The sequence below is a fragment of the Devosia nitrariae genome (assembly GCF_030160115.1).
Lineage (GTDB): Bacteria > Pseudomonadota > Alphaproteobacteria > Rhizobiales > Devosiaceae > Devosia > Devosia nitrariae.
Genome location: NZ_BSNS01000011.1, coordinates 1 through 113952, shown reverse-complemented (window position 1 = coordinate 113952; position 113952 = coordinate 1). Strand labels below are relative to the sequence as shown.

Sequence of the window (113952 nt, the reverse complement as noted above, 5' to 3'; positions counted from 1 at the left end):
GACCATTTTTCCGTCGACCTCCTGAAGCAACTGAATGTCACGGATAGGGCCATCTACGAGCCGGACTTTGTTCTTGAGCTGCGCGACAAACCTGCGAAGAAATTCAACAAAGAAAGGATCGTTGTAGGCATAAGTCATTCCGCAGTTCCGTTCTATTATGATGAGGCGCATCGGCGAAAGACGCTTCACATTTATAACTTAATAGTTGAGCGATGCTTTGGATATTGTGACTTTGTGTATATACCTCACACAAGACACTTCAATGTGATAGCACAGAATGATGTTATATATGGCGAGTATTTCTGGCAGGCGAGCCGTGGTAGAATTCAGTCTCTGCCTTTCCCATCGACCGTCGAAGAGCTTCTCGAATACTACGCTGGTGTCGACGTTGTGTTCGCGTGGCGGTATCACGCACTGGTGCTGGCAAAAGTAATGGGTGCGGCCGCCGCCTTTCTCGGCCAGCCGGGTGGACACAAATATAGTGCCTTCGCAAAAGAGCATCAGCTGCCTCAGATCAATTTCGATCTGGAGCCGATTGAGGTCGCAGCGTCCGCCGTTCGTCTAATCAACCGGGTTAGCAAAAAGCGCGAGCAGGTAGGCGTCACTGCGAGCTAGTGAGGGTGGCGCGGTGAACTTTGTCAGGACGATGCATCATCTTGCCGCCAGCGGCGGCACACTGATGTCGAAAGCCCTGGCAGCCCAACCCAAGGCAATTCTACTCAGCGAGATCGGTCCATTCGTAGGGCAGGTCCGTTTCAATCCTTTCGACCCCGTACAACAGTTCATCCGTCGGTACTTGGCAGTAGACGAGAAGCTTCTGCCCGGCGTGCACCGGGGGCTTTTCGCGCGAAGGGTCTTGGCCGACCGTATCCGGCTCATCCACGAAATCGCCAGCGAGAGCGGCTATTCCCTGATCGTACGCGATCATGCTCATAGCGATCTCATGCGTCGTGTGCCCAACACCAGAAGCAGTCTGCTGCTCGCGCTCGCCGAAGGCGGTCTGACGCCATTGTCGATCGTCACCGTCCGAGATCCCATTGATAGCTGGCTCTCGAGCCGTGAGAACGGATGGCTCCATGAAGTCGAGTCCTTCGACGAATATTGCCGAAGGTTTCTCCTGCTGGTTCGCCACTTCGAGCCGGGCAAGATTTTTCGCTACGAGGACTTCGTTAGGAATCCCCAGCGGACTACCCAAGCCATATGTTTTGCACTGGAACTCGACTTCGACCCGCAGTTTGCTACACGCATGTCGACAATTCGGCTCACAGGAGATTCAGGGCGGAAGTCCAACGAGATAGTTCCTCGACCGCGCCGCACGATGGCCCCTGAAATTGTGCGGGAAGTTATGGCAAGTGTGCATTATGCAGAGATTTCGAACCAGCTAGGCTACGGCCTGCAGGGGTCGGTTGAGAAGGAGTGAACGTTGTATGGCAGGCCGCAAGCGAGCGTTGATCACGGGTGTAACGGGTCAGGATGGTGCATATCTTGCGCAGTTGCTTCTGGAAAAGGGGTACGAGGTTCACGGTATTAAGCGGCGCTCTTCGTCGTTCAATACGGGCCGTATCGAGGACATCTATCAGGATCCGCACCAACCGGATGCCCGCTTCATTTTGCACTACGGCGACCTGACCGACGCCACTAACCTTATCCGAGTGGTGCAGGAGACCCAGCCCGACGAAATCTACAATTTAGCCGCCCAGAGCCACGTGCAGGTCTCGTTCGAGACTCCTGAATACACCGCCAATGCCGACGGCATCGGCACGCTGAGGCTCTTGGAAGCTATCCGTATTCTGGAGCTAGAGAAAAAGACCCGCTTCTACCAGGCGTCCACCTCCGAGCTCTACGGGCTCGTGCAGGAAGTGCCGCAGCGCGAGTCCACACCATTCTACCCGCGTTCGCCCTACGCGGCCGCAAAGCTCTATGCCTACTGGATCGTGGTCAACTATCGCGAGGCCTATAGCATGCATGCCTCCAACGGCATTTTGTTCAACCATGAGAGCCCGCTCCGCGGCGAGACTTTCGTGACGCGTAAGATTACCCGGGCGGTCGCGGCTATCCATTTAGGCCGGCAGGAAAAGCTTTATCTCGGTAATCTGGACGCTCGGCGGGACTGGGGTCACGCTCGGGAATACGTGCGAGGCATGTGGCTTATGCTTCAGCAGGATGAGCCGGATGACTATGTGCTTGCCACGGGCGTGACCACACCGGTGCGCGAGTTCGTTGCCTGGGCCTTCGAGGAGGTGGGGGTAATCATTGAGTGGCGGGGCGAGGGGGCGGAGGAGAAGGGATATGACGCGGCAACCGGCCGGGTGCTTGTCGAGGTGGATGCACGCTACTTCCGCCCGACCGAGGTCGACCTGCTGTTAGGTGATGCTTCCAAAGCGCGCCAGAAGTTGGGCTGGTCGCACGACACGTCTGTACGCGAACTGGCTCGGGAAATGGTTGAGGCGGATTTGAAGGTGATGAAAACCGCTTCTGTGATGAAGGAAGCATGAGGCATGGCCGCATCCTATGAACTTGCGGGCAAGAAAGTATGGGTGGCTGGCCACCGTGGCATGGTGGGTTCAGCAGTGGTGCGGCGTCTGGCCAGTGAGGGTTGCGAGATTTTGACCGCTGGACGCGAGACCGTAGACCTCAGGCGCCAGAACGAGGTTGAGGCGTTTCTCGAAGGTGCGCGGCCGAGCGCCATCGTTATGGCTGCCGCCAGAGTGGGTGGAATTCTGGCAAACGATAGTTATCCCGCCGACTTCCTCTACGAAAATTTGATGATCGAGGCCAACATCGTGGCAGCCGCGCACGAGGTCGGCGTGGAACGCTTTCTATTTCTGGGTTCGAGCTGCATTTATCCCAAATTCGCGCCCCAGCCGATCCCCGAGTCGGCGCTACTGACCGGACCACTCGAGCCGACCAACGAGTGGTATGCCATCGCCAAGATCGCCGGCATCAAGCTCATCGAGGCATTTCGCCGCCAGCACGGCCGCGACTACATCTCGGCCATGCCGACTAACCTTTATGGGCCGGAGGACAATTTCGACCTCACATCAAGCCACGTGCTGCCCGCGCTCATCCGTAAGGCGCACGAAGCCAAGGCAAGAGGCGACAAAGAGATAGTCATCTGGGGCACTGGCACCCCGCGCCGCGAGTTCCTGCACGCTGACGATTGCGCTGACGCACTAGTCTTCCTGTTGAAGACCTATTCGAATACCGAGCATATAAATGTCGGGTCGGGCGAGGATGTAACCATCCTCGACCTCACGCGGATGGTTTGTCGGGTGGTCGGTTTCGAAGGCCAGATAGTCCAGGACCTCGAGAAACCTGACGGCACACCTCGCAAGCTCATGAGCGCCGATAGGCTGCGTGCCTTAGGCTGGTCTCCGCGCATCTCGCTCGAGGAGGGCATCGGCCATACCTACCGATGGTTCCTTGACCACCATCCCGACGCTCGCTTCCCGAGTTCGTCGTCAACTATCGACCGATCCTAGGCGTGGCCCTCGTCTAATGGATAGACGCATTGCCATCTTCCACGATTACTTTGCGATACGCGGCGGAGGTGAGAGGCTGGTCCTGACGCTCTGCCAGGCAATGGACGCTGCGTTGATCTATGGATATCGCACGAGCGAGAGCTATGACGAACGCCCATTTCCACGGCACTCACGCTCGCTTGGTCTCCAGGGTTTCCGCAACATCCGCGGCGTACGATTATTCGCGCTCGCGGCCGCCTTTGCCGCACGACGTGGTCTAGCTAAGGCGTTCCCTATACGCATATTTTCCGGTGTAGCCGCGTGCTTTGCCGCACCTGCCAAGGGTGCAGGTGGCGTCAACATCTTCTATTGCCATACGCCACCGCGATTTCTCTACGATCAGAAGGATTATTATCTGCGGACGCTGCCACCATGGCTGCGTGTCCTCGCTGCCTTGCCGCTCACCTTCTACGAGCGGGCTTATCGACTTGCCGTGTCTCGTATGGACGTTGTCATCACCAACTCGCAGAATACGCGCGACCGCCTCAAGCAGTTTATGGATCTCGACAGCATCGTGGTCTATCCGCCCGTCGACACAGACAGCTTTCGTTGGACCGGCCAAGCGGACTATTATTTGTCTACGGCACGTCTATCGAAGCTAAAACGAGTTGACAGGATCGTGGCCGCCTTTCGTCAACTCCCGGACAAGAAGCTCATTGTCGTGTCCGGAGGAGAAGAACAAGACGCGCTTGTTAGGATGTCGCGGGACGCGAACAACATAGAGTTCAAAGGGTGGGTTGACGATGAGGCGCTGCGCCAACTGGTTGGCCAAGCCGTCGCGACGCTGTATTTGCCAATAGATGAGGATTTTGGCATATCGCCTGTCGAGGCCATGGCGGCCGGTAAGCCGGTGATTGGGGTCGCAGAAGGCGGACTGCTCGAGACTGTCCTACCAGAAAGGACTGGGCTGCTTCTACCTCCCAACTTCAGCGATGACGATCTCGTCCAAGCCGTGCGGGAGATGACGCCAGAACGGGCGTGGTCCATGCGGGAGGCCTGCGAGACGCAGGCCTCCCGCTTCGCGCGCGAAGGTTTCGTGGCAGCCGTCAAGGCGGTCATCGCCGATGTCGCGCATCGAGATCGCGACAGGGATCAAGATGCCTCGCGCACTTGATCTGGCATTAAGCAGCGGGGAGCGTTGCGGATAGGGAAACATTTGCCATGGGTGATGATGGCATTAGTACGGTTGATCCGAGGGCGCGCATCGACCTCATAGGGGTTTCAGGATTGCTGAAGAAATCGGACGAACAAGCGCTCGCACCTGCAAACGATGCTGGACCGAAAGATCTGCTAAAGATCGTGAGGCGCGGGGCCACCGTGCGACGTTATCGATTCATTGGTGAGCTCAAATCCCTTCTGCCGTTCATCGTTATAGCCGCGGTCCTCGCATGCGCCGCTTATGCTTTTGTGATTGTGAGTGCCGGGCGGCGGGACTGGCATAATCTGATGGCCGTCTCTATCGTGCTCGTCATGGTACCGCTTTTGACCGGTATTCTGCTCACTGCAATGCGTCGACATGAGTTCCCGATCACTGCCGCGACGATTACGGCAGTGGTGATTTTCAATTTCGCCGTCGCAGTGCTCTCGGCCATTCGCATTCCCATAAGCTATGTTGGCCTTCTAGCTGCTGCACCCGCGGTCGTTATGGTCATGGTCTATGCGAACGTTCGCTTTCATCGCGAGAGGCGCGACCGGGTAGGTCTCCTGGACTTCTCCGATGCCGTGCGCGTCCGAGAACGTCTGGGCGGTAACGTGAACATAGTGACGTTCGACACCCGCGACGTAGTCGGCTTCGAGCGAGTGTTGATTGACAGCCGCGCGCACCATACGGCTGAGTGGGCGCAGTTCCTCACCCGCCTCTATATGCTGGGGGTCGAGGTCTTGCCTTGGATGAGCTATCTGGAATCCCGCTTCGGACGGGTCGACATCCAGAGTTTCGATCTTGCTCATCTCGCCTACAGCCCGAGCCAAATCTACTATTCCAAAGCCAAACGTGCCATCGACGTCGTAGCGGTTCTCGCCTCCCTGCCGGTTTCAGTGCCGCTTGGCGCTCTGATCTGGCTTTACATCCGCATAGTCGACGGCGGGCCCTCGTTTTTCATGCAGGATCGGCGAGGTTATGGCGGGCGCACCTTTCGCATCTATAAGTTCCGCACCATGTATCGTGGGTCGAACAGTGGGGCGGCGCAAGCCAACGACGGGCGTATCCTGCCCGGTTGCCGTTTTCTGCGCCTTATGCGGCTCGACGAACTCCCCCAACTCGTCAACATCTTGCGCGGCGACATGAGCTGGATTGGTCCGCGACCGGTGGCAGTCGGCATAGCTGAGGCGCTAGAAGCCGCCATTCCTCAGTATATCAACCGTCAGCTCGTTCTACCGGGACTGTCCGGCTGGGCCCAGGTCTCACACGGCTACGCCAGCAGCCACGATCAAGAGATCGAAAAGCTCTCCTACGACCTCTATTACGTCAAGCACATCTCATTCGACCTTGACCTCCTGATCCTTTTCAAAACGCTCAAGACACTGCTGTTTTGGTCCGGGGCGAAGTAACCCGTGGGTACTTCGGCGGCTTTCTCGGTGCGCCGAGCCATCGCCTCCTCCGCGGCTGAAGGGTCATTGGGCGGTACTGGCTTTTGTCCTGTGTTTGGCAAAGCCGAGGCCTAGCACGAGCAGCTCGGCTGCCCGTTCTGCCGCCTCGGCTTCCACATAACAACGCAGTTCGGGTGCGTTTCCCGAGGCGCGATAGTGGATGATGTTCCCCTCTGCGAGCGTCAGCCGCACGCCGTCCGTGGTGTCGACCCCGGTAACCGGTCCGATGCCGTCGAGCTCGACTGAGTGACGAACGTCGTCCAGAAAGATCGTGCTGACCTCCCGGCTGACCTCGGTCAGCCGATCGCTGCGGGCGTCGCGGAACCCGAATTCGGCGGCAATGGCCGAGAGCGGCATGCGGCGCTCGGCGACCGTTGCAAGACATGCCAGAATCGGCAGGAGAGCGTCACGGGTCGGCAGTGGCGCTAGGGTGCGGCCTTGGCGACGGGCCTGGGTCGCGAGGAGCACCCCGCCATTGGCCTCGAAGCCGACGATGCACCCCCCGCTCTGCTGGCGCGCCGCGGCCATCCCCTCGATGACATAGGGTGAACCGACACGGGTGCGCACCACATGGGCGAAGCGCCCGCCATGCTCCAGCGCCGAATTGGCTGTGACCGGAACAACGATCACCGCTGCGCCGAGCCAATGGCTGGTGATGGCGCCGACGAGATCCCCCCTGACGAAGCGCCCATTCTCGTCGGCGATCAGCGGGCGGTCGCCGTCGCCGTCAGTCGAGACGATGGCGTCGAACTGGTCCACTCGCGCCCAGCGCTCGAGCGATGCGATGTCCTGCGGGCGCATGGCCTCGGTATCGACGGGGATGAAGGTTTCGGAGCGCCCAAGCCGCTGGGCGTCGGCGCCGAGATCGGAGAGGACGTCGACCAGCAGGTCGCGGGCGACCGAGGAATGCTGATATACGCCGATGCGAAGCCCGGAGAGCGGCTCGCCGGGCAGGAAATGGAGATAGCGTGACTTATAGGTATCGAGGGCCGTCTGGTCGGCTTCGGCGGAAGACGAGGCTTTGCCGTCGCCTGCCGCGATCCAATCGACCCGCTGGGTTATCGCGGCTTCGTCGCCTTTGTCGATCTCGCCGTCAGGGCGGTAGAACTTCAGCCCGTTGCGATCGTCCGGGATGTGGCTGCCCGTTATCATTACGGCCGGAATGCCGCGCGCGGTGGCAAATAGGCTGAGGGCGGGCGTCGGTAGTACACCGCAATCAATGACTGTCAGCCCCATATCTGCTATCGCGGCCTCGACCTTGCTCGCTATGGCGGGGCTCGAGGACCTGAGATCCCGTCCCAATGCAACCTGTGAACTCGCCGAAATGGTGCCGCGATCGATCAGCACCTCCAGAAAGGCCTGCGTGTAGAGATATGTCGGCGGACCATTGAGTTCGTCAGAAAGACCTCTCAATCCGCTCGTACCGAATTTTAGGGAGGTTTCTTTCATTTAGTCATCCCAAAAGCGTCCAGAGACGGAGATGACCTAGAGGCAAATTGGGTCCAAGACAACACGCTAAGCGCGTGCATAGCCATTCGAGGGTGCTCCGCTGCAGAGTTGTCAACCCTGAAGCACGAATAGCGGTTGGTGTCGGGCCTTTGTGGTGGCGCGGAGTACCAAGTTCCTCGTGGGCCTGAACCGGAACGGAGAGGAATCCCGGTCGAATGGCAAGTGGCCCGCAGCCACACGGGCTGTGAATGCCGACCCGGTCCTGCGCCTTCGCCACTTTAAAAATCCCAAAAGGATTCTATGGTCGCGCATTGTGCCCATGTCCGCCCATTCGGCGATTCTGGCTCCCTTCCGACTACAGGAAGAAGTCGCTCTCGAGGAGCGAAAGCACGTCGGATAGGCTAATCTGGAAATCCGCCGTGCCGTCGCCGTCCACGTCGCCTGAGACGAAGCCATTGCGGAAACTCAATTCGCCCGCTCGGCCGGTGAAGGCCTCGTTGCCGATGAAGTCGAAGGCCTGATCTCCCGACGCCCCGGTGTTGGCATCGATCGATCGCAGATCCAGATGGTCAATGCCCGATACGAAATCACGGACGGCGTCGTGCGCCGAGGTCGACGAGTCGTTGACTGAACTGTAGATGAAGATGTCCGATCCGGCATCGCCGAACAGAATGTCTTCGCCGCCGCCGCCCAGCAGCCTGTCATTGCCACCGCCGCCGATTAGGGTGTCGTTGCCACCGCGGCCGTAGAGGATGTCATTGCCGGTGGCGCCATAGAGGACGTTGGGGGCATTGTCGCCGCGTAGATTGTCGTTGTAGCGGGACCCGTGGAGACGCTCGATGGAGGTGTAGGTGTCACCCACCGCCTCGCCAGTGTTGAGGCTCGGAGAAAGCAGGTCGGCCAGGACCCCAGCCGTAGCTAAGTGGTAGTGGGCGAAGTCAATGCCGTTGCCGCCGTCGAGCCGGTCTGCTCCGACGCCGCCGACAAGCTTGTCGGTGCCGTCACCGCCAAGGAGGACGTCGTTGCCGGCGCGGCCGTAGAGGAGGTCGTCGCCAGCGGCGCCATAGAGGACGTTGGCGGCATTGTCGCCGCGCAGGTCGTCGTTGTAGCGGGAACCATAGAGGCGCTCGATGGACTCATAGAAGTCGCCCGCGGCCTCGCCGGTGTTGATGCTTGGCGTGAAAAGGTCAGCCAGGACTCCGGCCGTGGCCAAGCTGTAATAGGCGTAGTCGCTGCCGTCGCCCCCCTCGAGCCAGTCCGCCCCGGTGCCGCCGACAAGCTTGTCATTTCCATCGCCGCCACCGAGGAGGTCGTCGCCGCCAAGGCCAAAGAGGGTATTCGCGGCGACATTGCCGACGATGGTATCATGGCCAGAACCACCCTTTGCGATCTCGATCAACGAGCGGGTGTCACCCTGGTAGAGTAGCGCATTGGCGATGTTGCCCGTTGCCACTTCCGAGCCGAAAACGTTCAACCATGCCAATTGTTCACCGGACGTACTTGTCCATCGGCCCGGGCGCAGGTCGACCTCGAGGTTGGTGGTATAGTTGGAGAAATCATAGGTATCGGTGCCGCCGCCGTCCCAGACGGTCTGGAAAATGCGGTTGTCGCCGGGCTTGCCTTGCCCCGCGCCGTTGACGAACATTTCCCCGGTGGCCGGGCTCCACTTATAGATGGTGTTGCCGGAATTGGTGCTGAAGTTGGCACCATAGAGATGCTGGAGCGCGGCGATGTCGTACATCATCAGCGACTGCGCGTAACCCCACTCCTCATTGACGAATGTGTCCTCGTCCGCCCCGATATAAGACTTGTAGCTCATCACCGTGTACTCCATCGAGTCACGGTCCGCCGGCATGATACTGCTCCCGTGGTGCGGGTGCTCGAGGCCGAGCGTGTGGCCGAGTTCGTGGATGAAGCTGGTGAAGGCGTAGTTGCCCTTCTTCGGGGCGTCGTAATATCCGCTGGAGTTGTTGAACCACGCGTCGCCGCCCTCGGCGTTCGTCGATGGCATGTAGGCCCAGGCGGTTGAGGGGGTGTTCGACTCCGCCAGCCTCAGATCTGCGTGCCGGCTCGAGGTTTCGGTGATCTCGGTGAAGGTGAGGTTGGCGACCGCAGCGAACATGGCGAAGGCCGAACGCGCGGCCGCCTGTTGGTTGCCGTTCAGCGCTTCGAAGCCGTTGGTCGGTTCGCCATTGCCGTAGCCGGAACCGTAATAGGTCCCGCTGGTCGGAAAGCTGTAGCTGAAATTGTTGACTGCCCATTTCGTATCGCCGATCAAGCCATCGACATAGGCATTACCGGTCAGGCTCGCACTGGCGGCTGCAGGCATTCAACAAGTCTCCGAAATCTCGATGTGGGCACGGATGGAGAACTGTCGGTCGGCATTTAGGCCGAACACCTTCTGTGGCTCTCTCCGTCGGCAGCGCACATATGACCATTCCTCCATCTCTAGCAATAGAATCTTGCGAAATTGCTCGCGGAAAAGGATCACATTTCTCTGACCGGCTGGTAGAGACAGTAGTTAATGATATGTTAATCCGCTACTCAGGCGAGATGATCAGTATAGTCGGAGCCGAATCTTGCGGCCAGCCCCCACAGCTGATTATCGTGGCGTCATCTCTTCTCGATGGCCTTTGTCCTGTCGGCGGCGAAACCGAGACCGATGGCCAGCAATTCGGCCGTCCGTTCCGCCGCCTCGGCTTCCACGTAGCAACGCAATTCGGGTGCGTTTCCCGAGGCGCGATAGTGGATGATTTCCCCCTGCGCGAGCGTCAGCCGCACACCGTCAGTGGTGTCGACATCCGTGACCCGTCCAATGCCGTCGAGCTCTTCTGACTGACTGACATCGTCGAGGAAGATCGTGCTGACTTCCGGGGCGACCTCGGTCAGCCGATCGCTGCGGGCGTCGCGGAAACCGAATTCGGCGGCAATGGCGGAGAGCGGCATGCCGCGCTTGGCGACCGTTGCAAGGCACGCAAGGATCGGCAGGAGAGCGTCGCGGGTCGGCAAGGGCGCAAGGGTGCGGCCCTGGCGGTGGGCCTGGGTTGCGAGCAGCACCCCGCCATTAGCCTCGAAGCCGACGACGCATCCTTGCGTTTGCCGGCGGGCTGTGGCCATCCCCTCGATGACATAGGGGGAGCCGACACGGGTGCGCACGACCTGGGCGAAGCGCCCGCCCTGCTCCAGCGCCGAATTGGCCGTGACCGGAACGACGATCGCCGCTGCGGCGAGCCAATGGCTGGTGATGGCGCCGACGAGATCTCCCCTGACAAAGCGCCCGTTCTCGTCGGCGATGAGAGGACGGTCGGCGTCGCCATCAGTCGAAACGATCGCATCGAACCGGTCGACGCGAGCCCAGCGCTCGAGCGAGGCGACGTCCTGCGGGCGCAAGGCTTCGGTGTCGACCGGTATGAAGGTTTCAGACCGGCCGAGCCGATGGGCATCGGCGCCGAGGTGGCACAGAACGTCGAACAGCAGGTCGCGGGCGACCGAGGAATGCTGATAGACGCCGATGCGCAGCCCCGCAAGCGGCTCGCCGGGCAGGAAATCGAGGTAGCGCGCCTTATAGTCCTCGAGCGCGGTCTGGTCGGCTTCGGTGCTCGAGGAGGCGACGGCGCTGCTTGCCGGGACACGGCAGACCCGTTCGGTTATCGCGGCCTCGTCGCGTTTGTCGATCTCGCCAGCGGGCGAATAGAACTTCAGCCCGTTGCGATCATCGGGGATGTGGCTGCCGGTTATCATGATGGCCGGAATGCCGCGGGCGGCGGCAAAGAGGCTGAGCGCGGGGGTCGGCAGCGCACCGCAATCGATCGCCCGCAGATCCAGATCCGCCACCGCGGCGGCGACCCTGCCCGCGATGCCAGGGCTCGAGGACCTGAGGTCCCGTCCTAATGCAACGTGCGACCCCGCCGAAACTGTGCCGCGATCGATCAGTACTTCGAGAAAGGCCCGCGTATATCGGTATGCCGGAGGGCCATTGAGTTCGGTCGCCAGGCCGCGCAACCCGCTCGTGCCGAATTTGAGGGAGGTTTCGCTCATTGGGATGTCGTGTGCTGCAAAATTGTCAACCTTGGGGCATCTGGATAGGAGGACGGGCGGATACGACACCCTAACGCTGGCCTAACACCCGTTGCGATAGTCGATGCTGGCCCGGCCGGCAAGCCGAGTGGCGAAGGTTCCGGAGTTGGGAGGGTGCTTGAACGCTTCAGGGATTGTAAGCGCGGTTTGCACAGGTTTCGTGCCCTGTTCGCACACCTTGCGGCTGGTGATGCATCTCGAGATGGGCCCTCGCCTGCGCGAGGGTGACATCGGGGATGTTGAGGCACTGGTTCGGAAGCCGAGGCCGCATTGGTGTGAACATCGTGGCTCTGTCCGGTCCGTGTCGTATGCGATAGCCCTGCGGGGCTATGGCGTTGGGAGCGGCGGTCCGCGCCCGTTTTGCCCCCGTACGGTTCAACCACGGAGACGTACATGCGTGTGCTAGTCGTCGAGGACGAGCGGCAGCTGGCCCAATCGATTGCGGAGGGGCTCCGGCATCATGCGATGGCGGTCGATGTCGCCTTTGACGGCGCGGCCGGGCTCGAGCGGCTGGGCGTCAACGACTATGATGTCGTCGTTCTCGACCGGGATCTGCCGGTCGTTGGTGGCGACGAGGTGTGCAGGGACCTGGTCGCCGCCGGGGCCGAGACGCGGATCCTGATGCTGACGGCGGCGACGGCCGTGACGCAGAGGGTGGCGGGGCTGGGGCTTGGGGCGGACGACTATCTCACCAAGCCGTTCGCCTTTGCCGAGCTCGTGGCGCGGATCGAAGCGCTGGGGCGGCGGGCGCGGCCGGCAACGCCGCCGGTCATTACGCGGTCCGGTATCCGGCTCGATCTCCACCGTCACCTGGTTGAGCGCGAGGGCCGGCCGGTGCCGCTCTCGCGCAAGGAGTTCGCCGTGCTCGCCGAACTGATGAAAGCCGATGGCGGCGTGGTCTCGGCCGAGCACCTGCTCGAAAAGGCCTGGGACGAACAGATCGACCCGTTTACCGGGGTGGTGCGCTTTACCGTGATGAATGTCCGACGCAAGCTTGGCGATCCCCCGGTGATCGAAACCGTCCAGGGGGTAGGGTACCGGCTGAAATGAAGATCCTCGGCTTCCCCTGGACCATCCGCACCCGGCTGACGCTGCTTTACGCCGGCGCATTCTTGCTCGCGGGCGTGGCGCTGATCGCTTTCATCTACCTTTTCCTCGGCCAGGTGCTCGAACAGCAGTTCATGATCCGCACCGCCCCCGGGGCGCCGCCGCTCGAAGAGACGCCCGGCGCCCTCGACCAAACGCGCCGCGTCGTGGACATCATGATCCGCCGGGCGCGGGTCGACACGCTGCAAACCATGCTGATCGCATCCGGGGTCTTCGTTGCGGTACTGACCATCGCGGCGGGTATCATCGGCTGGCTTGTGGCGGGACAGGCTCTTCAGCCGCTGCGCAACATCACCCTCACCGCGCGCCGCGTCGCCGACCGCAGCCTTCATGAGCGGATTGCCCTTGCTGGCCCCAACGACGAGATCAAGGATCTGGCGGACACGCTCGATGCGATGCTCGAACGCCTCGACCGTGCGTTCGACAGCCAGCGGCGGTTCGTCGCCAACGCCTCGCACGAGCTGCGCACACCGCTGACCATCACCCGCACCCTGATCGAGGTGGCGCTGATGGAGGCCAAGGCAAACGCCTCCGTGCGCCAGCTCGGCACGACGCTGCTTGCCGTCAACGAGCGGCATGAGAGGCTGATCGACGGCCTCCTGACCCTTGCCGGCAGCGAGGAGGGCGCGGCCGGACGGCACCCCCTCGACCTTTGCGAGGTTGCCGCCCATGTCGTGAACGAGCAGGTGACGATTGCCGACAAGGTCGGCGTGCGCCTCGATGCGGACGTGCGGCCGGCTCCGATGCTCGGCGACGGGTTCCTGCTCGAGCGGCTGGTGCAGAACCTTGTCGAGAACGCCATCCAGTACAACCTTGCCGAAGGCGGCTGGGTGCGGATCGCCACCGGCATGGAAGATGGCCAGGCGACGCTTCGTGTCGAGAACAGCGGACCGCAGGTGCCGTCCTACGAAATCGCGAGCCTCTTCGAGCCGTTCCGGCGGCTGAAATCGAGCGAACGGCTCGCAGAGCCGGGGCGGAGGGCGATCACGCGCGGTGCCGGGCTTGGGCTATCGATCGTGCGCTCGGTGGCTCGTACCCATGGCGGCGAGGTCGAGGCGGTCGCGCGCACCGAGGGCGGGCTTGCCGTGACGGTGCGGCTGCCGGCGGCGGGGGATGTCGGGGACGACGTGATTTCGCCCGGTACGTGACTGGGGGCTCGCGTGGGTCGGGTGGGGACGGTCCGGCGGGGTGGGATAATTCGGGATGCGAAGAAGACCCCCCTCCCAACCTCCCCCACAAGGGGGGAGGTGCCGGTCTGGCGGGCTTGGCAAAGTCGTGCCACGAGTACCTAGCCAAAGCCAGTGTGTGTGGCGCGATCTCACCAAAGGCACAAACGCTCACCTCCCCTTGATGGGGGAGGCCAGGAGGGGGTGACGCGATGCTGCAGGAAGCACAAGGTCAGGTGCGCTTTGCGTCATCGCAAACCCCGGTGCTCTAACGGCGGTCTAACAGCCGATCTCCTAGAACGGTCTCGACCAAAAGGAGATCGATCCATGACCAGACCGGTAAAGCGCGCGCCGACCTCACTCAAATGGGCGACAGTCGGCGTTCTATTGTCCATCAACCTCGGCGTTGCCGCGCAGCAGCCAACCGGCGACGACCAAGAAGCCGCCCTCGCCTATGCCCAATGCATGCGTGAGAACGGCTTTACCGAGTTCCCCGACCCCACGCCCGACGGCCGGCTGCAGATGCGGGTCAACCCGCAGTCGGCGCCGCGGTTTCGTGCCGCCAGCCAGGCGTGCCGGGATCTGGCGCCCCCGGGCTTTTCCGACGACAAGCCGTCGGCCGAGCAGATGGACGCGCTTCTCGACCTTTCACAATGCATGCGCGAGAGCGGCATAGCCGGATTTCCCGACCCCAGCTCGTCGGGCAACTTCGACCTTTCCGCTCTTGCCGATGCGGGCATCAACCCGCAAAGCCCTGCCTTCGAGGCCGCGATGTCGGCGTGCAGGCGCGGGCTTGGCAACGTGCCGATGCGCATCGGTGGGTGATGCGATCGAGGTTCATTGCGATCGGCGCGGCCGCAGTTCTTGCCAGCGGTGCCGTGGCCGTCGTGGTCTTTACCTGGAACGGGACGAACGCCGAGCCATCGCCCGGCCGTTCCCGCCTGCCGCCGGCAACGGCCGAGGTCCGGCGTGGCCCCATCGTCGAGACCCGCACGGTCACCGGCACGCTGGGGTTCGGCGATCTCTCGTCCGTGCGCCCGCGCCTCAAGTCCGGGACGGGCATGGTGACCTGGCTCGCGTCCGAGGACACGACGGTTGCGCGCGGCGAGCCGCTCTTTGCCATAGACGGGCAGCCAGCGATCGTCTTTTATGGCGATTTTCCGCAATACCGTACGCTGCGCTTTACCGCCGAAAGCATCGAATGGGTGGAGCTCGAAACCGCGCGGGATACGGTCAGGGCCGGTACGCTCAAGCTTGCGGCCGAAAAGGCGCGGTGCGCGGACGCGGAGGCGCGGCTCGCCACGGCGCGCGCCCGGCTTACCGACAGCCATGCCGATGAGCCGGCAACGCCCGAGTTCGCCGACCTTGCCGGCGCCGTCCGCTCGGCCGAGGAGCGCCTCGAGCGGGTGCAACGGCTGGCCGCCGCCAATGTCGCCCCGTCGACCGAGGTGACGGCTGCCGAGCGCGAGCTCACGGCCGCGCGCGCCGCGATCGAGGCGGCCACCAGGAACGCGCGCGAACAGGTGTCAGCCGCCAAGATCGATCTCGCGGCGGCCGAGGAGGCCATCGCTGCGGCCGAACGGGCGCTCGTCGATCTCGATGACCGCCTGGCCACTCTCGAGGCGCAGGCCTCGGGCGCGAGCGACGTGGAGCAGATCCAAGCGAACCTTGCCGCGCTCGGTTATGCCGGCACCCTCGCATCGATGGTGCGTACCTGGCAGGCCGATGCGGGGCTGCCAGCAACGGGCATCATCGAACCGGCGCATATCTTCGTCGTGCCGGAGGCCGTCAAGGTCGCCGAGCACGTGGCCAGCGTCGGCGAGACCGTCTCGGACACTTCGTCCGAGCGCCTGACGGTCCTCGACTATACGGGCACGCAAAGGTCGGTCACGGTTCCGCTGACGGTTGCCGACCGCCCGCTCGCAACCGAAGGCGGCGCCGTCGTCGTCACATTGCCGGACGGGACCGAGGTCGATGGGGCCGTCGCGACCGTCGGCAGCGTCGTCACCGATGGCGAGATCGAGGTGACCATCGACATCCCCGACCAGCAGGCCCTCGGCACGCTCGACATTGCCGCGGTCGATGTCGAGTTCGTCAGCGACCGGCGCGACGACGTGCTCTTCGTGCCCGTGACGGCGCTGCTGGCGCAGTCCGGGGGCGGCTTTGTCGTCGAGTTGATCGAGGGGCAAACGAGCCGCCTCGTGCCGGTCGAGACCGGCCTTTTCGCCGAGGGCCGCGTCGAAGTCTCGGGCCAGGGAATCGCCGAGGGCACGCTGGTGGGCGTGCCAGGATGAGCGCGTCCGGCGAAGCGATCGTCCGTCTCGAGGCTGTCGCGCGCACCTATCCCGGAAGCGTGGCGGCATTGCGCGGGGTCGACCTCACGGTTGCGCGCGGCGAGCTGATGGCGATCGTCGGGCCATCGGGGTCGGGCAAATCCACCATGCTCAACCTCATGGGGACCCTCGACAAGGCGACGAGCGGGCGCGCCGTCATCGACGGGTTCGATGTCGCCAGCCTCAGGGATGGCGCCCTCTCGGCGTTGCGCGCCCGCCGGATCGGCTTCGTCTTCCAGCACTTCCATCTGTCGCCGGGCGTATCGGCGCTCGACAACGTCGCCGACGGCCTCCTCTATACCGGCATGAGCCTCAGGGACCGCCGGGCGGCGGCCGAGGCAGCACTGGTCGCGGTCGGCCTCGGGCATCGCCTCGGCCACAAGCCGCACCAGCTCTCGGGCGGCGAGAAACAGCGCACAGCCATCGCCCGCGCCGTCGCGCGCCAGCCGCTGCTGCTGCTGGCGGACGAGCCGACCGGCGCCCTCGACAGCCGCTCGGGCGAAACCGTCATGCAATTACTGCTTTCTCTCCACGAGGCGGGGACGGCCGTCGTCGTCATCACCCACGACCGGGCGCTCGCGTCACGATTTGACCGCCAGGTCTCGATGCTCGATGGCCGGATCGTTGCCGACGAGCGGAGCGTTTCGACATGAGCGTCGCGCTGCGACCGGCGCGACTCAATCCGCTCGACGTGGTGCGGCTCGCCGCCTATGGCCTCCGTGCCCGCCCGCTGCGCGTCGTGCTCTCGGCGATCGGCATCTCCATCGGCATTGCGGCGATGGTCGCGGTGGTCGGCATCTCGACCTCGAGCCGCGCCCAGCTCAACCATCTGCTTGCCGCGCTCGGCACGAACCTCCTGACCGCCGAACCGGGCACCAGCTTTTTCGGCGAGGCGGCGACCCTGCCCGACGCATCGGTCGCCATGGTCGGGCATATCCCAGAGGTCAGCGCGGTCAGCGCCGTCGGCCAGCTCGCCGACGTCAATGTCTATCGCAACCGCGAGATCCCCGAGGCTCAGACGGGCGGCATGGCGGTCTACGCGGCGCGGCTCGACCTCATCGAGACAATCAGCGCCGAGCTCGCCTACGGCACCTGGCTCAATGCCGCCACGGCCACCTACCCCACGGTCGTGCTGGGCGCCCGGGCCGCCGCACGGCTGGGCATCGGCGCCAATACGATCGGCACTCAGATCTGGCTGGGCGGGCAGTGGTTCACCGTCATCGGTATCTTGGCGCCCGCATCGCTCGCACCCGAACTCGACTATGCCGCGTTGATCGGCTGGCCAGCCGCAAAGGCTTATCTCGATTTCGAAGGCGATATCACGACGCTCTATCTGCGCACGGACCCCAATGCCGTCGAAGCGGTCCGCGATATCCTGGCGCAGACCGCCAATCCGGCAGACCCCAACGAGGTCGACATCTCCCGGCCCTCCGACGCCCTTGCGGCCGAGGCTGCCGCGGATGTCGCCTTCACCGGGCTCCTGCTCGGGCTCGGGGCGGTCGCTCTCCTCATCGGGGGGATCGGGGTTGCCAACACCATGGTCATCTCCGTTCTCGAACGGCGGGCGGAGATTGGGCTGCGCCGCTCGCAGGGCGCCACGCGCGGTCACATCCGCATTCAGTTCTTCGGCGAGGCGCTGTTGCTCTCGGCGCTGGGGGGCGGCACCGGCATGGCGCTCGGCGCTGCCGTCACCGCCGCTTATGCGGCGCTGCAGGGGTGGCCCGCCGTGGTGCCGCCCTGGGTCCTTGCCGGCGGGACGCTCGCAACCCTCGCCATCGGCGGCATCGCCGGGCTTTATCCCGCCATCCGCGCAGCCCGGCTCGCGCCCACCGAAGCGCTGGCGGCTTGAGGGGTCAGTCGAGCTTTTTGTCCCGCGCCATCACCCTTTCGATATGGGCCAGCACCTCCGGCACTTCGCCGGGCGTGCGCACGGTATAGTCGGGCACCTCCTCGCCGTCTGCCGGCAAGCGGCTGCGGCGGGAGGACCAGCTCTGCCAGATGCTGATCAGCCCCAGGCGGTTGGCGCCCTTGATGTCGCGAGTGAGGTGGTTGCCGATCATCACCACTTGGCCGGCATCCTCGGCCGACAGGCCAAGCGCATCGAGCGCGGCCGCGAACATGCGCGGATCCGGTTTGTCGCAGCCGACGGCTTCCGAGATGATCTCGGCGCACAGGTGCGGGCGGATGCCGTGGCGCCCGAGGATGGTTTCGAAGCTGCGCACCCGGCCGTCGGCGACGAGCGCCATGCGGTAGCCCTCGCGGGCCAGGGCCTCGACCATCTCGCGCGCACCGGGGATCAACTCGGCCTCGATGACGTATCCTTCCCCGTCGAAGACTTCCGTGCCCTCGTCGACCAGCGTGTCGCCGCTGTCGAGCAGCACCGCCTTGATCAACTTGCTGTCGGCCCCGACCTCGCCGATCACCTCGGGCACGCGCGCGGCGATGTATTCATAGAGGTCCGGCCAGGAGAGGAAGTGCACTTCGGAGAGGTCGAAGCGCTGGCTGAACTCGAACGAGGGTTCGAAGGCGTGCGTCTCGAGATGGCGGCGCACGGCGCGGTGGTTTTCGGCCGTGACGTGAGAAAAGCGCTGCTCGAACATTTCGTTGATGAGCACGCCATCTATGCCGGCGAGCTCGCGGCAGGCGGCTGTCATCTCCCGCTTCTTGGCGATGATCGCATCGGGCGCGGCGTGGAAGGCGTGCTTGCCGGGTTCGGAATAGAGCGTCACCCGCCCGTCCTCGACCGGCAGGCTTCCATCCGGCCGCGTCATGGCAAAGAGCCGGCCATGGGCACTGGCGTCGATGCTGACGATGTTATCCTTCCCGTCGAGCTTCAGCCACACGTGCTCGAGCTCGTAGAGGTGGCCGATGTCCCAGTCCCACCAGATGGCGTATTCGATGACGCGGGCGACGCCCGGTCCGAAGGTGACCTCGAGCGGCGCCGAGGATGAAGTGCCCGGCGCATCGAACACCGTCACGCCGACATGGCTCGGCAGGAACGGTTCGTTGGCGGCAAAGCGGATGACCGGCGCCAGGCGCCTGGCAAGGGAGAGATCGCTGCTCGAGAGCGGCGCGCGCACGGAGCGCCGGGGGTCGTAGTTCATAGGTGCGTTACTCGATTCGAAGGCGGACTGATCGGCTCGAAAGCTTCTAATCGTTTTGCGCAATCTTCGCACCCTTGCGCGCAGCGGAGAGGGCTTACGCCGCAGTCACCGCGCCGGGTGCCGTGAGGGCAGCGGCCGACCGGACCACATAGGCGCAGCGACGGGCGCCGGCGACGATGTGCTCGCTGCGGCTGACGGCGGCGTCGGGGCCGAGGACGGACTGGAAGACCTCGAGCTCTGCCCGGCAGAAGCCCTGGCAGGCGATGGCGGCCGCGCAGATCGGGCAGTGGTTCTCGACCAGCATCAGCGTGCCGTCCGCCTCCTCCCACCAGTCGGCCATATAGCCTTCCTGGGCGCGCAGTTTCGCCAGGGCGGCGACGCGGTCGCGCAGGCTCGCGGTCCCTTCCATGGCGGCCCGGTAGGCGGTGGCGGTCCGCGCCTCACGCACGGCAATGATCCGGTCGAGTGCTTCCTCGCCCAGATCCTCGCGGACGATCGCGAGCAGCTGCACGGTCAGCGCCGCATGGGTATCGGGAAAACGAGCCTCACCGGCCGCGGTGAGGCTCCAATACTGGGTCGGACGGCCGACGCCCCTGGCCTCGCTCGTTGCCGCCACCAGCCCGTCCTCTGCCAGCCGCGCCAGTTGCTGGCGTGCCGCCTCGCCGGTGGTGCCAAGCATGCGGCCGAGAATGGCCGCCGAGACAGCCCCGTGCATCTTCAGGGCCATCAGCACCCGCTCGCCGGGGCTGCGCGGCGACCACTGCATATTTTCCAAGCTGTCGCTTGACATATTCCTCGGCATGTTTTTCAAAGATAGTGCTTGGAAATTAAACAGGCGATGCGCCGAATGCAAGCGCGGCGCCGAAACCGAAAGGAACCTCCCCATGTCCTTCACCCTCCCCGCCCTGCCCTATGCCCACGACGCGCTGGCCGCCCGCGGCATGAGCCAGGAGACGCTGGAACTCCATCACGACAAGCACCACCAGGCTTATGTGACGGCGCTCAACGGGTTCGTTGAAAAGAACGGCGACCTCGCGGGCAAGTCGCTCGAGGAGATCATCGCCTTGGTCAAGGACAAGCCGGACCTGGCTCCGGTGTTCAACAATGCCGGCCAGCACTGGAACCACATTCACTTCTGGCAGGCGCTCTCGCCCAATGGCGGCGGCATCCCCGGTGGGCTCGAAGCCAAGCTCGCCTCCGATTTCGGCAGCGTCGACGTGTTCAAGGACGTGTTCAAGACCGCCGCCACCACCCAGTTCGGCTCCGGCTGGGCCTGGCTGGTGCTCGGCACCGACGGCAAGCTCAAGGTCACCAAGACACCCAACGGGTCCAACCCGCTGGCAACCGGTGAAGGCAAGCCGCTGCTCGGCCTCGACGTCTGGGAGCACAGCTACTACGTCGACTTCCGCAATCGCCGGCCGGACTATGTGACGAACTTCCTCGACAAACTCGCCAATTACGAGTTCGCCGAAGCGAATTTGAACGCGGCGTAAGCCCCCCTCATCCGCCCCTGCGGGGCACCTTCTCCCACGAAGGGGAGAAGGGAGGGGTGACCACCGTTGCTTTCGGTGCGAAAAGGCCGTTCTGTACGAAGCTTGGAATAGGCCGCCTCCCCTTCTCCTCTCCGTGGGAGAAGGTGGCGCGAAGCGCCGGATGAGGGGGCGTGCCGCCATATCGGTAGCCTGACTATGACCTACATCGTCACCGAGCAGTGCATCGCCTGCAAGTACATGGATTGCGTCGAGGTTTGCCCCGTCGACTGCTTCTATGAGGGCGAGAACATGCTCGTCATCCATCCGGACGAGTGCATCGACTGCGGGGTTTGCGAGCCGGAGTGTCCGGTCGAGGCCATCCGCCCCGCGCTCACCGCGGACGATGACGAATGGGTCGAGTTCAACGGCAAATATGCGCGGATCTGGCCCAACATCACCGAGATCGGCGAGGTTCCCGCCAACGCCAAGGAGATGCAGGGCGTGCCGGACAAATTGAACCTGTTCTCGGAAAAGCCGGGGACGGGATCGTGACCGTGCCGGTGATCGATCTGCTGGCGGCCGGCACGCTGCACCTCTCCGATACAAGCCAGCCGGCGGTCAGCGGCGCGGATTTCCGCGAGGCGATGTCGCACATGGCCTCGACGGTCAGCGTCGTCACCGCCGCCCATGAGGGCGAGACGCTGGGGCGAACGGCAACCGCCGTCTTCTCGCTCGCCCTCGAGCCGCCCTCGATCCTCGCCTCGATCAACATCACCAGCCGGCTTGCCGACCTCATTGTCAAGTCGCGCGGCTTCTCGCTCACTATGCTCGCCAGCGATCAGCAGATCATCGGCGATGCTTTTGCCGGCAAGTTCGACGACCGATCGGTGGGGCTCGACCGCTTCTCCTTCGGTGTCTGGGGAAACTGGCCCTCAGGCAATCCCCTGCTCTACGGCGCGGCCGTCGCCCTCGACTGCGAGCTCGTCGGTTCTATCGAAACACAAACCCATGTGCTTTTTGCCGGCGGCGTCATCGAGACTGAGGTCGCGCCCGCCAAGCAACCCCTGATCTGGCACCGGCGGGGATACGCGCAACTGCGCTGATCACGCCTGCCTCAGCGCCACCAGTGCCGCGAGTTTAGCCGGAACGGACAGGTACGTGCGGATCAGCTCCACCCGCTCGGGCGTGTAGTACTGCTCCTCGTGCAGCATGTTGAGCGTGCCGACGAGCTCATCGCCAAGGATCACCGGCATGTTGACCACCGATCCACAGCCCAGCGAGCCGATGAGTTCATGGTCGGGAAAGACCTTGGCGATGTCGGCGAGCGTATTGGCGATGAAATACTCGCGTGCCTTGTGGACGAGGTCGAACCAGGCATCGTAGCGGATCGGCTTGGTCCCCGAGACCGGGTAGCTCGCGGGGTCGCTGGTATAGGCCCGGCGCGCGAGTTCGGCTTCCATGTCGACGCTCATGAATGTGAAGAGCTTGGCGCCGACCAGCGCTTGCGTCAGCGCCTGCAGCGCCGTGAACGCCTCTTCGCCCGTTTTCGCCCTGGCGATGGCCGTGTCGAACTGCGCGATGGCCGCGTTGATCGTGTCTTGCGTCATTCACAAATACCTTCAGGTGGAGACGGTTTGCGCATGGCCGCCGCTGGCGGCCAGCAATTCCTTGGAATAAGGCTCGACGAGCGCGCCGGCCTTCAGCTGCGCAACGCTCGCCACCTCGACGATGCGCCCGTGCCGCATCACCGCGAGGCGATCGCAGAGGAACGAGACGACCGGCAGATTGTGGGTGACGAGAAGGTAGGTCAGTCCCTGCTCGCGGCGCAGGCGCTTCAGAAGATTGAGGATCTCCGCCTGTACCGAGACGTCGAGCGCCGAGGTCGGCTCGTCGAGCAGCATGATCTTGGGCTCGAGCATCAGCGCGCGGGCGATGGCGACACGCTGGCGCTGGCCTCCCGAGAGCTGATGGGGAAAACGGAAGCGGAAGCGCCGGTCGAGGCCAACGGCGGCGAGCATCGCCTCGACGCGGGGGCCACGGTTGGAGAGCCCGTGAACGGCGAGCGGTTCGGAGAGCGTCGCATCGACGGTCTTTCGCGGATGCAGCGAGCCATAGGGGTCCTGGAAGACCATCTGGCAATGCCGCGCCACCTGCCGGTCGACGCCGTGGCTGCGCGCCTTGCCGAGCACCGAAATCCGTCCCTCCCAATCGGGCGCGAGCCCGCTGATAGCACGCAGCACCGTCGATTTGCCCGAGCCGCTTTCGCCTACCAGCGCGAAGCTCTCGCCCTCGGCGATGTCGAGGTTGATGGCGTGCACCACCTTGGTGTCGCCATAGGAGATGTCGAGGTCGGAGAGGGTGATGGCGCTCATGTGCCGGCCCACAGGGTTCTGTCGAGCACGGGCAGTTCCTCGCGGGCCTCGTCGATGGTGGGCATCGCGGCGAGAAGTCCGCGCGTATAGGGGTGCGTGGCGTTTTCGAGTTGGCCGGCCGCGCATTCCTCGACGATCGTGCCAGCATTCATCACCAGGATGCGGTCGCAGTAGCGCGAGACAAGGTTGAGGTCGTGGCTGATGAGGATGAGCCCCATGCCTTTGTCACGAACCAGATCGTCGATGATGTCGAGGACCTGCGCCTGCACCGAGACATCGAGCGCCGAGGTCGGTTCGTCGGCAATCAGCAGGTCCGGCTCCGGGATCAGCATCATGGCGATCATCACCCGCTGACCCATGCCGCCCGAGACCTCGTGTGGATAGAGCCCGGCCACCCGCGCCGGATCGTCGATGCGCACGGCTTCGAGCATGGCGATCACCCGTTCGTCGATCTCGCGGCGCGGCAGCTTCTTGTGCGTCACCAGGGCCTCGGCGATCTGCTCGCCGACGGTCATCACCGGATTGAGCGAGAACTTGGGGTCCTGCATGACCATGGAGATGCGGGCGCCGCGGATGTCGCGCATGTCGCGCTCGCTCTGCGTCGTGAGGTCGATGCCATCGAACGTCATGCGGTCGGCGGTGACGCGCCCCGGCGGGCGGATGAGCTTCAGGATCGAGCGGCCGGTCATCGACTTGCCCGAGCCGCTTTCGCCGACGATTCCCAGCCGTTCGCGCCCGAGGGTGAAGGAGATGCCCTTGACCACTTCGGCGCGGCCTCGGGGCGTCGGGAAGCTGACCGTGAGGTTCTCGATATCGAGGAGCCGGGCCATCAGTGCTTGTCCGCTTGCTTGGGATCGAGCACGTCGCGCAGACCATCGCCGAGAAAGCAGAAGCCGAGGCTGACGAGGATAATGGCGAACCCGGGCATGGTGGCCACCCACCACTGATCGAGGATGAAGGTGCGCCCGCGCGAGATCATCGCGCCCCATTCGGGCAGTGGCGGCTGGGCGCCGAGGCCAAGGAAGCCGAGACCGGCGGCGGTCAGGATGATGCCGGCCATGTCGAGGGTCACGCGGATGATCATCGAGGAGGTGCAGAGCGGCAGGATGTGGCGCACAATCACCCGCAGTGGGGAGGCACCCTGCAACTGCACCGCCGAGATGAACTCGGAGCTGCGGAAGGTCAGCGTCTCGGCCCGGGCGATCCGCGCATAGGCCGGCCAGGTGGTAATGGCGATGGCAATGATGGCGTTCTCGATGCCGGGGCCGAGCGCGGCAACGAAGGCGAGCGCCAGGATGAGCTTGGGCATCGACAGGAAAATGTCGGTGATTCCCATGAGAACGCGGTCTGCCCAGCCGCCGAAATAGCCTGAAACCGCGCCGATCAAGAGGCCAAGCGGTGCCGCGATCACCGCAACCAGCAGGACGATGGTCAGGGTGATCTGCGAGCCCCAGACGACCCGCGAGAAGATATCGCGACCGAGTTCGTCGGTGCCCATCCAATGGGCGGCCGAAGGCGGCATCAACCGGTTGGCGAGGTCCTGGCCGATCGCCGAATAGGGCGCGATCCACGGCGCGCCGATAGCGGTGACGATCAGGACGAGAATGATGATCCCGCCCAGCACCGAGAGCGGGTTGCGCATCAGCGCCACGGCGATGCGGTAGAAACGGCCGAGGCTCGCCTGCAGGCGCGAGGACGGGGAATCGTCGAGGAGCCAGTCGCGGGCGGTCATGCGAGACCTCCGTGCTCGGCCTGCGAGCCCCCCCTCCCATCCTCCCCCACAAGGGGGGAGGTGCCGCATTCGGGTTGTGGCAACATTCTTCCAAAAGCACTGACCTTCACCTCCCCCCTTGTGGGGGAGGATGGGAAGGGGGTGCCGATCCAGCGACGCATCGGAACCATCACCGCGCCCTCGGGTCGAGGACGCGGTAGAGCACGTCCGATATCTTGTTGATGAAGATGAAAACGGCCCCGATGACCAGCGTTGCGCCGAGCACGGCGTTCATGTCGGCGTTGAGCAGCGCCGTCGTCAGATAATTGCCGATGCCGGGCCAGGAGAACACCGTCTCGATCATCACCGAGCCTTCGAGGAGCCCGGCATAGGAAAGGCCGATGACGGTGATCAGCGGCACGCGGATGGGATTGAAGGCATGCCGCCAGATGACGAGGCGCTCGGGCACGCCCTTGACGCGGGCGGTGGTGACATATTCCTGGCTCAACTGGTCGAGCATGAACGAGCGCGTCATGCGTGCGATATAGGCGAGGCTGAAGAAGCCGAGCACCGAGGCCGGCAGGACGAGGTGGGTGACGGCGTTCCAGAAAATGTCGATGTCGCCGGCAATGAGACTATCGACGAGGATGAGGCCGGTCACCGGCGGCACCAGGCCGTCGTAGAAGATATCGAGGCGCCCCGGCCCGCCCACCCAGCGCAGGCGCGCATAAAAGACCGCAAGCCCAACGAGACCCAGCCAGAAGGCCGGCACCGAGTAGCCGAGGAGCCCGACGACGCGGATCACCTGGTCGGTCCAACTGCCTTGGCGGCTGGCGGCCGTCACCCCCATCGGCACGCCGAGCGCGACGCCGATCAGAATGCCGATGGTGGCCATCTCGAGCGTCGCCGGAAAGAAGCGGCTGAGGTCCTGGATCACCGGACGTCCCGTCGAGACGGAGCGCCCGAGATCGCCCGAGAGCACGTCGGCGACGTAGTTGGCGAACTGCACCGGCAGGGGCTGGTCGAGCCCCATGGCGACGCGCGCCGCCTCGTAGACCGCAGCCGTCGCCCGGTCGCCGACCACGGAGAGGACCGGATCGATAGGGATGACGCGGCCGATGAAGAAGGTGATGGCGAGAAGGCCGAGGAAGGTGAGCGCGATGGTGACGATGAAGCCGGCAATGCCGCCGAGACCGCGCAGCACGCGTCGCCGTCCGAGGGTGGCGGACGCGCCTGCCGCGCCTACCGGTTCCGTCTGCGGCTCGAAACTCACCCGCCCGAAAACTCCCGAAGAAAAACAATCATTTGCAGCCGCACGAGCCTGCGGGCGACTGTCACGTTCCGTCACATTTCACTTGGAGCATACAAGAAACTTTGCTTATATCAAAAAAATTTTGGTGGGAGCGGAGACGGTGAGTTCGGTGCTGGCCAGGACCGAGGACGACGGGCACCCGAAGGTCGGGGCGCTCATCCGCGCCCGGCGGCGCCAGCTCCACATGACGCTGCAGGCGCTGGGCGATGCCGCCGACGTCTCGGTCGGGTATCTCAGCCAAGTCGAACGCGATCACGCGACGCCCTCGCTCGGTACGCTTGCCCAGATCGCCCGGGGGCTCGGCGTCGGCATCGACTATTTCATCGCCGCGCCAACCGCGCGTGAGGCGCTGACCCGCGCCAGCGAACGGCAGCGTTTCTCCATCGACGGATCCTCGATCATTTACGAGCGGCTGGGCGCGGATTTCCCGGGCAACGTGCTCTCGTCCTTCGTCATGACGGTACCGCCCGGCTATCGGTCGGAGACGGTCGCGCATGAGGGCGAGGAGATCCTCTATGTGCTCGAGGGCTCGATCACCCAACGGCTCGACGACCAGGAGATGGTCATGAGCGCCGGCGACAGCCTGCATTTCCGCGGCAACCGCCCTCACTCCTGGTCCAACCACACGGCAGAACCGGCCAAACTCTTGTGGACCGGCACGCTGGCCCTCTTCCGCTCTTCGGCAAAGCCCAAGCTCCTGCCGGAGGCGACGCACAAACCCGGCAGCCTCAAGCCGGCCAAAAAAATCGTCACACACAAGGAGAAACGCTGATGAAGCTCTTCCGAGCCGCCTTGCTCGCCACCGCCCTGACGCTGCCGCTCGGCGCCGTCCCGGCCTTCGCCGCCACCCCGGCCGACGTGCTGGTGGTCGCCCAGAATATCGACGACATCGTCGCCATCGATCCGGCCCAGGCCTATGAGTTCACCTCCGGCGAGCTCGTCACCAACGTCTATGACCGGCTGGTGCAGTACGATGCCGAGGACACCACGGTGCTAGCGCCCGGCCTTGCTTCCGAATGGAGCGTCGACGAGGCCAACAAGACCATCACCTTCACCCTTCGGGACGGGGCGACCTTCCACTCCGGCAATCCGGTGCGGACCGAGGACGTGGTGTTCTCGTTCAAGCGCGTCGTCACGCTCAACCTCACCCCCGCCTTCATCCTCACCCAGCTCGGCTGGACGCCCGAGAACATCGAGGAGATGGTGACCGCAGACGGAAACACCGTCACCGTCAGATATGACGGCGACTTCTCCTCGGCATTCGTCCTCAACGTGCTTGCCGCCCGCCCGGCCTCGATCGTCGATGAGCTGACGGTCATGGAGCACGAGGAAAACGGCGACATGGGCAATGCCTGGCTCAATGCCAACTCGGCTGGCTCGGGCGCCTTCAGCCTCGCCGACTACCGACCCGCCGAGATTATCCGCCTCGAGGCGAACCCGGACTATTTCAAGGGCGCGCCGGCGGTGAATTCGGTCATCATCCGCCACGTGGCCGAGGCGGCAACGCAGCAACTGCTGCTGACCTCCGGCGACGTCGACATGGCCAAGAACCTGACGCCCGACCAGATCTCGAGCCTCTCCGGCGACGCGGTCAAGGTCGAAACGTTCCCACAGGCGGCCGTGCACTTCCTCTCGTTCAACCAGAAGACCGAAACCCTCACTCCCGAGGCGGTCTGGGAAGCGGCGCGCTATCTCGTCGACTATGAGGGCATGACCTCGACCTTCCTCAACGGGCAGATGGAGATCCATCAGGCGTTCTGGCCCGAAGGCTTCCCTGGCGCGCTGACCGATACGCCATTCACCTACGACCCGGAAAAGGCCGAGCAGATCCTGACCGACGCCGGCATCGAGCTGCCGATCAGCGTCACCCTCGACGTCATCAACTCGACGCCCTTCACCGACATGGCGCAATCGCTGCAGGCGACCTTCGCCGAGGCCGGGATCAACTTCGAGATCATCCCGGGAACGGGCGCGCAGGTCATCACCAAATACCGTGAGCGTACCCACGAGGCCATGCTCCTCTATTGGGGCCCGGACTTCATGGACCCGCATTCGAACGCCAAGGCCTTCGCCTACAACTCCGACAACTCGGACGACAACTATCAGGCGACCACCACCTGGCGGAATTCGTGGGCGGTTCCGGCCGAGATGAACGAGGAAACCATGGCCGCACTGGCCGAATCCGACCCGGCAAAGCGTGAAGAGATGTATCTCGACCTGCAGAAGAAGGTGCAGGAGACTTCGCCCATCGTCATCATGTTCCAGGCCGCCTATCAGGTCGCCATGGCCGAGAACGTCGAAGGCTACGTCAACGGCGCAACCTCGGACTTTGTCTTCTACCGGCTAGTGACGAAGGAATAGTCTACTGCGATCGGGGTGAGGGAGCCTAAGGCCCCTCACCCTGACCCTCTCCCCAGAGGGGCGAGGGGACGATGGGTGGGCCGCCAGTGCTGATCCCAAACACCGAGCTTCACCCCCCCTCTGGGGAGAGGTCGGCCCCAAAGGGGCCGGGTGAGGGCCCTTCCTCCACGCAATTCAGTCCGAGCACGACCATGACACCTACCCTCTTTGCCCGCCTCTCCAACCTGCGCGCCCGCATGGCCGAGACCGGCACCGATCTCGTTGCCATCGGCCCCTCGAGCCATATGGTCTGGCTCGCCGGCGTTTCCCCGCATGGCGACGAACGGCCTGTGATGTTGCTCGTCTCCAAGGGCTTTGCCGGCTTCCTGATGCCGGCGCTCAATGTGGACAGCGTGCGCCAGCATACCGACCTGCCGTTCTTTGCCTGGAGTGACGCCGAAGGTCCGGACGCGGCCCTCACCAGGCTTATCGATGCCACGGGCATTGACCGCAACGATGCAAGTGTCGTCCTCGACGAGACCATGCGCGCCGATTTTGCCCTGATGCTGCTCGACGCGCTGCCGGACGCCCGGCGCAACTTCACCCAGAACACGGTGGGGTATCTGCGTTCACGCAAGGACGAGGACGAGTACAGAGCGTTAAAGGCCAGCGCGCTTCTCAACGACCGGGCCATGCAGGCGGGGTTCGCGGCTTTGAAGCCCGGCATCACCGAGCGCGAGGTCGCTGAAACCATCCGCGACTTCTACAAGGCCAATGACGCGGTGCCGGAGTTCACCAGCGTCTGTTTCGGCGGAAACGGTGCCTTTCCGCACCATCACACCGGAGAAACTCGGCTCAAAGAGAACGATCCGGTGCTGATCGACATCGGTGGGCGCATCGGCGGATATCCCAGCGACATGACCCGCGTCGCCCATATCGGGACCCCTTCGGCTGAGTTCGACAAGGTGCGGTCGATCGTCGATGATGCGGTCAGGGCCGCGATCGCCGCAGCAAAACCAGGCGCCAGGGCGAAAGACGTCGACAAGGCGGCGCGCGACGTCATCACGGCGGCCGGGTATGGCGAGAACTTCCTCCACCGCACCGGCCACGGCCTCGGCATCGACATCCACGAAGCGCCCTATATCACGGCCACCTCCGAGACCGTGCTCGAGGAAGGCATGGTGTTTTCCATCGAGCCTGGCGTGTATCTTGCTGGGAGCTTCGGCATCCGGCTCGAGGAGATCGTCATCATCAGGGCCGATGGTGCCGAAATCTTCTCCGAGCTGCCGCGCGATGCGGCGCGGATTTGATCGCGATCATAGCAAATGCGCGAGTGGCTCGCCGCACTGGGCGCTGCGCAATAGGAGTAATCGTCAGGGCCGCGGCGGGGGCAACGGCACGTCGATCGGGGCACCCGTTGCAGGCGCCTCGATGATCGGCTCGGTAAGGTTGGGATTGTCGCGCAGCAACTCCGTCACCTCTGTATCGAAGGCTGCGAGATACTCCTCGATCCGCTGGCCGTTGGCGCCGAGATCGTGGCTGGCGGCGAGCGAGACCGAGCGCATGTCGATGCTGGCGCCCTCCTCGCCGCCGGCGACGGCGATCACCACGTCGTCGAGCCAGCCCAACAGCGTCGTTACGCGGGCATTGATGCGGCCTTCGCCATCGGGCGTTATCGGCCCGTTCCTGGCAAGCACCTGCCAGCCACGCTCCTCAACGAGCTGCAAGGCCACATCATAGACCTGCTGGGCGTTGAGCGGATAAGTGCGCGTCTTGACGTTGGGAAAGACGGCTTCGAGCGTGAACGGACTCGGCCGTACCGGCGGGCTCATAGTGGCAGTCGCCTCGTCGAGCAGCAGCGGCAGGCGCTGCCGATCGGCTGTGGCGATGTCGGTTGCCTGCGGATAGCGCGCCGCCATCGTTGCTGCCCAGCCGAACGGGGCAAGACAGGCAAGGCCGACGGCAAGGGCGACGAACCCCCGGTCCCAGCCCTTATCGCCGGTGAACCAGAGACGGACCAGCGCAATGAGCGCGGTGAGTACCGTGGCGACGACAACGACGAGCGCGACGGCGAGCATGGTGTGGAACGTCGCGCTCTCGATCAGCCTCTGGCGGTGCAGCAGCACCGGGATGACGAGCAGCGGCAGCGAGAAGCTCGCCAGCCGTCGCGCCCAAATGGCCCATTTCGATGTGCGGATGAGGATGCGCAAAGCGGCCTGGCAGGTTGTCAGGTTATGGCGACCTGACTATCGCCTTAAATTGAATAAATCGCGAATCGGCTTCGACATCAGGGATAAAGCCGCGTGCGGCTCCAGGGAGCCTCCGGCGCCACGCGGGTGAACCGCACACGGTCGTGGAGGCGGAATTGCCCGTCCTTCCAAAATTCGATGGCCAGCGGCACGAGGCGGAAACCGGACCAGTGCGCCGGGCGCGAGAGCGATCCCTCCCCGACCTCGGCGGTGAGTTCGGCTACCGCCGCCGTCAGCAGGGCGCGGCTCGCCAGTGGGCGCGACTGGCGCGATACGGAAGAGGCGATCTGCGAGCCCTTGGGGCGCGAAGCGAAATAAGCATCGGACTCCTCAGGCGCTACGGCCTCGACGGGTCCACGCATGCGGACCTGCCGGCGGATCGACTTCCAGTGCATGACGATCGCCGCCTGCGGGTTGGTCGCGAGTTGCCGGCCTTTCTCGCTCTCGAAATTGGTAAAGAAGGCGAAGCCGCGTTCGCTGCGCGCGTTCATGAGCACCATGCGCACGTCCGGCAGGCCATCTGCGTCGACGGTCGCCAGCGCCATGGCGTGCGGATCGTTGGGTTCGTTGGCTGCCGCCATCGCCAACCACTCCTCGAAAAGCACAAAGGGATCGATTTCCCCGGCGTCTTCGTCGTCGAAAAGTCGTGTGGTCAGCGGTTCTGTCATGGCGTGCAACCTCACTCGGCGCTCTGGTCCGCTCACTGGACAAGGCACCACCCGCTCGCCATATAGAAGGCGAAGAGCAGGGCGTGCAACGCCCCATAGCAATGAGCGAAAGGTGGATATCGGCTTTTCGTTCGTTGCGACGACAAAGCCTGGGTTGCGTCCGTGCGGCCAAGCCGGCGGTCGGAACCGATGAAACTGAATCCTGCGTGACCGCGCGGCAAAAGTGGTATCCACTCGGCCGGTCACGCCCGAACGAATCGATTGGAGACGATGCGCGACCCCTATAGCGTACTCGGGGTGACCCGGTCGGCCAGCGAAAAGGACATCAAGTCCGCCTACCGCAAACTGGCCAAGGCCTATCACCCTGACCAGAACCCGGATGATCCCAGCGCCCAAGCAAAGTTCGCCGAGGCGACGACCGCTTATGACCTGTTGAGCGACAAGACCAAGCGCGCCCAGTTCGACCGCGGCGAGATCGATGCCGAGGGCAATCCGCGGTTTGCCGGTTTCGGTAATGGCGGCTTTGCCGGCGCGACGCGCGGCGCGCGCCCGGGCGCAGGCGCCTTTTCGGCCGAGGACATTCTCAAGGAGTTCATGAGCGGGTTCGGCGGTCAACCGCGCGGCGGTGGGCGCACGACCTTCAGCAGCGAAACCCAGTGGGATCCATTTGCCGGTACCGCGCAGCGCGGTACCGGCATAAAGGGCGAGGACTTCACCGCCGTCGCCGCCGTGTCGCTGGAGGAAGCACACCGTGGCGGCTCGATCCAGGTTCGCATGCCCAATGGCAAGATGCTCTCGGTCAAGCTGCCGAAGAAGGTCGAGGACGGCCAGCAGATCCGTCTGAAGGGCCAGGGCCAACCCTCGCCGGTCGGCGAGCCGGGCGATGCGCTGGTAACGATCAAGTTCGAAAAGCACAAGACGTTCCGGCTCGACGGGCATGACCTGCGGACCGATCTGCCAATCACGCTTTATGAGGCGGTGCTGGGCGTCAAGGTCAGGGTCCCGACCCTCGACGGGCCGGTAGAGCTCAACCTGCCGCCGGGCGTCGACACCTCGAAGTCCCTGCGCCTCAAGGGCAAAGGGCTCTACGGAGACGGCGACCTCTACGTCAACGTCAAGGTCGTGCTGCCGCCGGGAGGGGATCCGGATCTCGAAAGCCTGATGCGCTTCTGGCGCGACCAGAAGCCTTATACGGTACGCGATTAGCCCTCTTTTGAGCCGCTCAGCGCGGGGCGGCGGCGCGTTTCAACCTGTCGTTGATGGCCTCGCCCAGCCCGGTCTCCGGGATCGGCGCAACCGCGATGCGCGGCGCGCCGGTCGCATCGAGCGCGTGGAGCGCGGAAAAGAGATTGCGCGCCGCTTCGTGCAGATCACCGGACGGCGAGAGATTGACGGCGGAGTCGTGACCTGCGGGAGGTGAACCGAAACCGAGGTAGACTTCCCCTGGCTCCGGCGCGGCCGCGTCGAGCCTCAGGCTAGCGGCCGGCGCATAGTGGCTGGACAGCATGCCGGGCGCCGCAATGGCTGCTTCGGAGGCGGCAACTCCGATCGGCCGGCCGATCGCCTCGGACACCGCCTCTCGCGCCAAAGCGCCAGCGCGAAGCTGCACGACCTCATCTCCGTCGACGGCAAGGATGGTCGATTCCACACCAGCGCGGCACGGACCACCGTCGAGGACCGGCACACGGCCGGCAAAGCCGCGGCGAACCTGCTCGGCGGTCGTGGGCGAAAGCCTGCCGGAAGGATTGGCCGAAGGCGCGGCGAGCGGGCGGCCGACGGCGGCGATCAGTTCCAGCGCCAGAGGATGGTCGGGAATGCGCACGCCCACGGTTTGGAGACCGGCCGTCACGATATCGGAGAGTCCCGCATCGGCGTTGACCGGCAACACGAGGGTCAGCGGGCCGGGCCAAAACCGGGCCAGCTCCCCGGCAAGTGGCGAAAACACCGCCACCGTTTCGGCCATGGCAAGATCGGCGCAATGGACGATCAGCGGGTTAAAGCGCGGCCTGCCCTTGGTCTCGTAGATGGCAAGCACCGCGTCCGAGTTGGTGGCATTGGCACCCAACCCATAGACGGTCTCGGTGGGAAAGGCGCACACGCGGCCCGCTCGCAGCAGCGCCGCGGCGTCCGCAACGGTCAGGGGATCGGCGTTCAACTCTTCATGCGCGCTCATCGGGGCTGTTTGACAAGGGTCGGGCTTGCCGTCAAGAAAGGCCATCAACGCGCAGGGGTAAGCGGACCGTGACGACGCTTCTCATCAGCCAGCAGAACTTCGAGAGCCATGTGACGCCGGAAGGTCACCCGGAGCGGGCCGACCGCATCCGCGCCATCGAAGACGCTCTGGCCAGATCGCGTTTCGACGAGCTCCTGCGGCGAGACGCGCCGTCGGTCGACCTGGCACTCGCCGAGCTGGTTCACGGACCCCGCTACATGCAGCGGCTGCGCGATGCGCGACCGGCCGAAGGCATCGGCCAGGTCGATGCCGACACCTTCATCTCTTCGGGCTCGCTCGATGCGGCGGCAACTGCCCTGGGCGGCGCGCTGGCGGCATTGGAAGCCGTGGTGCTGGGCGAAGCCGACAACGCCTTCTGCGCCATCCGACCGCCCGGGCACCACGCCGAGCGGGACACCCCCATGGGGTTCTGCCTCGTCAACACCATCGCCATTGCCGCACGAGAGGCGCAGCGCAAGCACGGGGCGGAGCGCATCGCCATCGTCGATTTCGACGTCCACCACGGCAACGGCACCCAGGATATCTTCCAGGACGACCCCAACATCTTCTATGCCTCGAGCCACCAGTTCCCGCTCTATCCGGGCACAGGGCACCCGAGCGAGACCGGGGTGGGCAACATCCTCAACGTGCCGCTGCCGCCCCACTCGGACGGGAGCGCGATGCGCGACGCCTACCGCGACAGCGTCCTGCCGGCGCTCATCGATTTCTCGCCGGACATCATGCTGATCTCGGCCGGATTCGACGCCGACCACCGCGATCCTCTCGCCCAGCTCGATTGGGTCCCCGATGACTTCGCGTGGCTCACGGGCAAGCTGATGGACATCGCCGAGCGAGCCTGCGGCAACCGCATTGTCTCGCTCCTCGAGGGCGGCTATGACCTCAAGGGACTGGCCGGGGGCGTATCCCACCACGTGGCCATGCTGATGGACGGCGCGGTGGGCGATCTCAAGGAATAGGAGCCGAAATGGCCGAAACCACCCAAGAAACCATTCATGACGACATCAAGTCCCTGAGCTTCGAGGCGGCACTCGCCCAGCTCGAAGAGATCGTCGGCAAGCTCGAGAGCGGCAGGGCGCCGCTGGCCGAATCCATCGCCATCTACGAGCGCGGCGAGGCCCTGAAGGCCCATTGCGAGGCGCTGTTGAAGACGGCCGAGGCACGAATCGAGAAAATCACGCTCTCGCGCGAAGGAAAGCCTTTGGGCACCGAGCCGCTCGACGCGGAATAAGCGGATGACGGATACCTCCAATCGCACCTTGCGCAACTTCCGCATTGTCCTTTGGGCCCTTGTCGTGGTCGTTGCCATCGGCGCGACCGCGCTCTACCTGCTGCGCCCCCCTGCCCGACCGCTCGCAATCACCGGCACGCCATTCGCGCTGACGGCAACGACGGGTGAAACCTTCACGCAGGAGGACCTGCGTGGCACACCAAGCCTCGTCTTCTTCGGCTTCACGCACTGCCCTGACGTCTGCCCGACAACACTGGCCGAGACCACGATGTGGAAGGAAGCCCTGGATCTCACCGCGCAGGATCTGCGCGTCATCTTCGTGACCGTCGATCCGGAGCGCGACGATATCGAGACCGTACGCGGGTACCTGTCTGGCTGGGATCCGTCGATCATCGGGCTCGTCGGCGATACGGAGCAGACGGAAGCGACCAAGGCCGCGTTCGGCGTGTTCTCCGAGAAGGCCGGCGAAGGCGAATACTATACCGTCAACCACACGGCCTCCGTGTTTCTCGTTGGCGCCGACGGCGCGTTCGAGGGCACTATCGCTTATGAGGAGCCGACGGAGAGCGCTCTCGGCAAGATCCGCGGGCTGGTCCAGGGGTGAACGCGCGTATCCGCCTGGACCTCGCGCTCGAGGCACGCGGGCTGCTGCCGAGCCGGGCGCGGGCAAGAGATGCCATCAAGCGCGGCACGGTGACGGTCAATGGCACGATCGCGGCCAAGCCGCACCAGCTGGTGGGACCCGAGGACGCGATCACGCTCGACGATCCGGCGGCCGACTACGTCTCCCGGGCAGCGCTGAAGCTCATTGCAGGGCTCGATGCCGGCAGCCTCGCGGTCACCGACAAAGTCTGTCTCGACGTTGGCGCCTCGACCGGTGGTTTTACCCAGGTGCTACTGGAGCGCGGCGCGCGGCTTGTCTTTGCTGTCGATGTAGGGCACGGGCAGTTGCATGAGACCCTTGCTCGAGACCGCCGCGTCGTCAGTCTCGAGGGTACCAATGCGCGCGACCTGACGGCGACGTTGATTCCTGATCCCATCGACCTCCTCGTCTGCGACATCAGCTTCGTATCGCTCGCCAAGGTGCTCGCCGGGCCGCTCTCGCTCTGCCGGCCCGGGGCCGACGCAGTGATCCTGTTCAAGCCGCAATTCGAGGTCGGTCCGGCCCATGTCGGCAAGGGCGGGATCGTCACAGACACGCAGGCGATCACACGGGCGCTCGCCGACACCATCGAATTCATGGCGCGCCAAGGCTGGACGCACCGGCAATCGGTGGCTTCGCCTATTACCGGCGGCGACGGGAACAAAGAAACTGTCACAGTGTTCAGCAAGACTGGCGGGGGCGCCACGTAAAGAGTTCACATGTTGAACTACCTGCTGACACCGGTCCTCGTCGTCCTGTTCCTCATGGGGCTGTTGCTCACGCCCACGCCGCTTCCCCTCGGCGTACCGCTGATGGCGGTGTCGCTGTTCCTGCTCATTGCGACCAACAAGCTGATACGGCGCTTCGTCTGGTTCCTGCGCCAACGCTATAGCTGGCTCGACAACGCCATCGGTTTCATCGAGGAGCGGGCGGACAATCGCATCCGCAGAACGCTGCGGCGCACCCGCCCGCGCAAGCGCAAGAGCTTTTCCCGTTCCGATTAAGTCGAAACGGGAAAGCTCCGGATATCTTTGAATTTGCGCGTTTTCGAACCGCAAAAGTGGTGTCCACTTTTGCTGAAAACGCTCTAGGTTGTAGTGACAATTTAGCTATTTGAGCCACAGCATGATGCTTGCGAGCTTGATGAAGCCGAGGAAATTGGCTGCCAGCTTGTCGTAGCGAGTGGCGATGCGCCGCCACTGCTTGAGTTTGGCAAAGAAACCTTCGATCCCCCAGCGCTGTCGGTAGGCGAACTTGTCGTAGCGGTGCTGGTACTTGCGGTGGCGGCGCGGCGGAATGACCGGCTCGCCGCCCTCATTGAGAATGACGTCGTGCAGGCTGTCGGCATCGTAGGCGCGATCGGCGAGGACCTTGCCCGATGCCAGGCCAGCGACGAGTTGGCAAGCCGGTGCCATGTCGTTCTGCTGGCCGGGTCCGATCTCGAAGCGGACCGGCAGGCCGAGCGCGTCTACGACAGCATGGATCTTGGTCCCGAAGCCGCCGCGTGAGCGGCCGAGAGCTTGGGCTTGAGATCCCCCCTTTTACGCCGCGCACCGGCGGCCTGGGCCTGCGCCCGGATGACGGTGGCGTCGATGGCCAGCCATTCCAGGTCGGGATCGGTGGCCACGGCCTCGAACAGGCGATCGAACACCCCCATCTCGATCCAGCGATAATAGCGCCGCTTGGCCGTCTGGTAGGGGCCGAAACGCTCCGGAAGATCCCGCCAACGGGCACCTGAACGCGCCATCCACAACAAGGCATCGAAGAACCGACGCCCGTCGCTGCGTGGCCCGCGCCTGCCCTTGCGCCCACCCGGCACGAACGGCTTTACCTTCTCCCACTGATCGTCCCGCAGAACCTCGCCATCCATCGCCAGCCTCCAAAAGCCAGCGTTGAATCTGATTTGCCAACCAAGGGGAATCCCTAAGTCGATTAAATTGTCACTACGACCTAGCCGCCCGTCAGAAAACCCAGCGGCCCCTCGCGCCCCGTCTGACCGCGGTGGCGCAGGAAGTGGTCGGCAAGCACGCAGGCCATCATCGCCTCCCCGATTGGCACCGCACGGATGCCGACGCACGGATCGTGCCGGCCCTTGGTGACAATGTCGGTGTCTTCGTTCTCGACCGTGACGGTGCGGCGTGGGGCGAGGATCGAGGATGTCGGCTTTACAGCGAAGCGGACAACGACCGGGTCGCCATTGGAGATGCCGCCAAGAATGCCGCCCGCCTGGTTGGAGAGAAAATAGGGGCGTTCGTCACCGGCGCGCATCTCGTCGGCATTCTCGATGCCCGTCAGGCCCGCTGCCTCGAAGCCAGCGCCGATCTCGACGGCCTTGACGGCGTTGATCGACATCATCGCCGAGGCGAGGTCTGCGCTCAACTTGCCGTAGATCGGGGCGCCCCAGCCCGCCGGCACGTTCTCGGCCACCACCTCGATCACCGCGCCGACCGAATTGCCGGCCTTGCGGACGTCGTCGAGATAATCCGCCCAGACCGAGGCGGCGTTGGCGTCGGCGCAGAAGAACGGGTTCTGGCCCACCTGGTCCCAGTCGAATTTGCCGTAATCGATCTTGTGCGGACCGACCTGGACGAGGCTGGCGCGGATCCTGACATCGGCGACGATCAGACGGGCGATGGCGCCGGCAGCCACGCGGGCCGCCGTCTCGCGGGCCGATGAGCGGCCGCCACCGCGATAGTCCCTGAGGCCGTATTTCTGGTGGTAGGTGTAGTCGGCGTGACCCGGGCGGTACTTGTCGCGGATCTCCGAATAGTCCTTGGACCGCTGGTCGATGTTCTCGATGAGGAGCGAGATCGGCGTGCCGGTGGTCCGGGGGCCGTCCGTGCGCTCGTCCTCGAAGACACCCGAGAGGATTCTGACCTCATCGGCCTCGCGGCGCTGGGTGGTGAATTTGGACTGGCCCGGCTTCCTTCGGTCGAGGTCGCGCTGGATCATCTCTGGGGTCAGCGCGATGCCCGGCGGACAACCGTCGACGACCACCCCCAGGGCCGGCCCATGGCTCTCCCCCCAGGTGGTGAAGCGGAAGAGATGGCCAAAGGTATTGAACGACATGGCGGACGGTCCTCGCGACTGCGGCCGTTCTAGAGCGCGACGCATTTCTATGCAATCAAATCGGGCTCAGCTGCCGGAGGCTTCCTCGGTGTTGTGAACGGTCATCATGCCTTTGGAAAAATGGGCGACGGCGCCCTGTGGCGGTTGCCAGTTGACGACATCCCCATGGGGAGCGCCCTCGACGAGGTGCCGCAGAACGCGAAAGACACCGCCATGGGCAACGACGACAGCGTTGTCGGTGAGGATTTCGGCGAAATCCAGCAGGCGCGCGGCGACGTCGTCGTAATTCTCGCCGTTGGTCGGGCGGTAGTGCCAGTAGCTCGGCTCGCGCTCGCCCGGCGCGGTCGCAGCTTCGCGGTTGATCTCAGCGTGGAGGCGCCCTTCGAGCTCGCCGAAGGAGATCTCGATGAGTCGCTTGTCGTAGTGGACGGGCGGCAGTTCGACGTCGAAAGCGGCGCGCATGCGCTCCATGGTTTCGCGGGCACGGCTCAGGGGCGAGGCGAACCAGTTGAGGGACACTGGATCGACCTCGTCGCGCTCTAGCAGGTCACGCAGCAACTGGCCATTGGCGTCAGCCTGGCGGCGGCCGGTGTCGTTCAATGGAATATCCCTTGTGCCCTGGTAGCGGCGCTCGCGGTTCCAGTCCGTTTCGCCGTGGCGGGCGAAATAGAAGTCAGGCCAGATGAAATTGGTCATTGCGTTACGGCGGAAGTCGGCTACTCCGCACCCCCCTCGGCTGCTTCGAGTAGCTTCATGCCGACGACACTGTAGCCGGCATCAACATAGTGGATCTCTCCGGTCACGCCGTTGGCAAAGTCGGACAGCAGGTAAAGCGCCGAATTGCCCACGTCGTCGATCGACACGTTGCGACGCAGCGCCGAATTTGCCTCCTGCCAGTGCAGCATATCCCTGAGGCCGGCGATCCCAGAGGCGGCCAGAGTCTTGATGGCGCCGGCCGATATCGCGTTGACGCGGATGCCCTTGCCGCCGAGATCAACCGCCAGATAGCGCACGGAAGCCTCGAGCGCGGCCTTGGCGACGCCCATGACGTTGTAATTGGGCACGTATTTGGTCGAGCCGTAATAGGTCAGCGTCAGCAGGGACCCGCCCGGGGCCATCAGCGCTTCGGCGCGCTTGGCGACAGCGGTGAAGGAATAAACGGAGATATTCATGGTCAGGGCGAAATTGCCCGGGGTGGTATCGATATAGCGACCCTCGAGCTCCTCCTTGTTGGAAAAGCCGATGGCGTGGACGAGGAAATCGAGCTTGCCCCAGCGAGCCTTGATCTCCTCGAAAGTCTTGTCCATGGCGGCTTCGTCGGAGACGTCGCATTCGACGAGGAAGTCGGAACCGACTTCGGCGGCGAGCGGCTCGACCCGGCGCTTCAGGGCTTCGCCCTGATAGGAGAACGCGAGGTCGGCACCCTGCCCGGCCAGGGCCTTGGCGATGCCCCAGGCGATCGAACGGTTGTTGGCGAGGCCCATGATCAGCCCGCGCTTTCCCGACATGAATCCCTGCGCCATTCGGTCAGCCTTTACTGGTGTGGTCGGGGCGGTTGTGGCACAGGGGGGCGAGAGGGGCAAGCTTGCGCCTTGCGGATTTGCACCCGCCCGCTATGGTCCCGTCATGCTCGCCGATACCGCCACAATCGTCGCCCGACTGACTGAGTTTCTCGGCCCCGACAGCGTCGTTGCCGACCCTGTGCAAATGGGCTCCTATCTCAACGAACCGCGCAAGCGCTTCCATGAGAAGGCAGCTGCCGTGGCCCTGCCGCGCAGTGTCGCCGAGGTGCAGGCGCTGACCCGGTTCGCCTTCGAGCACGGCGTGGCGCTGATCCCGCAGGGCGGCAATACCGGGCTCGTCGGTGCACAGGTACCGCTGAGGGGCGACGAGGTGATCGTCAGCCTTGCCCGGATCAACGCCCTGCGCGAGATCGATGCGGCGGCAGGTCACATGACGGTCGAAGCCGGCATGATCCTCGAAGAAGCGCATAGGATCGCCGAGGCTGAGGGCGCCATGTTTCCGCTGTGGATCGCCTCGCAGGGTTCGGCGCGGATCGGCGGGGTGCTCTCCTCCAATGCGGGTGGCGTCAACGTCCTCGCCTACGGAAATGCGCGCGAGCTCTGCCTCGGGGTTGAAGCGGTGCTGGCCGACGGGCGGCTCTACAAGGGACTCAATGCCCTCAAGAAGGACAACACCGGTTACGATCTCAAGGATCTGCTGATCGGCGCGGAGGGCACGCTCGGCATCATCACGGCGGCGACCCTCAAGATCTTCCCGTTGCCGGCCGTCTACGAGACGGCGATCGTCAACCTCGCTTCTCCTGAGGCGGCGCTCGAGCTTTTCTACACAATGCGCGAGCGGGCCGGCATGCGGCTCAACGCCTTCGAGCTCGTGCCGTTGATCGGGCTCGACATGCAGATGCGGCACGGCATGCTCGACAAGGACCCCACCGCCGGCCCCTCCCCCTGGTACGCGCTCATCGAGATCAGCCAGCCGAAGGGCGCCAAAGGCGGGCTCCTGCAGGCGGGGCTCGAGGCGGCGTTCGAGGCGCAGCTGATCGACAATGCGGTGGTGGCCGAGTCGCTCGCCGACCGCACGCGCATGTGGGCCTTCCGCGAGCAGATGTCGGAGGTCCAGTCGCGCGAGGGCGCTTCGATCAAGCACGACGTCTCGGTGCCGATCGCCGCCATTCCAAGGCTCATCGCGGAAGGATCCGAAGCAGCCGAGGCGCTGGTCGCTGGCATCCGCGCCGTGCCGTTTGGCCACATGGGCGATGGCAACATCCACTTCAACTTCAGCCAGCCGGTCGGTGCCGACGGCAAGACGTTCATGGCCGGCGCGCAACCCGTGCACGATGCGGTTTACGAAGTCGTCCTCAGGCTCGGTGGTTCGGTTTCTGCCGAACACGGCATCGGGCAGCTGAAGACCGCGCTCTTAAAGCAGGTGAAGGATCCGGTGGCGCTGGAGATGATGCGGGCCATCAAGCAGGCGCTCGATCCCAGGGGAATACTGAACCCGGGCAAGATGCTGGATTAGGGAACGAAGCTCCCGTTTCCCCGTTCGCCGGACATGAGCGAGCGCTTCGATCGAGCCGCCGGTATCTTCTATTTCGTTGCGATGATGGGCACCGGCATCGCGCTGGGAGGCGCGCTGGCGCATCTCCTGGAGATGCCCAACAAGCTCGGTATGGACAGGTCCGATTATCTCGCCACGCAGGGCGCCTATCGCGGCTGGGCATTGTTGGCCATCGTGCTGGTCGTCCAGGCGATCGGCCTCATCGGGTTGGCTCTGCGTGCCCCCGAAGGTTCTCCTACTTCCTGCCGACCTGCACCGCGCTTGCCGCTCTTATCGTGGCGCAGGTGGTGTTCTGGATCTATACGTTTCCAGCCAACTCGGCGACTGACCAGTGGACGATGCTGCCAGACAACTGGCAGGCCTTGAGGATCCAGTGGGAGTATTCGCACGCGGTCGGGGCTGTCTTGCAACTCGCGGCGTTCGCGTGCCTTTGCCACATCGGCGCCCGAGCGCTCGGCGCCCACGTCCCAGACGGCCGGCAATAGCCGCTTGCGCGGGCTTCTGCGGTTACACACATGGCTGTGCCTACTTGATCCGGCACCGCTGTCGTCCCATGTCAGCGCCAGTCCCTTTCATCGCCGGATTCTCCCATGCTCGACGACATCGTATTCCTCGACGACGCCACGCGTCCCGCTCCACCCACGCTGGAGGGCGTGACCGATGAGCAGAAGGCGCCGGGCCAGCACTTGCGGATGATCCACGATCATCTGCGCGAGAACATGGAGGTGCTGCGGCGCCTGGTCGAACGGGCGGCGGCTGGGACGGTGACGCCGGCGCAGGTTGCCGAAGAGACGGGCGACCTGACGATGATCGCCAACTATCGCCGGTTCGGCAATCTTTGCGGCCAGTATTGCCAGTTCGTCCATATGCACCATTCGATCGAGGACCAGGCGATCTTTCCGGCGCTCAGCCAGAAGGGCGAGGCGTTTCGCAAGATCGCCGAGCGGCTGGCGGCCGAGCACGTGGTGGTCCACGAATTGCTGGTGCGCCTCGTCGGCGCGCTGGGCGAGCTGGCGCGCAACTCGACGCCGGAGAGCTTTGCCACGGCACGCGAGCTGTTCGATGCGCTGGAGCGCGTGCTGCTTTCGCATCTGGGCTACGAGGAAGACGCGATCGGCGACGCGCTGGGCTATTTCAAGATCGGCAGCTAAACAGTCGGTCAAAAAAGGCTCAGCTGCCCGCCCCCGCCATCCTTGGGCGGCTCCGGTTTCTCCACCGTCACCGGTTCGATCAGTCTCTCGTCGTCGAACTCGGCCGTATTCACCCGTGTCGAGACCGGGTGGAATTTCAGCGCCCCATCCTCGAGCGGCAGCGCGAGCTGGTGCGCCTCGCGGGCGCGCACGCCGCGCACGTCAAGCCATTGCTCGATCTCGGCGCCGCGCAGGATCACCGGCATGCGGTCGTGGATCACCGAGAGCTGGTCGTTGGCCGGAACGGTGATGGTGGCAACAGTGTCGACCTCCTCGCCCTGCGGTCCCGACCAGGTCGCATAGAGGCCAGCGAGCGCCATCGGTTCGTCACTGGCCAGCGTGATGTAATAGGGCTGCTTCTTCTTGTCGGCGCGCAGTTGCCATTCGTAGTAGCCGGTCGCAGGCAGGATGCAGCGGCCATGCTTCAGGGCGTCACGGAAGGCCGGCTTTTCGGCAAGTGTCTCGGCCCGGGCGTTGACCAGCAGAGAGAACTGACGCGGGTCCTTGACCCAGCGCGGCACGAGACCCCAGCGGGCAAAGCGTACCTCGCGGCGGCCCGCCTCCTCCCAGACGGCGAGCACCGGTTGGGTCGGCGCGACGTTATAGCGTGGGGCGACGTCGACCGCGTTCAGCGCCTGCAATTGCGCAATCATGCCTTCGATCGCCTTTTCAGCGACATAGCGCCCGCACATGGGACATCTCCGTGACTGGCTCTAAAGTTAGGATATGAGCAGCGAGTCGCAAACAATTGCTGGCGAGGCCGCGCCCGATTCGGCGAGCGTTGCCCTCATCCGATCGGGTGAGGTGCTGCTGATCAAGCGCGCCTATGCGCCATATCGGCATCTCTGGACGCTGCCGGGCGGCCGCGCCGAAGCGGGTGAGACAGCCGAGGACTGCGCCATTCGGGAGGTGCGCGAGGAGCTGGGACTGACGGTCTCGCATCTGCGGCACGTCGAGACGCAGGTGCTAGCGAGCGCAAGCGGCGGCTGGCGGTTGGCGGTCTTTGCCAGCACCCGGTTCGAGGGTGCGCTCGCTGCTTCCGACGAAATCGCCGACCACCGCTGGGTGCCGCTGGCGCAGGCCGCCGCAATGCGCACCACGGCGCGCCTTCACCAATTGCTGCTAAGGGCCTTCGCGCGCGTCGGTGCGCAATGATAGGATCGGCGGCGATGATCATGTTTGCAAAATCCTTCCGACGCGCGCTGGCTGCGGCCGGCGTCATTATCTGTCTTGGTGGACAAGCCGGGGCCATCGACCCGCCTTATCAGCGCGAGATGGAACGGCTGGCCGAGATCATGGGCAGCCTCTATTTCCTGCAGCCGCTTTGCGCCGAGGGCACAGAGGACTGGCGCGCGCAAATGGCCGAGCTCATCGCCCTCGACGAGCCCGAGGAAGACAGGCGGCAGCGGCTGGCGGGCGCCTTCAATGATGGCTACCAAGCCTTCGCCCGCTTCCACAGAGCCTGCACGCCGGCAGCCCGTGAAGCATTCCTGCGCCTTCTGGCCGAGGCCGAAACGCGGGCGCGCGACATCCATTCACGCTTCGCCGAATAGCCGGCATCCCTACAGGGGAAAACCTGTGTATGAGCCTGTGTATTAAGGACAATTCCTGACCCGCTGTTAACCTTTAGGTTACTTCCAAGAGGCGAACGAAAGCCGGGCGTGCTAACCCCAAGGAATGGCAGCTAGCAAAACCTTATTCGGCGCGACCACCTCAGCCGATATGATCGACCTCGAGCACAGCGAGCGTCGGATCGCGCTCGAATATCTGGCCGAGGCGTGGAATTCGGCCGAGGAGGACGGCATCGAGCGCCAGTCGCTGGCGCATGCCTCGCTCTTTGCGGCGCTGGCCATGTTCGTGCGGCTCTATGGCGACGACTCGACAGCTGACATGGTCGCAGACCTGCCCGATCGCATCCGCGCGGGTGAGTATAATCTCGACCGCAACCTGCAGTAGCTGAGTCTTCAGGCCTCGGCCGGCAGCGCCTCCAGGAAGCGCATGGGCTTGCCTGTCGCGGGCGTCACCAGCGCGCCCTGCCACATGACGGTCTCCCCCCGCACGACCGTACCGACGGGCCAGCCGGTGACGGCAACGCCGTCATAGGGTGTCCAACCCGCCTTGCTCATGATCCAATCATTGGTAATGGTCTCGCGCCGTTTGAGGTCGACCACGGTCAGATCCGCGTCGTAGCCGACAGCGATGCGGCCCTTGGCGGCTATGCCGAACAGGCGGTGGGGACCGGCGCTGGTCATGTCGACGAAGCGGGCCAGGCTCAAGCGGCCGGCATTGACGTGGTCGAGCATGACGGGAACCAGCGTCTGCACCCCGGTCATGCCCGAGGGCGAGGCGGGATAGGGCTTGCTCTTTTCCTCGCGGGTGTGCGGGGCGTGGTCGGAACCGAGAATGTCGGCGACGCCGTTGGCGACGCCCGCCCATATCCCTTCGCGATGTGCGGCGTCGCGCACGGGCGGGTTCATCTGCGCGTAGGTGCCGAGGCGCTGGTAAGCGGTCTCGTCGAGGGTCAGGTGGTGAGGCGTCACCTCGACGCTGGCAACGTCCTTGCAGCGCGAGAGGAACGCCATCTCCTCGGCGGTCGAGATGTGAAGGACATGAATGCGCTTGCCGGTGCGACGGGCGATGGAAACGAGGCGTTTGGTGCAATGGAGCGCCGCCTCGGTGTCGCGCCAGACGGGGTGCGAAGACGGATCGCCTTCGACCCTTAAATGCTTGCGCTCCTCGAGCCGGTATTCATCCTCCGAGTGGAAGGCGGCGCGGCGGGAAATGGCCGAAAGGATAGCCTCCACCCCAGCGTCATCCGGCACCAACAATGACCCGGTGGATGAGCCCATGAACACCTTGATGCCGGCGCAACCAGGAAGCTTCTCGAGGTCGGCGAGTTCTGCGACATTGTCGTGGGTGCCGCCGATATAGAAGGCGAAATCGCAATGCATGCGGTTCGTCGCCCGCGCGATCTTGTCCTCAAAAGTTGCGCGCGAGATGGTCAGCGGACTGGTGTTGGGCATCTCGAAGACGCCGGTGACGCCACCCATGACAGCCGAGAGGGAACCTGACTCCAGGTCCTCCTTGTGTTCGTTGCCGGGCTCGCGGAAATGCACCTGCGTGTCGATAACGCCGGGCAGGATGTGCAGCCCCTTGCAGTCGACAACCGTCTCGGCGCTGTCGCCGGTCAGATCGCCGATACCGGCGATCCGTCCCTTGACGATGCCGACGTCGGCTTCGCCTTCACCGTCCTGGTTGACCACGGTACCGTTCTTGAAAATCAGCTCGTGGTGCGCCATGTCTGCCTGCCGGGTCTGGTGAACTGGGTCCGGTTCTAGGCACGCGACCGCTTGCCGGCAAGAGTTGGAGCATCTCATGGCCACGATTTTGCGCGCAGGACGCGCTGTCGTCCGTTTCTCGGGCCCGGATGCCCACAGATTGCTCAATGACGTGCTGACGGGGCCGTTCGCCGAAGGATCGGAGACAGCGGGCTGGTGGGCGCTACTGTCGCCGCAGGGCAAGATTCTTGCCGAGGGGCTGGCAGGCTTTGCCAAGGGCGCGTGGTGGCTGGATGTCGCGGCAGACGTTGCCGAGAATTTCCTCAAGCGCATGAAAATGTACCGGCTGCGCGCCAAGGCCGAGATCGAGGACCTCACCGAAACCCATCGAGTCGGCTGGGCGCGGGATCGCCTGGAAGGCGGCATCGTTCACCGCGATGCGCGCGGCGGCGGGCTCGGCTATCGGGTGGTTGCGACGGCAGATGCCGCGGCCGCGTGGGGTGAAGGCGAGGATTTCGCCAGGGCGCGGATCGCTGCCGGGATCAGTGAACTCGGCGAGGATTTCGGGCCGGAGACGACCTTCGCGCACGACATCGGCATGGATCTCAACGACGGCATCGATTTCGTCAAAGGCTGCTATGTGGGCCAGGAGGTCGTCAGCCGCATGAAACATCGCGGAACGGCGCGACGACGGCCGGTGGTCGTTTCCGGGATCGCCGCGCCGGCCGGGTCTGCCGTTGTCGCAGGCGGGCGCGAAGCGGGGTCCGTCGGACGCGTGGTCGAGGGCCACGCAGTGGCGGTGCTGCGGCTCGACCGGATAACGGATTCGGACGCCGTCACCGTCGAAGGCGCCCCGGCAACGCTTCGCCTGCCCGATTGGGCGAGCTATGCGTTTGGCGAATCGGCGGACGCGGATTAGCGTTCGACAGGATTTTCCGAACGAGGGCACAATGGCGCGCGGCAAGGATCGCGCCTGGCAGCGTATGCTGTCGGGTCGGCGTCTCGACATTCTGGACCCTTCTCCGCTCGACGTCGAACTTTCCGATATCGCGCACGGGTTGGCACGCGTTGCCCGCTGGAACGGTCAGACGTTGGGAGACTATCCGTTCTCGGTCGCGCAGCACTCGGTGCTTGTGCTCGAGCTTTTCCGCACGGCAAACCCGGATCTCGGGCCTGAAGCGCACCTCTATGCCCTGTTGCACGATGCGCCCGAATACGTGATGGGCGACATCATCTCGCCGTTCAAGGCCGCGATGGGCGGCAACTACAAAGAGGTCGAAAACCGGCTCCTGGCCGCGATCTACCTGCGGTTCGCCCTGCCGGCGCACCCGCCGGCCACGATCACCAAGGCGATCAAGAAGGCTGACAGGGACGCGGCCTATTTCGAGGCAACGCACCTGGCCGGATTCGAGGCGGTGGAAGCACGCAAATATTTCGGCGAACCGGGCCTGCCACAATTCGACCTCGACCAGTTCGACAGGCTGATCCGACCCTGGCCGACGCGCGAAGCGCACGACCAGTTCATCGCCACCTTCGAGGCGATCAGCGCGCATCTAAGCGCTTAAAACCTTCCTGTGGAGATTAACCCTAACAAAGGATGAACTTTGCCACGACCGCGTCCCGGTGGTTAATCAAGTGTTACCAATGAGCCTTCGAAACGCACCAAAACGGGACGAATGACGATGAGCCTGCCAAACCGCCAAGTGTTGCTGGGAATGACGCTCGGGGCGGTCTGCGCGACGGCGCTGTCGGCCATCGGTCCGGGCTTGGTGATGAGTGTGTTTGCCGACGAGGCGAAGACGGCCATCGATCTCGACGCCCTGGTCCGGATCGACGACACCCACTACCGCATCACCTATGAGGACTGGGTATCGACCGAGCCGCTTGCCAACAGCCGGATCAAGAAGATCGGATACGGCCAGACGAGCTATGTCGACATCGCCGAAACGGCGACAGGCACCTATTCGACCGATGGCCTCGCTTCACCGCATGTGCTCTATCCGGGGATCGAAGTCGAGGAAGTGTCCGACGAGCGCCTTGCCACGCTCGTGCTCGGCGGCTGGGGCCATCGCTGGGTGGTGGCACCACTCGTCAAGGGCTCGTCGTTCCTCCACCTGCGCACGGGCAAGGGCGAGCGCATCATCTCCGATGGCTCGACCACCTGCATCCTCTCGCGCAACTATTCGATCTGCTGACCTGAAGGACGAGAACGGTTAGCCGAAGATCCAGCCGCTCTTGAACTTGTAGAAGACATGCAGGCCGATCTGGGTAACCTTGTTCATGCGCGGGGCCCAGCCCGGGCGTACGTAGGTCGCGTGGTAGTGGGTCGCTTCGGCGACCTCGGTCAGATAAAGCTGGCCTTGCGTCACCTTCTCGGCGATTTCCTCGGCCTGAGCCCAGGCCTTGCGGTCGTTGATGACCTCCGGAATGCCGTCGCAGGCAAAGGAGAACTGGCAGGCGTTGCGCCGGCTTTGGTTCTGGAACACCACCGCGCAGATCGTATCGGGATAGCGATGGTCCTTGACGCGGTTGAGGACGACCTGAGCGACGCCGACCTGTCCGCGATAACTTTCCCCGCGTGCCTCGAAATAGATGGCGGTGGACAGGCACCAGAGCTGCTTTTCGGCGACGCGCATCACCTCGCCGGTGGCGTACTCGGTGGTGATGGGCGCGGAAGCGCGGGCATAGGCGAGTTGTTCCGACGCAGCGACGGGAACGGGCGCATCCGACTGCGGAGCAATCCCATCGATGGCATCGAGCGCGGCGCCGGCGGAAGTGTCGATGGCGGCGATCGAAATACGCGGTTCGTCGGGGTCGGCGGCGGTAGCTGTCGGCGGCGGCGGTACGACCTCGGCAGTCTCGATGCGCGATTGGCCGAGCACCTGCGGATCCGCGGCGGGGGTCCGCAGGTCAGCGATGTGTGCGCGAATGGCGGTGAAGCTGCGGGCGACGGTCAACACGTCGACCTCGGGGCGATGGCGATCGGATTTCTCGGCCCGGTTGGGACCGACAAAGCCGGCGGATTCGAAGAGGTGACCGACCGAGCCGGTGATGACGGCGTCGGTGCCGGAAAAGGTGAGGCTGGCGATGGCAACCGGGGCCGCGCCGGGAGATCCCAAATCTCCCAGGTCTCCGGACGCCGGGCCGATAGCCGAGGCGGTGAGGCCGAAATAGCAAAGGGCGGAGAAAAGCCCCGCCGCCGCAACTGCGGCAAGGGGGCGATGCCGACGGACAGGTCTGCCAGCGCGTGAAAACGCGACCGGCCGGCTCGCTTGGGCCATAAACGCTACTCAACTCAACGCAACACAACTACAGACCGGCACAAAGTGACTAAAATGCCGACAAAGCAGATGATCGCCGATTAGGGTTAGCGGTGGGTAAACACTGGGAATTGGGCGCGCAAAGGACTGAACCGGGGCTCTCTTCCGGCTTGTTTGCGGACAAATTGGGACAGCACTACTGACAGGCAGCGATGACGGGAGCGACCTGCTCGGGAAGTCCGGTGACCTGGAAGCGCACGTGAAGGGAGCGGGAACTGGCGGGCGTGACTCGGGCGCCGAGATTGGTGACGCCTCGGAGGGAGTTGAGGAAATCGACCACCGCCTGGTTCCCTGCGATCACCAGGTCCGTACCAGTCGGGTCGGGGGGCAATATCATCGCCTGGGCGCGCTGAAGGTCGCGCTGCAGACTGATACCGGTGTTGGAGCCCGTGGCAGAGAGGACGTTGCCGGCAAAGCCGAAGCGGACGACAAGCTCGCCGGCCTCGCACGCGATGGTCATTGTGGCGTTACCGCGGCCGGAGGGGACGGCAGGAATGAGCGTCTGGGATTGCAGGACAACCGCCTCGGTGTCGCCGGCCGCCCCGTCGCGGAAAACGCCGTCATAGCAGGCCAGCCGCTCGGTATTGTCGGCGATCGCCGCGCAGCTTGCGGCTTCGGATTGGCTAAACGCCGGAACCGTCGGGATGAGAAGTGCCGGCAATGCGGCCAAGATTGCCAGTACTCTCACGAGCCTCAGTTCCTCCCATCCAAAGGAGCATGTACCCGCCCCCGCTTGCCCTGACCGCTATATAGGTCAGATACTTGCGCATTTTAAGCAGATGCCTGCGCAAGGGTCAGCCGGGCAATGGGAACACGATAGGGTGAACAGCTGACATAGTCGACGCCCAGCCCGGCGAAATAGGCAAGCGAGGCCGGATCGCCGGCGTGCTCGCCGCAGATGCCGATCTTCAGGCGCGGATTGGCGGCCTTGCCCCGCGCGATAGCGATCGAAATCATCTCGCCCACTCCCTTCTCGTCGATGGTCACGAACGGATCGCGCTCGTAAATCGCCTTTCTCTGATACGAGGCAAGGAAGGTGGGGGCATCGTCGCGCGAGATGCCGAAAGTCGTCTGCGTCAGGTCGTTGGTGCCGAAGGAGAAGAAGTCGACCATCTGGGCGATATCGCCTGCCCTGAGGCAGGCGCGCGGCAATTCGATCATGGTGCCGAAGGATAGACGGGCGCGGTCCGAGCGCAGGAGGCCGGAATTGCCGGCGATCGCCATTACTCGCTCGCGCACGAACGCCACCTCGCTCGCCGTCGAAACGAAGGGCACCATGACCTCGAGCAGAACCGGTTCGCGCTGGGTTTCGCTCGCCGCCCTGGCGCCGGCCATCAGCGCCTGGATCTGCATCTGCAGGATTTCGGGATAGGTGATGGCGAGCCGCACGCCACGATGGCCGAGCATGGGGTTGACCTCGGCGATGCGCTCGAGCCTGAGGCGCAGGGCGCGCACGGCCAAACCGAGGGAGGCGGCGGTATCCTCGACATCCTCTTCACTGCGCGGCAGGAACTCGTGCAGCGGCGGATCGAAGAGGCGCACGGTGACAGGCATGCCGCGCATGACGGCAAAAAGCGCCGCGTAGTCGCCGGTCTGGTAGTCGACGAGGCCTTCGAGGGCCCGGGTGCGGTCGTTCTCGTCCTCGGAAAGGATGAGACGGCGCAGCGCCACCATCCGCTCGGGTGAGAAGAACATGTGCTCGGAACGGGCGAGGCCTATGCCTTCGGCCCCGAAACTCAGCGCGGTCTGCGCCGATTCCACGGTCTCGACGTTGGTGCGCACGGCAATGGTGCGGCTGGCATCCGACCAGTCGAGAAGGGTGCCGAGTGCGCCGCCAATATGGGGCTGGCTCAGAGGCAGCATGCCGGCATAGACCGAGCCGTCCGAGCCGTCGATAGTCAGCCGGTCGCCGGAACGGAACTCCTTGTCACCGATCTGGCAGCTCATTTCGAGCGGATTGACGGAGAGATTGCGAACGCCAGCAACGCATGGCTTGCCGGTGATGCGGGCGATAACGCCGGCATGGCTGGTCATGCCGCCGCGGGCGGTCAGAATGCCGGTTGCCGCCTTCATGCCCTCGACATCGCCTGGCCCGGTTTCGGTGACGACGAGGATGCAGTGCTTGCCGCGAGCACGCATGCGAGCAGCGTCCTCGGCGGTGAAGGCGATAAAACCGCTGGCGGCGCCCGGCGAGACGCCGAGGCCCGTGGCAATTGGCGGAGCCCCGTTGATAGAGGTTAGGCGCGGGTGGAGAAGCTGGGCGAGGCGGGCCGGATCAGTTCGGTTGACGGCATTCTGGCGCGTCCATACTCCGGCCCCGACGCGGTCGACCGCCGCCTCGAGCTCGGCAGCGATGCTCGCCTGGAGGGGGCGAGCCGAAAGGAATCGCGCTTCACCGCCGCTGACGGCCACCACGCAGATCATGTGACGGCCGGCTTTGGCATCGAGCAGGGAGACCAGTGCCCCGCAGCTTTCGGGGAGCTTGGGAACGCCAGCGGCATTGGCCGGCGCGGGACCTGGAGCGCCGGTCACGGCGTCGCGGGTCAAAAACTGTTCGATGTCGCCCTCGGCCATCGCCTGGACGAGAACGATCTGGCGGGCACGTTCCTCGGCGCTGCGCGTGCCCGTCCACAGCCCCGCTTCGTAGCCATAAGAATCGAAGGCATCCTTGATCGCTCGGGCCAGGGGACGGGCGGGATCGACGGAGTCGGCTTCGTTCGTCGGCGGAGGTATGCCGATGCGGGCGGGCATAAGGCCGCCATTGTGCCGGGAGGCAGAGGTTCGCACGACGAGCGCCGGAGGCTTGCCCTCCTTGTCCACAAGCCGGAAGAGGCAGGAGACCCAATGAGTGCGCAGGCGAGGGTCCTTCTTGACCCGTTGGGCCTGCAGCGCCTCCCAGGCGGCGCGGGTGATGGCGATTGTCGGGATCGTCGGGAAACCGGCTTCCGAAACGCGGAAAATCCAGCGCGCCTTGCCCGACAGCAGCTTCAATTGGCTGGCGGAAAGGTCTGCCTTGCCCGTCGCCGGCGCGATCGCAAACATTTCCTGGGCCAGACTCACCGGATGATCCTTGCTGCCGTTACCTTGAGCATATTGCCCGCGACATCCTGCGCCCGCAACACGCCCCGCTCGGGGTTGGCTTGCTCGGGGTTGACTTGGCCGCTGCGAGCAAGCATCTCACCTGATATGGAAAAGAGGCCGCAGCTTGACATACTCCTGTGCGCCCCGCGCGGCTTTTGTGCGGGCGTCGACAGGGCCATCCAGATCGTCGAGCTGGCGCTGAAGAGATACGGCGCGCCGGTCTATGTGCGCCACGCAATCGTCCACAACAAATACGTGGTCGAAGGCCTCAAGCAGAAAGGGGCCGTGTTCGTCGAGGAGCTCGACGAGATCCCCGAGACCGAGGCACCGGTGGTGTTCTCGGCCCACGGTGTGCCGAGGAGCGTGCCGGCCGAGGCAAAAAGCCGCAACATGTTCTTTCTCGATGCCACCTGTCCCTTGGTCTCCAAAGTGCACGTGGAGGCCCAGCGCCACCACGAGCAGGGGCACGAGATCGTGCTGGTCGGCCATGCGGGCCACCCGGAGGTGGTGGGAACGATGGGACAGTTGCCGCCGGGCGCAGTGACGCTGTTGGAGACGATCGAGGATGCACAGGCCTTCACGCCCAAGGATCCGGACAATCTGGCGTTCGTGACGCAGACGACGCTTTCGGTCGACGACACCCGTGGTATCGTCGATGCCTTGCGGGCGCGTTTTCCGGGTATCGCCAGCCCGCACAAGGAAGACATCTGCTACGCCACGACCAACCGGCAGGAAGCGATCAAGGCGGTGGCGCCCAAGGTCGACGCGATGATCGTCGTCGGCTCGCCGCATTCCTCGAACTCGCAGCGGCTGGTGGAAGTGGCGCTGCGCGCGGGCTGCCGGACGGCCACGCTCGTCGACCGGGCGAGCGATATCGACTGGTCGCGCTACGGCAACATCTCTTCGCTTGGCGTCAGTGCCGGGGCATCGGCGCCGGAAAGCCTCGTCGAGGAAGTGATCGACGCCTTCGCCGAGCGGTACGACGTCACGGTCGAAACGCGTACAACCGCTGAAGAGAACATCGCCTTCAACATCCCCCGGGTCCTGCGCGACCTCGAGGCGCAGGCGGGGCGATGACTGCGCTCGACGAGCTCGAAACGGAGCGGCTGCGGTTGACCCTCTGGATCGATGGCTCGGTCGACGAGCTCTTTACCATGCATGCAGATCCGCTCGTTGCGCGTTACCTCGACGCTGACGGGCGCGTTTACGATCGGGCGAAAGCCGAGGAACGGATTGCCGGCTGGCAGAAGGAGTGTGCCGAGGCCGGGCTCGGCAAGTTCCGTATGATCCGCAAGGCCGACGGCGCCTTCATCGGTCGCGCCGGCTTTTCGCCTTTTGAAGGCGGACCAGAAATCGGCTATTCGCTCGCCTCGGCGCATTGGGGGCAAGGCTATGCCAGCGAGATCGCGCAGGGCCTGAATGATTGGTTCTTCGCCAACCGGCCGGAGGACGCATTCATCGGCTTTGCCCATGTCGACAACCTCGCCTCACGGCGGGTGCTCGAGAAGATCGGCATGACGCCGACCCACACCGCGACCGTCGCCGAGATGCCGCACCAGTTCTATCTCAAGTCGAGGCCCGTTTCGCAGGATTCCGGCCGTACCTACAGTTCGCGTGAGGCAGTGCGGTGAGCGAACTGGATCTCTTCGAGACGGAACGGCTGGTTCTCTCGGGCTGGCGCATGGAGCAACTCGACGACCTCGTACGGCTGCATGGCAATCCGAATATATCGCGCTACCTTACGTCGAGCGGCGCCCCGTGGACGCGAGAACAGGCGGCTGCGGCTCTGGCGGGATGGATCGACCTGTTCGCTGCCCGCCAGTTGGGCAAGCTGCGGCTGACCCGCAAAGACGACGGCACCTTTATCGGCCGTGCCGGTTTCGGCATTTACGCCCCCACCGGCGACCCCGAGATCGGCTTCGCCCTGTTCGAGGATTTTCACGGCAAGGGCTACGCGAGCGAAGCAGCGGCAGGCCTGCGCGACTGGTTCTTCCGGTCCGGCAAGGGGGAACACTTCATCGGTCTCGCCGACACCCGCAACGCGCCTTCGCTCGCCGTCCTCCGCAAGATCGGCATGGAACCCACCTATGTCGAATACGAGCCCGGCGGCCTCGCAGCCCAGTTCCACATCCTGCGGCGTCCGGCCAATGACTGATACCGTCATCATCCACACTGACGGGGCCTGTTCGGGCAATCCCGGCCCTGGGGGCTGGGGCGCAGTGCTCGAATACGGCGGCCACGTAAAGGAATTGAAGGGCGGCGAGGCGCACACTACCAACAACAAGATGGAGCTGACCTCGGCCATCGAGGCGCTCAAAGCGCTGAAGCGTCCGTGCACGGTCGAAATCCACACCGACAGCCAATATCTACGGAACGGCGTGACCAGTTGGATCCATGGCTGGAAGCGCAACGGGTGGAGGACGGCGGACAAGAAGCCGGTCAAGAACGTCGAGCTGTGGCAGGCGCTCGACGAGGCGATGAAGCGGCACCAGGTTTCCTGGCATTGGGTAAAGGGCCATGCCGGTCATGATCTCAACGAGCGGGCGGACGAGCTGGCCAACGAGGGCATGGCGCCGTTCAAGAGGAACGGGAGGACGGGAGCTTCCCTTTCGACCTGAAAAGCTTGACGAGCGGCGCGACCAGATGCTCGGCGACAGGGATGAGCAGCGCTCCAACGACCAACCCGGATACGCCTGAAATGGCCGCGACCACCGTCCAATGAACGGCGCCGGCCGCGCCCGGCACCGCTTCGGCAGCAGCTTCGGCAACTGCTTCGACGGCATGTTCCGCGGCCGAGAAGCCGAAAGTGGCGAGGCCATGGACGAGGATGCCGCCGCCGACCCAGATCATTGCGGCGGTACCGACAATCCCCAGCATGTGCATGAAGGCCGGCATACCGCCAACGAGCCCCCGTCCGATGGCGCGGCCGGTATGGGTGCGGCCCTTGGCGGCGAGGACGAGGCCAAAATCGTCCGCCTTCACGATAAGGGCCACCCCGCCATAGACGAGTGCGGTGATGCCGATGCCGACAATCGCAAGGATTGTGCCCTGCATGATGACGTTCTCGGCCGGCAGGGCGGCGAGGGCGATGGTCATGATCTCGGCCGAGAGAATGAAATCGGTCTTTATGGCGCCGGCGACCTTCGCTTCCTCAAGAAGGTCCGCATTGGCGGCGGCAGGCTCGACACGCGTTTCGTGGCCAGCTGCCTCATGGGGAAAAACGGCTGCGAAGGCCTTCTCGGCGCCCTCGTAGCAGAGGTAGGCGCCGCCGATCATCAACAGAGGCGTGATGAGCCAGGGCAGAAACGCACTGAGCAGCAAAGCGGCGGGCAGCAGGATGATGAGCTTGTTGCGCACCGAGCCCAATGCGATCTTGCCGACGATGGGCAGTTCGCGATCGGCGGAAAATCCGTGGACATAGCGGGGCGTGACGGCGGCATCGTCTATGACCGCGCCCGCCGCCTTGACGCCCGCACGGGCCGCCTGCCCGGCGATATCGTCGAGAGACGCCGCCGCGACCTTGGCGATGGCGGCGACGTCATCGAGCAGAGCCAGAAGTCCGACGCTCACCAGATTCCTCCAAGCCGTTCCTGCAGGGCAACGCAGGAGAATTCAGTCGGCTCCGAGCGTCAGCCCGCGATCTTCGCGAAATCGGCCACCATGTGCATGGTATCGCGCAACCGAGCGAGAAGGTTGAGGCGGTTGGTGCGGACCGCTTCATCGGGATCGTTCACAAGCACCTTGTCGAAGAAGTTGTCGACGGGCGTGCGCAGCGCCGACAGTGCCGCAACGGCCGCCGCATAATCGTCCTGGGCGAGGTTGTCGGAGACGGTGCGAGCCGCGACCTCGGCGGATTCGGCAAGGACGACTTCCTCGACCTGCTTCAGCGACGCCGTCTCGACAGCACCCGCATAGGTCCTGCCATCCTTCTTCTCCTCGGCGACGACGATGTTGACCGCGCGGCGGTAGCCGGCCAAGAGGTTAGCGCCATCGTCGGTTTCGAGCAGGCCCGAGAGCGCTTCGACGCGGCGAGTGATCTCGAGGATATCGTTGCTGTCTTCCGAGATGACGGCATCGACGAGATCGTGACGCGCACCGGCATCGCGCAGGGAAACCTTGAGGCGGTCATGGAAAAAGGCGAGGAGATCCCTTTCGACCTGGAGCGGAAAGCGCAGCCGGTTTTCCGTAACGATGCGGATGACGCCAAGGGCTGCGCGGCGCAGAGCGAAGGGATCGCGCGAACCGGTCGGTTTTTCGTCGATGGCCCAGAAGCCGGTGAGCAGGTCGAGCTTGTCGGCCAGCGCGACGGCAATGGCGACGGGTTCTGAGGGGACGTAATCGGTGGGTCCCAAGGGCTTGTAGTGGTCGCGGATAGCGTTGGCGACGGCGCCGGACTTGCCTTGGGCCAGAGCATAGTAACGCCCCATGAGACCCTGCAGTTCGGGGAACTCGCCGACCATGCCGGTGACGAGATCAGCCTTGGCAAGGCTCGCGGCGAGCTTGGCCTCCTCGACATCGGCGCCGACCAGCGGAGCGATCTCGCCGGAAAGTTTCACCAGCCGCTCGACGCGCTCGAACTGAGTGCCTATCTTGGCGTGGAAAACCATCTCCCGCAATTTCGGCAGGCCATCCTCGAGGGGCACGGCCAGGTCGTGATTGTAGAAGAACATGGCATCCGACAGGCGCGCACGGATGACCCGCTCATTGCCAGCGATGATTGTCACCCCTCCGTCGGCGGCGACGGTGTTGGCGGTGATAATGAAATTAGGCGCGAGCTTGCCCGACCCGTCGCGGAGGCAAAAGCATTTCTGATTGGCGCGGATGGTGGCGATGATGACTTCCTCGGGCAGTTCGAGGAATTTGGGATCGAAGGCGCCCATCATGACGACCGGCCACTCGACGAGCCCGGCAACTTCCTCGAGAAGCCCTTCGTCCTCGATAACCTTCAATCCTTGCGCGAAGGCGAGGTGGTCGGCGTCGGTCCGGATGATGTCCTTGCGACGATCGAGATCGAGGACGACGTTGGCGCGCTCGAGCGCCGTCACGTAATCATCGAAGCGCCTGACGCGGATGGGTTCGGGAGAGAGAAAACGGTGGCCGTAGGTCGTCTGTCCGGCGGCGAGGCCGTCCGCGGCAAAGGGGATCACGACGGGCTCCTCGTTTTCGGGACCGAACGTGGCGGTGATGGCGCGCAAAGGCCGCACCCAGTTCATCGCGCCCGCACCCCATCGCATGGATTTGGCCCAGGAGAAATCGGCAACGACCTTGGCCAAGATGACCGAGAGCAGGCTTTCCGCATCGGCGCCAGGCTTGTCGATGTGGGCGGCGTAGAAATCGCCTTTCTTTGGATCGGCGACCACCCTGGCCTCGTCGACCGACTTGAGGCCTGCGGCGCGCAGGAACCCGTCGATCGCCTGCTGCGGCGCGCCGACCTTGGGGCCCTTACGCTCCTCATGCGTGTCGGGCGAGCGGGCAGGAATGCCGGTGACGGTCAGCGCGAGGCGCCGCGGCGTGGCATAGGCGCGCGCGCCTTCGTAGAGCAGACCGGATTCGACCAGCGCGCCGGTGACGGCTTTCTTCAGGTCCTCGGCGGCGCGGCGCTGGAAGCGAGCGGGGATTTCCTCGGAGAAGAGTTCGAGCAGCAGTTCGGGCATGGTCGGACACCGGGCGTTGGAGTGGTGGCCTGCCTAGCAAGGGCGGGAGACATTGTCTATCGGGGTCACCAACCCCCTCCCCCGCCGCCACCGCCTCCGCCGCCAGAGAACCCGCCACCGCCGCTGCCCGAGGACGACGAGGAGACCGGCTGGGCAGCAACCATGGCGGCGCTCATGCCGGTGGCGGCGCCGGCCACCGCCCCGGCGATCTTGCCGGGCGTGAAGCTGCTGCCGCGGCCGTGATACCAGCCGGGGGAATAGGAAGAACCTGACGCGTCGGCGACGGCATTGCGGGCGAGCTCGGCCTCGAAATGTTCGGACCACGGCTTTTCGACGCCGAGAGCGATGGCATAGGGCAGCAGCCGCTCGAAGCGCTCGACGGTCATCGGCGGCTCGCCCGACATGTTGAGGCGTTCCTTTTCGGCGGTCTCGAGATAGAGCTTCAAGCCTTCGATCTCGTCCATCACCTTGCGGCCCTGTAGGGTCGGGGCGCGCATGAGGATGGCGAAGGTGACACAGAGGCCGACGATGGTGACGGCGGCCAGGACTGCGGTCGAAACGACCAGGTTGGTCGCGAGGGCGCCGATGCCACCGGCAAGATTAGCGGCCATGACGACTGCCCAGATGGTGAGGAAGACCAGACGGATCCTGGAGCCGCTCCACAAGCCCTGGAGACCGACGGTACCAAGGCCGACGAAGATACCGGCGATGACGGCGAGGATCAGCCAGAAGGGCTGCAGATAGCCGAGATAAACGAGCCCGGCGAGGACAGCGAGCGACAGGAGGATGCCGAGGATCGTGTAGCCGACATTGTTGCGGAACCAGGCTTCGCGGTTCTCGATCTCGATCGCTTTGACGAACTCGCCGCGCTTGGCGACGAGAGTGGCGCCGGTATCCTTACCCACCGTGACGCTGCCCTCGCGGGTGAGATAGCCGAAAAGCACCTCTTCGCCAGGTGGCAGATCGTGATCGGGCTTCTTGCCGGTGACGGTGAGTTTCAGCTTTTTTGCGGCGTTGTCGATGACGAGGAGGCCCTTGACGCCGAGGCTGAATGCGGCGGCGGTGAAGGCCGTCCAGCCGCTCTTGGCCCAACCCCAATGGTGGATGTAGTGGACGAGGGCCGGCGAGAAGGTTCTGGGCGGATGGAAGAGCGGAATGACCACGCCCCTCGGCGGATCGCGGCCGGCCGAGGACCAGACAAGCGAAAAGTAGGTGAGCACCACGAGGGCGGCGATCGCTGGCACGATGACGTCCTGCCGGTCGAGAAACCAGTAAAGGAGACCCTCCGTAGTGGACGGCTCGACGAGGATGCCCTTGTCAAACGCTACGGCAACAGTCAGACCCTCGCCCGGCTGCAGACGGCGGTCGGCGCGAATGACAGCGACGTTGTCGGCCACGCGCGTGATGGTGGCGGCGGATTCCGTTGATCCCACGGGGCCGGTATAGGCGGCAACATTGCTGATGACCGCGCCCTTGGGCAAGCGCACGGTGGCGACGGCTGAAAGGATCGGAAAGTTCCAGTAGTTGCCGGTGGCGTTCCAGTAGAGCTCGTCATAATCGGCAAAGAACCGGCCCATGCGGGTCATGGTGTAGTTGACGGCGTAGCGGTGGACGCCTGGCCGCAGGAAGACATCGGGATCACCGATCCAGATGCGGATGAAATCCCCCATGCGCTCGGTGCGAAAGGGTTCGGGTGCCCCGTTGCGGGTGACGCTCAGGACGTCGAGGCTCGGGCGAACGCGGTTGCCCTCGTCGTCGAGCATGACGACGGGAATGTCGCGATAGATGCCGCGGCGGATCTCGAGGCCCTCGGCGTTGACATCGATGGTTTCGAGCACGTCCACCGCGCCATCAACGGCAAGGGTCACATCGGCGCTGAAGGCGCGGATTTCCTCGCGCGCGGCGGCCGGCAGGCAGAACGCGCAAAGGGCGAAGATCGCAACGAGGAGACGGACCAGCATCGCCACTCGTCAGGTGAACTTGACGTCGGGGACGGCGCGGTCCGCCTCGTTCTCGAGCTCGAAATATTCGGCTTTGAGGAACTTGAAGAGGCCAGCGACGATGTTGGACGGGAAAGACTCGACGGCGACGTTGAGGTTCCTGACGGCGCCGTTGTAGTAGCGGCGCGACATCTGGATCTCGTCCTCGACGGTCTGCAGGGCGTCCTGGAACTCGAGGAAGGTGGTATTGGCCTTGAGGTCCGGATAGGCCTCGGCGACGGCAAAGAGGCGCCCGAGCGCGGCCGAGAGCATGCCCTCGGCCTGCGCGCGCTGCTCAGGCGATGCGTTCTGCGCGCCCTGAACGGCGGCACGGGCGTTGGTGACTGACTCGAGCGTCTCGCGCTCATGCGACATGTACCCCTTGACCGTTTCCATCAGGTTGGGAATGAGGTCGGCCCGTCGCTTCAACTGGACGTCGATGCCCGACCAGCCTTCTTCCACCATCTGCCGGTTGCGGACGAGATCGTTGTAGATCTTGATGGCATAGGCGACAGCCGCGACGACGAGGGCAAGTACGATCCATTCCATGCAGGCATTCCTCCGAACGGCACCAAGCCGGCGCCTGCGGGGACAGTGGCATTGAAATGCTTGGCATTCAACGGGATCGAAGATGCCGAACCGCCGTCCGACAGTGTCGGACGGCGGTTCTCCTCATCCTCGCTTCAAGCGCGAGGATGACATCTGACGGGCGTGCCGTTACGCCCGCTGCGGGACCGGCGTCTCACCGAACATGACCGAGCGGGTCAATGGCCGGGCGAGGAACTCGTGGGGGAAGCCCGGATCGACGGCGCTCGCCTGCTCGAGCCTCGCGCGCTGGTCGTCGGAGAGCACCACGTCGAGGGCGCCGAGATTGTCCTCGAGGTGCGCCATTGTCCGCGCACCGATGATCGGGGCGGTAACGGCAGCGTTGAGGAGCGTCCAGGCGATGGCGACCTGTGAGGGCGTCTTGCCGGTTTCGGCGGCGACGGATTTGACAACATCGGCGATAGCGAGTCCGCGTTCGGTGAGCGAGCCGTTGCCGGCGGCGATGTTCTTGCGGGTGCCGGCGGCGCTCGCCGCCCCGCTGCCGATGTCGAGGTCGGCCCGCGTGTACTTGCCGGTGAGCACACCGCTGCCGAGTGGCGACCAGGGAATGACGCCGAGACCCATTTCACGCGCCATGGGGATGAGGTCGCGTTCGACGCTGCGCTCAATCAGGCTGTATTCGATCTGGAGCGCCACGAGCGGGGACCAACCGCGCAGGTCCGCGATCGCCTGCATGCGCGAGACCTGCCAGGCGGGCGCATCGGAGATAGCGACGTAGACCACCTTGCCGGCACGCACCAGATCGTCGAGGGCACGCAGGATTTCTTCGACGTGCGTGGTGAAGTCCCAGGCGTGAAGGTAAAGCAGGTCGATATAGTCTGTCTGCAACCGCGCAAGGCTCGCCTCAACCGAGCGAACCATGCTCTTGCGGTGGTTGCCGCCGGCATTGGGGTCGGTGGGGTCGGACGTGAGGGTATATTTGGTGGCGATGGCCAGACGGTCGCGGCGGCCCTTGGCGAAAGCGCCCACGAACCGCTCGGATGTGCCGTTGGTGTATTGATTGGCGGTATCGACGAAGTTGCCGCCCCGATCGAGATAGGCATCGAAGATGCGGCGCGATTCAGCCTCATCGGACCCCCAGCCCCAATCGGTGCCGAAGGTCATGGCGCCCAGCGCGATCGGCGACACGCGCAGGCCCGAGCGGCCGAGAAGGCGATAGGACTTGAGGGAAAGGGTGTTGGACATAAGTCATCTCCCGTTGCTGAGATGCCGGGAAGATGGCGCTTTCGCACTCTTTGGATAATGAGCTATTGTCCGCAAGGGTTATTCAGTTTCGGGTGTATAATGCGTGGCAGTGACTATGCGGAACTGCGGGCCTTCGTGGCGGTGGTGGAGCATGGCAGCTTCGGGCGAGCTGCGGCCCACCTCAACATGTCGGCCTCGGCCCTCAGCCAGACGATCCGCAAGCTCGAGGAGCGGCTCGACATACGCCTGCTCAACCGCACGACACGCAGCGTCGCGCCGAGCGCAGCAGGGGTAAAGCTGCTCGATCGGCTGTTGCCGGCCCTCGTAGACCTCGAGACGGCGGTCGAGGAGGTGCGCGCGCTGCGGGGCACGCCCGCGGGGCTCCTGCGGATCAACGCCACGCGCATCGCCGCGATCCACTATCTCGGGCCGCTGGTCGGGCCGTTCCTCAATGCCTATCCCGAGATCACGCTCGATGTGGTGGTCGAGGACACGCTGATCGATGTGGTTGAGGGGCGGTTCGATGCCGGCATCCGGCTCGGCGAGAAGCTCGACATGGACATGGTGGCGACCCGCCTCAGCGGCGAGCTCGAAATGATGGTGGTGGCGGCACCCAGCTATCTCGAGCGCCACGGCACGCCACAGACTCCGCAAGACCTCAAGGCCCACCGCTGCGTCAACTTCCGCTGGCCGACGGATTTCAGCCTCTACCGCTGGGAGTTCGAGCGCGGTGACGAAAAGCTGGAGGTGGCCGTCGATGGACCGCTGATCTGCAACGAGCCGGAAATGGCCGTCCCGGCGATCCTAGACGGGGCCGGGATCGGCTACCTCTTCGACTACGCAGCCGAGCCTTTGATTGCCGAAGGCGGGCTCGTCCATCTCATCAAGGAGTGGACGCCGCCATTCCCGGGCTTTTATCTCTACTATCCCAGCCGCCGACAGATGTCGCCAGCGCTACGCGCGTTCGTCGATTTCCTGCACGAGAGGGTGCGCTAGACCGCTCCACCCCCGACCGTCTGCAACCATGCCTGGCCGCAAGCCTTGGCGAGCTCGCGGATCCTGAGGATATAGCTTTGCCGCTCGGTCACCGAAATGACACCGCGGGCATCGAGCATATTGAAGGTATGGGAGGCCTTGACCACCTGCTCGTAGGCGGGGATGGCCATGGTCTGCCGGTTGGCGTCGGCCTGCCCTTTCTTGAGTATGGCGCGACACTCGGTTTCGGCGTCGGCGAAGTGGCGGAAGAGCATGTCGGTGTCGGCGGCCTCGAAATTGTATTTCGAGGATTCCTGCTCGTTCTGCAGGAAGACGTCGCCATAGGTGACCTTGTCGGCGCCCTCGCGGCCGTTGAAGTTCAAGTCGTAGACGTTCTCGACGCCCTGCACATACATGGCCAGGCGTTCGAGCCCATAGGTGATCTCGCCGGGCACGGGGCTGCACTCGAAGCCCGCGACCTGCTGGAAATAGGTGAACTGGGAAACTTCCATGCCGTCGCACCAGCACTCCCAGCCGAGCCCCCAGGCGCCGAGCGTCGGGCTCTCCCAGTCGTCCTCGACGAAGCGGATGTCGTGAAGCGAGGCATCGAGGCCAATGGCGGCCAGCGACTTGAGGTAAAGGTCCTGGATGTCGTCGGGCGAGGGCTTCAGGATCACCTGGAACTGGTAATAGTGCTGCAGCCGGTTGGGGTTTTCGCCGTAGCGCCCGTCGGTCGGGCGGCGCGAGGGCTGCACATAGGCGGCCTTCCACGGACGCGGCCCAAGGGCGCGCAGAGTGGTCGCGGTGTGGAACGTGCCCGCGCCCATCTGCATGTCGTAGGGCTGCAGGATGACGCAACCCTGATCCGCCCAGAAGTTCTGCAGCGTCAGGATGAGACCCTGGAAGGAATTCTTCGGGTCCATATGGGGCTTGGCGTCGGTCATCGGGCAGGTCCGGTGAGTAAGTTCGGCGCGAACCTAGTGGCGGGACCCGAAGCGGTCAATTGCTTGTTGCGAGGCGCCGTCGCCGCCCTCGCGCCAACCCCGCCCTCATGGTGGGGACAGCGCAAAGGGGACGCTCGTCAGGTGGCGGGAGGAATATTCTGGTTCAGGCGGAAGACGTTGTCCGGATCGTATTGTGCCTTGACCTTGGCAAGGCGATCCCACGTGGCACCCGGATAGGCGGCGCGAACCCTCTCCTCTCCCTCATCGCCGAGGAAGTTGACATAGGCGCCGGGTACCGGCCCAAGCGCCGCCGAAAGGTCCTTCACCCACGCCTCGCGCCGCGGCTTATCGTCGGGGCCGACATAGAAGGACGCAACCGCCGCCATGATTTTCTGGGTGCGGTGCACATAGGCCGTCGCATCGGGGCTCACTCGGGCGACGGCGCCGCCAAGCACCCGCAACTGCACGACGCGCAGCGGCGCGTCCGAAGCTGCCAGCGCATCGAGGGCCGTCTGCGCCTGCTGCTTGCCGAAGCCGTCGAGATACATGATGCGGGAGACGGCGGTTGGGCGATAGTCCGGATCCTCGGGTCCGAACATGCCGCCATAGGACATGGGTTTGACCATATCGGCCAATGGTTCGGCCAGGGCGCGGAAGCGGTCGACGACCTCCTTGCCCTTCGCCACGTCTCCGGCATAGGCCACCAAACCCATGACAATCATCTTGCCGTGCAATTCGGCGGGGAGGAACGGCATAGGCGGCGCCGGCATGACATTGGCAATCGCCGAGAACTCTTCGGGCGCGGCCTCAGCCTCCGCCATGAAACCGGCAACGACTTCGGGGGTCGCCGGCAGGATAAGCATGCCGCCATAAAAGCTCGGCAGTTCGCGCAGCTGAAACTTGAAGCGGGTGACGACGCCGAAATTGCCGCCACCTCCACGCAGTGCCCAGAAGAGATCGGGGTGGTTTGTCGCATCCGCCTCGATTACCCGGCCGTCGGCGGTGACGATCTCGGCCGCCAGCAGGGAGTCGATGGTCAATCCGAACTTGCGTACGAGGAATCCGACGCCACCGCCGAGCGTAATGCCGCCGATGCCCACGGTTCCCGTATCGCCGAAGCCGACGGCGAGACCGTGCTCGGCAAGCGCTTCGGTGACCTCGCCGGCGGTAAGCCCTGCCTGCGCCCAAGCCGTACGGCCCGCTACGTCGACATCCAGCGCCTTCAATTCACGCAGGTCGATGACGATGCCGCCATCGGTCACCGAGTGCCCTGCGCTGCTGTGGCCGCCGCTGCGCACAGCAAGCTCGGCCCCGTGCTGTCGCGCAAAGGCTATCGTATGGGCAATATCCTCGACGGTGAGAGGGCAGACGATAGCTGATGGGCGGCGGTCGATGCCGCCCATCATGACGGTACGCATCCTGTTGTAGTCGCTATCCGACGGCGTCACCACCCGACAAGAGAGGGCGCTGCGCAGGACATCGATCGGCAAGGCGAGACGGTCGTGCATGATGAAGTCCTCCTCACTTAAGCGATTACTTAACTAAAACGAATTGATCCCCGTGTCAATCCCTGGGTACTCATGTCTTATCCTCCGACGAGGACGGCCGGTACGTTCCATCCTTGTCGCGCGTCAATTCAATGACGCCGGGCTTGCTACGCTCGGCGAGGTCGCGGGCCCGGCGGCGGGCATTGTCTTCCTCATCGAGCCGCCTGAACTGGCGCGTCCAGTCCCGCCAGATCTTGCGCAGGCCGAAGAAGATGATGCCGCCGATGAGTGCGATGACGAGGATGCGCAGGATATAGCCGGACATCATGCCCTCACAGCCCGTACCGCGACCAGAGGGCGCGATCTTCGATTGCGGCGGCCGCATCGGCGGCCAGCGAAAAGCCGAAGCGCGGAAGCTGGAAGAGACCGCGCTTGGGCGCGATGACCTTGAGCTCGACCTCCTTGCCGAAACGGGTGGCAAGCGTCTCGTGCAGATCGCCAAGGGCGTCGACCAGGCCGAGCTCAAGGCTGCGGAGGCCCGTCCACCATTCGCCGGTGAAGAGCTCGTCGTCACCGGCCTTGAGCTTTTGCCCGCGGCGGGCCTTCACATGGTCAATGAAGACCTTGTGGATGTCCTCCTCGAACGTCTTGATGCGGGCGACGTCGTCTTCCCGCGCGGGCAGGAACGGGTCGAGGGTCGATTTGTTCCTGCCGGCCGTATAGAGGCGGCGCTCGATTCCAAGCTTGCCGATGGCCTCGACGAACCCGAAGGTCGCAACGATCACGCCGATGGAGCCGACGACCGAGGAGGGATCGGCGATGATCTCGTCACCGGCCGTTGCGATGAAATAGCCGCCGGAAGCGGCCGCATCCTCGACGAAGACCAGCACGGGCTTCTTGTGCTCGTCAGCCAGATCGCGGATGCGCTTGGCAATGAGGCGGGACTGGACGGGCGAGCCGCCGGGGGAATTGACGACGATGGCCACGGCCGGCGCCGACCTGATCGAGAAGGCCCGCTTGAGGAGCGGCTCGACACTGGCGATGTTGAGGCGGCCGGGGCGTTGATCGGCGGCGAGGACGCCATGGAGGCGCACGACTGGGATCACCGGCCCCCGGCGCCTTACGAGCCGGGTCAACCAGTTGCCGGAGCGGGCCGGAAGGGTGGTCATGGACTGCCTCTCTTGCGGTTTGCCCGCAGATTTAGGGGCAGACGCGCCCGATTACCAGTCGAGGCGGGCTTGCCCACGAAAGATCGCCTCGAACTCGGGGGTGAAATCGCGGCCGGCGATATGCAGGGCGCGCGTTGCAAGCAGCGTCATCGGCGCGCGCGAACCCTTGGTGCCGCGCAAGAGGACGCGGCTCGCCGGCTCGCTCGAGCGCGGCGAGAGCGGCAGGATGGTGACGGCACCGAAACGCTGACTGAAGGCTGCAAGGAGCGGAGCGAGGCCCGCGGCGGGATAGACGAAGATGATCTCGCCGCCGGGCGCGGCCGCGGCGGCGGCGGCGCGTACCCAGAGATCGAGATCGCCGGCCGCCATATGGCGGGCTCGGGCGCGGGCCGGTTCTCCAGCGCGCGTGCCGGCGGCGGCATCGAAGAAGGGCGGATTGGCGATGACGGCGGAAAAGCTGTCAGGCTTGAGACCGGCGGACTGCCGCTCGGCGCCTGCTGCGGTGACGTCGAGAGCGACGGTGCGGACCTGATCGCCGACGCCGTTGGTCTCGGCATTGGCCATGGCGAGTGCCAGCATTCCGGCATCGCGATCGACGAGAACGGCGCCGAGCCCGCGCTCATGCGCGAGCGCGACGAGGCTGGCGGTGCCGACACCGGCGCCAAGATCGAGCAGGCTTTCGGCCGCTGGGCACACAGCCGCGCCGAGCAACACGCTGTCGAGGCCGGCGCGAAAGCCGTTGCGGGGCTGCGACACAGTGAGGCGGCCGCCCAGAAACGCGTCGCGCGTCAGCGTTTGGGATTTTACAAACGTGTCAGGCTGGTCTAGGGACACACGCACCCCTCGGCGGTTTTCTGCGTTAGTTTTAGGATGCGGGCCGGTAGGGCTCAACCGGAATTGCCGCGTGGCAATAATGGGGATGGAATGGCGGTCTCTGTACTGACGCAGACGAGGCAGGACAAGCGCGAGAACGCCATCGAGCGGCTTTTGTCGGCGACGCACGACGACATGGCCCGGGTCAATGCGATGATCCTCGAGCGGGCCGATTCGCATGTCGAAATGGTACCCGAGCTTGCCAAGTACCTCATCGAAAGCGGCGGCAAGCGGCTCCGGCCCATGCTGACGGTCGCGGCAGCCGCGCTCTTCGGCAAGGGGACGGGCAGCGCCATCAACTTCGCGGCTGCCGTTGAATTCATGCACAATGCGACTCTCCTTCATGACGACGTCGTGGACGACAGCGACATGCGGCGCGGCAAGCCCGCGGCCCGCATGGTCTGGGGCAACAAAGCCTCGATCCTCGTCGGCGATTTCCTTCTGGGCCAGGCCTTCATGATGATGGTCGAAACCGGCGATGTTGCCGCGCTCGCCGTGCTTTCGGCCGCTTCGGCGACCATGGCGGAAGGCGAGGTGTTCCAGCTTGCCAAGACCGGGGACCTAACGACGACTCCGGATGATTATGCCGAAGTCATCCGCGCCAAGACAGCGGTGCTGTTCCAGGCGGCCTGCGAGGTGGGCGCGATGGCCGGCGGGGCCGACGAGGCCGGTCGCAAGGCGCTGAGCCTTTATGGCCTCGAGCTCGGCAACGCTTTCCAGCTCGTCGACGACGTGCTCGACTATGGCGGACAGAGCGGTACGCTGGGCAAGAACATCGGCGACGACCTGCGCGAAGGCAAGATGACGCTGCCGATCATCCTGGCGCTGGCGGAAGGAACCGAGGCCGAGAAAGCCACGATCACCAACGCTTTGGGCAAGACCGACGCCAGCGCATTCGATGTCGGCCAAGTCGTGACCATCCTCACCCGCTATGAGGCGCTCTCGCGCACCACGCAGAAAGCGCAAACGCATGCGCAAGCGGCGGTGGCAGCGCTCGGCCCGCTGCCCGATAGCGAGATGAAGACGATCCTCGCGGACGTCGTGGAATTCAGCGTCGGCCGGGCGTACTAGAGCCGTTCCGATTGACTCGGAACTGGAGATCCAGGCGCGGTTAGCAACGTTCCCAGTCCCACCCACAGAGTCATCCTCGCGCAAACGGGATCTCTGTTTGTGGTGCCGGCAAAGGAAACGGAGGTTCCCGCTTTCCGCGGGAATGACCCGGTGGTGATGGCGGCAGCGGTGGGCTAGCCAACGCGTCGGCGCGGTCTTTTCCGCCCTAGGGACTGATCAGTGGCGCTGCCGCGACCCAATGGTCGGGGAAAGCCTCGCGCAGCTCGTGGGCGGCCTGGTGGGCCTGGGCGCTGGAGCCGAAGAGGCCGAAGACGGTGGCGCCGGAACCGGACATGCGCGCGAGCATGCAGCCAGACGCCTGGCCGAGGCGGTCGATGAGGTCTCCGATCTGAGGAACGAGGACGGTGGCCGCCGGCTCCAGGTCGTTGCGTGTCTCGGTGAGCCAGATGCCGAGCTGGGCCGGTCGGGTCATGGGCTCGGCAATAGCAGGCATGGGCGGGTTCTCGCGGCTCTCGAGCCGGCGGAACACTTCGGCAGTGACGACGGGCACCAGCGGGTTGACCAGGACGACGTGGCAAGCCGGAAAGGCCTTCAGCGGACGCATGATCTCGCCGATACCGCGGGCGACGAGAGGAACCGAAACGAGGCAGGCGGGAACGTCCGCGCCAAGGCCTGCGGCGAGCGCGACGAGGTCGGCGGCAGGGATATCGCCCTCACCGAGCCCCGCCATCAGACGGATGGCGGCTGCCGCGTCGGCAGAACCGCCGCCGAGGCCGGCGGCAACCGGCAGGTTCTTGGCAAGCGTCATGTCGAGGCCGAAGGGCACATGTCCCGGCCATCGGGCGCGAAAGGCAGCAACGGCGCGGGAGACGAGATTGTTGTCGCCGCCAAGACTCCTGCCGAAGGGACCGGTGATGGCGAGGCGGTCGGCGAGCGCGGGCACGGCGGTCAGTTCGTCGCCGATATCGGCAAAGACCATGAGGCTGTCGAGCTCATGGTAGCCGTCGGCCCGGCGGCCGACGACATGCAGTGCCAGGTTGACCTTGGCAGGCGCCTGCTGGACGAATGGCTCGATCATGCGAGCCGGATCATTCGTCGGTGGCGTTGGCTTCGGTCAGGCCCTCGGCAAGCTTGCGCGTGGCGCGCTCGGTAACGTTGCCGTCCTCGTCGACGTCGATGGCGATCTTCCACTGGAAGCGGGCTTCCTGGACGCGGCCTGCCTTCCAATAGGCATCGCCCAGATGGTCGTTGATCTCGGGATCGTTGGGGCGCAGCTGCACGGCATCCTCGAGCACGTCGACCGCCTCATCGAGGCGGCCGAGGCGGTAGAACGCCCAGCCGAGGCTGTCGACGATGTACCCATCCTGTGGCTGGGCATCGACCGCCTTTTCGATCATCTCGAGGGCGGGCTTCAGGTTCATGCCCTTGTCCACCCAGGAATAGCCGAGATAGTTGAGGACCTGCGGCTGATCCGGATTGAGCTCCAGTGCCTTGAGGAAATCGGCCTCGGCCGCCTCCCATTGCTTGGAGCGTTCATAGGCGATACCGCGCACGTAATAGAAGCGCCAGTCGGCGGGGCGGCTGCCACCGGTAAGCTCGATAGCCTTGCTGTAGGCCTCGATTGCCTTCTCGTACTGCTCGTCATAGCGCAGGGTGTCGCCGAGGACCGAGACGGCGTCGAGATCGTCGGGACGCGTGGCGACGATGTTGGACAGGCGCCGGATCGCCTCGGGCCGGTCGCCCATCGCATCAAGGTTCTGGGCGACGCGCACGACCGCAGTCGGCTTCATTGCCGAGCGCGCAGGGATAGCGTCGTAGACGTCATTGGCCGCCTCGTACTGGCCGGCCCCATCGAAAAGCTGGCCGAGGGCAAGGGAGATGACGTCGGCCGAGGGGTCGAGGTAAAGACCGAGGCGCAGGAAGACAAGGGCGAGGTCACGGCTGCCGTCGCGTGCGAGCGCGACGCCGATACCGTGATACATTTCGGCGGCGCCGACCTGGACGTTCGAGGTGAAAATGCCGGGGCGCTTGCCCGAATCGACCGCGTCGGCAACAAGCGCGACGACCGGATGGGCAAGACCCTGGGCGGAATAAGCATCGAGCACATCCTTGGCCTCGGCAAATCGCCCGTCATTGGCAAGGATGCGCGCATAGACCTCGACGATGCGGGCCACCAGCGGTTCGGCATCATAGGCCTTGCCGGCAAGATCGATGGCAGTCTCGGTGTCACCCGAGGCCTCGGCCATCAGGGCGCGATGGAAGACGAGGAAATCGTCAAGCCCGTCGCTGCCCAGCCGATCGAGCAGCGCGTCGGCCTCGCCAGTCTTGTTCTCGCCGATAAGCGCCCAGGCCCGCAGCACCGTGCCGGTGATGGCAGTAAAGGTCCCCTCCCCCAGCTTTGCCAGGATTGCCGCCGAAGCCGGGTAGCGACGTTCCTTCAGCGCTTCAGTAGCGATGACGAGCTCGGCCAGCTCGTGCTTGGGGTCGAGGGTCAAGAGATGCTTGGCAATGGAGGCGGCGCGACCGATCTGACCGTCGATCGCCATGCCGATGAAGGCGCGCTCGACGAGCACGGGATTGTCCCAGTCGGCCTCGGCCGCGCGCGTGAAATGCCGCGCCGCCTCGTCGGTGCGCAGGTCGGCCATGGCCTGCTGGCCAGCGAGATAGCTGCCGCTCGGGCTGCGCTCGACGAGGGAGAGGAAATCCCGTGCATCGTTCTGCGCCGCAACCGGCAACGCTGCGGCTCCCAATGCCAGCGTCAGGAGCAGCGGACGCGCGAGTCGGCGGATGATAGTGGTCACGAGGTTTCGGTCTCCTTTTGCATCAGCGGCGCGGCCTGCGGGTGCGATCGGTTGGGGCACTGCCAATCGGCCGGCGCGAAGCAGACACACGCCAAAGATTGTCGATTTTGCGGCTCTGCTGCAAGTGCGGCGTGATCACTCCTGGCTGAGGTCGGGCTAGAGCCGCTGCAATTTGATTAAGTCAATTGGCGCGGTCTAGGTTCCTCGGTCGTCGCGACCACCTTGGTATCCTGCTCTAAAGCCCGCTGTAGTTGGGACCGCTGCCGCCTTCCGGAGGCACCCAGGTGATGTTCTGGGCGGGGTCCTTGATGTCGCAGGTCTTGCAGTGGACGCAGTTGGCCGCGTGGATGCGGAAGACAGCTGCGCCGGCCTCCTCGCCCACCTCGTAGACGCCGGCCGGGCAATAGAGCGGGGCCGGCTCGCCATAGACAGGCAGGTTGCGCTCGACGGGAATTGAAGGGTCGGCAAGGCGCAGGTGCACCGGCTGGTCCTCGTCGTGGGAGAGGTTGGCCAGGAACACCGAGGAGGCGCGATCGAAGGTCAGGCGTCCGTCCGGGCGCGGGTAATGGCGGGGGACCACGGCCGAGATCGGCTGCAGCGTCTCGAAATCGCGTTTGAGATGCGCGAGCGTGCCGAATGGTGAGCGGCCGAAGATGGCCTGCGACCACATATCGACGCCACCGAGAAACGCACCGAACACAGTCCCGTAGCGCGACCACAGAGGCTTGACGTTGCGTACGGGCTTCAGCTCGGCCTCGATACCCGTTTCGAGCACCTTGTGTTCGAGCGCTTCGAGGCGATCGTTGGCGCGGCCGGCGACAATTGCTTCGCCCACCGCATCGGCAGCGCCGATGCCGGAGAGAATGGCGTTATGGATGGCCTTGATGCGCGGGGCATTCATGAAGCCGGCCGAGCAGCCGATGAGGGCGCCGCCGGGGAAGGACAGTTCTGGGATCGACTGCCAGCCGCCGGCAGTGAAGGCGCGTGCGCCATAGGAGAGGCGCGTGCCCTCTTCGAGCAGGGGCGCGATCGATTTGTGGGTCTTGAACCGCTGGAACTCGTCGAACGGGGAGAGCGTCGGATCGGCATAGTCGAGATAGACGACGAGGCCGACATAAATCTTGCGGTCGTCGGCGTGGTAGAGGAAGCCGCCACCCGAGGTGCGGGTATCGAGCGGGAAGCCGAGATAATGCTCGACGCGGCCGGGCTGGTGCCGCTCGGCCGGGATCTCCCAGACCTCCTTGAGGCCAAGACCGTATTTCTGTGGGCTGCGGCCTTGGGTCAGGCCGAAGCGGGAGATGAGGCTCTTGGCGAGCGAGCCGCGGGCGCCTTCGGCGATAAGCGTGTATTTGGCCTCCAGCGCGATGCCGGCAGCGTGGCCGGGCTTGGGATTACCCTCGCGATCAAGGCCGAGATCGCCGGTGATGATGCCCCTGACCTCGCCGTCGGGGCCGGTCAAGACGTCGACGGCTGCGGTCATGGGGAAGATGTCGACGCCGTGCTCTGCCGCCTGCTCGCCGAGCCACCGGCAGAGGTCGCCGAGGCTGATGACGACGCCGTTCCGGGTCTTCATCTGCGGCGGGACCATGAAGCCGGGAAACAGGAAATCGCCGCCTTCGGTCAGGAAATGGAGGCGATCCTCGACGACATCGGGCCCGGCAGGGGCGCCCTTGAGGCGCCAGTCCGGAATGAGCGCATCGAGACCGCACGGGTCCATGACCGCACCCGAAACGATGTGACCGCCGATCTCGGCCGATTTCTCGACCACAGTGACGGCGATCTCCGGGTGGCGCTGCTTCAAGCGGATCGCAGCGGCAAGGCCGGCCGGGCCGGCGCCGACGATGACGACATCGGTCGATAGGGTTTCGCGGTTTCCTGCCTCGGCCATGGATCGGTTTTCCGTGGTGTCGATGACGAAGCGTGTGGACCATGACGGGGCGGATGGCAAGGCTTCAAGCAGATCGAGTGCGGCGATGTCGAGGTGGTTCGCAGCGCGGCGCGGGTCGAAGCTGACGGCGAGAGCCTTGCATGCTAGAAACACCGCCATGGCTGAGAACCAACCCCACAATCGGGACGAATTGATCTCCGTGCTCGACTGGTATCGGGCGGCGGGCGTCGATACGCCCGTGGGGGAGGAACCGGTCGACCGGTTCGCCCAGCAGCAGGCGGCAATGGCGGGCGAGCGGGCGCAGGCCCCTGCCCCGCAGCCGCGGCCGCCGGCGATCGAGGCCTCGCTCAGCGCCGATCCCTCGGAGGCGCGGGCCCTGGCGGCTGGTGCCCAGACGCTCGACGAGCTGCGCCAGATCCTCCATGGCTATGATGGATGCGGGCTCAAGTTCCGGGCAACGCAACTGGTCTTTGCCGATGGCAACCCGGAGGCCGAGATCATGCTGATCGGCGAGGCGCCGGGGGCCGATGAAGATCGGATCGGCCGTCCGTTCGTCGGCCGCTCCGGGCAGTTGCTCGACCGGATGCTCGCCGCCATCGGCCTCGACCGTACGAAGGTCTACATCGCCAACACGGTGCCCTGGCGCCCACCGGGCAATCGCAATCCGAGCCCGGAGGAAATGGCGCTTTGCCTGCCGTTCCTCAATCGGCAGGTGGAGCTGGTGGCACCCAAGGTCATCGTTTCGCTCGGCGGTCCGGCGACTAAAACGGTGTTCGGCACCGATGTCGGCATCCTCAAGATGCGCGGCAAATGGGGGGATGTGACGCTTGGCGGCCACAAGGCGATGGGGCTGGCAACGCTCCATCCCGCATATCTGCTGCGTACCCCCTCGGCCAAGCAGCAGGCATGGCGGGATTTGCTGTCGCTGCAGGCGAGGGTTGAGGAGATGGGGATCGAGGTTGGTGGGGGTGGTGGTTAGGTGGGGCGCCGCGGTTCATATATTGGCGACCGTTTCTGGCCCTAAAGTGAACTCTGGTCGTCCAAAGGTTGGTGGCAGCTTTGCGCCCCATATCAGCCGTTGAACGCCCTCGTTCCACACCCCAATAGCAGTCAGTCTGCTTAAGCGCTTGGACATTCCAAACGACAGGCTGCATCGCGCAGAATGGGTAAAGGCTGCCTAAGACGCACCTACAAGGTCGCCGAAGTCCCGCTGATTGAGGCCTTCCGCTCTTTGTCAGGACGCAATGAGCTCGCCCAACAGTCTTGTGGGAAGTGATGCTCCACGGGGAGGTTCGCCCGCATCGCAACCTCGGCGTGAAGTTGCCTCCAAGATGTAGAGGTGCTTCCTCAACACGAGGGAGTACGGTGGCTGCCTTTTCCGCGGCCAATTCGACTGCGCGAGCGGCTGCCTGACTTTCGGTTTTCGGTCATGTTCTTGCTCCCGATCGGGAGCAAAGCGGTAAGCCCTATTGGACCTTTGGTACCAACTCGAGGAGAAGAACATGGTCCCCGCCATCAAGGGGCACACGCAGCGGACCGCCCTCCACCGGCACGGCAAGCCCGTCGAGCATCGCGGTACGTGGGTTGCCTGGCGTTACGACACGGTTGCGCACAGTGATTTCATATCGTGTTCCGGCGACGTTCAGCGTTGCGGCGAATTCTGGCCATGCAGCCGGCAAGCATGGATCGACATTGAGCATATCGCCTTGGCGGCTTAATCCGAGAATGCCTTCTACGCCGGCGCGATACATCCAGCCCGCTGAGCCGGTGTACCATGTCCAGCCACCGCGCCCGGTGTGGGGGGCCACCGAATAGACATCGGCGGCCACCACATAGGGTTCGACCTTATAGCGGGCGACAGCGTCGGCTGTGGACCCATGATTGATGGGGTTGACGAGGGTGAAGAGATCGTAGGCTTTCTCGCCCGCGCCGATTTTGGCGAAAGCAAGAATTGCCCACATGGCGGCATGGCTGTATTGGCCGCCGTTTTCGCGCAGGCCAGGCGGATAGCCCTTGATATAGCCGGGATCGCGCGCGGTTGCGTCGAAGGGCGGGGTGAAGAGAAGCGCTAGGCCATCGTCCCTGCGGATCAAATGCTGCTCGAGCGACGTCATGGCGACGCTGGCACGGATAGGGTCGGCGCCGCCCGAAAGTACCGCCCAGGATTGCGCGATGGAGTCGATCCGGCATTCGTCATTATCTTTCGATCCTAGCCATGAGCCGTCGTCGAAGGTGGCGCGCCGATACCACGCGCCGTCCCAGGCTTCGCGCTCCAGCGCTGTCTTGAGCCTTGTGGCGTCGGTTCTCCAGCGTTTGGCGCGCTTTGGATCGCGCGCATCGGCAAAGGGCAGGAAGAGATCGATGGCGCGGAGCAGCAGCCAGCCCAGCCAGACGCTCTCGCCTTGCCCGCCTTCGCCGATCCGATTCATGCCGTCGTTCCAGTCACCGGTGCCCATCAGTGGCAGACCGTGGCTGCCAGTCAGCTTGATCGCCTGGTCGAGGCCGATCGCACAATGCTCGAACAGCGATGCGGTGCGCTCGGATGCCGTGGGCTGGAAGAAGGCGTCGTGCTCGCCTGCCGCGAGTTTCGGCCCGTCCAGGAACGATACGACCTCTTCGAGGATCGCCTCGTCTCCGGTGGTCGAGGCATAGGTGGCGGCAGCGAAGGCCAGCCACACGCGGTCGTCCGAGATGCGGGTGCGCACGCCTTGGCCGGAATGGGGCAGCCACCAGTGCTGCACGTCGCCCTCGACGAACTGCCGCCCGGCGGCACGCAGGATGTGGTGACGCGTGTCCTCGGGTCGGGCAAAGGTCAGCGCCATGCCGTCCTGCAACTGGTCGCGGAAACCATAGGCCCCACTGGCCTGATAGAAGGCAGAGCGCGCGGTGATGCGGCAGGCCAGCGTCTGGTAGAGCAGCCAGCCGTTGAGCATGATGTCCATCGCCCGGTCGGGTGTTTTGACTTGGATGGCGCCCAGCACAGACTGCCAGTGCGCATTGACTTCGGCGAGTACGACATCGAGGTCGGCGGTGCGATAGCGCTCGATCAGCGCGCGTGCCGCGTCCCCGGAACTGGCCTCGCCCAAGAGGCAGACGATCTCGACGCTTTCACCGGCCGCCAGGTCGATGCCGACCTGCAACACGGCACAGGGGTCGATGCCCGCCCCGGTTTTCCCGGTGAGAGCCGTCCGATCCAGGAGCGCTGCGGGTGCTACCGGGCTGCCGTTGCCGCCGAGGAACTCGGTGCGGTCCGCGGTCCAAGCGGTCGGGCGCCCCCCTAGATCGGCAAAGGCAACGCGGCCGGGGAAAGCCATGGTCCATTTATTCCAGGCAAGCATCGCCCCTGTCTGCGGATCGATTTCGGTCGTGATGAATGGCGCGTTGGTGCCACGCTGGGCGCCGAGCACCAATTCGGCATAGCTCGTGACCGAAAGCCGCCGTGCGCGCGCCGAGCGATTGGTGAGGGTCAGCCGAGAAATTTTAAGGGGATCGGCGAGGGGGACATAGGAGAGGAGATCGGTTTCGATGCCGTGCGCCTGATGGGCAAAGCGGGAGTAGCCGAAGCCGTGGCGCGCGACATAGCGCCCCTCGTCCCGGATGGGCTGCGCGGTGGGGCTCCAGAGCACCCCGGACTCTTCGTCTCTTATATAAACTGCTTCGCCGACGGGGTCGCCTACGGGATCGTTGGACCAGGGGGTGATCTGGTTCTCGCGGCTGTTGCCCGTCCAGGCGTGGAAGCTGCCCTCGCTCGATACCTGGAAACCGAAGCTCTCATTGGCGATGACGTTGATCCAGGGAGCTGGCGTTGTCGCGCCGTTTTCGAGCACCGTCACATATTCCCTGCCGTTCTTGGCAAAACCGCCGAGCCCGTTGAAGAATTCCAGATCCTCGGGCTGGCCGACCGTCTCCGCCGAGGATGGTGCGAGTGGCATCTGCACGGTCGGGCCCGGCTGCGCGCTTGCTTCTGCATAATAGGCAAGCTGATCGGAGATCGTACCTCGGCGCGCGGAGAGCACCACGCGCGCGGTCGCGTTCAGAAGGTTTCGCATTTCCGACCCGAGAAGATCGGCCCGGAGCACATGCACCGTCCCCTGAGCCGGCTTGTCGTCATAGCGTGGTCGGGACTGGCTGGAGCGAACCGCAGCCTCGATGGCGTTCTGCAGATCCTGCACATAGGAGGAGCCGCGCTCATTGACGATCACCAGATCGACGGCCAGACGCTTGATGCGCCAATATTCGTGCGCGCGCAGCATCTGGCGCAGTTGCGGCATGTCCTCGACGGCGTCAATGCGCAGCAAGACGATGGGCAAATCGCCCGAAATGGCGTGAGGCCACAATTCCGATTGCGGTCCAGCGCCGGCCGCGATGATGTCCGAAGCGGGCCGGAAGCGCCGATCGGCGTAGAGGATCGGCGCTGCCAGCCACTGGAAGTCGGCCGCTTCGTCCAGAGCGACATCGAGGTGGTGGAGTTGCACCTGCGCCTGGGTCCAGGCCAGGGTCTTGGCCCGGTCATAGGCGCTGCGGTCATGGTGCTTGTCGATCAGTTCGAGCAGTTCGGCGCGCGATGAGGCAACCACGGTCCAGAAGGCCACGCGCGCCACCCTGCCGGGCGGAATGCGCAGATGCCGGCGCAGGGAGAACACCGGATCGAGCACGGTGCCCACCGTGCCCGACAACTTCGCTCCGTCATGGATGGCGGCGGCGGTGCCGATGGAGCGGTTGCGGCCAAGGAACCGGGCCCGGTCGGATTCATATTGCGGATCGGCGATGACGTCGCCCTCGACCACTGCGAAATGGGCGGCCCAGATTTCCGGTTCGGTGGGCGCGCGGCGGCGGCGGGTCGCGACCAGCGCATGGAACTCGGCCAGATATTCGGTCTGGACGAACATTTTGGCGAAGGCGGGATGGGCGTTGTCGGTGGCTGGCGTCGTCAGCACCAGTTCGGCATAGGAGGTTACTTCGATCTCGCGCGCATGGCGCCCGCTATTGGTGAGACAGACCCGCCGCACTTCGCCGTCGTCCTCGCCCGACACCAGGACGTCCATCTCCGCCGCCAGAGTACCGTTCCAGCGGATATACTGGGCATGGTCCTCGCCGAAGACCACCGAGGCTTCGGCCCGATCGTTCATCGGCTGCGCCGTCGGTGAAAAGACCGCGCTCGTCTGCGTGTCCTTGAGGAAGACGAAGGCGCCGCAATCGTCTCGGGTCGCATCCTCGCGCCAGCGGGTGACGGCTATGTCACGCCACCGGCTGTAGCCCCCGCCTGAGGCGGTCAGCATAACCGCGTAGCGGCCGTTGGAAAGCAGATGGGTAACCGGCGCACCATGGCGCGGCAGCGCCAGCCGGCGCACTGCAGGCGCGGGGTTGACGGAGATTTCGGTAGAGGCCCTGACCTCCTCGGCGCGCGGACGGGCGATGGCGACATCGCGCGGCATGCGCTCGGACAGTAGCAATTCGCTCGCCTTGATCATCGGCTCGCGGTGGAAGCGCGCCCGCATGCGTCCGTCTTGCAGCACATTGGCGAGGGCGACGATGGCCATGCCCTGATGGTGCGCCATATAGCTGCGCACGATGGCCACGCTTTCGTTTTCGGGCAGGCGAGAGCGGGTGAAGTCGAGGGCTTCGTAAAAGCCGTGAACGCCGCGCGCACCCATGGCCTCAAAGCGCCGGAAATTCTCCGCCGCTGCCCGCGGGTCGACCATAGCAGCGAGCCCCGTGGCATACGGGGCGACGACCATATTTCCAGAAAGCCCGCGCTTGAGCCCCAGCCCCGGCACGCCAAAATTTGAATATTGATAGGTGAATTCGTAGTCGCGAGCGTTGTAGGCGGATTCGGAAATGCCCCAGGGCACGTTGCGGGCCCGGCCATAGGCTTCCTGTCGCGCCACGACGAGTCGGTTGGTATCGTCGAGCAGGCTTCCGGCCGGCGCGCGCATCACCAGCGAGGGCATGAGATATTCGAACATCGAACCCGACCACGAGATCAGCGCCGAGCCGTTGCCCATCGGCGTCGCCGCCCGTCCGAGCCGGAACCAGTGCCGCGAGGCGACATCGCCCTTAGCGATGGCGAAGAGGCTGGCGAGCCGGGCTTCGGAGGCGAGCAGGTCGTAGCAATTGGCATCGAGCCCATTGTCGACCAGCGAATAGCCGATGGAGAGTAGCTTTCTGTCGGGATCGAGCAGGAAGGCGAAATCCATATCGAGCGCCGTCTTTCTGGCAATGCCCGCCAGTGCCAGAAGTCGCAGGTCGATGATCCGGGATCGTCGCGCAGCGCCTGCCGATCGCGGGCGGCCTCGGCGATCGAGCGCCGCAAGGCCGCGATCCAGAAGGTGAGGTCGGTGTCTGCACCGTCCGCGATGGCCGGATTTGGCGAGCGCGCCAGTCTGTGCGCCTTGTCCGACAGGCGCACCAGCGCCGGCGTCAGCGTGTCGAGCGATTGCGGGCTATCGAGCAGAGCTTCGATCTCGTCCAGGACCAGCGAGAGGGCCTGGTCCCCGGCGCCCGCCATTTCCGCCAGTGCCATGCGGGCCAGCGCCAGCGCATCGCCAAAACCCCGACGGGGTTCGGCCGGCGCGGTCTCCGCCCAGTCCTCGCAGGCATTGGCCAAAGCGATCAGGTGCCCGGCAAGGTTGCCGCTGTCGACTGAGGACACATAGGCGGGATCGAGCGTTCTGAGGTCGCGCGTATCGTACCAGTTGAAGAAGTGCCCCTTGAAGCGGTCGAGCTTGCCGAGCGTCGTAAAGCCCGCCTCCAGCCGCTCGATGGTTGCGAGCGCACCCGTCCAGCCGAAATCGCGCGCCGCGACGGTCGACAGAAAATAGAGCCCGATATTGGTCGGCGAAGTACGGTGGGCGATGGCCGGGGTCGGGGTTTCCTGGAAATTGTCCGGGGGCAGCATATTCTCCTGGGCCGTCACGAAGGTCTCGAAAAAGCGCCAGGTGCGTCGCGCGATCAATCGCAGATATTCGGCATCGTCGGGGCCAAGTGTCCTGTCCGGCCGTGTCGTCGGCGAACGGCTGACCAAGAGCGCGACGGCAGGCGCGGCCAGCCAGATGAGCGCCAGCGGCAACACCAATGGCCAGGACGGGGGGGAGAACGCGAAAGCCCCGGCAAGCAGGAGCACCGCCAGAGCCGTGCCGGCCGCCATGTCGCGGTAGAACCCGATCAGCGTCAGCCGCGCCCGTTCGCCCGAACTGGCGGCAGTGGTCCATTCGAGCAGATGCTTGCGTGTGACGGAGAGGCGAAACAGCGTGCGCATGATCGCGTCGCCATTGCGCCAGGCCTGGTCTGGCAGGAAGACGAGGCCCAGCACGACCTGCAGGATTGCCATCTTGAGGTCGCGGGACAGTCCGCGCAGATGAGTGCGCAATTGCAGGCCCTTACGACGCGGCAGGATGGCGAACAGAACGGGCAGGAGCGCGGGAACGCTCAGCGCGGTGAGGATCGCGGCCGCCGCAACCATGCCTGCCGGTAGAGGCATCAGGCAGGAGAGCACCAACGCGAGGAAAGCGGCGGGGCCAACAAGCGAGCGCCGCAGATTATCCGCCATCTTCCAGCGCCCGATGGCCGGTAGTGCAGCGCTTGCCGCGATCCAGGGTAGCAACTGCCAGTCCCCGCGCGACCAGCGATGCTGGCGCCGTGCCGCGACGTCGTAGCGTGCCGGGAAATCGTCGACCACCTCGATATCGGATGCCAACCCCGCCCGGGCAAAAATGCCCTCGAACAGGTCATGGCTGAGCAGGGCATTCTCGGGGATGCGTCCGGCCAGTGCCGCCTCGAAGGTATCGACATCGTAGATGCCCTTGCCGGTATAGGAGCCTTCCCCGAACAGATCCTGATAGACGTCAGAGACGGCCGCCGCGTAGGGATCGATGCCTCCGGGCGCCGAAAAGACCCGCTGGTAGAGCGAACCTTCACGACCTACGGGAAGCGAAGGGGTGACGCGCGGCTGGATGATGGCATAGCCATCGACTACGCGTTGCCGTTCGGCATCGAAGCGCGGGCGATTGAGCGGATGAGCCATCTTGCCGACCAGGCGCACAGCGGCATCGCGCGGCAATCGCGTGTCGGCGTCGAGAGTGATGACATAGCGCACATCCGCCGGCACCTCGGGCACTCCGCCATTGCGCGTTACGAAGCTGGTATCTTTCGCCCCGCGCAGCAGCCGATTGAGTTCGGCGAGCTTGCCGCGCTTGCGCTCCCAGCCCATCCAGGCACCTTCGCCGGCATTGAACCGGCGTCTGCGATTGAGTAGCAGGAAGCGGTTGCCCGCCGGGCCGGGACCATGACGCTGGTTCAGAGCCGCGATGGCCTCCAGGCCGATATCGAGCAGTTCCGCATCGCCATCGAGCGTCTCTGCATCTGCGTCGAGACCATCGGTCAGCAGGGCGAAACTGATATCGCCACCGGCGCCGGACAGGTGATGGACCTCAAGCCGTTCGATTTCTTCGAGCAGTTCGCTCCTGCCGACCAGCAGCGTCGGTACGACCACCAGCGTGCGCAGATTCCGCGGAACGCCACCGGAAAGTTCGAGGCCCGGCAGGCTTGCGGCCCCGACGCCCCAGCCGACGGCACGATTGATGAGCGCGGTGGCCATTTCGCCTGCCGGCAGAAGCGCGAGGGCCAGGAACGGGTAGAGCAGGCCCGCTGCAAAGCCGAAGCTCGACAATAGCCAGGCGAAGAGGCCGAGTAGCGCCAGCGTCACTCCGCCTATGGCGGTGCCGTAGCCGCCGATGCCCATGCGACCGGACAGCCGTCTCAGAAATAGTCGCGCGGGCGGATGGTATCCTATGCTGCGTTCGAGCGCCGGACGGCCCTGGCCAACCAGATGATAACCGGGATCGCCCAGCCGTTCCGCCTCGATCTCCGAAGCGCCATGCCCCGCGGCCGTTCGCGCTGCCGCCAGCGCGGCCCCGGCGATATCGAGTTCGAACAGGGCCGATCCGCGCGCCAGGTGCTCGATGGAGCTGCGATAAAGATCACGGGTGGCGAAATCCATGCGCGCGAAGCTGCCGCCCTCGCCCAGAAGGGCATCGACCAGGCTGACGCTTTCGAAGAGATCGGCCCAGTCGATATCGGAGATGAGCCGCATGCTGGTGATGATGTTACGCACGGTGACATTGGAGGCGCCCTGGCGCTGCTGGGCGTGCTGGACGACTTCATCGATGGAACTGCCCTGGCGGGCTAGTCGCTCCTCGAGCCAACCATGGGCGGGCGTGGTTCGGGGGTCGTGATCGCGTAACCGCTTGGCCAGTTGCGCCGCGAACAGTTCAGGCAGCGGTTGGGAGGGAACACGCCCCACCGCCGCCTCGGCGCTGCCGTCGATGAGCAGGAGATCGGCCAGTGCATTCGCTTCGGCGCGGTCCTTGCGCCCTGCGGTGATCTGGTCGGCCAGCCGGCGCAGATTCTCGACCAAGACGATGCGCAGGGTGATCGCCACCGCCCACAATTCCCCAATGGTCAGGGGCTGGACCTTCTGATAGGCCGCGATGAACCGGGTCAGGGTTTCAGGATCGAAGTGGCTGTCGGTATGCGCGATGAATGCCCATGCCAGCCCGAAGACCCGCGGGTACCCGGCGAACGGACCCTCGGCGAGCTTGGGCAACTGCCGGTAATAATTGGGCGGCAGATCGTCATGGATTTCGCGGATCTGCTCCTCGACCAAATGATAGTTGTCCAGCAGCCATTCGGCCGCCGGCACCACGACGCGCTCGCTCTCGACCTCGATCGCACTGGCGCGATAGGCCGCCAGCAGCGCGGTCGCGTTGCTTTTCAACCGCTTATGCAGGGATGAAACGGACGGCGGCCTCCCCGTTACTTTTTGGGCGGCGGCGAGACTGCGTGCATGTTGTTCGAGCCGTTCGACCCCGAACAGTTCCTCGCGCACCGGAGCAGGATCATTCCACGGGGTCGCCGGGCGGAATCGTGTGGGAGCAATTGAACTTTCGAGGGCGGTCATGCGTGTTCTTCCTCGAAGGGATGGGGTGGACGCACATGTAACCCCCGTGCCGGCGAGACGTCTGCCGGCACGGGGATAAGCGATGTGTCTTGCCGGATAGGGCCTGCTCCGGTCGCAGGAATGATGTGGATCAGTGCTTCTTCTTCTTGGGCACGGCGATACGGTCCAGCACGGCCTTGCCAGAGAGCGCATCGGGCGTTGCCGGTGACGACTTGACCATTTTGGGCTTTTTCAACTCTCGATTACCGCGCATCTGTCCTTTGGGCATGATCGTTCCTTGGCCCGGATGCGGCTGGGCGGCCGACCGGGCGAAGCCGGGTACGTGGTTGAGCTATTCCATAAGTCCCGGTGGCAACCTGCCCAGCTTCAGCAGCACGCGCGGCTCGTCGTAAGCGTCGGTTTCAATGTCGACCGCCTTTTCGGCGGACTTGGAGGTCTGGATCAGATCGGCCACCAGCCTGTGACCGACTGCTTGAACGCCTGAACCAGATCCATCGTCGCCATTGAAAACTCCGCTGAGTGGGGAATGGCTGCGACTGCGGTCGCCGAGAACTCGGCTTGCTCCATGCCCAGTGCATGCCGCGGTTGGCGGATCGGCAAAAATTGTTGGGTGATGGGAACGGCTCTTATTGTTCAGGAGAAGCGGGTATCGCGGTGCGTCCGCTGGTCCTTGAGGATCGAGCCCTCGAGGTCACCAGCGGTGACAGGAAGCGCTTCGACACGCCCGGAGTAGTCCAGCATGATCCTCGTGGTCGAGCGGCGGGCATCCCATGTTACGTCGAGCTGTTCCTCATCCACGCGGACCTCGAACGTGCCCGGCGCATGCGGCTCCGACATGCCGGGCAATGTAAAGGCAAACTGGAACGTGACCGTTCGGCTAGTGGACCGGGTGTTCATCATGCTTGCCCTTTAACTTTGGCGCTTGTCGAAGCGGAAGGCCGGCGCGTGCCACTTCTCGGGCGAAGCGCGGATAGCCTGCGTCAGGCCCGGTGGGGATGAGGACCGGATGGGTGCGGCGATAGAAGGGTATGATCTTGGTCGACATGGTCATCGATGCTCCTTTGAGGTGCAATCAGGACGCGACACAGGTCTCCAGACGGGCCGCCCGATGCCGCCGGGCGGTCCGCATGAAATGCGCGGAGAGCCTGCGGTAGAGGCCGTCGGCGCAGACAGCGCTCCGGCAAGGTCGGAGAGGGCCGCTCAAGGGCGGCCCAATCCATCAAGCAAGCTGCAAGTTGACGGCAGAAGCGCGGCCATCGCGGCCGCTTTCGATGTCGTAGGAAACCTTCTGCCCTTCGCCGAGATCCGACAGACCAGCGCGCTCGACAGCGCTGACATGGACGAAGGCGTCCTTGCTGCCGTCATCGGGAGTGATGAAGCCGAAGCCCTTGGTGGAGTTGTAGAACTTAACAGTGCCGTTGATCATGAGATGTGCTTTCGAAACCCGGGGCCAAATGGCGAGCGGGCGTTTCCCGGCCGCGACATGCGGCAGAGAGATAAACGTTCGCAAGTTCGGGGATCGCCAAGCAACCGGCTAGAGCCGGGAGGATCAGGTAGCCTTAGAGGCTGAAAACGTAATGTGCTATATGGGGTCCCAATGCGCTGTTTTCAAGGCAGGCGCGAGATGATGCCATCGAGTCCGTTTGAAACGCACTCCCAATTATCGAACGTAATAATACTGGATAGGGCGCTCGCGATCCACTTCGACCGGCCGGAGCTTCCGAAACGTCCGGAGATCAAGCGCGTCGGTTCTCTGTCGTGCCGAGGCGGTTAAACTGCGTATCTGGGGCCAGAAGCCCGAATCCTTGGGACGCGCCATTCTTGTGCGAAGAAGTAGGCACCAAAGCCCGCGCGTCATTCGAGACAGCTCCAAAACCTGGTCCTCACGGGTTAAATGCCAACCGCTCCGCTTCTAAAAACGAAGGCAATCAATCTTTGTGGCCCTTGTGGTGTCAAGGGGACGTGGCGGTCAGCGTGCGGCGCGAGACACATATGGTGGTCGCGGAATTGAGTATGTCGGCACCCCATCTCGGCGGGGCGAGTTCGCCCCATTTCTTATTCCCACTCAACATTCTTCTAGCCGGATGAAAATGGGACATCCGCTGCGCTGAGCGATTTTATCTGCGACAGCTAGCTGTGCAGGCACAGGGAATGACCCCTCCGGCACAAATAGAGTGTCCGCGCCTTCGGAGACGGGTCCGACCCGATGCAGCATCGCAACTGGTCTCTGCTGACCCTTGTAGATGCGAACGCAAACAGCGTCTTGGGTAAGTTCCTCTGGTTCAAGATGGTAGTGGGCCAAATGCGTTCCCTTTCAGGAATGGACGCGAAGCTACCAGAAGGTTCGTGACGGCAACTAGGTTGCCGTCTGCGGGAGTAACAATACCCAGTAAGCCATCAAAGCAGGCCCCAGCCTGGGCAGCCGACGAGGTCAGTGTCGAACCCGCAAGCGCAACCTGCAGGAAGGAAGAGCGATCTACACCTTCTTCACGCCTTTCTTATCAGGCGCCTGGCTAAGAGCAGAGTCCGACGCAGTCTTGGCATCCCTAGAAGCAGATTTGTTCTGGAGCCTGTTCGATGCGGCCCTTGCGGCTTTGAAGGCCGAGTAACAGAAAAGCCGCCCGATGCACGGGCGGCTTCCTGCGGTCACCTGCGTCAGTGCTTCAGAGCGTCGCGAGCGGCCTCTTTGGCCTTGCCCACGCCCTTCTGAACCTTGCCTTCCGCCTTGTCGGCGGCGCCGTCCGTGCGGAGCTTCTCATCGCCGGTCATCTTGCCGGCGGCCTCCTTGACGTTTCCACGAGCCTCTTTGGCCGATCCTTTGACTTCATCCTTGTGGGGCATCTGAACCCTCCTTTCGAGATCCACAAGAACGAGGGACTCAGATGGCCCGTTCCAGTCATGGGAGAATTTGATGTCCGGCTGCGGCACCGACCGACCGAGGCTTCGAGGTCTACCGCGAGGGATAGGACCTCTCGCTGAAGCGTGAAGCAAAAGGAACAACGGCTGCCTAGTCAGCGCGTGTGAGGTACGAAACGCACGGCACGGGCATCGGCGATCAGAAACGCGTTGTAATGAGCCTGTCGCCAGGCCTCACGCTGTATGTGCCGCGCCTCGGCGACTGTGTTCGCCCAGAACTGTGGCCGGTCCGCCGATCGAGGAAGGCGACTTCCCAGTACACCTTCGATGTCCTCGAACGAGAGAACGACCTCTCGCGGGTAAGCGGACTTCAGGTGCTTTGCCAATTGATCGTACTTGGCCATGGACCTCCCCTTCCTGTGCACCAGCGCGCAGTGTCCCCAAGCGTGGGACAAAAGTCCATGGGCCTTCGCTTCTACACCGGCGGACGTCAGGATCCCTCTTCAGACCAAGGATCTGGAATTCGATCTCTTTCTCGCCGTCCTCACGCTCGTATGCGATGTTGTAGTGGGCTCGAACGGGAACAGATGCGCTCGCCGGCGATGTCGATCTGAAACCGGTCGCCCTTCTCCAGTGCGTCCGCGAGACGCCGGAGCTTTCAATAAACTCGGGCAGTGGATAGTCCTTCTCGAGTTCCCCCGATGCCTTCGGCATGGATATGACTACGCCCAACTGGTCAAGATCTACGGGGCTGCCCCGGAGAGCGCCAAAGGCCGCTATAGCCCTGCCGGGTGCACCGGAGCGAAGAAACTCCGATCAAGGGCTCGCCCGACGAGATGATCGACTGGCTCAAAGCCTTCATTGCTCATGGAACGGGGTTGAGGCACGACACCGGAATGGATGACAGACGAGCTCGAGGAGGAATATCAGAAGGGCCTTACACGCCAGTAACGCCGCTGTGCCAAAAGCCTCTTCGGTCTGCCTCGTGGCCAGCTAGTCAGTTTGGAAGGCCGCCTACTCGGTTCGCGTCAGGGAGGAAATAAGGGCTCGAAGAGCCTGATTTTGGGCGGAGTGTCGCTCCTGAACAAGGAATGCTCCTAGCTCATAAGTCGTGCTTTCGCCTCCAGACGCGGCATTTGGCACATGTCGCACAGAAACGATGTCGCCGTCACCGGACAGAAGTAACCACCGATCGCCGTTTTCGCTTGTGTAGAAGACGCGCTCACCATTTTGCATTTGCTGATTTCCTCGTAGAGCTTGGTGTCTGCAGGGGTAAACGTGTGAGGCCGGCGTGGGAAACATTTTTCTCTTTGCCCGCGACGGCCGGACCAATCGGTCAGCCGGCCGGGGCCAGCGGGATAAGGCATCGGCCCCGAAGCTACGTCCTGACCCAGATCGATGACGCGTGTCCGAGGACATCGCTGGGCTACGCATCTTCACCATGTGGCATCTCATGTGCCATGGATTCCCGGCACCTCCTGAAAAAGGCCGGAATTGTGCGGAATCGCGCGTGCACTCTATCGCCACACGAGTACGCTGCAGCTGGCGCGTTGCCTCTGCTCACTATTTGTAATAGCAACAAAAAGAGTGCCCCAAGGGGCGGAATCGGGCCACCGACACGCGGATTTTCAATCCGGAGTTCGCCTCCTTGGAAGAAGCCGAAAATAAACCTATCTGTGGCCGACCTGTTGAAGGTAACGAAAACTTGCATGGGGGAAACCCGACTGGAAAGATTAGATGTTCGCAGAACAAGTGCGCGGTTACACAATATCGCGCTTGATCGATGGAAGGGAGCTCTGTCGGTTGCCGGCTAGGACCGTGCAACAAATTTGATCGCCGTCGGACCGGAGACGACCCAATTCTTTCACGATGCGAACCCTCCGGAAGGGGAACAGGAGCATTGACTGTTTCGGATGCGACGTCCCAGGAAACGTGACGGCCTCAGCTCTCAGGGGGAAGCGGACGCGCGGGCAAAGAAGATATCGACCTTCATGCCGGCGCCGGGCGAGGAAACGATACTGAAGGTCGCGCCGGCGTTCTGGCGCAGCGACTGGACGATGAGGGCGCTGAGTTTGCCGGGCCGCGGCCAAGCCTCGCTCTCGTCCAGCCCGATGCCGTCATCGGCAACGGTGATGCGGCAGCCGGTGTCGTCGACGAGGCTCTTGAGCACGATGGTGCCGCCCTCGCGGCCGTTGAAGGCGTGCTTTAGTGAATTGGTCATCAGTTCGTTGACCACCAGCCCGGTGGGCATAGCGACATCGAGCGAGACCGGCCAGGTGTCGACCTGCAGATCGAGGTGGATGCCCTCTACCCCATGGACCGCCATCACCCCCGAGGCGACCTGGCTGAGATAGACGCCAAGATCGATGCTGTCGGGCTGGCCTTCGCTCGAGAGGGAGCGGTAGAGCAGGGCAAGGGATTCGATGCGGCCGGCAAGCTTGCTGAAGCCCGCCGCCAACCCGTCTCCGGGCTGGTTCTTGGCCTCGAGCCGGATGAGGGCAGTTATCATCTGCAGGTTGTTCTTGACCCGGTGCTGCAGCTCACGCAGCTGCATATCCTTTTCCTCGACCTGCCGGGCAAGGTCCTCCTGGCGGCCGGAGCGATGGTCGGTGCGGGCGAGGGCAACGAGGCGGAAAAGCGCCACCCCCTTCTCGTTCTCGATGATGCTCGACCAGGCATCGACGACGACGGCCGAGCTCTCTTCGCCGACGAGGTACGTGCCCAGATAATCTTCGCTCGACATCACCGCCGAGCCGAGTTCCTCGCCGCCATCGGTCGCGGCGACTTTGACGGGCAGGGCATTCCAGGGGCGACCCTCGACGCTTGCCACCGATGTGCCGGTCAGGCGCTCGAACTCCAAATTGGCATAGGTCAGGCGCTCGGAAGGGTTCAACTCGGAGACCGCTACCGCAAACGGTACGTGATCGAGGAACTGCTTGAACCGCTCGCTCTCGAGCGCGTCGGCAAGGCGAGGGGTGTCGAGCAGTTCCTCGACCTGTGCGTTTTCATCAGTATCGCCGCTCATGGTGGCCCTGGTTCCGATCCGAGTCCCGGGGCAACCCCCGCAATGTTGGCCGAGCGGCCGATAAAGAAGCAGAGCGAGCCGATAGCGCTTTCGCTCCGTGACTGTTGGCTTGGCGCACAGACGACAATAGCGTGTCCGGTTCGTCCAGCAAAGTTTCATAACTCGTGCGCGACGATCCTCATTGCCGCGCCCCCTTGCCGGCTACAGCGTGGCCCACACGGCGCCTCGGCAAACGGGCAATTGTTGGCTGTGGCCGTCTATCCTGTGGAGGCCGGTACGGTCGCTGGCCGTGCTGCCGCCTCCGGTCCCGATGCTGGCCGCGCCCGCATCGCCCCCGACGGGAAGCGTAGCTCAGTCGCTTCCAAAACCTGCATTTCGACGCCCGTCCTAGCCGCCTAGTGCGGCCGTTCCGGGACCGGTCGCGGTCGAAACATGGACGGCAGACAAGGGGCCGAAGGCAGAGAGCATCGAGCATGGGCTGCCGATCGACTGCCACGAGCCGGTCTCCCGGCTAATGGTCCCCGGATGATGGTCAGTTCAAGTTTCGCATCATGCCGGCCCCACCTTTGGGCGGCGAAAGGACTGGACCCTGAGTGACGGTTCGACGTTGGAGCGCCAGATGCTCGTCCTTAAGTCAAGTGCCGCATCATCGCGCCTGCCAGGCTAAGAACGAGGAAGAAACCCGCCAGATCAGTGATCGTCGTCAGCAGCCGACCGCTGGCCGCCGCGGGATCCTGTCCGATACGCTTAGCAGCCGTGGAATCACACCGCCAAATCGACACTGCGATCAGCGTGTTCAACGCGAGTGCCGCCCCGCACAGCGTGACGAAGCCGGCTCCGGACGGGAAGTATGTCGAGTTGTCCGGCCGGAGCCACTTGGTATCCGCCGAGGCGGTGGCTCCGGAGTTGATAGAATTCTTCCTCGCTGACTAGTTGGCGGGGGGCGCCGCGGCGCCTGGTTCCGCATCATCCGTCTCCGCCGGCTGGACCGCGTCGGGCTCATCCCCTTCGACAGGCTCCGCAGCAGCGTCCGGTTCCGACGTTGGCTCCAGGGCCGCCTCCGGTTCGGCTTCCACGGCCCCGGGCTCATCGGTAGTGGGTTCAACGACGGTGCCCGGCTCAACGATTTCGCCGTCTTCAGTAACAGGCACTTCCTCAGGGTCGATGGCATTTAGCATTCGGGCGCAGAGCGTTGCAGACTGGCGACTTACTTCCTCCCGATCTGGCATCAGGGACCAACCACCTTCTTCGACAAACTGTCGCTGAGAGAACGAGCTGCCCTCGCCCTGAAGCTCAGCTAGTCTGGCCCTCGCATCGTCTTGAGCAAGGAACCTCTGCACACAAATTGCGGCCGCCAGATCCGCGCGGCTCTGAGCCGCAGCCTCGGTGGCCGCCTGCTCGGCCGTGCCGCCAGTGACCCAGCCGCCCCAGGTGAAGCCGACGATCGCCACCACCACGCCGCCAACTGCTGCTCCCCACAGTGCGGGTTTAGTCCATTGAGGGATATTCATGCGACTTCTCCTGCTTCGCGGAACTGCGCTGCGGCAGACTGGCGCGACCGCGCCCGAATAGATGGTGTCTCGATCATTCTATTCTCCCTTGCTATCATTAAATTGAAGCGGCGAAGCTGATCGGATATCTGCAGTCGGGGAGAGGAATTCGCGCTCCAACGCCCTAACGCCTCTCCATTTCCCCGGTTCCGCGGAACCCGTCGCAATTCCAGGCGCCCCAACTGAACCGGCGATGGTCGCCGCGACACACGCCTGAACAGGATGGTTTCGAGGGCCGGTAGTCTTCCCAACGCCCGGAGAAGGATCGCTTCGTCGGGAGCGTTGAGGCACTGCCTGCTCCTTTCAGTTGCGACGGGTGCCCGAAAGGAAATGCGCAATTGGAAAGCACCGCTGACTGGCATTCGCAGCAGCGAACGGTTGGCGTCAGTAGCCCATTCCACCCATGCCGCCATTTCCGGCCGCTGGCGCGGATTCCTTCGTGGGGACGTCGGCGATCATCGCCTCGGCGGTAACCAGCAACGCGGCAATGGAACCGGCATCCTGCAGCGCGGTTCTGACGACCTTTGCCGGATCGACGATGCCGGCATTGATCATGTCCACATATGTTTCGGTCTGGGCATCAAAACCCTGGTTGCCGTCCTTGCTGTCGGTGAGCTTGCCGACGACGATCGAGCCTTCGACGCCGGCGTTCTCGGCAATCTGCCGGATCGGCGCTTCAAGCGCCCTCCGCACGATTGAGATGCCGGCGGTCATATCGGCATTGGCGCCCGTCAGGGAGGCCAGAACTTCTCTCGCGCGCAGCAGCGCCACGCCACCACCAGGCACGATGCCTTCCTCGACAGCGGCGCGAGTAGCGTTAAGTGCGTCGTCGATGCGGTCCTTCTTTTCCTTGACCTCGGTCTCGGTCGCGCCCCCGACACGGATGACGGCAACGCCGCCGGAGAGCTTGGCCAGCCGCTCTTGCAGTTTCTCCCTGTCGTAATCCGACGTGGTCTCCTCGATTTGCGCCTTGATCTGGTTGATGCGCGCGGCAATGCCTGCCTTGTCGCCGGAGCCGTCGATGACCGTGGTCGTATCCTTCTCGATCAGCACGCGCTTGGCGCGGCCGAGCATCTCGAGCGTGACATTTTCAAGCTTGATGCCAAGGTCCTCGGAGATCATCTGGCCGGCCGTCAGCACCGCGATGTCCTCGAGCATCGCCTTGCGGCGATCGCCGAATCCAGGGGCCTTGACGGCCGCAACCTTGAGGCCGCCGCGCAGCTTGTTGACGACCAGCGTCGCCAGCGCTTCGCCCTCGACATCCTCCGAGATGATCAGCAGCGGCTTGTCGCTCTGCACCACGGCTTCGAGGATTGGCAGCATCGCCTGCAGATTGCCCAGCTTCTTCTCATGGATGAGGATGTAGGGATCCTCCAGATCCACGCGCATCTTCTCTGCGTTGGTGACGAAGTAGGGAGAGAGGTAACCGCGGTCGAACTGCATGCCCTCGACCACATCGAGTTCGGTTTCGGCGGTCTTGGCTTCTTCGACCGTAATGACGCCTTCGTTGCCGACCTTGTCCATCGCCTTTGCGATCATCTCGCCCACGGTCGCATCGCCATTGGCGGCAATGGTCCCTACCTGGGCGACTTCGGCCGAAGACTTCACCTTTTTGGCGCTGGCCTGGATTTCTTTGACGACGGCGGCGACACCGAGGTCGATACCGCGCTTCAGATCCATCGGGTTCATGCCGGCGGCGACCAGCTTGGCACCCTCGCGTAGGATGGAAGCAGCGAGGACCGTCGCCGTGGTGGTGCCATCGCCGGCGAGGTCATTGGTCTTGCTCGCCACCTCACGCACCATCTGCGCGCCCATGTTCTCGAACTTGTCGGCAAGCTCGATCTCCTTGGCGACGGTGACGCCGTCCTTGGTAATGCGCGGGGCGCCATAGGCCTTGTCGATGACGACGTTGCGGCCCTTCGGTCCCAGCGTAACCTTGACGGCATTATTCAGCAGTTCAACGCCGCGCAACATGCGGTCGCGCGCGTCGGTCGAAAATCTGATTTCCTTGGCAGACATGATGTCTCGTCCAGTTCGGTCTTGGGATTAGCGGATCGGAAAACGATCGGTCAGGCGGCTTTCTCGGTCGCTGCTTCAGTCTTTTCGACGATGCCCATGATGTCGGCCTCCTTCATGATCAGGAGGTGTTCGTCGACGATCTTCACCTCGTTCCCGGACCACTTGCCGAACAGGATGAGATCGCCCGCCTTGACGTCCAGCGGGACCAGCTTGCCGGTTTCGTCCCGCGAGCCCGGGCCGACGGCGATCACCTCGCCCTCCTGCGACTTTTCCTTTGCAGCGTCGGGAATGATGATCCCGCCTTTGGATTTGAGTTCACCTTCCGCTCGTCGGATGACGACACGGTCGTGGAGAGGACGGAATTTCATTGGAATATCTTTCTGCGACCGGCGCATAGGGGCGACCGCCACCCATACATAGTCCTCTTGGCACTCGAATGATAGGAGTGCCAAAATTTAAATCTCAGGTACTTGAAACGTCGAAAGTTTTAGCGCGTTCGAGACAGCACCATTTTCATATTTGAAGGCTTGTTAGCTTGTATTCAGGCTCTCAGGTATTTCAATTCGTGAAATTAAGCCGGGTGGTGCGCTATGTTGAGATCCACTCAAGGCGCATCATTAAGTTGGTTGATTTGGCCGATTTGGCTTTTGCGGTGCCAGAGATTATGAACGGCCGTTCACCCACCGAAGTCTCGACAGTGCAAGCACGAGCGTCGATCCGGTGCGCATCTCGCTCTGTTCTAACCTGGAATGAAGCCCGGAGCTGACCACGTAATGTACTGGCAGCATCGGGATTGTTCGTCGTCCTGCGGGTCCATCGGACTTGGCGCGTACGCCACCGGCTAATAGCCTTAGCGGCTGCCTGCGCCAACCTCGGCACTCCTCGTCCGCACCACGGGATTGAACGTTTGCCACGACCCTGTGGAAGCCAAGGCCGCCCTTCCGCTCCCACCTCATCACGGTCGTTCGGCGCCCAAGCGGGCCCTCAGCTTTTTGGGATTTTGGGGAGGCCATCAAACAGCCGAAGTGGGGGGAACAGCGGTAGGGCAGCTAATCGACAGTTAGGTCCAAAAGCTGACAGTCCGCTGTCGGCCCGAGGCTGTGTGAGAACTCTCCGCGCCCCCCGGGCGGGTAATGCTGCGATAGCGCGAGCCTGTTCCTCTTACCCTGTTATTGCCTTGATGGTCGAACCGACGCCGGCGACGGCAATGGCGCGCTTGATGTTGTAGGCCAGGATCGCCAGGCTGGCTTCGGTGGTGACGTTGTTTAGCCCTCGCGTTCGGAAGTGGGTCGCGCCCATCCATCCTTTGATAGTCCCGAAGACGTGCTCGACCGTACAGCGCCTGACCGCCATTGCGTCAGGCATCGCGTCGAGCTTGCGCTCCATGGCATCGAGAACGGCTTCATGCTCCCATCGACGGATGCGTTTCTCTTTACCCGCCGTGCAGCTGCTGCGGGATGAGCAGGCGCCACAGGCCTTCTGGTTGAAGTAGAACTTGATGAGCTTGCCGGCTTCCTCTCGGGCGAAGCGGTTCTGGAGCTGCTGGCCGGCAGGGCAGCGATAGGTATCGGTGTCGGGCTGATAGATGAACGCCTGCTTGCCCCAAAAGCCGCGGGCCCGGGCCGGCGACGTGATGGGCTTGGGCACCATGGGTGTAATCCCCGCGGCGGCACAGGCGCGGATTTGCTCGCCCTCGTAGTAACCGCGATCGGCAAGAGCGATCATCTCGGGAGCGCCGGTTGCGGCCTTCGCGGCCTCTGCCATCTCCAGCAGGTGCGACCGGTCATGGCCTCGGTTCGTCACCGCATTGGCCACCACGATATGGTGTTTGGTGTCGACGGCAGCCTGCACATTGTAGCCAACCACGCCGCGATGGTCGCTGCCGGTGGCCATGGCGCGGGCGTCCGGATCGGTGAGCGAGAGCTGCCCGTCGGCGGCAGTCTCCAGTTGCCGGCCAATTTCTTCAAGCTCGCCAAGGCGGCCACGCAGCGATGCGAGGCGTTCCGTCAGACGCTCGATCCGCGGTGAAGCAACTCCGGTGTCTGTGCTGTCTGCTTCCTCGAGCTCTGCAAGATAGCGCGCGATGCTCTCCTCGACATGGGCCTTTCGGCGCGCCAGCTTGCCCTTGGTATAGTTCTTCTCATGCGTGTTCACGGCCCGAAAGCGCGAGCCATCGATAGCCACCATGCCGCCACCGACAAGGCCAAGCACGCGGCAGACCGCAACGAACCGGTGGCACGCCACCTTGATCCCTTCGGAATTGTCATGGCGGAAGTCGGCGATCGTCTTGAAGTCCGGTACCAGCTTGCCGGTCAGCCACATCAGCTCGATGTTGCGACCAGCCTCGCGTTCCAGTTTCCGGCTCGAGGTTAGTTGATGCAGATATCCATAGACATAGAGCTTGAGCATCACCCCCGGCGCGTAGCCGGGTCTGCCGGTTGATGCTGGCTGCACACGCTCGAAGCCGAGCTGCGCCAGATCGAGTTCGTCCACAAAGGCATCGATCACCCGGACCGGGTTGTCCGGACCCACATAGTCCTCAAGGCAGGCCGGCAGAAAGCTCGCCTGGTGACGGTCGGCAGCCTCGACAAAACGTCCCATCTGGCACCCCCGAAGCAGTGCCAAATCATACCATAATCAGGGGTTTTCACACAGCCTCGGCCCCATAGCGGGCGTTAGCCGCGCACCCCTCATTCAAACGCTTCATCCCCTAGGCAAAATTAACGATTCTGCCGCAATTTAGGCCGGCTTGACCCAGTAAAGCTCGCAACATCAGCCCCGCCGTCCATTGCGCGCAGACGCCCGCAAACACCTCAGACACGACCAGCCAGCCGGACATCAGATGAGTTCCGTCGTCAAAATCTACGCCCTCTTCCTCGGCTCAGCTCTGCTGATGTTCGGCGGCGGCCTGCAGGGTCTGCTGCTTTCGGTGCGCGGCGCCGAAGAGGATTTCTCGCTTCTGGCGCTCGGCCTCATCGGTACGGGCTGGTCGGTGGGGTTCGTTGCCGGTTCGATCCTGGTGCCGAGGGTGGTTCGGAATGTCGGACACATCCGCGCCTTCTGCGTCATGGCGGCGATCGGGACGATCACCATTCTTCTCAACCTGTTGTGGATCAACGACGTCGGCTGGATCCTTCTGCGCGCGCTGTCGGGATTCTGCTTTGCGGGCGCGGCGATGATCGTCGAAAGCTGGCTGAACGAAGTGACCGATAACCGCAGCCGCGGCACGATCTTCTCGGTCTATGTGACGATCAACATGGCGTCTTCGACGCTCGGGCAGATCGCCATGTCGGTGACGGGCACGGCCGGCTACATCCCATTCGTGGTGGGTGCCATCAGCTTCATCTGCGCGGTGCTGCCGACGGCGCTGACGTCCAGCCCGCAGCCCAAGCCGTTGAGTTCGGCCAAGCTCGACATCGGGCTCCTCTACAGGACCTCGCCGGTCGCAGCGATCGCCGCTTTCGCCTGCGGCATGGCCAACGGGTCGTTCGGTACGCTGGCGCCTGTCTTTGGTTACGAACGGGGGCTCGATGCGGCGGGCATCGCTTTCCTCTTCGCCACTGCCGCCATACTCGGGGCGCTGGCACAGATTCCGGCCGGGCGACTCTCCGACCGCATAGATCGGCGGCTGGTGCTGATCGGGCTATCGGGCATCGCGACGACGATCGGCGCCCTGATGCTTGTCATCAACCCGGGCGGAGGGCCGATCATGTACGTGCTCTTTGCCGCCTACGGCTTTGCCGCCAACCCGATCTATGCGGTGGCCGTGGCCCATGCCAACGATTTCGCCAAGGACGGTGACTTTGCCAAGATCGCCGGCGGCATGCTGCTGATCCTTGGAACGGGGCTCGCCATCGGGCCGGCGGTCGCCTCTCTGCTGATGGGCGTGCTGGGGCCGGTGGCGCTGTTCGTGGTGACGGCGACATTCCATGGCCTGCTGGCGATTGCCGCATTCGCGCGCATGCGGGTGCGCACCGCCGTCGACGCGGCTGATCGCGCGCCCTTCCAGCCGATGGCGGGCGACCGCCAGGCGACGCCGGAAACGGTTGCACTCGATCCGCGGGCTGATAGTGATGAGACCGAGGCCAGCAAAGCCGAGGTGGAAGACAGGGATGTTCAAGTCAGCACTTAGCCCCGACCGCGCGTTCGTGCCGCTGAGGATTGCGGTGATCGCCGTTTCCGACACGCGCACCCTCGAGACCGACACCGGCGGAGCACTGTTGAAGTCGCTTTTGGAAAGCGACGGGCACATATGTGCGGACCGGGTGGTGGTGCGCGACGACATCCAGCAGATCCGCAAGGCCGTGCAGGGTTATGTGGCCGATCCTGACGTCGACGTGGTGCTGACCACCGGCGGCACCGGGTTCTCCGGCCGCGACGTGACGCCGGAGGCCGTCGAGCCGCTGTTCGACAAGCAGATGGACGGCTTTTCGGTGCTCTTCCACCAGTATTCGGCCACGACCGTCGGCACCTCTTCGCTGCAGAGCCGGGCGACGGCCGGGCTCATCGGCACGACCTTCGTCTTCTGCCTTCCCGGCTCGCGCGGCGCCTGCCGGGATGCCTGGGAGGGCATTCTCACGCACCAGCTCGACTACCGGCACATGCCGTGCAACTTCGTCGAGCTGATGCCGCGACTGGCGGAACGGTGAGGCCCCCGGTCAACCGGACTGCTCTGGAAGCCGAGCTGGCGCGGCTGCTGGGCGCCTCCGTTGTGCTTCAGCCCATGACCCAAGGTGAAGAATCGCGCGCCTTTGCCCTGACGGTTGCGGGCGAGGAGCTGATCCTGCGCCTGCATCCGACGGGTCACGGCTACGCCAAGGACGCGTTCGCCTCGCGCAACTTCGGCTCGAAAGAGCTGCCGGTCCCGCATGTTGTCGACTACGGCATATTGGATAGCGGCCTCTTCTACTGTCTCTCCGAGCGTGCGCCGGGCGTGACACTGCAGGATCTCGACGGCAGCGAACTCGAGCCGGTGCTGGAGCCGGTGGCGCGGGTGATGGACGCCATCGCCCGGACCGACGTCAGTGCTGTCAGCGGGTATGGCCCGTTCGACGCGGAAGGGCGCGGCGGCCATACCAGCTGGCACGACTATCTGCTCGCCATCGCAGACCCCGGCGCCGACGGCTGGAGCCGGGCCAGTGGCGACATTTCGGAGACGATTGCCCGGCTTTTCGACCTGCTTCACGCGCTTGCAGGACATTGCCCGGAAACGCGAGCGCTGGTGCATGGCGACTTCGGCTCCAACAATGTCCTTGTCGACGACGCGAGGATCTCCGGCGTCATCGACTGGTCGGAGGCGATGGTGGGCGATCCGCTCTACGACCTGGCCAACATCCTCTTCTGGCGCCCGTGGCTCGACTGCATGGAGCAGCAGGCGCGATTCTTCGACCAGAACCGGCCGGAACTTCTGAAAGATGTGCGCCGGCTTACGTGCTACCAGTTGCGTATCGGGCTCGGCGAAGCATCGGGCGCGCTGCGCCAAGGAAACCGGCGGATGCTGGACTGGGCGCTGGCGCGATGCGAGGCGATCGCCTCGGAGGCGGGAGAACGAGGATGACGGTCAGGCGCATCGTCGCCAACATCGCCGGAACGGACATGGCGGCGGCGCGGGCATTCTACGGCGACCTTTTCGGGCTCGAGGTGGGAATGGATCTCGGCTGGATCGTCACATTCGTGGCGGACACGCGCGCAATATCGCAAATGAGCGTTATGAGTGAAGGCGGCTCAGGCGCCCCGGTACCCGACATTTCCATCGAGGTCGACGACTTGCAATCGGTGCACGAGCGTGCCGTTTCCGGCGGTTATGAGATCGTCTATCCGCTCGCCGACGAGCCTTGGGGCGTTCGCCGCTTCTTCGTGCGGGATCCATTCGGCAAGACGATCAACGTCCTCTCGCACACCGGCGGCTGAACCGCCTCGCGACCAATGTTCTTGTTATGTTCTCCAGCAACTGCTAGATTCCCTGGACGTTGACCCGTTGCGATTCGCCGAAGGAAAGACCGGCAGGAGAACACGATGGCGCTCTATCAGGCACCGTCTTTCGAGACGCTCGAAAAGCTGAGCCGCAGCCGCGATGCGGACCTCGCGTGGCGGGAGCTCGTCGACCCGCAGCGCATCCGCGGGCGGGGTGCGCAGTCCAATACCACCGGGCGGTTCGAGAAGCATGCGCGTGAAGGGTTCGACGATGGCTGGGACATGCCCGAGGCGCTGCCCATGTTCGAGACTGTCGAACACATCGAGCGGGCACGCACCATCATCACCCGCAACGACAGCCCGGACGTCGGGTTCGACCGCTCGATCAACGCCTATCGCGGCTGCGAGCACGGGTGCTCCTACTGCTTCGCCCGGCCTACCCACACCTATCTCGGCCATTCGGCGGGCGTCGAGTTCGAACGCGACATCTATGTCAAGACCAATGCGGTCGAGGCGCTGCGGGCGGAGTTGGCGGCCAAGAGTTATCGCTGCCGACCGATCGCCATGGGGACCAACACGGACCCCTACCAGCCCGCCGAGCGCCAGCACAAGCTGACCCGGCAGATCCTCGAAGTGCTGCTGGAAACACGACACCCGGCGCTGATCACCACCAAATCGGCTCTGATCGTGCGTGACCTCGATATCCTGACCGAGATGGCGCGACTGGGGCTGGTGGCAGTGACGATGTCCGTGACGTCGATGGATCACAAGCTCAGCCGCAAGATGGAGCCGCGCGCCTCGAGCCCGGCGCGGCGGCTGGAGGCGATCCGGCTGCTGGCAGAGGCGGGCGTGCCGGTCTCGGTCAATGCCGCGCCAATGATCCCGGCGATCAACGACATGGAGCTCGAGCGCATCCTCGATGCGGCGGCGGCACAAGGGGCGATGGGCGCCGGCATGATTTTGGTGCGGCTGCCGAACGAGGTACGAGATATCTTCCGAGAGTGGCTTTTGCGGCACTTCCCCGACCGGGTGCGGCATGTGCTCGCGCTCATCCGCGACACGCGTGGAGGGCGCGACAACGACCCCAACTTCCATTCGCGCATGCGCGGCGAAGGCCCCTATGCGACACTGTTGCGGCAGCGCTTCGAGATCGCGCGCGAGCGCTATGGGCTGAGTACCAAGATGCGGGCACTGCGTACGGACCTTTTCACCCCGCCCACGGTCGAGAGCAATCAGTTGAGCCTCTTTTGATCATGACGGCCGGCCCTGCTAGCGCTTTCACGTTCCGATTGGATCGGAACGTGAGCTCTAGATGTTTGAAAGTCGCGCTTTCGAACCGCAAAAGTGGTGTCCACTTTTGCTGAAACGCTCTATGCAACCGCGGCATGAAGTGCCGCGGAGGCTGAAATGGATGTGCGGGAAATCAATGGGCAACGCGTTATCGAATATCCCACCGACGGCGCGTTGCTGGCGAGCATCTCCGACGTGACCGACCTTGTCGGCGAGGCCTTTGCGACCGACGCCACGGTCGTTGTCGTGCCCGCATCGCAGCTGCCGGCCGAGTTCTTCCACCTGCGCACCGGATTTGCCGGCGAAGTCATGCAGAAATTCCAGAACTACGGCAGACGGCTGATGGTTGTCGGCGATATTTCCGCGCATGTGGCGCAGAGCACGGCGCTGCGCGATTTTGTCGGAGAGACCAACCGCGTTGGCAACCACTTCTTTGCGCCGGACCGTGACGCCGTTGAGGCAGCGATCTAGCTGCTCATCCCGCTCAGGGTGTGTTGAGATTCAGGTCAGGCCGAGGCGAAAATGGCCATTTGCAGACCGGCATCACCTGAATATCGGCACACCCTAGTTGTAGTCCTCGACCCGACGCGCATAGGCGTTCATGAAGTCGAGCGAAGCCAGTACCCCCTGCATCGAGAGCCGGATTTCGGTGGTGGCGTCGGGCGCGCCGCCGGCAACGGGGATAGTGAGGGTGGCCGATGCCTTGGCCTTCATCGCCTCGACAAGGGCGTCGCGTTTTTGGGGGTCGGAGACGAAGTACTGGTTGACCGTCGTGTAGCGCGTTTCGAGATCGACACCGTAGGAGAAGAACATGGGTTCATCGCTGCCGAAGCGGATGCGCAGGGGACGCGAGCGGTCGAAGCTGGCGCCGTCGTTCGCCTGGTCGGAAAAGGCGACGTCGAGTTCGCCGTCAAGCCGGTTGAGGATCAGAGTCAGCTTGTACAGGGACTGGCCGCCATCATTGAGCGCGCCGGTAGCGGCCGAAGCAAAGCAGGATACGTAGTAGTAGTCCGCGTCAGCCTCGTCCTCCTTGATCTCGTCCGGACAGACGGCCAGCCAATCACGATTGTATTCGCGCCATTCGCCGAAGGGATGGTGGAAGGGCTCGCCCACCGCGGGCGACGCGAACAGCGCGGTGACGGCGGCTGCCAGTATGCAAATAAGCGGTGCGCTGCGGTTCATGAAATCATCGCGTGCTGACAATCGGGGCAAAGCCTATATGAGGACTTGCCGCACGGGGAGCCTGATTGCATGCTTTGTGCATGCTGATCGAATCGCTCGAGGCCACCGGCCCCGATTATTCCCATGAACTGGCCGCCAAGGCGCGTGGCGCGCGAATCGTCGCCGGAGTGGACGAGGCGGGTCGCGGACCGTTGGCCGGCCCCGTCGTGGTCTCGGCGGTGGTGCTCGACGCGACGCGCATCCCGGAGGGGCTCGACGATTCCAAGAAGCTGACCGAGGCGCGGCGCGAGGAGCTGTTCGAACAGATCGTCGCGACCGCCCATGTCTCGATTGCGGTGGCGCCACCGACGATCATCGCCGCGCGTAATATCCTGGGAGCAACGCTCTGGGCGATGCGCAGGGCCGTGACCGGCCTCTCAATCATTCCGGACCGGGTGCTGGTCGACGGGCGCGACGTGCCGATGGGCCTGCCCTGCGAGGGACTGGCGCTGATCGGTGGCGACGGGCGCAGCGTCTCGATCGCGGCCGCATCGATCGTCGCCAAGGTTACGCGCGATCGCATGTGCCGGATCATGGACTGCGATGCGCCGCTCTTCGGCTTTGCCAGCCACAAGGGCTATTCGAGTGTCGCGCACATGTCGGCGCTTGCCCTTCATGGTCCTTGCCGACACCATCGCGAGGACTTCGCCCCGGTGGCGCAAGCCTATCGCAAGCGGGCGGAAGAGACGAGCGCGCAGCTCGCTTAACCTTTCGATAACCTATTGGTTTAATTGCGCTTTAACCTTAACACGCTACCAATGACGCTCTGTTTTGCGTTGAGGTAGAGTGTATGTTGCATACCGCGCGTACGGCCTTTTCGGCCGATGCGGATGGGGCGAAAGTCCTGCCGATCGATACCATTCTCGTCGGCGATAGCGTCTCACATATGGATGCGCTGCCGGCCGGCTCCGTCGACCTCATCTTTGCCGATCCGCCCTACAATCTACAGCTCGAACAGGGGCTGACACGCCCCGACCAGAGCCATGTCGACGCGGTCGACGATGAGTGGGACAAGTTCGAGAGCTTTGCTCATTATGACGTCTTCACCCGCGCTTGGCTCAAGGCAGCGCGGCGGGTGCTGAAGCCCGATGGAGCGATCTGGGTGATCGGTTCCTACCACAACATCTTCCGCGTCGGAGCGGCGTTGCAGGACCTCGACTACTGGCTGCTCAACGATATCGTTTGGCGCAAGGCCAATCCGATGCCGAACTTCCGCGGCACGCGCTTCACCAACGCGCACGAGACGCTGATCTGGGCGGCGCGTGGACAAAAGAGCCGCGTGACCTTCAACTATGAGGCCATGAAGCTGGCCAATGACGAGACGCAGATGCGCTCCGACTGGCTGTTTCCCATCTGCACGGGCGCCGAACGGCTGAAGGACGTGAACGATGAGAAGGTGCATCCGACGCAAAAGCCGGAGGCGTTGCTTTTTCGCATCCTCAACGCGACGACCAATCCCGGGGACGTGGTGCTCGACCCGTTCTTCGGCACCGGGACGACCGGGGCGGTGGCCAAGAAGCTCGGGCGGCACTTCATCGGCATCGAGCGTGAGGAGGCTTACGTTGCCGCAGCCTTGAAGCGCATCGCCGCGATCAAGCCGGGCGACCGGCAGGCGGTGGCGGTAACGACGCCAAAGCGCAAGGAGACAAAGGTGCCGTTCGGCTCGCTGGTCGAACAAGGGTTGCTCGCTCCGGGGGCGCAACTTTTCGATGCGGGGCAGCGTTTCTTTGCCATGGTGCGGGCGGACGGCTCGCTGGTAAGCGGCCCCTATCAGGGCTCGATCCACAAAGTCGGCGCCCTGGTGCAGGGGGCGGAAGCCTGCAATGGCTGGACGTTCTGGCACCATGAGGCCAACGGGCGCGTCGCCCCTATCGACGAGCTGCGTAGCAGCATACGCGCCCGCTTGGATCTGCTCTCCGCCTGATTTCGACCTCCAAATCAGTCAGGCTCACTGCCGCCGGCGCAAACCGGCGGCTTTTTCTTTGGAGACCTAAAGACCAACCGACGCCAGCACCTTGCGAAAGAGCGTCGGCAGCGCCTCCCGACCGGTGTCGCGCGGTTCGGCCCACCAGCCGTCGGCAAGGGCAGCGGTGTCGCTGACAATGGCCGACCAGACTTCCAGTTCCAACCGGAAATGGGTGAAGACGTGCACAACCTGACCGTGGTGACGCCAGTCACCGGCGGCGGGATAGCTTGGCTCGACAAGAGCGGCTGTCCAGTCGGAAGTCGGCACCTCGGTCATTTTGGCCAACAGGCCCTTGTCCGGCCGAGTGCGAAGATAAATGTCGCCTCCCCCATCGCGCATGACATAGGCGTGGCCGTAGCGGATCGGACGGTCAGCCTTGGAGGGTTTGATCGGATACCCGGTGGGGTTGCCAGTACGGACGCCAGCACAGCCCGGCTCCAGCGGACAAAGCATGCAAAGGGCCGAGCGCGGAGCACAGACGGTAGCGCCGAGATCCATCAGCGCTTGCGCGAAATCTCCGGCGCGCACGGGCACCGAGCACCGCAGGTTGGAACGAAGTTCTTCCTTGGCCTCGCGCACCGGCACGGGCAGCGCATGATAGCGCGCGAGCACGCGCTCGACATTGCCGTCGAGTACGGCGACCGGCTCGTCATGGCAGATGGCGGCGATGGCGGCGGCCGTGTAGGGGCCGATGCCGGGAAGGGTGCGCAGCCCCTCGGCCCTGTCGGGGAAGACGCCGCCATACCTGTCTACCACCGCGACGGCGCAGGCATGAAGGTTGCGGGCGCGCGCATAGTACCCAAGACCCGCCCACTCGACGAGCACGGCCTCGAGCGGAGCGGCGGCGAGGTCGGCAACCGTCGGCCAGAGCTCAATGAAACGGGCGAAATATCTGGCCACCGCCGCCACGGTCGTCTGCTGCAGCATGACTTCGGAGAGCCAGACGCTGTAGGGATCGGGCCGGGCGCCCTGGGCCCGCTGCTGCGGAGAGGTGCGCCAGGGGAGCGTGCGGGCATGCCGGTCATACCAAGCGAGGACGGCGGCAGAATCGAGGGGGTGTGGCGCGGAGAGGTGTAACATGGGCCAAAACAAGCGCGATAGGAGCTGCGATTGCAAGCGCGATACTTCACCCGCGCCCGAGCCGGTGCCAGCGCCCTTCCCGCTCTGATTGCATCAGAGCGGGAGCTCCAGGTGAGTTGTCGCGTTTTCGAACCGCAAAAGTGGTTTCCACTTTTGCTGAAAACGCTCTATTGCTCCTCAAATGTCCAAGCCTGCCGCAGAACCCAAGCGCCGCAACCGCGCCGTCGGCGTTGCCGAGGCGCTGGGGGGTACGCTCGATCCGATCCTCAAGAAGCGCGGTTTTGCCAGCCGCGATATCCTCGATCGCTGGACATCGATTGCCCCCGCGCCCTTCGACACGGCGACCTTTCCCGACCGGCTCGCCTGGCCGCGAGGCGAAAGAAAGGCGGAAGGGGCAACGCTTTACCTGCGCTGTGCGCCGGGGCACGCGCTCGCGGCAGCGCACGAGGGCCCGCGGATCGCCGCGGCGGTCAACCGCTATTTCGGCTATCTGCTGGTCAACGAGGTGCGGCTTTCGGCCGAACCGTTCAGCCCGCGTTCAGGCGCTCCGGAAGATAAGGAGCACAAGCCGAGCGAGGCGACAGAGGCGCAAGTCGACGGCGCGCTCGCTCAAATAAAAGACGACGATCTGCGCGGCGCGCTTCGGGCTCTCGGCCATGCGGTGCTGAGCAGATCGGATAAAAAAGCAGGATAGACTATTCACCGCTGTTTGATCGGCACGCCCACTTGCGGCCAACTTGGCCACGTGTAGTGTCGCCGCGATAAAAATGGAGTTCAGCCCAGTGAAGATCACCCGTCGTGAAACCCTCATCCTCGGCAGCGCAGCCACGGCCCTTGGCCTTGCCGGTATCGCTCCGGCCGCGGCCGCCGAAGGCGACATGGTCGACACGACCAAGCTGATGGCGCCGGCCGGGGGCATCGAGGACCACGTTCTCGGCGACGAGGCCGCAACCGTGACGGTGATCGAATACGCTTCGCCCACCTGCCCGCACTGCGCCAACTTCCACAACAACATCTATCCCGCGTTCAAGACCGAATACATCGATAGCGGCAAGGTCAGGTTCATCCTGCGCCCGTTCGTGCGCAACGTTCTGGACGCGGCGGTATTCATGCTGGCCGATGCGGCCGGCCCCGACGGCTACCACAACGTCATCGAGACCTATTTCCGCACGATGGAAACCTGGGCCACATCGGAAACGCCGCGCGACGCCATTCTGAAAATCGCCATGGAGCTCGGCTTTACCCAGGAAAGCTTCGAGGCCGCCTTGACGAATCAGGAACTGTTCACCGCCATGGAAGCGATGCGCGAACAGGCGCTGAACGAATTCGGGCTGACGGGGACGCCGACCTTCTATGTCAACGGCAAGACCCTGACCGGGGACAAGACGCTTGAACAACTGGCGGCGGAAATCGATCCACTGCTTACCTGACTTCCCCGATAGCGGAAGCGGTCGCGAGACCGTGCCCGGCGATCACCCCCTCCCAGCCTCCCCCATCATGGGGGAGGTGTTGCTTTTGTGGGTGTCGCAGAATGGCGGCCAAGGCACCGGACTCCACCTCCCCCCTTTTGGGGGAGGCCGGGAGGGGTGTGAACCCAAAGCCGCGGGAGGCATGCAATGAGGTTCACGCGCCTCAAGCTCCACGGCTTTAAATCCTTTTGCGATGAAACCCTGCTCCACATGGAGCCGGGGCTGACCGGCATCGTCGGGCCGAACGGGTGCGGCAAATCCAACCTCGTCGAAGCCATGCGCTGGGTGATGGGCGAAAGCTCATACAAAGCCATGCGCGCCTCGGGCATGGACGAGGTCATCTTCTCAGGCGCCTCGAACCGCCCGGCACGCAACACCGCCGAAGTCACCCTCGTTCTCGACAACACCGACCGCACAGCGCCGGCGGCGCTCAACCATTCCGACATCCTCGAGGTCACCCGCCGCATCGAGCGTGAGGCCGGTTCGGTCTATCGCGTCAACGGCCGGGAGGTGCGTGCACGTGATGTGCAGCTGCTGTTTGCCGACGCCTCGACCGGTGCGCATTCGCCGGCGCTCGTGCGGCAGGGGCAGATCGGCGAATTGATCGCGGCCAAGCCGACGCAGCGCCGGGCGTTGCTCGAGGAAGCGGCGGGCATCTCGGGCCTGCATTCGCGCCGGCACGAAGCGGAACTGCGGCTGCGGGCGGCCGAGCAGAATCTCGAGCGTGTCGACGACGTCATCGGCCAGATCGAGCAACAGCTCGAAACCCTCAAGCGCCAGGCGCGACTGGCGGTGCGCTATCGCTCGCTTTCGGGAGACATAAGACGCGCTGAAGCAACGCTCTACCACATCCGCTGGGTTGCCGCGCGGGTGGCCGAGAAGGAGACGGAGGCCGAGCAGTCTAAGCTCATCCGGCTGCTCGCCGACGCCACCCACGCCGAGCGCGAGGCGCAGAAACAGGCCGACGCGGCGGACGCAGCTCTCCAGCCCCTGCGCGACAGGGAAGCAGCGACGGGCGCGGCGCTGCAGCGGCTGACGATTCTTTCCGAGCAGCTCGAGGACGAGGCGCGACGCACCGACCAGCGGCGGGCTGAATACGAAAACCGGCTGAAGCAACTGGCCGCCGACGGGCAACGCGAGCGCGGGCTGGTTGCCGAAAGCGACACGACGCTTGCCGCCTATGCCGACGAGCAGGCACGTCTGACCGCCGAAGGTGAGGCGGCTCAAGCCGAGTTCGACACGGCCCGACAGGCGGCCGAGGCGGCGCGTGCGGCAGTGACGCAAGCTGAAACCGCGGCACGCGAAGCGGCCGAGCAGCACGCGCAGGCGCGGGCGCGGCGGGCGCAGGCCGAACGCAGTGCTGAGGACGCGGCGGCGCGGGTTAAGCGGCTCAATGCGCAGATCGCCGAAGTGGCCGAGGAAGCCGAAAGCATATCCCAGCGGCTGGGGGCCGATGCGACACTCGCCGAGAAGCGGGCGGCCCTCGAGGCGGTCCAGGCGGCCGTGACGGCGGCGGAGGGCGATGCGGTCGCGGCCGAGGAGACGACGGGCGAGGCTCAGCGCAAGCTCGAGGCGGCGCGTCCCAAGCTCCAGGAGATCGAGGCTGCGCTGACGCGGCTCGAGGCGGAAGCGGCAACGCTCGCCAAGATGCTCAATGTCGGCACGAGCCTGTGGCCGGCGATCGCGGACGAGCTGAAGGTCTCGCCCGGCTACGAGACGGCGCTCGGTGCCGCACTTGGTGATGATCTCGAAGCCTCTTCGGACGGCGGGGCGCCCATGCACTGGTCCGCCAGCCTCGATGGCTATGACGATCCGCCGCTGCCGCAGGGCGCCGAACCGCTGTCACGGCACGTTTCGGGCAGCGAGCTGTTGAATCGCCGGCTCGACCAGATCGGGCTCGTGGGCAAGACGGTGGGACCGGAACTGATGCGGGCGTTGAAGCCCGGGCAGCGGCTGGTGTCGCTCGAGGGCGACCTCTGGCGCTGGGACGGGTTCGTGGCGGCAGCCGACGCGCCGAGCGCGGCCGCGCAGCGGCTGGCGCAGCGCAACCGCCTCGCCGAGCTCGACGAGGAGATCACCCGTATCCGCGGCGAGCGCAATGCCTGGAAGCGTGATGTCGACGCCTTGAGCGCGGCGCTCGAGGACGCGCGGGCGGACGAACGTGGCAAGCGCGAGGCCTGGCGCACGGCCCAGCATGCCATCGGCGCGGCGCAGGCCGAGGTCGACAAGGCGCAGCGCGCCATCGGCGATCTGGCGACACGCAAGAGCGCACTCGAGGAAGCGCAGGCCCGGCTTGCGACCAGCCTTGCCGAAGCGGAAGCCGCGAGGGCCGATGCCGAAGAGGCGCTCGCCGAGGTCGGCGAGGAGGGCGACACGGGCGCGAAGGCAGAGGCCGCACAGGTGGCGCTGACCGGTGCGCGCGACCGGGCCGACCAGGCGCGGGTAAAGCTCTCGACTTTCGAGACGGCGGCACGCATGCGCTCGAGCCGGCTGGAACAGCTCGAAAAGGATGCCGCAGCCTGGCAGCGCCGGCGCGAGGGGGCGGCCCAGCAGATCGAAACGCTGGCGTTGCGCGAGGGTGAGATCCGCACGCAGCTTTCAGCGCTCGACGCGAGCCCGGAGAGCTTTGCGGCGCGGCGGGCCGAACTCGAGCATGGTATCGAGGACGCGAAGATTGCCCACAAGGCGGCGACCGATTCGCTTGCCGTGGCCCAGACCGGCTTTCGCGAGGCGAGCAACGCACTCAAATCCGCCAGCGAGGCGCTGGCCTCGGCGCGGATCGAGCTCGGCCGGATCGAGGAGCGCCTGAAGGGTGTCATCGCCCAGCGCCAGCAGATTGAAAAACAGGTCTCCGAACAGCTCGGTATTCCGGCCAACCGCACCCTCGAGGCCGCGGGTATCAAGCCCGAGGACGCGTTGCCCGACGAGCACGCGACTGAACATAAGCTCGAGCGGCTGAAGGCCGAGCGCGAGCGGCTGGGCGGAGTGAATCTTTCGGCCGAGAAGGAGGCCGAGGAAACGCGTGAAAAGCTCGAAACGATGGTCAAGGACCGCGACGACCTGATCGAGGCGATCGCCAAGCTGCGCCAGGGCATTCAGTCGCTAAATCGCGAGGGACGCGCGCGGCTCTCGGAGGCGTTCGAAAAGGTCAACGCGCATTTCCAGGAACTGTTCACGACGCTGTTTGGCGGCGGCACGGCGGAACTGACTTTCGTTGAGAGCGACGACCCGCTGGAAGCAGGCCTCGAGATCATCGCCAAGCCCCCGGGCAAGAAGCCTCAGACGATGACGCTGCTGTCGGGCGGCGAGCAGGCGCTGACGGCCTTGAGCCTCATCTTTGCGGTGTTCCTGACCAACCCGGCGCCGATCTGCGTTCTCGACGAGGTCGACGCGCCACTCGACGATGCCAATGTCGAGCGGTTCTGCAATCTCCTCGATTCCATGCGCGAGCGCACCGACACGCGCTTCCTCGTCGTCACGCACAACCCGATCACCATGAGCCGGGTCGACAGACTCTTCGGGGTGACGCAGGCCGAGCGCGGAGTGAGCCAGCTCGTTTCGGTAGACCTCAAGACGGCAGAATCCTTCCGCGAAGCCTCCTAGCTGCCACAACAGAGTGTGGACAGCATGCCGCACCCCCAGTTCGCGACGAAAACAATAATATATTCAATGCGTTGCTGTTCTTCTCGTCGTCTTGACACCCCCAACGCGCGCCCTTATGTTGCGCGCGACTTGAAAGGGCACCCCGGGACACCCAGGGGTCCTACCGGACAGGGGGAGCAGGCGGTATGAACGAGCCGCGCGACACCGGCCGTCCGGAGGGCAGCGCCCGCGGCGTGACGCGAGACCTGGCTTCGCGGATCGCTGCTGCAAGGAGGGACCACGAGGCGGGCGCCAACAGAGCTTCCGACAGAGGGTCCCCGGAGATGAGCGGTCTGGCGCGCGGCATGCGCATCGGCACTGAGTTCGTCGCCGCGATCCTGGTCGGTGCGGGCCTCGGCTATCTCATCGATCTTGGAGCGGGCACCAGCCCGTGGGGCTTGCTCATCCTGTTCGGGTTGGGTTTTGCCGCTGGAATACTGAACGTCATCCGTGCGGTGGCGGAAATGAATGCCGCATCGCCTCCCCCGCCCGGCGCCGATCTCGGCCCGGACGCGGAAGACGAAGAGCGGGAAGAGCGTTGATGGCGACGACAAGGGGCGCGCAACTTGGCCGGTACTGATCCGATCCACCAGTTTGTCATCGAGGACATCTTTCCCATCGCCACTATCGGTGGCGAAGATGGTCTCCACCTCGCCTTCACCAATTCGGCGCTGTTCATGGTGGCGACGGTTGCGGTGATCTCGCTCTACCTCATCCTTTCCTCGAGCGGCAAACGCCTGATACCCAATCGGGTGCAGCTCCTCTCCGAGCTCCTCTATGAGTTCGTGGCCAACATGGTGCGAAGTTCCGCGGGCACCGAGGGCATGAAATTCTTTCCCCTGGTCTTCTCGCTCTTCACCTTCATCCTCGTTGCCAACATGCTCGGCATGGTGCCGTATTTCTTCACGGTCACCAGCCACATCATCGTCACGTTCGCCCTCTCCATGCTGGTGTTCCTGACGGTCATCGTCTACGGCTTCGTCAAGAACGGCCCGAAGTTCCTCAAGCTGTTCGTGCCGGCAGGCGTGCCGGGCTATATCTTGCCGATCGTGACGCCGATCGAGGTCATCTCTTTCCTCTCGCGCCCGATCAGCCTTTCGGTACGTCTCTTCGGCAATATCCTTGCCGGCCACATCACCCTCAAGGTCTTCACCGGCTTCATGGTGACGATGATCCCGCTCGGCTTCTTTGGTGCCGCCGGTTCGCTGCTGCCGCTGCTCATGGGCATCGCCCTTACCGGCCTCGAGTTCCTGGTCGCCGCGGTTCAGGCCTACGTCTTTGCGGTCCTGACCTGCATGTACCTCAACGATGCGATCCACCCCTCGCATTAGCCTTTTTCAACCCACCGGATCAGGGCGGGTGTCCCGCCTGACAACCCGCCCAAAAGAAACCTCTGAAAGGACTACATAAAATGGAAGCTGAAGCCGCAAAGTTCATCGGTGCTGGTATTGCCTGTTTCGGCATGGCCGGCGCCGCCATCGGCGTTGCCAACATCTTCGGCAATTTCCTCTCGGGTGCGCTGCGCAACCCGTCCGCCGCTCCCAGCCAGTTCGGTAACCTGATCTTCGGCTTCGCCGTGACGGAAGCGCTCGGCATCTTCTCGTTCCTGGTTGCCCTGATCCTGCTGTTCGTCGCCTGATTTCTTTTAGGCGCACTGCACCCTCTCGGCGGCCGGGACGTGTTCCGGCTGCCGTTCATTTGACGCCGCGAAACCCTCCGGCGCGAAAACGATCTGGCGAGTGACAAAAATGGCAGGCCTCATCGTCGCCCAAGCACAGGAAGCTCCCGCCGAAAACACCGGCGAGACCATGCAATCCGAGACCACCATGGAGGTCGTCGGTGACGAGCTGCATGCGGCCGAGGAAGAGCTGCACGAAGCCACCGAACTTCATGGCGACGAACACGCCACTGGCGTCTTTCCGCCGTTCGATCCGGCAACGTTCGGCTCGCAGCTTCTGTGGCTGGCCATCACCTTCGCTGCGCTTTACCTGCTGATGAGCCGCGTCGCCCTGCCCCAGATCGGCGGGATCCTGGCGGACCGCAGGGGACGCATCGACGCCGACCTCAAGGCTGCCGAGGAAAGCCGTCAGAAGACGGACGCGGCCATCGCCGCCTACGAGGAGGCGCTGGCGAGCGCCAGGGCGAAGGCGCAGGGTATCGCCAGCGAATCGCGCGACGCGATCGCGGCCGACCTTGCGGCCAAGCGCACGAGGGTAGAGGCGGATTTGGCGGCCAAGGTCAATGCCGCCGAGGCCGGCATCACACAGACCAAGACGGCTGCCCTCGCCCATGTAGACGAGATCGCGGCCGAAACGGCGCAGGCGGTCGTCAGTCAGCTGGTTGGCGACGTCTCGGCCGAAGCGGCACGGTCCGCCGTCGCCAAGGTCAAGGAGTAAGCTCATGCCGGCCTGGATGGACAATACGTTCTGGGCGTTCGTCGCCCTCCTCATCTTCATCGGCATCGCGGTCTATTTCGGCGTGCCGCGGATCATCGGGCAGATGCTCGACAAGCGCATCAAGCAGATCAGTGACGAGCTCGACGAGGCCAAGCGCCTGCGCGAGGAGGCCGCCTCATTGCTGGTCGAGTACGAGCAGAAGCGCGTGTCGGCCGAGAAGGAAGCCGAGGAGATCGTGACTGCCGCCAAGCGGGATGCCGAGCGCATGACCGCCGACGCGCAGACGGCTCTCGAGGACCTGATCGCAAGGCGCACCAAGGCGGTCGAGGACAAGATCGCCCAGGCCGAGGCACAGGCCGTAGCCGAGGTGCGTTCACGCTCGGCGGATCTGGCCATCGAAGCCGCGCGCGTGATCCTTGCCGAGGAAGTCGCCAAGAACGGCGACAAGCTGGTCGAGAGTGCGATCAAGGACGTCGGCAGCCGCCTGAACTGAGGTTGGCTGCGCGAAGGACTCAGGGAACGGGCCGCAAGGCCCGTTTTTTCGTGTCAGGGTCTCCCGTTTGACAGTGGCGACGCCAGCAGATAGCGGCGCTGCAGGACGTTTTCGCCGCGTGACCTCGAGAAGCGCTCGACGCTATCGAGCGGCTGAAAGCCAAGCTTGATAAGTACCCGGCCCGAGGCAGGGTTATCGTCTGCATGGCCGGACTTCAGTCGCAACAATCCAACCTGCTCAAAGGCCAAGCGCGTCACGGCCGCGGCCGCTTCGAAGGCGTAGCCCTGCCCCCAGACGGCCCGCTCGAACCAGCAACCGAGTTCCCCCTCCCCTTCAGCAATGCAATCGACGTCGACAATGCCGATAATTCGGCCGTCGAGCTCAACAGCAAAGCGATAGGCTTCGCCGGCCATCCACTCTCGCCGGTGACCGGCGAACCATCGATCCATGCGCTGCCGGTCGGGAGGAAAGGGCGCCGCACGCAGCATGCGCGCTACCTGCCAGTCCGACTGAATCTCGAAGGCCCGATCGCAGTCGGCAGCGACTGTCGGGCGCAGGACCAGGCGATTGGTAGTCAATCGAGTGAAAGGAACGGACGGCACTCTGAACCTCCGTGTGTGCGAGCGCAGGACCGGCCCGCGACCGCTATCAGTTAATTCCACTCCACCCAGCGGCCATGGAAGTCGGCACGGCCGAGGAAGCGACTCTCGCCGCCGGGCCAGAGGGTAAGGCGAACGGCGCCGCCAGGGCGTTCGTTGTCGCCTTCATAGGCGAGGTGGGCGAAGGGGCGTTCGGCCGTGGCTGCCATGGCAGCGCCGGCGATTGCCGCTGCGGCGCGGCCCTGTACGGGCTTGGGCAGATACTGCCAGACAATGGTGTGGAACAGGACCCTGGTGATACCGGTCGCCTGCGGCCGGGCAAGCCGGGTTTCCAGCCAATCGGCAGCATCGGCCTTCTTGACCGTCAGCCCCGTGCGCGCGGCATGGCCGAAGGCCGCTGTAAGGCGCTCCATGCGGGCGAACTGATCGGCCCACACATAGGAGAGCAGGCGCTCGACGGTCCTTTCCGAACGCGGGTCGAGGGGGTTCTGGTCGCAACCTGCGCGCGAGCGCACGGTCAATGGGACATCGAGCGCCGGGATCTCGCCCCTCCAATCACAGGCGATGGTCAGTGGAGCGTCGGTCCTCCCCCAGTGCCTGCTGTTGCCCAGATCATAGGAATAGCTGTCGAACATGAGGTTGAGGCCGGCACTGGAGCCGATTTCGAGGATCTCGAGCGGCATGTCCATCTCGCGGGCAACGATCAACATGCCGCCGAGGATGATGGCCGATCGGGCCACCTCATTGGTCTGCGGAGGACTGTCGAGATAATCGCAGAGGAACTGGTCGTGCCGGGTGATGGCACCTTTGATGGCCGTGCGCAGGGCCTCGCGGTCGAAGCGATGCGGCGGGTATTGGGCGGTCAAAACCGGCTCGGTGCCGGAGCGGGCCAGCGCATGGAGCGCGCCGCAAACCCGCAGGGGCATGGCGTCGGCCCGGGCGGTATCGGGCCAATTGACGATGCGGCGGCCGAAGGCGCTGCCATCATCGACGGTATGGGCCAGAAGCCGACAGAGGGCGGCGGTGAAGGGTGAGCCAAGCTCGTCGCACGCCTCGGCCTGCTGCAGGAAGTTCTTCAGCGACGGGTGGTCTGGCATCGGCAGCCTCGCAGGGCGCGATGCGACTCGATGGACTCAAATCGCACGCTCTAGGTCGTAGTGACAATTTAGTCTTCTAGGGATTCCCGCGAGGGGGCAAATCAGATTCAACGCTGGCTTTTGGAGGCTGGCGATGGATGGCGAGGTTCTGCGCGA

General features: G+C 64.2%; 109 protein-coding genes and 1 pseudogene (1 of these 110 only partly in view). 57 read left to right on the top strand and 53 right to left on the bottom strand.

Going from position 1 to position 113952, the window contains the following annotated elements; genetic code table 11:
* The 6 genes in view from QQK18_RS11110 to QQK18_RS11085 are tightly spaced (at most 47 nt apart) and all read left to right on the top strand, a layout consistent with a single transcriptional unit that may run on beyond the window.
* A protein-coding gene (locus QQK18_RS11110) for a polysaccharide pyruvyl transferase family protein (protein WP_284340409.1) crosses the window boundary here: on the top strand, positions 1–615 show its 3' portion. 384 nt of this gene lie to the left of the window's left edge; only the last 615 of its 999 coding nucleotides appear in the window; its start codon lies beyond the left edge, outside the window; it ends in the stop codon at positions 613–615.
* A gap of 13 nt (positions 616–628) precedes the next feature.
* Positions 629–1420 carry a sulfotransferase family protein gene (locus tag QQK18_RS11105; RefSeq protein WP_284340408.1) on the top strand — a complete coding sequence of 264 codons (792 nt, stop codon included), beginning with the start codon at positions 629–631 and terminating at the stop codon, positions 1418–1420.
* A gap of 7 nt (positions 1421–1427) precedes the next feature.
* On the top strand, positions 1428–2495 hold the full coding sequence (gmd, locus tag QQK18_RS11100; protein ID WP_284340407.1) for a GDP-mannose 4,6-dehydratase: 1068 nt from the start codon (positions 1428–1430) through the stop codon (positions 2493–2495).
* Positions 2496–2498: 3 nt separating this feature from the next.
* Positions 2499–3482: a GDP-L-fucose synthase gene (fcl, locus tag QQK18_RS11095; protein ID WP_284340406.1), complete on the top strand. Its 984-nt coding sequence runs from the start codon at positions 2499–2501 to the stop codon at positions 3480–3482.
* 16 nt (positions 3483–3498) lie between these two features.
* Positions 3499–4635 (top strand): glycosyltransferase, encoded by a 1137-nt coding sequence (locus QQK18_RS11090; protein WP_284340405.1) that lies wholly within the window; start codon positions 3499–3501, stop codon positions 4633–4635.
* 47 nt (positions 4636–4682) lie between these two features.
* A complete protein-coding gene (locus QQK18_RS11085; protein ID WP_284340404.1) occupies positions 4683–6071 on the top strand; it encodes a sugar transferase in 1389 nt (462 codons plus the stop codon).
* 63 nt (positions 6072–6134) lie between these two features.
* Here the strand turns inward: QQK18_RS11085 and QQK18_RS11080 are convergent, their stop codons facing one another.
* The 3 genes from QQK18_RS11080 to QQK18_RS11070 form a co-directional block, all read right to left on the bottom strand.
* Positions 6135–7559 (bottom strand): phosphomannomutase, encoded by a 1425-nt coding sequence (locus QQK18_RS11080; RefSeq protein WP_284340403.1) that lies wholly within the window; start codon positions 7557–7559, stop codon positions 6135–6137.
* A 355-nt stretch (positions 7560–7914) separates the two neighbouring features.
* Positions 7915–9888 (bottom strand): M10 family metallopeptidase C-terminal domain-containing protein, encoded by a 1974-nt coding sequence (locus QQK18_RS11075; RefSeq protein WP_284340402.1) that lies wholly within the window; start codon positions 9886–9888, stop codon positions 7915–7917.
* 284 nt (positions 9889–10172) lie between these two features.
* Positions 10173–11597: a phosphomannomutase gene (locus QQK18_RS11070; RefSeq protein ID WP_284340401.1), complete on the bottom strand. Its 1425-nt coding sequence runs from the start codon at positions 11595–11597 to the stop codon at positions 10173–10175.
* A 432-nt stretch (positions 11598–12029) separates the two neighbouring features.
* Between QQK18_RS11070 and QQK18_RS11065 the strand changes: the two genes are divergently transcribed.
* The 6 genes from QQK18_RS11065 (at position 12030) to QQK18_RS11040 (ending at position 18091) form a co-directional block, all read left to right on the top strand.
* Positions 12030–12686, top strand: coding sequence for a response regulator transcription factor (locus QQK18_RS11065; RefSeq protein ID WP_284340400.1), 657 nt, complete (start codon positions 12030–12032; stop codon positions 12684–12686).
* Positions 12683–13891: a sensor histidine kinase gene (locus QQK18_RS11060; protein WP_284340399.1), complete on the top strand. Its 1209-nt coding sequence runs from the start codon at positions 12683–12685 to the stop codon at positions 13889–13891. The genes QQK18_RS11065 and QQK18_RS11060 overlap by 4 nt, the downstream gene beginning before the upstream one ends.
* Before the next feature lie 345 nt (positions 13892–14236).
* Entirely contained in the window at positions 14237–14734 is a 498-nt protein-coding gene (locus QQK18_RS11055; protein WP_284340398.1) for a hypothetical protein, read from the top strand.
* A complete protein-coding gene (locus QQK18_RS11050) occupies positions 14734–16203 on the top strand; it encodes an efflux RND transporter periplasmic adaptor subunit (RefSeq protein ID WP_284340397.1) in 1470 nt (489 codons plus the stop codon). The genes QQK18_RS11055 and QQK18_RS11050 overlap by 1 nt, the downstream gene beginning before the upstream one ends.
* Positions 16200–16895: an ABC transporter ATP-binding protein gene (locus QQK18_RS11045; protein ID WP_284340396.1), complete on the top strand. Its 696-nt coding sequence runs from the start codon at positions 16200–16202 to the stop codon at positions 16893–16895. The genes QQK18_RS11050 and QQK18_RS11045 overlap by 4 nt, the downstream gene beginning before the upstream one ends.
* Positions 16892–18091, top strand: coding sequence for an ABC transporter permease (locus tag QQK18_RS11040; RefSeq protein WP_284340395.1), 1200 nt, complete (start codon positions 16892–16894; stop codon positions 18089–18091). The genes QQK18_RS11045 and QQK18_RS11040 overlap by 4 nt, the downstream gene beginning before the upstream one ends.
* A gap of 4 nt (positions 18092–18095) precedes the next feature.
* On the opposite strand, the gene QQK18_RS11035 is transcribed toward QQK18_RS11040, so the two are convergent.
* Positions 18096–19346 (bottom strand): HAD family hydrolase, encoded by a 1251-nt coding sequence (locus QQK18_RS11035; RefSeq protein WP_284340394.1) that lies wholly within the window; start codon positions 19344–19346, stop codon positions 18096–18098.
* Between the two features lie 94 nt (positions 19347–19440).
* A complete protein-coding gene (locus tag QQK18_RS11030) occupies positions 19441–20112 on the bottom strand; it encodes a helix-turn-helix transcriptional regulator (protein WP_284340393.1) in 672 nt (223 codons plus the stop codon).
* Positions 20113–20230: 118 nt separating this feature from the next.
* Between QQK18_RS11030 and QQK18_RS11025 the strand changes: the two genes are divergently transcribed.
* The 3 genes from QQK18_RS11025 to QQK18_RS11015 all read left to right on the top strand — a co-directional run bounded on the left by QQK18_RS11025 (position 20231) and on the right by QQK18_RS11015 (position 21921).
* Positions 20231–20839 (top strand): superoxide dismutase, encoded by a 609-nt coding sequence (locus QQK18_RS11025; RefSeq protein ID WP_284340392.1) that lies wholly within the window; start codon positions 20231–20233, stop codon positions 20837–20839.
* 195 nt (positions 20840–21034) lie between these two features.
* On the top strand, positions 21035–21370 hold the full coding sequence (fdxA, locus tag QQK18_RS11020) for a ferredoxin FdxA (protein WP_284340391.1): 336 nt from the start codon (positions 21035–21037) through the stop codon (positions 21368–21370).
* Positions 21367–21921 (top strand): flavin reductase family protein, encoded by a 555-nt coding sequence (locus tag QQK18_RS11015; protein ID WP_284340390.1) that lies wholly within the window; start codon positions 21367–21369, stop codon positions 21919–21921. The genes fdxA and QQK18_RS11015 overlap by 4 nt, the downstream gene beginning before the upstream one ends.
* Here the strand turns inward: QQK18_RS11015 and QQK18_RS11010 are convergent, their stop codons facing one another.
* The 5 genes from QQK18_RS11010 to QQK18_RS10990 form a co-directional block, all read right to left on the bottom strand.
* Entirely contained in the window at positions 21922–22425 is a 504-nt protein-coding gene (locus QQK18_RS11010; RefSeq protein WP_284340389.1) for a GAF domain-containing protein, read from the bottom strand. It lies immediately after the preceding gene.
* A 12-nt stretch (positions 22426–22437) separates the two neighbouring features.
* Positions 22438–23190, bottom strand: coding sequence for an ABC transporter ATP-binding protein (locus QQK18_RS11005; RefSeq protein WP_284340388.1), 753 nt, complete (start codon positions 23188–23190; stop codon positions 22438–22440).
* The gene (locus tag QQK18_RS11000; RefSeq protein ID WP_284340387.1) at positions 23187–24020 is read right to left on the bottom strand and encodes an ABC transporter ATP-binding protein; all 834 of its coding nucleotides are present in this window, start codon (positions 24018–24020) and stop codon (positions 23187–23189) included. The genes QQK18_RS11005 and QQK18_RS11000 overlap by 4 nt, the downstream gene beginning before the upstream one ends.
* Positions 24020–24922, bottom strand: a complete 903-nt coding sequence (locus QQK18_RS10995; protein ID WP_284340386.1) for an ABC transporter permease — start codon at positions 24920–24922, stop codon at positions 24020–24022. The genes QQK18_RS11000 and QQK18_RS10995 overlap by 1 nt, the downstream gene beginning before the upstream one ends.
* Before the next feature lie 169 nt (positions 24923–25091).
* Positions 25092–26174, bottom strand: a complete 1083-nt coding sequence (locus QQK18_RS10990) for an ABC transporter permease (protein ID WP_379994492.1) — start codon at positions 26172–26174, stop codon at positions 25092–25094.
* 139 nt (positions 26175–26313) lie between these two features.
* Here QQK18_RS10990 and QQK18_RS10985 point away from each other — a divergent pair, with 139 nt between their 5' ends.
* The 3 genes from QQK18_RS10985 to QQK18_RS10975 all read left to right on the top strand — a co-directional run bounded on the left by QQK18_RS10985 (position 26314) and on the right by QQK18_RS10975 (position 29863).
* Positions 26314–26985, top strand: coding sequence for a helix-turn-helix domain-containing protein (locus tag QQK18_RS10985; RefSeq protein WP_284340385.1), 672 nt, complete (start codon positions 26314–26316; stop codon positions 26983–26985).
* Positions 26985–28574: an ABC transporter substrate-binding protein gene (locus tag QQK18_RS10980; protein ID WP_284340384.1), complete on the top strand. Its 1590-nt coding sequence runs from the start codon at positions 26985–26987 to the stop codon at positions 28572–28574. Before QQK18_RS10985 ends, QQK18_RS10980 begins: the two co-directional genes overlap by 1 nt.
* 191 nt (positions 28575–28765) lie before the next feature.
* Complete coding sequence (locus QQK18_RS10975; protein ID WP_284340383.1) at positions 28766–29863, top strand: M24 family metallopeptidase; 1098 nt, start codon at positions 28766–28768, stop codon at positions 29861–29863.
* A 63-nt stretch (positions 29864–29926) separates the two neighbouring features.
* Here the strand turns inward: QQK18_RS10975 and QQK18_RS10970 are convergent, their stop codons facing one another.
* Together QQK18_RS10970 and pdxH are read right to left on the bottom strand one after the other, a co-directional pair.
* Entirely contained in the window at positions 29927–30763 is an 837-nt protein-coding gene (locus QQK18_RS10970; RefSeq protein WP_284340382.1) for a DUF1499 domain-containing protein, read from the bottom strand.
* Positions 30764–30840: 77 nt separating this feature from the next.
* Entirely contained in the window at positions 30841–31470 is a 630-nt protein-coding gene (pdxH, locus tag QQK18_RS10965) for a pyridoxamine 5'-phosphate oxidase (protein ID WP_284340381.1), read from the bottom strand.
* Between the two features lie 270 nt (positions 31471–31740).
* Here pdxH and QQK18_RS10960 point away from each other — a divergent pair, with 270 nt between their 5' ends.
* Positions 31741–32676 carry a DnaJ C-terminal domain-containing protein gene (locus tag QQK18_RS10960; protein WP_284340380.1) on the top strand — a complete coding sequence of 312 codons (936 nt, stop codon included), beginning with the start codon at positions 31741–31743 and terminating at the stop codon, positions 32674–32676.
* A gap of 16 nt (positions 32677–32692) precedes the next feature.
* Here QQK18_RS10960 and QQK18_RS10955 read toward each other — a convergent pair whose 3' ends face one another.
* Positions 32693–33643, bottom strand: a complete 951-nt coding sequence (locus QQK18_RS10955; RefSeq protein WP_284340379.1) for an L-threonylcarbamoyladenylate synthase — start codon at positions 33641–33643, stop codon at positions 32693–32695.
* A 68-nt stretch (positions 33644–33711) separates the two neighbouring features.
* On the opposite strand from QQK18_RS10955, the gene QQK18_RS10950 reads away from it, so the two are divergent.
* The 5 genes from QQK18_RS10950 to QQK18_RS10930 are packed head-to-tail and all read left to right on the top strand — an operon-like array spanning position 33712 to position 36578.
* On the top strand, positions 33712–34659 hold the full coding sequence (locus tag QQK18_RS10950; RefSeq protein ID WP_284340378.1) for a histone deacetylase family protein: 948 nt from the start codon (positions 33712–33714) through the stop codon (positions 34657–34659).
* Positions 34660–34667: 8 nt separating this feature from the next.
* On the top strand, positions 34668–34931 hold the full coding sequence (locus QQK18_RS10945) for an exodeoxyribonuclease VII small subunit (protein WP_284340377.1): 264 nt from the start codon (positions 34668–34670) through the stop codon (positions 34929–34931).
* A 4-nt stretch (positions 34932–34935) separates the two neighbouring features.
* Entirely contained in the window at positions 34936–35535 is a 600-nt protein-coding gene (locus QQK18_RS10940; RefSeq protein ID WP_284340376.1) for an SCO family protein, read from the top strand.
* Positions 35532–36284 carry a TlyA family RNA methyltransferase gene (locus QQK18_RS10935; RefSeq protein ID WP_284340375.1) on the top strand — a complete coding sequence of 251 codons (753 nt, stop codon included), beginning with the start codon at positions 35532–35534 and terminating at the stop codon, positions 36282–36284. Before QQK18_RS10940 ends, QQK18_RS10935 begins: the two co-directional genes overlap by 4 nt.
* Before the next feature lie 9 nt (positions 36285–36293).
* Positions 36294–36578 (top strand): hypothetical protein, encoded by a 285-nt coding sequence (locus tag QQK18_RS10930; RefSeq protein WP_284340374.1) that lies wholly within the window; start codon positions 36294–36296, stop codon positions 36576–36578.
* A gap of 105 nt (positions 36579–36683) precedes the next feature.
* Here QQK18_RS10930 and QQK18_RS10925 read toward each other — a convergent pair.
* The 4 genes from QQK18_RS10925 to QQK18_RS10910 all read right to left on the bottom strand — a co-directional run bounded on the left by QQK18_RS10925 (position 36684) and on the right by QQK18_RS10910 (position 40151).
* A protein-coding gene (locus QQK18_RS10925) for an IS5 family transposase (protein WP_284340373.1) occupies positions 36684–37444 on the bottom strand; the annotation gives its coding sequence in 2 pieces (ribosomal slippage) (positions 36684–37117 and positions 37117–37444; 762 coding nt in all).
* Between the two features lie 80 nt (positions 37445–37524).
* Entirely contained in the window at positions 37525–38643 is a 1119-nt protein-coding gene (gene aroC, locus QQK18_RS10920) for a chorismate synthase (protein WP_284340372.1), read from the bottom strand.
* Between the two features lie 66 nt (positions 38644–38709).
* Complete coding sequence (locus QQK18_RS10915; protein WP_284340371.1) at positions 38710–39339, bottom strand: histidine phosphatase family protein; 630 nt, start codon at positions 39337–39339, stop codon at positions 38710–38712.
* A 20-nt stretch (positions 39340–39359) separates the two neighbouring features.
* On the bottom strand, positions 39360–40151 hold the full coding sequence (locus tag QQK18_RS10910; RefSeq protein ID WP_379994501.1) for an enoyl-ACP reductase FabI: 792 nt from the start codon (positions 40149–40151) through the stop codon (positions 39360–39362).
* 118 nt (positions 40152–40269) lie between these two features.
* Here QQK18_RS10910 and QQK18_RS10905 point away from each other — a divergent pair, with 118 nt between their 5' ends.
* The 3 genes from QQK18_RS10905 (at position 40270) to QQK18_RS10895 (ending at position 42872) form a co-directional block, all read left to right on the top strand.
* On the top strand, positions 40270–41682 hold the full coding sequence (locus tag QQK18_RS10905) for an FAD-binding oxidoreductase (protein WP_379994543.1): 1413 nt from the start codon (positions 40270–40272) through the stop codon (positions 41680–41682).
* A gap of 33 nt (positions 41683–41715) precedes the next feature.
* A complete protein-coding gene (locus QQK18_RS10900) occupies positions 41716–42087 on the top strand; it encodes a hypothetical protein (protein WP_284340368.1) in 372 nt (123 codons plus the stop codon).
* Between the two features lie 224 nt (positions 42088–42311).
* Complete coding sequence (locus tag QQK18_RS10895; RefSeq protein WP_284340367.1) at positions 42312–42872, top strand: hemerythrin domain-containing protein; 561 nt, start codon at positions 42312–42314, stop codon at positions 42870–42872.
* Positions 42873–42880: 8 nt separating this feature from the next.
* On the opposite strand, the gene QQK18_RS10890 is transcribed toward QQK18_RS10895, so the two are convergent.
* Positions 42881–43603 carry an SOS response-associated peptidase gene (locus QQK18_RS10890; RefSeq protein WP_284340366.1) on the bottom strand — a complete coding sequence of 241 codons (723 nt, stop codon included), beginning with the start codon at positions 43601–43603 and terminating at the stop codon, positions 42881–42883.
* A 34-nt stretch (positions 43604–43637) separates the two neighbouring features.
* On the opposite strand from QQK18_RS10890, the gene QQK18_RS10885 reads away from it, so the two are divergent.
* From QQK18_RS10885 to QQK18_RS10875, 3 genes are all read left to right on the top strand, one after another.
* Positions 43638–44066 (top strand): NUDIX hydrolase, encoded by a 429-nt coding sequence (locus tag QQK18_RS10885; RefSeq protein WP_284340365.1) that lies wholly within the window; start codon positions 43638–43640, stop codon positions 44064–44066.
* 14 nt (positions 44067–44080) lie between these two features.
* Positions 44081–44464 carry a TIGR02301 family protein gene (locus QQK18_RS10880; RefSeq protein ID WP_284340364.1) on the top strand — a complete coding sequence of 128 codons (384 nt, stop codon included), beginning with the start codon at positions 44081–44083 and terminating at the stop codon, positions 44462–44464.
* A gap of 124 nt (positions 44465–44588) precedes the next feature.
* Positions 44589–44867, top strand: coding sequence for a hypothetical protein (locus QQK18_RS10875; protein WP_284340363.1), 279 nt, complete (start codon positions 44589–44591; stop codon positions 44865–44867).
* Positions 44868–44875: 8 nt separating this feature from the next.
* Here the strand turns inward: QQK18_RS10875 and QQK18_RS10870 are convergent, their stop codons facing one another.
* Positions 44876–46210 (bottom strand): dihydroorotase, encoded by a 1335-nt coding sequence (locus tag QQK18_RS10870; protein ID WP_284340362.1) that lies wholly within the window; start codon positions 46208–46210, stop codon positions 44876–44878.
* 76 nt (positions 46211–46286) lie between these two features.
* Between QQK18_RS10870 and ygfZ the strand changes: the two genes are divergently transcribed.
* The 3 genes from ygfZ to QQK18_RS10855 all read left to right on the top strand — a co-directional run bounded on the left by ygfZ (position 46287) and on the right by QQK18_RS10855 (position 48384).
* Entirely contained in the window at positions 46287–47108 is an 822-nt protein-coding gene (gene ygfZ, locus QQK18_RS10865) for a CAF17-like 4Fe-4S cluster assembly/insertion protein YgfZ (protein ID WP_284340361.1), read from the top strand.
* 31 nt (positions 47109–47139) lie between these two features.
* The gene (locus QQK18_RS10860) at positions 47140–47754 is read left to right on the top strand and encodes an HD domain-containing protein (RefSeq protein WP_284340360.1); all 615 of its coding nucleotides are present in this window, start codon (positions 47140–47142) and stop codon (positions 47752–47754) included.
* A 117-nt stretch (positions 47755–47871) separates the two neighbouring features.
* Positions 47872–48384, top strand: coding sequence for a hypothetical protein (locus tag QQK18_RS10855; RefSeq protein ID WP_284340359.1), 513 nt, complete (start codon positions 47872–47874; stop codon positions 48382–48384).
* Positions 48385–48402: 18 nt separating this feature from the next.
* On the opposite strand, the gene QQK18_RS10850 is transcribed toward QQK18_RS10855, so the two are convergent.
* From QQK18_RS10850 to QQK18_RS10840, 3 genes are all read right to left on the bottom strand, one after another.
* Positions 48403–49308: a cell wall hydrolase gene (locus QQK18_RS10850; protein WP_284340358.1), complete on the bottom strand. Its 906-nt coding sequence runs from the start codon at positions 49306–49308 to the stop codon at positions 48403–48405.
* 337 nt (positions 49309–49645) lie between these two features.
* Positions 49646–50197 carry a hypothetical protein gene (locus QQK18_RS10845; protein WP_284340357.1) on the bottom strand — a complete coding sequence of 184 codons (552 nt, stop codon included), beginning with the start codon at positions 50195–50197 and terminating at the stop codon, positions 49646–49648.
* A gap of 83 nt (positions 50198–50280) precedes the next feature.
* On the bottom strand, positions 50281–52569 hold the full coding sequence (locus tag QQK18_RS10840) for a putative PEP-binding protein (RefSeq protein WP_284340356.1): 2289 nt from the start codon (positions 52567–52569) through the stop codon (positions 50281–50283).
* A 126-nt stretch (positions 52570–52695) separates the two neighbouring features.
* Here QQK18_RS10840 and ispH point away from each other — a divergent pair, with 126 nt between their 5' ends.
* From ispH to rnhA, 4 genes are read left to right on the top strand one after another with little or no spacing between them, the layout of a single operon-like run.
* On the top strand, positions 52696–53667 hold the full coding sequence (gene ispH, locus QQK18_RS10835) for a 4-hydroxy-3-methylbut-2-enyl diphosphate reductase (protein WP_284340355.1): 972 nt from the start codon (positions 52696–52698) through the stop codon (positions 53665–53667).
* Entirely contained in the window at positions 53664–54221 is a 558-nt protein-coding gene (locus QQK18_RS10830) for a GNAT family N-acetyltransferase (RefSeq protein ID WP_284340354.1), read from the top strand. The genes ispH and QQK18_RS10830 overlap by 4 nt, the downstream gene beginning before the upstream one ends.
* A complete protein-coding gene (locus QQK18_RS10825; protein ID WP_284340353.1) occupies positions 54218–54745 on the top strand; it encodes a GNAT family N-acetyltransferase in 528 nt (175 codons plus the stop codon). The genes QQK18_RS10830 and QQK18_RS10825 overlap by 4 nt, the downstream gene beginning before the upstream one ends.
* A complete protein-coding gene (gene rnhA / locus QQK18_RS10820; protein WP_284340352.1) occupies positions 54738–55208 on the top strand; it encodes a ribonuclease HI in 471 nt (156 codons plus the stop codon). The genes QQK18_RS10825 and rnhA overlap by 8 nt, the downstream gene beginning before the upstream one ends.
* On the opposite strand, the gene QQK18_RS10815 is transcribed toward rnhA, so the two are convergent.
* The 5 genes from QQK18_RS10815 to QQK18_RS10795 form a co-directional block, all read right to left on the bottom strand.
* A complete protein-coding gene (locus QQK18_RS10815) occupies positions 55168–56160 on the bottom strand; it encodes a DUF808 domain-containing protein (RefSeq protein WP_284340351.1) in 993 nt (330 codons plus the stop codon). The two genes, rnhA and QQK18_RS10815, sit on opposite strands and share 41 nt — an antisense overlap.
* Positions 56161–56219: 59 nt before the next feature.
* Positions 56220–58244, bottom strand: coding sequence for a glycine--tRNA ligase subunit beta (gene glyS / locus QQK18_RS10810; protein WP_284340350.1), 2025 nt, complete (start codon positions 58242–58244; stop codon positions 56220–56222).
* A 65-nt stretch (positions 58245–58309) separates the two neighbouring features.
* Complete coding sequence (locus QQK18_RS10805; RefSeq protein WP_284340349.1) at positions 58310–60205, bottom strand: DUF2207 domain-containing protein; 1896 nt, start codon at positions 60203–60205, stop codon at positions 58310–58312.
* A 9-nt stretch (positions 60206–60214) separates the two neighbouring features.
* Positions 60215–60772, bottom strand: coding sequence for a LemA family protein (locus QQK18_RS10800; protein WP_284340348.1), 558 nt, complete (start codon positions 60770–60772; stop codon positions 60215–60217).
* 168 nt (positions 60773–60940) lie between these two features.
* A complete protein-coding gene (locus QQK18_RS10795; protein ID WP_284340347.1) occupies positions 60941–62014 on the bottom strand; it encodes an aldo/keto reductase in 1074 nt (357 codons plus the stop codon).
* A 99-nt stretch (positions 62015–62113) separates the two neighbouring features.
* Here QQK18_RS10795 and QQK18_RS10790 point away from each other — a divergent pair, with 99 nt between their 5' ends.
* Positions 62114–63010 (top strand): LysR family transcriptional regulator, encoded by an 897-nt coding sequence (locus QQK18_RS10790; protein ID WP_284340346.1) that lies wholly within the window; start codon positions 62114–62116, stop codon positions 63008–63010.
* On the opposite strand, the gene QQK18_RS10785 is transcribed toward QQK18_RS10790, so the two are convergent.
* The 5 genes from QQK18_RS10785 to QQK18_RS10765 all read right to left on the bottom strand — a co-directional run bounded on the left by QQK18_RS10785 (position 63007) and on the right by QQK18_RS10765 (position 67345).
* Complete coding sequence (locus QQK18_RS10785) at positions 63007–63933, bottom strand: glycine--tRNA ligase subunit alpha (RefSeq protein ID WP_284340345.1); 927 nt, start codon at positions 63931–63933, stop codon at positions 63007–63009. The genes QQK18_RS10790 and QQK18_RS10785 overlap by 4 nt on opposite strands.
* Before the next feature lie 137 nt (positions 63934–64070).
* The gene (locus QQK18_RS10780; protein ID WP_284340344.1) at positions 64071–65441 is read right to left on the bottom strand and encodes an FAD-binding oxidoreductase; all 1371 of its coding nucleotides are present in this window, start codon (positions 65439–65441) and stop codon (positions 64071–64073) included.
* A 70-nt stretch (positions 65442–65511) separates the two neighbouring features.
* Positions 65512–65745 (bottom strand): hypothetical protein, encoded by a 234-nt coding sequence (locus tag QQK18_RS10775; protein WP_284340343.1) that lies wholly within the window; start codon positions 65743–65745, stop codon positions 65512–65514.
* Positions 65746–65752: 7 nt separating this feature from the next.
* Positions 65753–66589 carry a S49 family peptidase gene (locus QQK18_RS10770; RefSeq protein ID WP_284340342.1) on the bottom strand — a complete coding sequence of 279 codons (837 nt, stop codon included), beginning with the start codon at positions 66587–66589 and terminating at the stop codon, positions 65753–65755.
* A 51-nt stretch (positions 66590–66640) separates the two neighbouring features.
* Complete coding sequence (locus QQK18_RS10765) at positions 66641–67345, bottom strand: tRNA1(Val) (adenine(37)-N6)-methyltransferase (RefSeq protein WP_284340341.1); 705 nt, start codon at positions 67343–67345, stop codon at positions 66641–66643.
* A gap of 168 nt (positions 67346–67513) precedes the next feature.
* Between QQK18_RS10765 and QQK18_RS10760 the strand changes: the two genes are divergently transcribed.
* Positions 67514–68533 (top strand): polyprenyl synthetase family protein, encoded by a 1020-nt coding sequence (locus QQK18_RS10760; protein WP_284340340.1) that lies wholly within the window; start codon positions 67514–67516, stop codon positions 68531–68533.
* 205 nt (positions 68534–68738) lie between these two features.
* Here the strand turns inward: QQK18_RS10760 and QQK18_RS10755 are convergent, their stop codons facing one another.
* The 3 genes from QQK18_RS10755 to QQK18_RS10745 all read right to left on the bottom strand — a co-directional run bounded on the left by QQK18_RS10755 (position 68739) and on the right by QQK18_RS10745 (position 73381).
* On the bottom strand, positions 68739–69611 hold the full coding sequence (locus QQK18_RS10755; protein ID WP_284340339.1) for a 4-(cytidine 5'-diphospho)-2-C-methyl-D-erythritol kinase: 873 nt from the start codon (positions 69609–69611) through the stop codon (positions 68739–68741).
* A gap of 10 nt (positions 69612–69621) precedes the next feature.
* Entirely contained in the window at positions 69622–71334 is a 1713-nt protein-coding gene (locus tag QQK18_RS10750; RefSeq protein ID WP_284340338.1) for a tetratricopeptide repeat protein, read from the bottom strand.
* A 235-nt stretch (positions 71335–71569) separates the two neighbouring features.
* Positions 71570–73381, bottom strand: coding sequence for an electron transfer flavoprotein-ubiquinone oxidoreductase (locus tag QQK18_RS10745; RefSeq protein WP_348523220.1), 1812 nt, complete (start codon positions 73379–73381; stop codon positions 71570–71572).
* Between QQK18_RS10745 and QQK18_RS10740 the strand changes: the two genes are divergently transcribed.
* Entirely contained in the window at positions 73380–74201 is an 822-nt protein-coding gene (locus QQK18_RS10740; RefSeq protein WP_284340337.1) for a uracil-DNA glycosylase, read from the top strand. The genes QQK18_RS10745 and QQK18_RS10740 overlap by 2 nt on opposite strands.
* 487 nt (positions 74202–74688) lie before the next feature.
* Here the strand turns inward: QQK18_RS10740 and QQK18_RS27410 are convergent, their stop codons facing one another.
* The 8 genes from QQK18_RS27410 to QQK18_RS10705 form a co-directional block, all read right to left on the bottom strand.
* Positions 74689–79287: a glycoside hydrolase family 94 protein gene (locus tag QQK18_RS27410; RefSeq protein ID WP_348523233.1), complete on the bottom strand. Its 4599-nt coding sequence runs from the start codon at positions 79285–79287 to the stop codon at positions 74689–74691.
* Positions 79206–82997: a glycosyltransferase family protein gene (locus tag QQK18_RS27405; protein ID WP_348523219.1), complete on the bottom strand. Its 3792-nt coding sequence runs from the start codon at positions 82995–82997 to the stop codon at positions 79206–79208. Before QQK18_RS27405 ends, QQK18_RS27410 begins: the two co-directional genes overlap by 82 nt.
* A gap of 313 nt (positions 82998–83310) precedes the next feature.
* Positions 83311–83448: a hypothetical protein gene (locus tag QQK18_RS10730; RefSeq protein ID WP_284340336.1), complete on the bottom strand. Its 138-nt coding sequence runs from the start codon at positions 83446–83448 to the stop codon at positions 83311–83313.
* Positions 83449–83511: 63 nt separating this feature from the next.
* Entirely contained in the window at positions 83512–83634 is a 123-nt protein-coding gene (locus QQK18_RS10725) for a hypothetical protein (protein ID WP_284340335.1), read from the bottom strand.
* A 179-nt stretch (positions 83635–83813) separates the two neighbouring features.
* Entirely contained in the window at positions 83814–84077 is a 264-nt protein-coding gene (locus tag QQK18_RS10720) for a hypothetical protein (RefSeq protein WP_284340334.1), read from the bottom strand.
* A gap of 322 nt (positions 84078–84399) precedes the next feature.
* Positions 84400–84606: a cold-shock protein gene (locus QQK18_RS10715; protein WP_284340333.1), complete on the bottom strand. Its 207-nt coding sequence runs from the start codon at positions 84604–84606 to the stop codon at positions 84400–84402.
* A gap of 1229 nt (positions 84607–85835) precedes the next feature.
* Positions 85836–86021, bottom strand: coding sequence for a CsbD family protein (locus QQK18_RS10710; protein WP_284340332.1), 186 nt, complete (start codon positions 86019–86021; stop codon positions 85836–85838).
* Between the two features lie 170 nt (positions 86022–86191).
* Positions 86192–86440, bottom strand: coding sequence for a DUF7662 domain-containing protein (locus tag QQK18_RS10705; RefSeq protein ID WP_284340331.1), 249 nt, complete (start codon positions 86438–86440; stop codon positions 86192–86194).
* 316 nt (positions 86441–86756) lie between these two features.
* Here QQK18_RS10705 and QQK18_RS27540 point away from each other — a divergent pair.
* Positions 86757–86867: pseudogene (locus QQK18_RS27540) on the top strand (IS1 family transposase); the annotation flags it as partial.
* A gap of 1117 nt (positions 86868–87984) precedes the next feature.
* On the opposite strand, the gene QQK18_RS10700 reads toward QQK18_RS27540, so the two are convergent.
* From QQK18_RS10700 to QQK18_RS10680, 6 genes are all read right to left on the bottom strand, one after another.
* On the bottom strand, positions 87985–89061 hold the full coding sequence (locus QQK18_RS10700; RefSeq protein ID WP_284340330.1) for a sensor histidine kinase: 1077 nt from the start codon (positions 89059–89061) through the stop codon (positions 87985–87987).
* 629 nt (positions 89062–89690) lie between these two features.
* Positions 89691–89882: a magnesium transporter gene (locus tag QQK18_RS27400; protein WP_348523232.1), complete on the bottom strand. Its 192-nt coding sequence runs from the start codon at positions 89880–89882 to the stop codon at positions 89691–89693.
* Between the two features lie 108 nt (positions 89883–89990).
* Complete coding sequence (locus QQK18_RS10695; protein WP_284340329.1) at positions 89991–90572, bottom strand: hypothetical protein; 582 nt, start codon at positions 90570–90572, stop codon at positions 89991–89993.
* Between the two features lie 423 nt (positions 90573–90995).
* Entirely contained in the window at positions 90996–92630 is a 1635-nt protein-coding gene (groL, locus tag QQK18_RS10690) for a chaperonin GroEL (protein WP_284340328.1), read from the bottom strand.
* A 50-nt stretch (positions 92631–92680) separates the two neighbouring features.
* Entirely contained in the window at positions 92681–92998 is a 318-nt protein-coding gene (locus QQK18_RS10685) for a co-chaperone GroES (protein ID WP_284340327.1), read from the bottom strand.
* A 793-nt stretch (positions 92999–93791) separates the two neighbouring features.
* Positions 93792–95231, bottom strand: a complete 1440-nt coding sequence (locus QQK18_RS10680) for an IS1182 family transposase (protein ID WP_284340326.1) — start codon at positions 95229–95231, stop codon at positions 93792–93794.
* Positions 95232–95472: 241 nt separating this feature from the next.
* Between QQK18_RS10680 and QQK18_RS10675 the strand changes: the two genes are divergently transcribed.
* The 6 genes from QQK18_RS10675 to QQK18_RS10650 all read left to right on the top strand — a co-directional run bounded on the left by QQK18_RS10675 (position 95473) and on the right by QQK18_RS10650 (position 100304).
* Complete coding sequence (locus QQK18_RS10675; protein ID WP_284340325.1) at positions 95473–96762, top strand: MFS transporter; 1290 nt, start codon at positions 95473–95475, stop codon at positions 96760–96762.
* Positions 96743–97279, top strand: coding sequence for a molybdenum cofactor biosynthesis protein B (gene moaB, locus QQK18_RS10670; RefSeq protein WP_284340324.1), 537 nt, complete (start codon positions 96743–96745; stop codon positions 97277–97279). Before QQK18_RS10675 ends, moaB begins: the two co-directional genes overlap by 20 nt.
* A 74-nt stretch (positions 97280–97353) precedes the next feature.
* Positions 97354–98187 carry a phosphotransferase family protein gene (locus tag QQK18_RS10665; protein WP_284340323.1) on the top strand — a complete coding sequence of 278 codons (834 nt, stop codon included), beginning with the start codon at positions 97354–97356 and terminating at the stop codon, positions 98185–98187.
* The gene (locus QQK18_RS10660; protein WP_284340322.1) at positions 98184–98540 is read left to right on the top strand and encodes a glyoxalase superfamily protein; all 357 of its coding nucleotides are present in this window, start codon (positions 98184–98186) and stop codon (positions 98538–98540) included. The genes QQK18_RS10665 and QQK18_RS10660 overlap by 4 nt, the downstream gene beginning before the upstream one ends.
* Before the next feature lie 105 nt (positions 98541–98645).
* Positions 98646–99794, top strand: coding sequence for a PA0069 family radical SAM protein (locus QQK18_RS10655; RefSeq protein WP_284340321.1), 1149 nt, complete (start codon positions 98646–98648; stop codon positions 99792–99794).
* 156 nt (positions 99795–99950) lie between these two features.
* Positions 99951–100304: a DUF4180 domain-containing protein gene (locus QQK18_RS10650; RefSeq protein ID WP_284340320.1), complete on the top strand. Its 354-nt coding sequence runs from the start codon at positions 99951–99953 to the stop codon at positions 100302–100304.
* 93 nt (positions 100305–100397) lie between these two features.
* On the opposite strand, the gene QQK18_RS10645 is transcribed toward QQK18_RS10650, so the two are convergent.
* Entirely contained in the window at positions 100398–101015 is a 618-nt protein-coding gene (locus QQK18_RS10645; protein WP_284340319.1) for a hypothetical protein, read from the bottom strand.
* 80 nt (positions 101016–101095) lie between these two features.
* On the opposite strand from QQK18_RS10645, the gene rnhB reads away from it, so the two are divergent.
* Together rnhB and QQK18_RS10635 are read left to right on the top strand one after the other, a co-directional pair.
* Positions 101096–101761 (top strand): ribonuclease HII, encoded by a 666-nt coding sequence (gene rnhB, locus QQK18_RS10640; protein ID WP_284340318.1) that lies wholly within the window; start codon positions 101096–101098, stop codon positions 101759–101761.
* Between the two features lie 83 nt (positions 101762–101844).
* A complete protein-coding gene (locus QQK18_RS10635) occupies positions 101845–102978 on the top strand; it encodes a site-specific DNA-methyltransferase (protein WP_284340317.1) in 1134 nt (377 codons plus the stop codon).
* A 66-nt stretch (positions 102979–103044) separates the two neighbouring features.
* Here QQK18_RS10635 and QQK18_RS10630 read toward each other — a convergent pair whose 3' ends face one another.
* Positions 103045–104100, bottom strand: a complete 1056-nt coding sequence (locus QQK18_RS10630) for an A/G-specific adenine glycosylase (RefSeq protein ID WP_284340316.1) — start codon at positions 104098–104100, stop codon at positions 103045–103047.
* Positions 104101–104281: 181 nt separating this feature from the next.
* On the opposite strand from QQK18_RS10630, the gene QQK18_RS10625 reads away from it, so the two are divergent.
* The 8 genes from QQK18_RS10625 (at position 104282) to QQK18_RS10590 (ending at position 112100) form a co-directional block, all read left to right on the top strand.
* Positions 104282–104794, top strand: coding sequence for a DUF721 domain-containing protein (locus QQK18_RS10625; protein ID WP_284340315.1), 513 nt, complete (start codon positions 104282–104284; stop codon positions 104792–104794).
* Positions 104795–104882: 88 nt separating this feature from the next.
* Positions 104883–105530 (top strand): DsbA family protein, encoded by a 648-nt coding sequence (locus tag QQK18_RS10620; protein WP_284340314.1) that lies wholly within the window; start codon positions 104883–104885, stop codon positions 105528–105530.
* Positions 105531–105716: 186 nt separating this feature from the next.
* Positions 105717–109172 (top strand): AAA family ATPase, encoded by a 3456-nt coding sequence (locus QQK18_RS10615; protein WP_284340313.1) that lies wholly within the window; start codon positions 105717–105719, stop codon positions 109170–109172.
* A gap of 185 nt (positions 109173–109357) precedes the next feature.
* On the top strand, positions 109358–109753 hold the full coding sequence (locus QQK18_RS10610) for an AtpZ/AtpI family protein (RefSeq protein WP_284340312.1): 396 nt from the start codon (positions 109358–109360) through the stop codon (positions 109751–109753).
* A gap of 24 nt (positions 109754–109777) precedes the next feature.
* Positions 109778–110542 (top strand): F0F1 ATP synthase subunit A, encoded by a 765-nt coding sequence (locus tag QQK18_RS10605; RefSeq protein ID WP_284340311.1) that lies wholly within the window; start codon positions 109778–109780, stop codon positions 110540–110542.
* Positions 110543–110622: 80 nt separating this feature from the next.
* A complete protein-coding gene (locus tag QQK18_RS10600) occupies positions 110623–110850 on the top strand; it encodes a F0F1 ATP synthase subunit C (RefSeq protein ID WP_046108093.1) in 228 nt (75 codons plus the stop codon).
* A gap of 109 nt (positions 110851–110959) precedes the next feature.
* On the top strand, positions 110960–111607 hold the full coding sequence (locus QQK18_RS10595) for a F0F1 ATP synthase subunit B family protein (RefSeq protein ID WP_284340310.1): 648 nt from the start codon (positions 110960–110962) through the stop codon (positions 111605–111607).
* A 4-nt stretch (positions 111608–111611) separates the two neighbouring features.
* Positions 111612–112100, top strand: a complete 489-nt coding sequence (locus QQK18_RS10590) for a F0F1 ATP synthase subunit B family protein (RefSeq protein WP_284340309.1) — start codon at positions 111612–111614, stop codon at positions 112098–112100.
* 53 nt (positions 112101–112153) lie between these two features.
* Here QQK18_RS10590 and QQK18_RS10585 read toward each other — a convergent pair whose 3' ends face one another.
* Positions 112154–112702: a GNAT family N-acetyltransferase gene (locus tag QQK18_RS10585; protein ID WP_284340308.1), complete on the bottom strand. Its 549-nt coding sequence runs from the start codon at positions 112700–112702 to the stop codon at positions 112154–112156.
* A gap of 50 nt (positions 112703–112752) precedes the next feature.
* Positions 112753–113796, bottom strand: coding sequence for a DUF2332 domain-containing protein (locus QQK18_RS10580; protein WP_284340307.1), 1044 nt, complete (start codon positions 113794–113796; stop codon positions 112753–112755).
* Positions 113797–113952: the final 156 nt, after the last annotated feature.

Coding starts and splice junctions, on each gene's coding strand:
- gmd (WP_284340407.1), top strand. CDS start 1,428: ATGGCAGGCCGCAAGCGAGCGTTGATCACGGGTGTAACGGGTCAGGAT.
- fcl (WP_284340406.1), top strand. CDS start 2,499: ATGGCCGCATCCTATGAACTTGCGGGCAAGAAAGTATGGGTGGCTGGC.
- QQK18_RS11090 (WP_284340405.1), top strand. CDS start 3,499: ATGGATAGACGCATTGCCATCTTCCACGATTACTTTGCGATACGCGGC.
- QQK18_RS11085 (WP_284340404.1), top strand. CDS start 4,683: ATGGGTGATGATGGCATTAGTACGGTTGATCCGAGGGCGCGCATCGAC.
- QQK18_RS11080 (WP_284340403.1), bottom strand. CDS start 7,559: ATGAAAGAAACCTCCCTAAAATTCGGTACGAGCGGATTGAGAGGTCTT.
- QQK18_RS11075 (WP_284340402.1), bottom strand. CDS start 9,888: ATGCCTGCAGCCGCCAGTGCGAGCCTGACCGGTAATGCCTATGTCGAT.
- QQK18_RS11070 (WP_284340401.1), bottom strand. CDS start 11,597: ATGAGCGAAACCTCCCTCAAATTCGGCACGAGCGGGTTGCGCGGCCTG.
- QQK18_RS11065 (WP_284340400.1), top strand. CDS start 12,030: ATGCGTGTGCTAGTCGTCGAGGACGAGCGGCAGCTGGCCCAATCGATT.
- QQK18_RS11060 (WP_284340399.1), top strand. CDS start 12,683: ATGAAGATCCTCGGCTTCCCCTGGACCATCCGCACCCGGCTGACGCTG.
- QQK18_RS11055 (WP_284340398.1), top strand. CDS start 14,237: ATGACCAGACCGGTAAAGCGCGCGCCGACCTCACTCAAATGGGCGACA.
- QQK18_RS11050 (WP_284340397.1), top strand. CDS start 14,734: ATGCGATCGAGGTTCATTGCGATCGGCGCGGCCGCAGTTCTTGCCAGC.
- QQK18_RS11045 (WP_284340396.1), top strand. CDS start 16,200: ATGAGCGCGTCCGGCGAAGCGATCGTCCGTCTCGAGGCTGTCGCGCGC.
- QQK18_RS11040 (WP_284340395.1), top strand. CDS start 16,892: ATGAGCGTCGCGCTGCGACCGGCGCGACTCAATCCGCTCGACGTGGTG.
- QQK18_RS11035 (WP_284340394.1), bottom strand. CDS start 19,346: ATGAACTACGACCCCCGGCGCTCCGTGCGCGCGCCGCTCTCGAGCAGC.
- QQK18_RS11030 (WP_284340393.1), bottom strand. CDS start 20,112: ATGCAGTGGTCGCCGCGCAGCCCCGGCGAGCGGGTGCTGATGGCCCTG.
- QQK18_RS11025 (WP_284340392.1), top strand. CDS start 20,231: ATGTCCTTCACCCTCCCCGCCCTGCCCTATGCCCACGACGCGCTGGCC.
- fdxA (WP_284340391.1), top strand. CDS start 21,035: ATGACCTACATCGTCACCGAGCAGTGCATCGCCTGCAAGTACATGGAT.
- QQK18_RS11010 (WP_284340389.1), bottom strand. CDS start 22,425: ATGACGCAAGACACGATCAACGCGGCCATCGCGCAGTTCGACACGGCC.
- QQK18_RS11005 (WP_284340388.1), bottom strand. CDS start 23,190: ATGAGCGCCATCACCCTCTCCGACCTCGACATCTCCTATGGCGACACC.
- QQK18_RS11000 (WP_284340387.1), bottom strand. CDS start 24,020: ATGGCCCGGCTCCTCGATATCGAGAACCTCACGGTCAGCTTCCCGACG.
- QQK18_RS10995 (WP_284340386.1), bottom strand. CDS start 24,922: ATGACCGCCCGCGACTGGCTCCTCGACGATTCCCCGTCCTCGCGCCTG.
- QQK18_RS10980 (WP_284340384.1), top strand. CDS start 26,985: ATGAAGCTCTTCCGAGCCGCCTTGCTCGCCACCGCCCTGACGCTGCCG.
- QQK18_RS10975 (WP_284340383.1), top strand. CDS start 28,766: ATGACACCTACCCTCTTTGCCCGCCTCTCCAACCTGCGCGCCCGCATG.
- pdxH (WP_284340381.1), bottom strand. CDS start 31,470: ATGACAGAACCGCTGACCACACGACTTTTCGACGACGAAGACGCCGGG.
- QQK18_RS10960 (WP_284340380.1), top strand. CDS start 31,741: ATGCGCGACCCCTATAGCGTACTCGGGGTGACCCGGTCGGCCAGCGAA.
- QQK18_RS10955 (WP_284340379.1), bottom strand. CDS start 33,643: ATGAGCGCGCATGAAGAGTTGAACGCCGATCCCCTGACCGTTGCGGAC.
- QQK18_RS10945 (WP_284340377.1), top strand. CDS start 34,668: ATGGCCGAAACCACCCAAGAAACCATTCATGACGACATCAAGTCCCTG.
- QQK18_RS10940 (WP_284340376.1), top strand. CDS start 34,936: ATGACGGATACCTCCAATCGCACCTTGCGCAACTTCCGCATTGTCCTT.
- QQK18_RS10930 (WP_284340374.1), top strand. CDS start 36,294: ATGTTGAACTACCTGCTGACACCGGTCCTCGTCGTCCTGTTCCTCATG.
- aroC (WP_284340372.1), bottom strand. CDS start 38,643: ATGTCGTTCAATACCTTTGGCCATCTCTTCCGCTTCACCACCTGGGGG.
- QQK18_RS10915 (WP_284340371.1), bottom strand. CDS start 39,339: ATGACCAATTTCATCTGGCCTGACTTCTATTTCGCCCGCCACGGCGAA.
- QQK18_RS10910 (WP_379994501.1), bottom strand. CDS start 40,151: ATGTCGGGAAAGCGCGGGCTGATCATGGGCCTCGCCAACAACCGTTCG.
- QQK18_RS10905 (WP_379994543.1), top strand. CDS start 40,270: ATGCTCGCCGATACCGCCACAATCGTCGCCCGACTGACTGAGTTTCTC.
- QQK18_RS10900 (WP_284340368.1), top strand. CDS start 41,716: ATGAGCGAGCGCTTCGATCGAGCCGCCGGTATCTTCTATTTCGTTGCG.
- QQK18_RS10895 (WP_284340367.1), top strand. CDS start 42,312: ATGCTCGACGACATCGTATTCCTCGACGACGCCACGCGTCCCGCTCCA.
- QQK18_RS10890 (WP_284340366.1), bottom strand. CDS start 43,603: ATGTGCGGGCGCTATGTCGCTGAAAAGGCGATCGAAGGCATGATTGCG.
- QQK18_RS10885 (WP_284340365.1), top strand. CDS start 43,638: ATGAGCAGCGAGTCGCAAACAATTGCTGGCGAGGCCGCGCCCGATTCG.
- QQK18_RS10880 (WP_284340364.1), top strand. CDS start 44,081: ATGATCATGTTTGCAAAATCCTTCCGACGCGCGCTGGCTGCGGCCGGC.
- QQK18_RS10875 (WP_284340363.1), top strand. CDS start 44,589: ATGGCAGCTAGCAAAACCTTATTCGGCGCGACCACCTCAGCCGATATG.
- QQK18_RS10870 (WP_284340362.1), bottom strand. CDS start 46,210: ATGGCGCACCACGAGCTGATTTTCAAGAACGGTACCGTGGTCAACCAG.
- ygfZ (WP_284340361.1), top strand. CDS start 46,287: ATGGCCACGATTTTGCGCGCAGGACGCGCTGTCGTCCGTTTCTCGGGC.
- QQK18_RS10860 (WP_284340360.1), top strand. CDS start 47,140: ATGGCGCGCGGCAAGGATCGCGCCTGGCAGCGTATGCTGTCGGGTCGG.
- QQK18_RS10855 (WP_284340359.1), top strand. CDS start 47,872: ATGAGCCTGCCAAACCGCCAAGTGTTGCTGGGAATGACGCTCGGGGCG.
- ispH (WP_284340355.1), top strand. CDS start 52,696: ATGGAAAAGAGGCCGCAGCTTGACATACTCCTGTGCGCCCCGCGCGGC.
- QQK18_RS10830 (WP_284340354.1), top strand. CDS start 53,664: ATGACTGCGCTCGACGAGCTCGAAACGGAGCGGCTGCGGTTGACCCTC.
- rnhA (WP_284340352.1), top strand. CDS start 54,738: ATGACTGATACCGTCATCATCCACACTGACGGGGCCTGTTCGGGCAAT.
- glyS (WP_284340350.1), bottom strand. CDS start 58,244: ATGCCCGAACTGCTGCTCGAACTCTTCTCCGAGGAAATCCCCGCTCGC.
- QQK18_RS10805 (WP_284340349.1), bottom strand. CDS start 60,205: ATGCTGGTCCGTCTCCTCGTTGCGATCTTCGCCCTTTGCGCGTTCTGC.
- QQK18_RS10800 (WP_284340348.1), bottom strand. CDS start 60,772: ATGGAATGGATCGTACTTGCCCTCGTCGTCGCGGCTGTCGCCTATGCC.
- QQK18_RS10795 (WP_284340347.1), bottom strand. CDS start 62,014: ATGTCCAACACCCTTTCCCTCAAGTCCTATCGCCTTCTCGGCCGCTCG.
- QQK18_RS10790 (WP_284340346.1), top strand. CDS start 62,114: ATGCGTGGCAGTGACTATGCGGAACTGCGGGCCTTCGTGGCGGTGGTG.
- QQK18_RS10785 (WP_284340345.1), bottom strand. CDS start 63,933: ATGACCGACGCCAAGCCCCATATGGACCCGAAGAATTCCTTCCAGGGT.
- QQK18_RS10780 (WP_284340344.1), bottom strand. CDS start 65,441: ATGCACGACCGTCTCGCCTTGCCGATCGATGTCCTGCGCAGCGCCCTC.
- QQK18_RS10775 (WP_284340343.1), bottom strand. CDS start 65,745: ATGTCCGGCTATATCCTGCGCATCCTCGTCATCGCACTCATCGGCGGC.
- QQK18_RS10770 (WP_284340342.1), bottom strand. CDS start 66,589: ATGACCACCCTTCCGGCCCGCTCCGGCAACTGGTTGACCCGGCTCGTA.
- QQK18_RS10760 (WP_284340340.1), top strand. CDS start 67,514: ATGGCGGTCTCTGTACTGACGCAGACGAGGCAGGACAAGCGCGAGAAC.
- QQK18_RS10755 (WP_284340339.1), bottom strand. CDS start 69,611: ATGATCGAGCCATTCGTCCAGCAGGCGCCTGCCAAGGTCAACCTGGCA.
- QQK18_RS10740 (WP_284340337.1), top strand. CDS start 73,380: ATGGCTGAGAACCAACCCCACAATCGGGACGAATTGATCTCCGTGCTC.
- QQK18_RS10745 (WP_348523220.1), bottom strand. CDS start 73,381: ATGGCGGTGTTTCTAGCATGCAAGGCTCTCGCCGTCAGCTTCGACCCG.
- QQK18_RS10730 (WP_284340336.1), bottom strand. CDS start 83,448: ATGCCCAAAGGACAGATGCGCGGTAATCGAGAGTTGAAAAAGCCCAAA.
- QQK18_RS10720 (WP_284340334.1), bottom strand. CDS start 84,077: ATGAACACCCGGTCCACTAGCCGAACGGTCACGTTCCAGTTTGCCTTT.
- QQK18_RS10715 (WP_284340333.1), bottom strand. CDS start 84,606: ATGATCAACGGCACTGTTAAGTTCTACAACTCCACCAAGGGCTTCGGC.
- QQK18_RS10710 (WP_284340332.1), bottom strand. CDS start 86,021: ATGCCCCACAAGGATGAAGTCAAAGGATCGGCCAAAGAGGCTCGTGGA.
- QQK18_RS10705 (WP_284340331.1), bottom strand. CDS start 86,440: ATGGCCAAGTACGATCAATTGGCAAAGCACCTGAAGTCCGCTTACCCG.
- QQK18_RS10700 (WP_284340330.1), bottom strand. CDS start 89,061: ATGAGCGGCGATACTGATGAAAACGCACAGGTCGAGGAACTGCTCGAC.
- QQK18_RS10695 (WP_284340329.1), bottom strand. CDS start 90,572: ATGAATATCCCTCAATGGACTAAACCCGCACTGTGGGGAGCAGCAGTT.
- groL (WP_284340328.1), bottom strand. CDS start 92,630: ATGTCTGCCAAGGAAATCAGATTTTCGACCGACGCGCGCGACCGCATG.
- QQK18_RS10685 (WP_284340327.1), bottom strand. CDS start 92,998: ATGAAATTCCGTCCTCTCCACGACCGTGTCGTCATCCGACGAGCGGAA.
- QQK18_RS10680 (WP_284340326.1), bottom strand. CDS start 95,231: ATGGGACGTTTTGTCGAGGCTGCCGACCGTCACCAGGCGAGCTTTCTG.
- QQK18_RS10675 (WP_284340325.1), top strand. CDS start 95,473: ATGAGTTCCGTCGTCAAAATCTACGCCCTCTTCCTCGGCTCAGCTCTG.
- moaB (WP_284340324.1), top strand. CDS start 96,743: ATGTTCAAGTCAGCACTTAGCCCCGACCGCGCGTTCGTGCCGCTGAGG.
- QQK18_RS10665 (WP_284340323.1), top strand. CDS start 97,354: ATGACCCAAGGTGAAGAATCGCGCGCCTTTGCCCTGACGGTTGCGGGC.
- QQK18_RS10660 (WP_284340322.1), top strand. CDS start 98,184: ATGACGGTCAGGCGCATCGTCGCCAACATCGCCGGAACGGACATGGCG.
- QQK18_RS10655 (WP_284340321.1), top strand. CDS start 98,646: ATGGCGCTCTATCAGGCACCGTCTTTCGAGACGCTCGAAAAGCTGAGC.
- QQK18_RS10650 (WP_284340320.1), top strand. CDS start 99,951: ATGGATGTGCGGGAAATCAATGGGCAACGCGTTATCGAATATCCCACC.
- QQK18_RS10645 (WP_284340319.1), bottom strand. CDS start 101,015: ATGAACCGCAGCGCACCGCTTATTTGCATACTGGCAGCCGCCGTCACC.
- rnhB (WP_284340318.1), top strand. CDS start 101,096: ATGCTGATCGAATCGCTCGAGGCCACCGGCCCCGATTATTCCCATGAA.
- QQK18_RS10635 (WP_284340317.1), top strand. CDS start 101,845: ATGTTGCATACCGCGCGTACGGCCTTTTCGGCCGATGCGGATGGGGCG.
- QQK18_RS10630 (WP_284340316.1), bottom strand. CDS start 104,100: ATGTTACACCTCTCCGCGCCACACCCCCTCGATTCTGCCGCCGTCCTC.
- QQK18_RS10625 (WP_284340315.1), top strand. CDS start 104,282: ATGTCCAAGCCTGCCGCAGAACCCAAGCGCCGCAACCGCGCCGTCGGC.
- QQK18_RS10615 (WP_284340313.1), top strand. CDS start 105,717: ATGAGGTTCACGCGCCTCAAGCTCCACGGCTTTAAATCCTTTTGCGAT.
- QQK18_RS10610 (WP_284340312.1), top strand. CDS start 109,358: ATGAACGAGCCGCGCGACACCGGCCGTCCGGAGGGCAGCGCCCGCGGC.
- QQK18_RS10600 (WP_046108093.1), top strand. CDS start 110,623: ATGGAAGCTGAAGCCGCAAAGTTCATCGGTGCTGGTATTGCCTGTTTC.
- QQK18_RS10595 (WP_284340310.1), top strand. CDS start 110,960: ATGGCAGGCCTCATCGTCGCCCAAGCACAGGAAGCTCCCGCCGAAAAC.
- QQK18_RS10590 (WP_284340309.1), top strand. CDS start 111,612: ATGCCGGCCTGGATGGACAATACGTTCTGGGCGTTCGTCGCCCTCCTC.
- QQK18_RS10580 (WP_284340307.1), bottom strand. CDS start 113,796: ATGCCAGACCACCCGTCGCTGAAGAACTTCCTGCAGCAGGCCGAGGCG.